93 protein-coding genes and 11 pseudogenes (1 of these 104 cut by a window edge) are annotated in these 115,343 nt (G+C 60.6%); 68 read left to right on the top strand and 36 right to left on the bottom strand.

Annotation, left to right across the window (positions count from 1 at the left end; genetic code table 11):
• The 14 genes from SJ05684_RS23495 to dhaK form a co-directional block, all read left to right on the top strand.
• Positions 1 to 502, top strand: the 3' portion of a protein-coding gene (locus SJ05684_RS23495; RefSeq protein WP_034858209.1) for an endonuclease/exonuclease/phosphatase family protein. Its footprint begins 554 nt before the window's first position; 502 of the gene's 1,056 nt are visible here — the last part of the coding sequence; its start codon lies beyond the left edge, outside the window; the stop codon is at positions 500 to 502.
• Positions 503 to 1,086: 584 nt separating this feature from the next.
• Positions 1,087 to 2,412 carry an ABC transporter substrate-binding protein gene (locus SJ05684_RS23490; RefSeq protein ID WP_034858207.1) on the top strand — a complete coding sequence of 442 codons (1,326 nt, stop codon included), beginning with the start codon at positions 1,087 to 1,089 and terminating at the stop codon, positions 2,410 to 2,412.
• Between the two features lie 121 nt (positions 2,413 to 2,533).
• On the top strand, positions 2,534 to 3,460 hold the full coding sequence (locus tag SJ05684_RS23485) for a carbohydrate ABC transporter permease (RefSeq protein WP_085939143.1): 927 nt from the start codon (positions 2,534 to 2,536) through the stop codon (positions 3,458 to 3,460).
• Positions 3,457 to 4,413, top strand: a complete 957-nt coding sequence (locus tag SJ05684_RS23480; protein WP_034858202.1) for a carbohydrate ABC transporter permease — start codon at positions 3,457 to 3,459, stop codon at positions 4,411 to 4,413. The genes SJ05684_RS23485 and SJ05684_RS23480 overlap by 4 nt, the downstream gene beginning before the upstream one ends.
• Positions 4,410 to 4,622: a hypothetical protein gene (locus SJ05684_RS23475; protein WP_034858200.1), complete on the top strand. Its 213-nt coding sequence runs from the start codon at positions 4,410 to 4,412 to the stop codon at positions 4,620 to 4,622. Before SJ05684_RS23480 ends, SJ05684_RS23475 begins: the two co-directional genes overlap by 4 nt.
• A gap of 3 nt (positions 4,623 to 4,625) precedes the next feature.
• Positions 4,626 to 5,723 carry an ABC transporter ATP-binding protein gene (locus tag SJ05684_RS23470; RefSeq protein WP_034858197.1) on the top strand — a complete coding sequence of 366 codons (1,098 nt, stop codon included), beginning with the start codon at positions 4,626 to 4,628 and terminating at the stop codon, positions 5,721 to 5,723.
• Entirely contained in the window at positions 5,716 to 6,723 is a 1,008-nt protein-coding gene (locus tag SJ05684_RS23465; protein ID WP_034858196.1) for an ABC transporter ATP-binding protein, read from the top strand. Before SJ05684_RS23470 ends, SJ05684_RS23465 begins: the two co-directional genes overlap by 8 nt.
• A gap of 118 nt (positions 6,724 to 6,841) precedes the next feature.
• A complete protein-coding gene (locus SJ05684_RS23460) occupies positions 6,842 to 8,476 on the top strand; it encodes a dihydroxyacetone kinase subunit DhaK (protein WP_034858194.1) in 1,635 nt (544 codons plus the stop codon).
• Between the two features lie 34 nt (positions 8,477 to 8,510).
• Positions 8,511 to 9,158, top strand: coding sequence for a dihydroxyacetone kinase subunit DhaL (dhaL, locus tag SJ05684_RS23455; protein WP_050980157.1), 648 nt, complete (start codon positions 8,511 to 8,513; stop codon positions 9,156 to 9,158).
• Positions 9,155 to 9,553 (top strand): dihydroxyacetone kinase phosphoryl donor subunit DhaM, encoded by a 399-nt coding sequence (gene dhaM, locus SJ05684_RS23450; RefSeq protein WP_034858262.1) that lies wholly within the window; start codon positions 9,155 to 9,157, stop codon positions 9,551 to 9,553. The genes dhaL and dhaM overlap by 4 nt, the downstream gene beginning before the upstream one ends.
• 8 nt (positions 9,554 to 9,561) lie before the next feature.
• Positions 9,562 to 9,897: an HPr family phosphocarrier protein gene (locus SJ05684_RS23445; RefSeq protein WP_050980160.1), complete on the top strand. Its 336-nt coding sequence runs from the start codon at positions 9,562 to 9,564 to the stop codon at positions 9,895 to 9,897.
• Complete coding sequence (locus SJ05684_RS23440; RefSeq protein ID WP_034858192.1) at positions 9,881 to 11,482, top strand: putative PEP-binding protein; 1,602 nt, start codon at positions 9,881 to 9,883, stop codon at positions 11,480 to 11,482. The genes SJ05684_RS23445 and SJ05684_RS23440 overlap by 17 nt, the downstream gene beginning before the upstream one ends.
• Positions 11,482 to 11,892, top strand: coding sequence for a hypothetical protein (locus SJ05684_RS23435; RefSeq protein WP_034858190.1), 411 nt, complete (start codon positions 11,482 to 11,484; stop codon positions 11,890 to 11,892). The genes SJ05684_RS23440 and SJ05684_RS23435 overlap by 1 nt, the downstream gene beginning before the upstream one ends.
• Before the next feature lie 140 nt (positions 11,893 to 12,032).
• Positions 12,033 to 13,025 carry a dihydroxyacetone kinase subunit DhaK gene (gene dhaK, locus SJ05684_RS23430; protein ID WP_034858188.1) on the top strand — a complete coding sequence of 331 codons (993 nt, stop codon included), beginning with the start codon at positions 12,033 to 12,035 and terminating at the stop codon, positions 13,023 to 13,025.
• Here the strand turns inward: dhaK and SJ05684_RS23425 are convergent.
• Positions 12,994 to 13,278, bottom strand: coding sequence for a DUF3179 domain-containing (seleno)protein (locus tag SJ05684_RS23425; protein WP_374188719.1), 285 nt, complete (start codon positions 13,276 to 13,278; stop codon positions 12,994 to 12,996). The genes dhaK and SJ05684_RS23425 overlap by 32 nt on opposite strands.
• A gap of 742 nt (positions 13,279 to 14,020) precedes the next feature.
• Here SJ05684_RS23425 and SJ05684_RS23420 point away from each other — a divergent pair.
• The 3 genes and pseudogenes from SJ05684_RS23420 to SJ05684_RS23405 all read left to right on the top strand — a co-directional run bounded on the left by SJ05684_RS23420 (position 14,021) and on the right by SJ05684_RS23405 (position 17,447).
• Positions 14,021 to 14,788, top strand: a complete 768-nt coding sequence (locus tag SJ05684_RS23420; protein WP_034858184.1) for a helix-turn-helix transcriptional regulator — start codon at positions 14,021 to 14,023, stop codon at positions 14,786 to 14,788.
• A pseudogene (locus SJ05684_RS30605) lies at positions 14,778 to 14,954 on the top strand (DUF4172 domain-containing protein); the annotation flags it as partial. The gene SJ05684_RS23420 and the pseudogene SJ05684_RS30605, both read left to right, overlap by 11 nt.
• Before the next feature lie 765 nt (positions 14,955 to 15,719).
• Positions 15,720 to 17,447: an adenylate/guanylate cyclase domain-containing protein gene (locus SJ05684_RS23405; RefSeq protein ID WP_083846253.1), complete on the top strand. Its 1,728-nt coding sequence runs from the start codon at positions 15,720 to 15,722 to the stop codon at positions 17,445 to 17,447.
• Between the two features lie 1,510 nt (positions 17,448 to 18,957).
• Here the strand turns inward: SJ05684_RS23405 and SJ05684_RS23395 are convergent.
• The 3 genes from SJ05684_RS23395 to SJ05684_RS23385 all read right to left on the bottom strand — a co-directional run bounded on the left by SJ05684_RS23395 (position 18,958) and on the right by SJ05684_RS23385 (position 24,262).
• Positions 18,958 to 20,610 carry an OFA family MFS transporter gene (locus SJ05684_RS23395; protein ID WP_034858178.1) on the bottom strand — a complete coding sequence of 551 codons (1,653 nt, stop codon included), beginning with the start codon at positions 20,608 to 20,610 and terminating at the stop codon, positions 18,958 to 18,960.
• Between the two features lie 252 nt (positions 20,611 to 20,862).
• Positions 20,863 to 22,884, bottom strand: a complete 2,022-nt coding sequence (locus tag SJ05684_RS23390) for a sensor histidine kinase (protein ID WP_034858175.1) — start codon at positions 22,882 to 22,884, stop codon at positions 20,863 to 20,865.
• Positions 22,877 to 24,262: a sigma-54-dependent transcriptional regulator gene (locus tag SJ05684_RS23385; protein ID WP_034858172.1), complete on the bottom strand. Its 1,386-nt coding sequence runs from the start codon at positions 24,260 to 24,262 to the stop codon at positions 22,877 to 22,879. Before SJ05684_RS23385 ends, SJ05684_RS23390 begins: the two co-directional genes overlap by 8 nt.
• Before the next feature lie 232 nt (positions 24,263 to 24,494).
• Here SJ05684_RS23385 and SJ05684_RS23380 point away from each other — a divergent pair, with 232 nt between their 5' ends.
• The gene (locus SJ05684_RS23380; protein WP_050980155.1) at positions 24,495 to 25,058 is read left to right on the top strand and encodes a DUF4334 domain-containing protein; all 564 of its coding nucleotides are present in this window, start codon (positions 24,495 to 24,497) and stop codon (positions 25,056 to 25,058) included.
• A 125-nt stretch (positions 25,059 to 25,183) separates the two neighbouring features.
• Here the strand turns inward: SJ05684_RS23380 and SJ05684_RS23375 are convergent, their stop codons facing one another.
• Entirely contained in the window at positions 25,184 to 25,963 is a 780-nt protein-coding gene (locus SJ05684_RS23375) for a hypothetical protein (RefSeq protein ID WP_034858256.1), read from the bottom strand.
• A 24-nt stretch (positions 25,964 to 25,987) separates the two neighbouring features.
• The gene (locus SJ05684_RS23370; RefSeq protein WP_034858163.1) at positions 25,988 to 26,329 is read right to left on the bottom strand and encodes a hypothetical protein; all 342 of its coding nucleotides are present in this window, start codon (positions 26,327 to 26,329) and stop codon (positions 25,988 to 25,990) included.
• Positions 26,330 to 26,536: 207 nt separating this feature from the next.
• Here SJ05684_RS23370 and SJ05684_RS30970 point away from each other — a divergent pair.
• Both SJ05684_RS30970 and SJ05684_RS30590 read left to right on the top strand, forming a co-directional pair.
• Positions 26,537 to 26,746 (top strand): annotated as a pseudogene (locus SJ05684_RS30970) (ABC transporter permease); the annotation flags it as partial.
• A gap of 146 nt (positions 26,747 to 26,892) precedes the next feature.
• Complete coding sequence (locus SJ05684_RS30590) at positions 26,893 to 27,060, top strand: DUF4334 domain-containing protein (RefSeq protein WP_244426707.1); 168 nt, start codon at positions 26,893 to 26,895, stop codon at positions 27,058 to 27,060.
• A 79-nt stretch (positions 27,061 to 27,139) separates the two neighbouring features.
• Here the strand turns inward: SJ05684_RS30590 and SJ05684_RS23360 are convergent, their stop codons facing one another.
• On the bottom strand, positions 27,140 to 27,586 hold the full coding sequence (locus tag SJ05684_RS23360; RefSeq protein ID WP_034858158.1) for a type II toxin-antitoxin system VapC family toxin: 447 nt from the start codon (positions 27,584 to 27,586) through the stop codon (positions 27,140 to 27,142).
• Positions 27,583 to 27,849, bottom strand: coding sequence for a type II toxin-antitoxin system Phd/YefM family antitoxin (locus SJ05684_RS23355; protein WP_034858156.1), 267 nt, complete (start codon positions 27,847 to 27,849; stop codon positions 27,583 to 27,585). Before SJ05684_RS23355 ends, SJ05684_RS23360 begins: the two co-directional genes overlap by 4 nt.
• Positions 27,850 to 28,044: 195 nt before the next feature.
• On the opposite strand from SJ05684_RS23355, the pseudogene SJ05684_RS30585 reads away from it, so the two are divergent.
• A pseudogene (locus SJ05684_RS30585) lies at positions 28,045 to 28,181 on the top strand (3'-5' exonuclease); the annotation flags it as partial.
• A gap of 186 nt (positions 28,182 to 28,367) precedes the next feature.
• On the opposite strand, the gene SJ05684_RS23350 reads toward SJ05684_RS30585, so the two are convergent.
• The gene (locus SJ05684_RS23350; RefSeq protein ID WP_083846252.1) at positions 28,368 to 28,829 is read right to left on the bottom strand and encodes an Lrp/AsnC family transcriptional regulator; all 462 of its coding nucleotides are present in this window, start codon (positions 28,827 to 28,829) and stop codon (positions 28,368 to 28,370) included.
• A gap of 149 nt (positions 28,830 to 28,978) precedes the next feature.
• On the opposite strand from SJ05684_RS23350, the gene SJ05684_RS23345 reads away from it, so the two are divergent.
• The 5 genes and pseudogenes from SJ05684_RS23345 to SJ05684_RS23325 form a co-directional block, all read left to right on the top strand.
• On the top strand, positions 28,979 to 30,760 hold the full coding sequence (locus SJ05684_RS23345) for a tyrosinase family protein (RefSeq protein WP_083846251.1): 1,782 nt from the start codon (positions 28,979 to 28,981) through the stop codon (positions 30,758 to 30,760).
• 27 nt (positions 30,761 to 30,787) lie between these two features.
• Positions 30,788 to 32,539 (top strand): DUF8225 domain-containing protein, encoded by a 1,752-nt coding sequence (locus SJ05684_RS23340; RefSeq protein ID WP_034858155.1) that lies wholly within the window; start codon positions 30,788 to 30,790, stop codon positions 32,537 to 32,539.
• Positions 32,540 to 32,601: 62 nt separating this feature from the next.
• Positions 32,602 to 34,197 carry a hypothetical protein gene (locus SJ05684_RS23335; protein WP_034858153.1) on the top strand — a complete coding sequence of 532 codons (1,596 nt, stop codon included), beginning with the start codon at positions 32,602 to 32,604 and terminating at the stop codon, positions 34,195 to 34,197.
• A 223-nt stretch (positions 34,198 to 34,420) separates the two neighbouring features.
• Positions 34,421 to 34,492, top strand: a pseudogene (locus SJ05684_RS30965) (hypothetical protein); the annotation flags it as partial.
• 142 nt (positions 34,493 to 34,634) lie between these two features.
• Positions 34,635 to 35,115, top strand: a pseudogene (locus SJ05684_RS23325) (ABC transporter permease); the annotation flags it as partial.
• A gap of 12 nt (positions 35,116 to 35,127) precedes the next feature.
• Here the strand turns inward: SJ05684_RS23325 and SJ05684_RS23320 are convergent.
• Together SJ05684_RS23320 and SJ05684_RS29775 are read right to left on the bottom strand one after the other, a co-directional pair.
• On the bottom strand, positions 35,128 to 36,168 hold the full coding sequence (locus SJ05684_RS23320; RefSeq protein WP_034858151.1) for a capsular polysaccharide export protein, LipB/KpsS family: 1,041 nt from the start codon (positions 36,166 to 36,168) through the stop codon (positions 35,128 to 35,130).
• Complete coding sequence (locus SJ05684_RS29775) at positions 36,165 to 36,644, bottom strand: hypothetical protein (RefSeq protein WP_157212004.1); 480 nt, start codon at positions 36,642 to 36,644, stop codon at positions 36,165 to 36,167. The genes SJ05684_RS23320 and SJ05684_RS29775 overlap by 4 nt, the downstream gene beginning before the upstream one ends.
• A gap of 276 nt (positions 36,645 to 36,920) precedes the next feature.
• Between SJ05684_RS29775 and SJ05684_RS23310 the strand changes: the two genes are divergently transcribed.
• The 5 genes from SJ05684_RS23310 (at position 36,921) to SJ05684_RS23290 (ending at position 44,736) form a co-directional block, all read left to right on the top strand.
• On the top strand, positions 36,921 to 39,842 hold the full coding sequence (locus SJ05684_RS23310) for a capsular polysaccharide export protein, LipB/KpsS family (RefSeq protein ID WP_034858146.1): 2,922 nt from the start codon (positions 36,921 to 36,923) through the stop codon (positions 39,840 to 39,842).
• 3 nt (positions 39,843 to 39,845) lie between these two features.
• The gene (locus SJ05684_RS23305; RefSeq protein WP_034858145.1) at positions 39,846 to 40,550 is read left to right on the top strand and encodes a class I SAM-dependent methyltransferase; all 705 of its coding nucleotides are present in this window, start codon (positions 39,846 to 39,848) and stop codon (positions 40,548 to 40,550) included.
• Between the two features lie 174 nt (positions 40,551 to 40,724).
• Positions 40,725 to 42,155: a phosphomannomutase gene (locus SJ05684_RS23300; RefSeq protein WP_095694361.1), complete on the top strand. Its 1,431-nt coding sequence runs from the start codon at positions 40,725 to 40,727 to the stop codon at positions 42,153 to 42,155.
• Between the two features lie 11 nt (positions 42,156 to 42,166).
• Positions 42,167 to 43,594, top strand: a complete 1,428-nt coding sequence (locus SJ05684_RS23295; RefSeq protein WP_095694360.1) for a mannose-1-phosphate guanylyltransferase/mannose-6-phosphate isomerase — start codon at positions 42,167 to 42,169, stop codon at positions 43,592 to 43,594.
• A 134-nt stretch (positions 43,595 to 43,728) separates the two neighbouring features.
• The gene (locus tag SJ05684_RS23290; protein WP_095694359.1) at positions 43,729 to 44,736 is read left to right on the top strand and encodes a KpsF/GutQ family sugar-phosphate isomerase; all 1,008 of its coding nucleotides are present in this window, start codon (positions 43,729 to 43,731) and stop codon (positions 44,734 to 44,736) included.
• A 78-nt stretch (positions 44,737 to 44,814) separates the two neighbouring features.
• Here the strand turns inward: SJ05684_RS23290 and SJ05684_RS23285 are convergent, their stop codons facing one another.
• The 5 genes and pseudogenes from SJ05684_RS23285 to SJ05684_RS23265 form a co-directional block, all read right to left on the bottom strand.
• The gene (locus SJ05684_RS23285) at positions 44,815 to 46,140 is read right to left on the bottom strand and encodes a KpsE/RkpR family capsule polysaccharide export protein (protein WP_034858481.1); all 1,326 of its coding nucleotides are present in this window, start codon (positions 46,138 to 46,140) and stop codon (positions 44,815 to 44,817) included.
• Positions 46,141 to 46,800: an ABC transporter ATP-binding protein gene (locus SJ05684_RS23280; protein WP_095694358.1), complete on the bottom strand. Its 660-nt coding sequence runs from the start codon at positions 46,798 to 46,800 to the stop codon at positions 46,141 to 46,143. It lies immediately after the preceding gene.
• On the bottom strand, positions 46,797 to 47,567 hold the full coding sequence (locus SJ05684_RS23275; protein WP_034858485.1) for an ABC transporter permease: 771 nt from the start codon (positions 47,565 to 47,567) through the stop codon (positions 46,797 to 46,799). Before SJ05684_RS23275 ends, SJ05684_RS23280 begins: the two co-directional genes overlap by 4 nt.
• Positions 47,568 to 47,571: 4 nt before the next feature.
• Positions 47,572 to 48,870, bottom strand: a complete 1,299-nt coding sequence (locus tag SJ05684_RS23270; RefSeq protein WP_034858486.1) for a capsular polysaccharide export protein, LipB/KpsS family — start codon at positions 48,868 to 48,870, stop codon at positions 47,572 to 47,574.
• Positions 48,871 to 48,976: 106 nt separating this feature from the next.
• Positions 48,977 to 49,888 (bottom strand): annotated as a pseudogene (locus SJ05684_RS23265) (nucleotidyltransferase and HEPN domain-containing protein).
• Between the two features lie 729 nt (positions 49,889 to 50,617).
• Here SJ05684_RS23265 and SJ05684_RS23260 point away from each other — a divergent pair.
• The 4 genes from SJ05684_RS23260 to SJ05684_RS23245 are packed head-to-tail and all read left to right on the top strand — an operon-like array spanning position 50,618 to position 55,040.
• Entirely contained in the window at positions 50,618 to 51,205 is a 588-nt protein-coding gene (locus SJ05684_RS23260; protein WP_034858489.1) for an invasion associated locus B family protein, read from the top strand.
• A gap of 16 nt (positions 51,206 to 51,221) precedes the next feature.
• On the top strand, positions 51,222 to 54,203 hold the full coding sequence (locus SJ05684_RS23255) for a two-partner secretion domain-containing protein (RefSeq protein WP_050980171.1): 2,982 nt from the start codon (positions 51,222 to 51,224) through the stop codon (positions 54,201 to 54,203).
• A gap of 1 nt (position 54,204) precedes the next feature.
• Entirely contained in the window at positions 54,205 to 54,555 is a 351-nt protein-coding gene (locus tag SJ05684_RS23250; RefSeq protein ID WP_050980172.1) for a hypothetical protein, read from the top strand.
• A gap of 5 nt (positions 54,556 to 54,560) precedes the next feature.
• Entirely contained in the window at positions 54,561 to 55,040 is a 480-nt protein-coding gene (locus SJ05684_RS23245; protein ID WP_157212009.1) for a hypothetical protein, read from the top strand.
• 1,542 nt (positions 55,041 to 56,582) lie between these two features.
• Here SJ05684_RS23245 and dinB read toward each other — a convergent pair.
• The 5 genes from dinB to SJ05684_RS23205 all read right to left on the bottom strand — a co-directional run bounded on the left by dinB (position 56,583) and on the right by SJ05684_RS23205 (position 60,307).
• Entirely contained in the window at positions 56,583 to 57,695 is a 1,113-nt protein-coding gene (dinB, locus tag SJ05684_RS23230; protein WP_050980173.1) for a DNA polymerase IV, read from the bottom strand.
• 99 nt (positions 57,696 to 57,794) lie between these two features.
• The gene (locus SJ05684_RS23225) at positions 57,795 to 58,457 is read right to left on the bottom strand and encodes an SOS response-associated peptidase (protein WP_034858501.1); all 663 of its coding nucleotides are present in this window, start codon (positions 58,455 to 58,457) and stop codon (positions 57,795 to 57,797) included.
• The gene (locus SJ05684_RS23220) at positions 58,423 to 58,746 is read right to left on the bottom strand and encodes a hypothetical protein (RefSeq protein WP_034858503.1); all 324 of its coding nucleotides are present in this window, start codon (positions 58,744 to 58,746) and stop codon (positions 58,423 to 58,425) included. Before SJ05684_RS23220 ends, SJ05684_RS23225 begins: the two co-directional genes overlap by 35 nt.
• A complete protein-coding gene (locus tag SJ05684_RS23215) occupies positions 58,724 to 58,912 on the bottom strand; it encodes a hypothetical protein (protein ID WP_083846258.1) in 189 nt (62 codons plus the stop codon). Before SJ05684_RS23215 ends, SJ05684_RS23220 begins: the two co-directional genes overlap by 23 nt.
• Before the next feature lie 675 nt (positions 58,913 to 59,587).
• Complete coding sequence (locus SJ05684_RS23205; protein ID WP_244938019.1) at positions 59,588 to 60,307, bottom strand: helicase-related protein; 720 nt, start codon at positions 60,305 to 60,307, stop codon at positions 59,588 to 59,590.
• A 530-nt stretch (positions 60,308 to 60,837) separates the two neighbouring features.
• Between SJ05684_RS23205 and SJ05684_RS23200 the strand changes: the two genes are divergently transcribed.
• Both SJ05684_RS23200 and SJ05684_RS30580 read left to right on the top strand, forming a co-directional pair.
• Positions 60,838 to 61,926, top strand: a complete 1,089-nt coding sequence (locus SJ05684_RS23200; protein WP_034858505.1) for a nucleotidyltransferase family protein — start codon at positions 60,838 to 60,840, stop codon at positions 61,924 to 61,926.
• A 144-nt stretch (positions 61,927 to 62,070) separates the two neighbouring features.
• Positions 62,071 to 62,270: pseudogene (locus tag SJ05684_RS30580) on the top strand (hypothetical protein); the annotation flags it as partial.
• Between the two features lie 33 nt (positions 62,271 to 62,303).
• On the opposite strand, the pseudogene SJ05684_RS30575 reads toward SJ05684_RS30580, so the two are convergent.
• Positions 62,304 to 62,496 (bottom strand): annotated as a pseudogene (locus SJ05684_RS30575) (nucleotidyltransferase); the annotation flags it as partial.
• 79 nt (positions 62,497 to 62,575) lie between these two features.
• Here SJ05684_RS30575 and SJ05684_RS31065 point away from each other — a divergent pair.
• The 6 genes and pseudogenes from SJ05684_RS31065 to traR form a co-directional block, all read left to right on the top strand.
• Positions 62,576 to 62,731: pseudogene (locus tag SJ05684_RS31065) on the top strand (transposase); the annotation flags it as partial.
• Positions 62,732 to 62,785: 54 nt separating this feature from the next.
• A complete protein-coding gene (locus SJ05684_RS23185; protein ID WP_095694357.1) occupies positions 62,786 to 63,763 on the top strand; it encodes an MBL fold metallo-hydrolase in 978 nt (325 codons plus the stop codon).
• Positions 63,764 to 63,931: 168 nt separating this feature from the next.
• Positions 63,932 to 67,270 (top strand): adenylate/guanylate cyclase domain-containing protein, encoded by a 3,339-nt coding sequence (locus tag SJ05684_RS23180; RefSeq protein WP_034858520.1) that lies wholly within the window; start codon positions 63,932 to 63,934, stop codon positions 67,268 to 67,270.
• A 448-nt stretch (positions 67,271 to 67,718) separates the two neighbouring features.
• Positions 67,719 to 69,098, top strand: a complete 1,380-nt coding sequence (locus tag SJ05684_RS23175; RefSeq protein ID WP_034858521.1) for an FAD-binding oxidoreductase — start codon at positions 67,719 to 67,721, stop codon at positions 69,096 to 69,098.
• Between the two features lie 750 nt (positions 69,099 to 69,848).
• Positions 69,849 to 70,799 (top strand): LysR family transcriptional regulator, encoded by a 951-nt coding sequence (locus tag SJ05684_RS23170; RefSeq protein ID WP_050980175.1) that lies wholly within the window; start codon positions 69,849 to 69,851, stop codon positions 70,797 to 70,799.
• Between the two features lie 211 nt (positions 70,800 to 71,010).
• Entirely contained in the window at positions 71,011 to 71,709 is a 699-nt protein-coding gene (gene traR, locus SJ05684_RS23165; RefSeq protein ID WP_034858522.1) for an autoinducer-binding transcriptional regulator TraR, read from the top strand.
• Positions 71,710 to 72,700: 991 nt separating this feature from the next.
• Here the strand turns inward: traR and SJ05684_RS23155 are convergent.
• Positions 72,701 to 73,394 (bottom strand): annotated as a pseudogene (locus SJ05684_RS23155) (IS91 family transposase); the annotation flags it as partial.
• 294 nt (positions 73,395 to 73,688) lie between these two features.
• On the opposite strand from SJ05684_RS23155, the gene SJ05684_RS23150 reads away from it, so the two are divergent.
• The 5 genes from SJ05684_RS23150 (at position 73,689) to SJ05684_RS23130 (ending at position 79,596) form a co-directional block, all read left to right on the top strand.
• Positions 73,689 to 74,654, top strand: a complete 966-nt coding sequence (locus SJ05684_RS23150; RefSeq protein WP_244426716.1) for a LysR family transcriptional regulator — start codon at positions 73,689 to 73,691, stop codon at positions 74,652 to 74,654.
• 197 nt (positions 74,655 to 74,851) lie between these two features.
• Positions 74,852 to 75,865, top strand: a complete 1,014-nt coding sequence (locus tag SJ05684_RS23145; RefSeq protein WP_034858526.1) for an amino acid ABC transporter substrate-binding protein — start codon at positions 74,852 to 74,854, stop codon at positions 75,863 to 75,865.
• 57 nt (positions 75,866 to 75,922) lie between these two features.
• Positions 75,923 to 77,110 carry an amino acid ABC transporter permease gene (locus SJ05684_RS23140; RefSeq protein WP_034858527.1) on the top strand — a complete coding sequence of 396 codons (1,188 nt, stop codon included), beginning with the start codon at positions 75,923 to 75,925 and terminating at the stop codon, positions 77,108 to 77,110.
• Position 77,111: 1 nt separating this feature from the next.
• The gene (locus SJ05684_RS23135) at positions 77,112 to 78,251 is read left to right on the top strand and encodes an amino acid ABC transporter permease (RefSeq protein ID WP_034858528.1); all 1,140 of its coding nucleotides are present in this window, start codon (positions 77,112 to 77,114) and stop codon (positions 78,249 to 78,251) included.
• Between the two features lie 112 nt (positions 78,252 to 78,363).
• Positions 78,364 to 79,596: a MalY/PatB family protein gene (locus tag SJ05684_RS23130; protein WP_050980176.1), complete on the top strand. Its 1,233-nt coding sequence runs from the start codon at positions 78,364 to 78,366 to the stop codon at positions 79,594 to 79,596.
• Positions 79,597 to 79,606: 10 nt separating this feature from the next.
• Here the strand turns inward: SJ05684_RS23130 and SJ05684_RS23125 are convergent, their stop codons facing one another.
• From SJ05684_RS23125 to speB, 6 genes are all read right to left on the bottom strand, one after another.
• Positions 79,607 to 80,572 carry a bile acid:sodium symporter family protein gene (locus tag SJ05684_RS23125; RefSeq protein WP_050980177.1) on the bottom strand — a complete coding sequence of 322 codons (966 nt, stop codon included), beginning with the start codon at positions 80,570 to 80,572 and terminating at the stop codon, positions 79,607 to 79,609.
• Between the two features lie 13 nt (positions 80,573 to 80,585).
• Positions 80,586 to 82,019, bottom strand: coding sequence for an NAD-dependent succinate-semialdehyde dehydrogenase (locus SJ05684_RS23120; protein WP_095694356.1), 1,434 nt, complete (start codon positions 82,017 to 82,019; stop codon positions 80,586 to 80,588).
• Positions 82,020 to 82,041: 22 nt separating this feature from the next.
• Entirely contained in the window at positions 82,042 to 83,634 is a 1,593-nt protein-coding gene (gene ggt / locus SJ05684_RS23115; RefSeq protein ID WP_034858531.1) for a gamma-glutamyltransferase, read from the bottom strand.
• 10 nt (positions 83,635 to 83,644) lie between these two features.
• Entirely contained in the window at positions 83,645 to 85,030 is a 1,386-nt protein-coding gene (locus tag SJ05684_RS23110) for an aspartate aminotransferase family protein (RefSeq protein ID WP_034858533.1), read from the bottom strand.
• Between the two features lie 209 nt (positions 85,031 to 85,239).
• Complete coding sequence (locus SJ05684_RS23105; protein ID WP_034858534.1) at positions 85,240 to 86,079, bottom strand: transporter substrate-binding domain-containing protein; 840 nt, start codon at positions 86,077 to 86,079, stop codon at positions 85,240 to 85,242.
• Between the two features lie 52 nt (positions 86,080 to 86,131).
• Entirely contained in the window at positions 86,132 to 87,199 is a 1,068-nt protein-coding gene (speB, locus tag SJ05684_RS23100) for an agmatinase (RefSeq protein WP_034858535.1), read from the bottom strand.
• 190 nt (positions 87,200 to 87,389) lie between these two features.
• On the opposite strand from speB, the gene SJ05684_RS23095 reads away from it, so the two are divergent.
• The 7 genes and pseudogenes from SJ05684_RS23095 to treY all read left to right on the top strand — a co-directional run bounded on the left by SJ05684_RS23095 (position 87,390) and on the right by treY (position 96,242).
• Positions 87,390 to 88,088, top strand: a complete 699-nt coding sequence (locus SJ05684_RS23095; protein ID WP_034858537.1) for a GntR family transcriptional regulator — start codon at positions 87,390 to 87,392, stop codon at positions 88,086 to 88,088.
• 30 nt (positions 88,089 to 88,118) lie between these two features.
• Positions 88,119 to 88,844, top strand: a complete 726-nt coding sequence (locus SJ05684_RS23090) for an ABC transporter permease (RefSeq protein ID WP_034858544.1) — start codon at positions 88,119 to 88,121, stop codon at positions 88,842 to 88,844.
• Positions 88,844 to 89,548 (top strand): ABC transporter permease, encoded by a 705-nt coding sequence (locus tag SJ05684_RS23085; RefSeq protein ID WP_034858547.1) that lies wholly within the window; start codon positions 88,844 to 88,846, stop codon positions 89,546 to 89,548. The genes SJ05684_RS23090 and SJ05684_RS23085 overlap by 1 nt, the downstream gene beginning before the upstream one ends.
• An 11-nt stretch (positions 89,549 to 89,559) precedes the next feature.
• The gene (locus tag SJ05684_RS23080; protein WP_034858549.1) at positions 89,560 to 90,363 is read left to right on the top strand and encodes an ABC transporter ATP-binding protein; all 804 of its coding nucleotides are present in this window, start codon (positions 89,560 to 89,562) and stop codon (positions 90,361 to 90,363) included.
• A 209-nt stretch (positions 90,364 to 90,572) separates the two neighbouring features.
• Positions 90,573 to 90,765, top strand: a pseudogene (locus SJ05684_RS30570) (tyrosine-type recombinase/integrase); the annotation flags it as partial.
• Between the two features lie 175 nt (positions 90,766 to 90,940).
• Positions 90,941 to 93,058, top strand: a complete 2,118-nt coding sequence (locus tag SJ05684_RS23070; protein ID WP_083846261.1) for a putative bifunctional diguanylate cyclase/phosphodiesterase — start codon at positions 90,941 to 90,943, stop codon at positions 93,056 to 93,058.
• A gap of 592 nt (positions 93,059 to 93,650) precedes the next feature.
• On the top strand, positions 93,651 to 96,242 hold the full coding sequence (gene treY / locus SJ05684_RS23065; protein WP_034858554.1) for a malto-oligosyltrehalose synthase: 2,592 nt from the start codon (positions 93,651 to 93,653) through the stop codon (positions 96,240 to 96,242).
• A 14-nt stretch (positions 96,243 to 96,256) separates the two neighbouring features.
• Here the strand turns inward: treY and SJ05684_RS23060 are convergent, their stop codons facing one another.
• The 5 genes from SJ05684_RS23060 to pcaD form a co-directional block, all read right to left on the bottom strand.
• On the bottom strand, positions 96,257 to 97,312 hold the full coding sequence (locus SJ05684_RS23060; protein ID WP_034858556.1) for a 3-carboxy-cis,cis-muconate cycloisomerase: 1,056 nt from the start codon (positions 97,310 to 97,312) through the stop codon (positions 96,257 to 96,259).
• 70 nt (positions 97,313 to 97,382) lie between these two features.
• On the bottom strand, positions 97,383 to 97,997 hold the full coding sequence (gene pcaG, locus SJ05684_RS23055) for a protocatechuate 3,4-dioxygenase subunit alpha (protein WP_034858558.1): 615 nt from the start codon (positions 97,995 to 97,997) through the stop codon (positions 97,383 to 97,385).
• 10 nt (positions 97,998 to 98,007) lie between these two features.
• The gene (gene pcaH / locus SJ05684_RS23050) at positions 98,008 to 98,757 is read right to left on the bottom strand and encodes a protocatechuate 3,4-dioxygenase subunit beta (RefSeq protein ID WP_034858559.1); all 750 of its coding nucleotides are present in this window, start codon (positions 98,755 to 98,757) and stop codon (positions 98,008 to 98,010) included.
• Positions 98,758 to 98,875: 118 nt separating this feature from the next.
• A complete protein-coding gene (gene pcaC / locus SJ05684_RS23045; protein WP_034858560.1) occupies positions 98,876 to 99,271 on the bottom strand; it encodes a 4-carboxymuconolactone decarboxylase in 396 nt (131 codons plus the stop codon).
• Complete coding sequence (gene pcaD, locus SJ05684_RS23040) at positions 99,264 to 100,076, bottom strand: 3-oxoadipate enol-lactonase (protein ID WP_095694355.1); 813 nt, start codon at positions 100,074 to 100,076, stop codon at positions 99,264 to 99,266. Before pcaD ends, pcaC begins: the two co-directional genes overlap by 8 nt.
• Before the next feature lie 96 nt (positions 100,077 to 100,172).
• On the opposite strand from pcaD, the gene pcaQ reads away from it, so the two are divergent.
• The 4 genes from pcaQ to SJ05684_RS23020 all read left to right on the top strand — a co-directional run bounded on the left by pcaQ (position 100,173) and on the right by SJ05684_RS23020 (position 105,078).
• The gene (gene pcaQ, locus SJ05684_RS23035; RefSeq protein WP_034857575.1) at positions 100,173 to 101,099 is read left to right on the top strand and encodes a pca operon transcription factor PcaQ; all 927 of its coding nucleotides are present in this window, start codon (positions 100,173 to 100,175) and stop codon (positions 101,097 to 101,099) included.
• A 148-nt stretch (positions 101,100 to 101,247) separates the two neighbouring features.
• Positions 101,248 to 102,363 carry a TRAP transporter substrate-binding protein DctP gene (dctP, locus tag SJ05684_RS23030; RefSeq protein ID WP_034857577.1) on the top strand — a complete coding sequence of 372 codons (1,116 nt, stop codon included), beginning with the start codon at positions 101,248 to 101,250 and terminating at the stop codon, positions 102,361 to 102,363.
• A gap of 232 nt (positions 102,364 to 102,595) precedes the next feature.
• Positions 102,596 to 103,705, top strand: coding sequence for a TRAP transporter small permease subunit (locus SJ05684_RS23025; RefSeq protein ID WP_095694354.1), 1,110 nt, complete (start codon positions 102,596 to 102,598; stop codon positions 103,703 to 103,705).
• A 2-nt stretch (positions 103,706 to 103,707) separates the two neighbouring features.
• Positions 103,708 to 105,078, top strand: coding sequence for a TRAP transporter large permease (locus SJ05684_RS23020; RefSeq protein ID WP_034857582.1), 1,371 nt, complete (start codon positions 103,708 to 103,710; stop codon positions 105,076 to 105,078).
• A 9-nt stretch (positions 105,079 to 105,087) separates the two neighbouring features.
• On the opposite strand, the gene SJ05684_RS23015 is transcribed toward SJ05684_RS23020, so the two are convergent.
• A complete protein-coding gene (locus SJ05684_RS23015; RefSeq protein WP_095694353.1) occupies positions 105,088 to 105,789 on the bottom strand; it encodes a GntR family transcriptional regulator in 702 nt (233 codons plus the stop codon).
• 99 nt (positions 105,790 to 105,888) lie between these two features.
• Here SJ05684_RS23015 and uxaC point away from each other — a divergent pair, with 99 nt between their 5' ends.
• From uxaC to uxuA, 9 genes are all read left to right on the top strand, one after another.
• Positions 105,889 to 107,295, top strand: coding sequence for a glucuronate isomerase (uxaC, locus tag SJ05684_RS23010; RefSeq protein ID WP_034857585.1), 1,407 nt, complete (start codon positions 105,889 to 105,891; stop codon positions 107,293 to 107,295).
• Between the two features lie 32 nt (positions 107,296 to 107,327).
• The gene (locus tag SJ05684_RS23005) at positions 107,328 to 108,317 is read left to right on the top strand and encodes a TRAP transporter substrate-binding protein (protein ID WP_034857586.1); all 990 of its coding nucleotides are present in this window, start codon (positions 107,328 to 107,330) and stop codon (positions 108,315 to 108,317) included.
• 81 nt (positions 108,318 to 108,398) lie between these two features.
• Entirely contained in the window at positions 108,399 to 108,920 is a 522-nt protein-coding gene (locus SJ05684_RS23000; protein WP_034857587.1) for a TRAP transporter small permease, read from the top strand.
• A gap of 3 nt (positions 108,921 to 108,923) precedes the next feature.
• Complete coding sequence (locus SJ05684_RS22995) at positions 108,924 to 110,204, top strand: TRAP transporter large permease (protein ID WP_095694352.1); 1,281 nt, start codon at positions 108,924 to 108,926, stop codon at positions 110,202 to 110,204.
• A 9-nt stretch (positions 110,205 to 110,213) separates the two neighbouring features.
• On the top strand, positions 110,214 to 110,537 hold the full coding sequence (locus SJ05684_RS22990; RefSeq protein WP_034857590.1) for a cupin domain-containing protein: 324 nt from the start codon (positions 110,214 to 110,216) through the stop codon (positions 110,535 to 110,537).
• 16 nt (positions 110,538 to 110,553) lie between these two features.
• Positions 110,554 to 111,375, top strand: coding sequence for a 5-dehydro-4-deoxy-D-glucuronate isomerase (kduI, locus tag SJ05684_RS22985; protein ID WP_034857591.1), 822 nt, complete (start codon positions 110,554 to 110,556; stop codon positions 111,373 to 111,375).
• Positions 111,372 to 112,118 (top strand): 2-dehydro-3-deoxy-D-gluconate 5-dehydrogenase KduD, encoded by a 747-nt coding sequence (kduD, locus tag SJ05684_RS22980; protein ID WP_034857593.1) that lies wholly within the window; start codon positions 111,372 to 111,374, stop codon positions 112,116 to 112,118. Before kduI ends, kduD begins: the two co-directional genes overlap by 4 nt.
• Entirely contained in the window at positions 112,096 to 113,556 is a 1,461-nt protein-coding gene (locus tag SJ05684_RS22975; RefSeq protein ID WP_050980131.1) for a mannitol dehydrogenase family protein, read from the top strand. Before kduD ends, SJ05684_RS22975 begins: the two co-directional genes overlap by 23 nt.
• Positions 113,549 to 114,742 carry a mannonate dehydratase gene (gene uxuA, locus SJ05684_RS22970; RefSeq protein ID WP_034857594.1) on the top strand — a complete coding sequence of 398 codons (1,194 nt, stop codon included), beginning with the start codon at positions 113,549 to 113,551 and terminating at the stop codon, positions 114,740 to 114,742. Before SJ05684_RS22975 ends, uxuA begins: the two co-directional genes overlap by 8 nt.
• 361 nt (positions 114,743 to 115,103) lie before the next feature.
• Here uxuA and SJ05684_RS22960 read toward each other — a convergent pair whose 3' ends face one another.
• Positions 115,104 to 115,265 (bottom strand): Thivi_2564 family membrane protein, encoded by a 162-nt coding sequence (locus tag SJ05684_RS22960; RefSeq protein ID WP_085939130.1) that lies wholly within the window; start codon positions 115,263 to 115,265, stop codon positions 115,104 to 115,106.
• Positions 115,266 to 115,343: the final 78 nt, after the last annotated feature.

The following is a 115,343-nucleotide window of genomic DNA, read 5'->3' as shown; positions in this document are numbered from 1 at the left end:
CGTGCCCTCAGTCCGCGCTTCCGTGCGCTTGCGATCCGGCAAGTGGATCGAGTTCTTCGGCGTGCACCCGCGACCGCCGGAGCCGCGAACCGACACCGAGGAGCGGGACGCCGAAATCCTGATCGTAGCCAGGCAGGTGAAGGCGCAGAACCGACCAGCAATCGTTGCGGGTGATCTCAACGACGTCGCATGGTCCCACACCACACGTCTTTTCCAGCGCATCAGCGGCACTCTCGATCCGCGGCGCGGGCGCGGCATGTTCAGCACCTTCCATGCCCGATACCCCCTGTTCAGGTGGCCTCTGGACCATATTTTCCACGACGCCTCCTACACGCTTGTCCGCCTGCAGCGCCTGCGCGGCATCGGTTCAGATCACTTCCCAGTTCTGGCGGAACTGCACTACAGTCCCAGCGCGGCCGAAGGGCAGGAAGCACTGGAATCCGACCGGGCCGACCGCGCGGAAGCTCAAGAAAAGATCGCCGAGGGCAAGTCTGCCAATTAGGCGATTGGCGGCTTCCGACCAGTGGCGGAAATCTCGGAACCAAACGGCTCGCCAGCCGTTCGCATTTGCGGTCGTGTCCGGCCACTGGACTCTCGCGCCGGCGCCGTAACCAGGAGCATTCCTCCAGCTTGAGCGATGCTGTATCGGGTTCTGTCGGTCGACTGACTCCGATCTCAGTTGTGGTCTTCATGTTGCTTGAACGCGAGGACCTGCGCGACCGCCCCGATCCGACTGTTCGGCGGCAGCGACGTCCAGCATTCCACAAGAACTCTGAACGACGCGGCATCTCGGGAGATGCCGAAGAGGCGGGCAAGGCCGCCTATTGGCACTTATCGAACGTCAGCGACGCATAGCACGGTCTTCGTGAGCCACAACAAAGGCTGACCGGGAGCGTTGGCACGTTCTCCCTCCTGGCCCTCTCCTCCTGGCATGCTGCGTTGCAGCGACGAATTGCACTTGATGCGTTTAGTAAAACGTATATTACTAAACATATTGCTCAACATGAGGGGAGTGTGGCTTGGGCATGTGAGCAAGGGAGAATTTCCGAGGCCGGCGTCGGTCGGTTCTGTATCTGGGAGGAATACATGCGGAAGATGACGAAGGCCCTTATGGGCATATCGTCGGCACTCGTGCTGTCGACGGCGATACCGGGAATGGCGAAGGCCGACGAATTGACGCTGTGCTGGGCAGCTTGGGATCCGGCGAATGCGCTGGTCGAGCTCTCCAAAGATTTTACCGCAGCGACTGGCACCACGATGAAGTTCGAGTTCGTGCCGTGGCCGAACTTCGCCGACCGCATTCTCAACGAGCTCAATTCGGGCGGCAGACTCTGCGATCTCCTGATCGGCGACAGCCAATGGATCGGCGGTTCCGCCGAAAACGGCTACTACGTCAAGCTCAACGATTTCTTCGAAAAGGAAGGAATCAAGATGGGCGACTTCGCCGAAGCCGCGGTCAATGCCTATTCCACCTGGCCGAAAGGCACGCCGAACTATTGGGCGCTGCCGGCCATGGGCGACGCCAACGGTTGGTTCTATCGCAAGGACTGGTTCACCAAGCCGGAATTGCAGGCCGAATTCAAGCAGAAATATGGTCGCGATCTCGGCCCGCCGCAGACCTGGGATGAGTTGAAGCAGGTCGCTGAATTCTTCACCGGTCGCGAAATCGATGGCCAGAAGGTCTATGGTGCCGCGATCTTTACCGAGCGCGCCTCCGAGGGCGTCACCATGGGCGCGACCTCGGCCCTTTATCCTTACGGCTTCAAATATGAGCAGACGCCCGGCAAATACGACATGGACGGCGCCGTCAACTCGTCCGATTCAGTAGCAGGACTGGAGGCCTACAAGGCTCTCTACAAGTGCTGCCAGCCGCCGGGCTATACCGACAGCTACATGGGTGAGGGGCTCGATGCCTTCAAGTCCGGTCAGGTGGCGATGGCGATGAACTGGTTCGCCTTCTTCCCCGGGCTCCACAAGGACGAGAAAGTCGGCGGCGACAAGATCGGGTTCTTCGTCAACCCCAAGCAGAAGGTGGCCGCCTCGACGCTCGGCGGACAGGGCATCTCCGTCGTCGCCAATACCGACAACATGGACGGCGCGCTCGCCTACCTCAAATGGTTCGCCCAGCCCGAAGTGCAGAAGAAATGGTGGGCGCTCGGCGGCTATGCCGTACATAATGCGGTCCTAAACGACCCTTCTTTCAAGGACAGCCAGCCCTTCGCCGCTGACTTCCTCGTGGCGATGAACCAGGTGCAGGACTTCTGGCAGGAGCCGTCCTACGCAATCCTGCTGCAGGCGATGCAGAAGCGGCTTCACGACTATGTCGTGGCTGATCAGGGCACCGCCCAGGAAGCGCTCGACGCACTGGTCAAGGACTGGAAGGAAATCTTCGAGGACGAAGGCAAGCTCTAGGCTCCTCGCGAACACGGCCCGGCTGCAAAGTCCGGGCCGTCGGCTTCGAATCTATCCTTGTTGAATTCAGGTGACATCCGTGACCGATGCCCCTTCCACCATTGCGGAGCGATCCGCCGACATGGCTGCCCGCACCACGCCGACGACGATCGCGGTTCGAGTGCGCGGCCTTTCGGACCGCGCCATCGCCTGGCTCTTTATAACGCCGACAATCGCCTTGCTGCTTGCGATCAATATCTTCCCGCTGATCTGGGCGGTCTATCTGTCGTTCACGAACTTCCGCGCGAACCGCCCCAACGCCGAGGTCGAGGGTGTGGGCTTACGCAACTACCAGCGAGTGCTGAACGACCCGGACATCTGGATCGCCATGCAGACGACGGCGCACTTCGTCTTCTGGACGATCCTGTTGCAGACGGTCATCGGCTTCGCGCTCGCCTATCTGATCGACCGCAAGTTCCGCAGCCACGCCTTCTGGACGACGGTCATCCTCATTCCGATGATGCTGTCTCCGGCGGTCGTCGGCAATTTCTGGCGGTTCCTCTACCAGCCGCAGATCGGCCTCTTCAATTATATCGTCTCGTTCTTCACGGGCATTCCGCCATCATCCTTCGAGATGCTCGGTTCGGTGAGCCTGGCACCGTGGGCGATCATCATCGTCGATACCTGGATGTGGACGCCGTACGTCATGCTGATCTGCCTCGCCGGCCTCAGATCCATCCCGGACTACATCTATGAAGCAGCGGAGGTCGATCGCGCTTCCGCCTGGCGGCAGTTCTGGTCGATCACCGTGCCGATGGCTCTGCCCTTCATCATGCTCGCAGTGCTCTTCCGCGGCATTGAGAATTTCAAGATGTTCGACATGGTGATGCTGCTGACGGGCGGCGGACCCGGCTCGACCACCGAGGTCGCGTCGATCACGCTGAAGCGCGAGGCCTTCGAAAGCTGGCTCACCGGACGGTCCTCCGCCTTCGCGATCATTCTTTTCGTCGCGGTGTTCAGCCTCGCCAACATCTACGTCAAAGCGCTCAACAAGGTGAAACAGCGATGAGTTCGGTCAACACCACCGCCCATTCAGTGGTCGAGCCGACGCCGAGGGTGAAGCGCATCGCCGGCGCGATCGTCATCCTCTATGCGCTGGTGACGATGATCCCGCTCGCCTGGATCTTCCTGACCAGCGTAAAGTCGCCGCCGGATTCGATCAGCTATCCGCCGAAGATCGTTTTCACCCCGACGCTCGAGGGCTATTGCAATCTTTTCACGACGCGCACGCGGCAGACGCCGGACTATATCCAGTCGCTTCCCGCCCCGACCGGCACCTGCGACGAGATCACCCGCAACCGCAACATGGTCATCGCAGGCCCCTCGAACTATTGGCCACGCTTCGGCAATTCGCTAGTGATCGCTTTCGGCTCGACCTTCCTCGCCGTCTCGCTTGGAACGCTTGCGGCCTATGGTTTCTCCAGGTTCCGCGTGCCGCTCGCCGACGATCTCCTGTTCTTCATTCTCTCGACGAGGATGATGCCGCCGATCGCGGTCGCGATCCCGATCTACCTCATGTATCGCCAGTTCGGCCTTTCCGATACGGCGCTCGGCATGATCCTGCTCTATACCGCCGTCAACGTCTCGCTCGCCGTCTGGCTCCTCAAGGGCTTCATCGACGAGATCCCGCGCGAATACGAGGAGGCGGCGATGATCGATGGCTACACCCGGCTACAGGCTTTCTGGAAGGTCGTCCTGCCGCAGGCGACGACCGGCATCGCGGCGACCGCTATCTTCTGCCTGATCTTCGCCTGGAACGAATATGCCTTCGCGGTGCTGCTCACTTCGGGCTCGGCGCAGACCGCGCCGCCGTTCATACCGACGATCATCGGCGAGGGCGGGCAGGATTGGCCGGCCGTCGCCGCCGGCACGACGATCTTTCTCGTGCCGATCCTCGTCTTCACCATCATTCTGCGCAAGCAGTTGCTGCGCGGCATCACCTTCGGAGCGGTACGTAAATGAGGAACCCGCAAGAATTCACCCGTGCACTTCGGCACAAGCGCCCGTTCTTCCTGCGGCGCGGCCCGATGGAAAACATCGCGACGGTGCTGATCGCCGCGGGGTTCCTGATGCTGTTTCAGCCGTTCCTGCTGGCGCTCTACACCTATTCGCTGGCCGTGCTGTTGATTGGAACCGTCATGTTCATCATCGTCTCGAAATTGCCGGAGTAAACGATGTCCGAGATCAAGATCGTAAACCTCCGCAAGCAGTTCGGTGATTTTGTCGCCGTCGAGGATTCGAGTTTCACGGTCGAGGACGGCGAGTTTCTGGCGCTGCTCGGACCATCGGGCTGCGGTAAGACGACGACGCTCAGGATGATCGCCGGGCTCGAGCTGCCTACCAGCGGCAGGATTTATCTCGATGGCGAGGACGTCACCTTCAACCGGGCGAGCGCCCGCGACATCGCTTTCGTCTTCCAGCTCTTCGCGCTTTATCCGCATATGAATGTGCGTCGGAACATCGGTTTCCCGCTCCTGTCGCAGGGCGTGCCGAAGCCGGAAATCCGCGCCCGCGTCGAGGAGACCGCGAAGCTCCTGAGGATCGATCACATCCTCGACCGGTCCGTTTCGGGCCTGGCTGGCGGCGACCGGCAGCGCGTCGCGCTCGGTCGAGCGATCGTCCGGCGACCGAAATGTTTCCTGATGGACGAGCCGCTCGGCACGCTCGACGCGGAATTCCGCGAGGTGATGGTCCAAGAGTTGCGCGAACTGCACAATCGCATCCATGCGACGACGGTCTACGTGACCCACGATCAGCACGAAGCCATGGCGATGGCCGACAAGATCGCCGTGATGAACCACGGGGTTATCGAACAGTTCGGCACGCCAAAGGAAATCTACAATCGTCCCGCCTCGATGTATGTCGCCGATTTCATCGGCTCGCCGCCCATGAATTTCATGCGCTTCCATTCCGGGCTCAAGAGGGGGACACAGTCGATCTTCCTTGAGGGTTTCGAAGTCGCCGTGCCGGAGGTGGGGGAGGACGTGGCGCCGGGCGAAATGGCGCTCGGCGTCCGCCCGGAACATATTCGCTTCAGCGATCGATCCCCCATTCGCGGCGCCATCTATGGCAGCGAATATCTCGGCACCAACCAGATCGTCGCCGTGGAGACCGCCGCCGGCATCGTCAAGGCGCGCGTTTCGGCCGACCGCAGCTTCAGGGTCGGCGAGACCGTCGGGCTCGAATTCAACCCGGATAGGCTCGCTGTCTTCGACTGCGCTTCCGGCAGGGCGATCGCCTCATCCCTCTATACGGAGGCACGCCATGGCTGAGGTCGTTCTTCACGGTATCGGCAAGACCTTCGGCGACACGGTGGCGGTCGACGATCTGACGCTGACCATTGGGGACGGGGAATTCGTGGTCCTCCTCGGGCCGACCGGTGCCGGCAAGACGACGACTTTGCGTCTGATCGCCGGCCTCGAAAGACCGGATTGCGGGCGGGTGGCGATCGCCGGTCACGATGTTGGCCGGCAGTCGCCGGCCGAGCGGAACGTAGCCTTCGTCTTTCAGCAATATTCGCTCTATCCGCATCTGAGCGTCTACAACAACCTCGCCTTTCCGCTGCGCTCGCCGGCACGGCGGCTCGGCGCCGTAGAGATCGACCGCCGCGTGCGCGAGGTGGCACGCATGGTTCGGATCGAGCACAAGCTCCAAAACCGCGCCACGCGGCTTTCGGGCGGCGAGATGCAGCGCGTTGCGATAGGCCGCGCGCTGGTGCGCCGCCCGGCGATCTATCTCATGGATGAACCGCTGTCTTCACTCGACGCGAAGCTCAGGGCGGAGCTTCGGCTGGAACTGAAGCGGATCCAAAAGGAGCTGGGCTCGACGCTGCTCTACGTGACCCATGACCAGGTCGAGGCAATGACGATGGCGGATCGCATCGGCATTCTGTCCGAAGGGCGTCTCGTACAGATCGGCACGCCGCGGGAGATCTATGCGGACCCGGCCAATCTGCATGTCGCGGCGCGCCTCGGCCAGCCGCACATAAATCTGCTTCCCATAGACCTCCTGCCCGGCGCCACTGCGCCTTCCGGCGCGCTGACGATCGGCGCGCGGACCGAACATCTGGAGATCGCGACCAGCGCTCAGGGCAATGCCGAAGTGGACTGGGTCGAGCACCTCGGCGACCAGAACCACCTGCACATCCGGGTTAAGGGGCACAAGCTCGTGACGCTTGCCGATCCCTATCTCTCCATCAAACCGGGCGAACGGATCAATCTCACGCTGAGACAACCCCTTTATTTCGGATCGGACGGCGAGCGCCTGCGCTGATGCTCATGTCGCCCAAAAGTGTGCAGCGGGTTTGGGGCAACGACACGCATAAGAACAAAGACCTAAAGCGTGTCGCATGCGACACGCGACTCATCGACAAGGTAATTGGATGAACACGATGAAGCACTTTTTCAACCGCAGGGAAAACATCGTCACCGAAGCGCTCGACGGCCTGCTGCAGACGGCGCCGGCCGGGAGCCTCGCGCGCCTCGACACTTATCCCGACATCAAGGTTGTCCTGCGCCGTGACTGGCACAAAGCGAAGGTCGCGGTCGTATCGGGAGGCGGCGCCGGCCATGAACCGTCGCATGCGGGCTTTGTCGGCAAAGGCATGCTGACCGCGGCGGTTTCCGGCGAGATCTTCGCATCGCCGAGCGTTGACGCGGTGTTGACTGCGATCCGGGCGGTGACCGGCCCGAAAGGCTGCCTGCTGATCGTCAAGAATTACACCGGCGATCGCCTCAATTTCGGATTGGCGGCGGAGAAGGCGCGTGCCGAAGGCTTTCGTGTCGAGATGGTGATCGTTGCCGACGACATCGCGCTTCCGGATGTTGCCCAGCCGCGCGGCGTCGCCGGCACGATCTTCGTCCACAAGATTGCCGGGCACCTGGCCGAGCAGGATGCGGATCTCGAGACCGTTGCCGCTGCCGCCCGCTCGGCCGCGCGCGACATCGTTTCGCTGGGCGTGTCGCTCTCCTCCTGCTCCATTCCGGGCCAGGCCTATGTGGAGCGGCTCGAGACGGACGAGGGAGAACTGGGGCTCGGAATCCACGGCGAACCCGGCGCCGAACGGATCGTTCTGCAGGAGGTACGCAGCATTGTTGCCACCATGTCCGAGCGGCTTTCCGGCGCTTTGCCGGGCCATGGCGGCTATGCGCTTCTCATCAACAATCTCGGTGCCGTGCCGCCGATCGAGATGGGATTGATCGCCCACACGGTCCTTTCCTCGTCACTCGCCGCGCGCGTGAAGCTGACGATAGGCCCGGCGCCGATGATGACGGCGCTCAACATGAATGGCTTTTCACTTTCGCTGATCCGGCTTGATGGCGAACGCGAGGCAGCCTTGAAATCGGTCGTCGGCCCGCATGCCTGGATACCCGCCGTCGATCGGCATGATGTTTCCGTTCTGCCGGTGATTGCCGTGCCCGCCACTCAGTCGGTGGCGGCGAGTCACGATCCCTCCGCCGATCGGCTGATCGCGGCGATCTGCGATCATCTGCTCTCGCTCGAAGCGGAGCTCAACCACCTCGACTCCCGAGCTGGCGATGGCGATACCGGCTCGACCGTCGCGACCGGTTCGCGCAGCGTTCTGGCGCAGATCGAAAAGCTGCCGCTGAAGGACATCGCCGCCACGTTCTCGTCGATCGGCAGCATTCTCAGCACCAGCATGGGTGGCTCGAGCGGCGTGCTCCTGTCGATCTTCTTCACCGCCGCCGCCAAGGCCTATTCGGAGACGAAAGACATGGCGGGCGCGCTCTTGGCGGGCCTCGAACGGATGACCTTCTATGGCGGAGCGACCGTCGGCGACCGCACGATGGTGGATGCGCTGGACCCGGCGCTGCGCGCCCTTAAAGCGGGAGGTCTTGTCGCGGCGGCTTCCGCAGCGCGCGCCGGCGCCGACGCGACTCGGGCGATGAAGAAGGCGAAGGCGGGCCGCGCTTCCTACGTCGGTGAACGGGATCTCGACGGCGTACCGGACCCGGGCGCCATGGCGGTGGCCGCGGTCTTCGAAGTCGCAGCAGGGCTTCGTTAAGCACATGCTCTAACGATGGCGACCGATCGCGAGTATGATCGGGGAGGGTTGGAAAAAGGTGTCCGTGGTGTCGGCAAACGCAGCGCTCATAGGCGGGTTGATCGAGGCCTGTCGCGAGGTGATTGCCGCCAATGCCGATCATCTGTCGGAACTCGACAGGGCGATCGGCGACGGAGATCACGGCACCAACATGCGTCGCGGCTTGGAGGCGGTTTATGCCGAGCGAAACCGACTCGTGCAGCTTCCGTTGCCGAAAGCACTGGAGGAGACCGGCCTCACGCTCGTCATGAGCGTCGGCGGCGCGGCCGGTCCGCTCTATGGGACGCTGCTGATCGAGATCGGCCGTCAGTTGGCCGGCGCGACCGGACAGATCGACTTTGCACGCGCGCTTGAGCATGCAATCGATGCCGTCGCCCGTCGGGGGCGGGCAAGCCCCGGCGACAAGACGCTGCTCGATGTGCTTTACCCAGTGCATGCCGAAGTGGTAAGGCGCGCGGGATTGGCAGGCATCTCAGAGCAAGCGGAACGGGCGGCAAGCCTGACTTCAGGCATGAAGGCGATGCGCGGGCGCGCCGCCTTTCTTGGCGACCGGTCGGTCGGACATGTCGATCCGGGCGCGAAGAGTTGTTCGCTGCTGACTGCGGCGATCTGTCGTTTCCTGGAGGAGCAATGTCCGGCATGAACCCGAAATCTGCAAATGTCGGCATCGTTATCGTGTCGCATTCGCCGCTTGTCGCGCAAGGGACGGCCGACATGGTTCGTCAGATGGTTGGTGACTGCGTGCCCCTCGCTTGGTCCGGCGGCAATGCGGAGGGTGGGCTCGGCACGCATGCCGCCGGCATCTTGGCCGCGATCGAAAGGGCCTGGTCGGATGCGGGGATCGCCGTCTTCGTCGACCTCGGCGGGGCGGAGACGAACAGCGAAATGGCGATTGAAATGCTTGGAGAGTCGCGCTCCGGCAGGGTGATCATCTGCAATGCGCCACTGGTCGAGGGAGCGGTAATAGCCGCGGCCGAAGCATCGGGCGGAGCAGCTCTCGCCCGCGTCGTGGCGACCGCGGAGGAACTGTCACCGTGATAGACAAGATGCCGCGATGGGAAGCGACGGAGGCAGTCGATCCGCACGGTTACTGCCAGGCAGAGATCGAAGTGACGCACGGCTTCGGACTGCATGCCCGCCCGTCGGTCACTTTCACGAGACTCGCGAAGTCGTTTCCCTGCACGATTGAGATTGATGTCAACGACAGCCACGTTTGGCTGAACGGCAAGAGCATCGTCAAGATCATGGGGGCGAGGATTCGCAGGGGCTCGATCATGAAAATCCGAGCCCGAGGCTTACGCGCGGCAGAAGCGATCCATGCCCTCAAGGCGCTCGTCCAGCGCGACTTCGATGAAGAAAAGAAGCATGGCCGAAGCGCTTGAAATCATGGGGGTCTCCGCCTCTCCTGGTGTGGGGGTCGGGCCCGTCCACCTCGCCGCCGATGTTACGGCGGAGGCGCTTGTGCCCGGCGACAGCGTGGCCGCGGAGGGCGAAAAGCTACGGCAGGCCGTCGCCACCGCCCACGCGGAGTTGGGGGCTCTCGCCGATCGCTCGGACGAGGAGAGCGCCGGCATTCTCGATTTCCAGATCGAGATGCTGCTCGATCCGGCTCTCGTCGAAATGGCCGAGGACCGGATCGTCGCCGGTGATGGCGCCGCACTCGCCTGGGTCGGGGCGCTCAATGAATATATCGCGGGTATCGAGGAAGCACCCGATGAGCAACTCCGCGCCCGCGCCGTCGACATCGTCGACATCCGCAATCGCGTCCTCAGCGCCTTGACAGGCCGTACTCTGGAGGACTTCGCCCCTGGTTCGGTTTTTGTCGGCAAGGATCTTGAGCCCAGCCTCTTCCTTCAACATGACTGGACCGCCGGCGGTGGCATCGTCCTCTTCGAAGGCAGCGTTTCCAGCCATGTGGCAATGCTCGCCCGCAGCCGTTCGGTGCCCATGCTGGTGTCAACGGGGCGGTTCGAAGTCGCCGCCGGTGCGCGCTTGCTCGTCGATGCGACTGGCGGCCGCGTGGTTGTCGCGCCTGAAGATCAGCAGATTCTCGAGGTGCGGTCGAGAACAGCCGAGGCAAGGCCATCTGCTCCGTCGCGAACCGGCGGCGTGATCGAGACCTTCGACGGGATTGCGATCCGCCTGTCGGCGATCGTCAATGATCCGTCTGAGCTCAAATCCATCAATCCCTCGTACGTCGCGGGCATCGGTCTGATGCGGACGGAGTTTTTGGGCAATGTCTTCGATCAGGAAAGACATTACGACATCTATAGGCAGGCGCTGGACTGGGCAGGTGACGCGCCGGTGATTGTGCGCATGTTGGATCTCGGCGGCGACAAGATGGAGTTGGGCGTTGGGGCGAAGGAGAGCGAAGCGTTCCTGGGACGAAGAGGCATCCGGCTGCTTCTAGCGCTTCCGGAAATAGCCCGTCTGCAGGCGCGCGCCCTGTTGCGGGCAGCGGCGCACGGCAATCTCGGCGTTCTCCTGCCAATGATTACGGTGCCGGAGGAACTCGATGCGATGCGGGTGATCTTCGAAGAGGAGTCGACCACGCTTGGAAGGAAGGGGGTGCAAACGCGCATGCCGGAGATCGGCATGATGGTGGAGGTCCCGGCGGCGGCGCTGATGCTCGATCGTTTTTCGCGGTCGGACTTCTTTTCCTTCGGGACAAACGATCTGGCGCAATATCTTGCGGCGGCCGCAAGGGACGATCAAAGCGTCGCCGCCCTTTACGACGCCGCTACGCCGGCGGTTTGCAGGGTAATCGCGCAGGCTGTGGTGCTTGCCGAGACGATGAAGAAACCGATCGGGATCTGCGGCGAGATGGCCTCCGACCCGCAGCATATACCGGCGCTCATGACTGCGGGCCTTCGCCACTTCTCAGTGACGCCCAATCGCTTGGCGGACATAAGATCCACAATCGGCGGCATGTACTCGGACGGCAGGGCCGTGGCGGAGATGAAATGATGTCGCGCGCGACAGTTGAAGATGCCATCATCGCCTACAAGACGATCCTGGCGCAGATCATCGACAATCGGCCGTCGGGAACCCGTCAGCGGCTCGCCGTAGCACTTGGCAAGCATCGCAGCTTTGTGACGCAGGTGACAAGCCCGGCCTATTCCACCCCGCTGCCGGCGCGTCATCTCGCGACGATCTTCCGTGTCTGCCATTTCAGCCCGGCCGAGCAGGAGCGCTTCCTTCAGGCATATCAGTCCGCGCACCCGGGCAAGCTGCCGGATTTCGGAAGCGCGGAGAAGCTGCGCCAGCTCTCGCTGATCGTTCCCGATCTTGGCGACGAAAGGAAGAACCGCCTGTTCGACGAAGCGATTGAGGAACTCGTCCGGAACATGGCGAAACTGGTCGGAACGATGGATTAGAGGGTCGCGATGTGCTTCAGTAAGTCGCTGCCCCCGGCGAGACCTCTAATTTCGAGTTCGATCGAGGGCACCCGTGGCGAGATTGGAGCGTTGCGCGGTTTTGAGCGGGGCAGGAGGGCACGGCGTCGTGGGAGGGCACGATGAAGAAGTTCATGAACCGCGCCGAGACGCTGGTGGCTGAAAGCCTCGCAGGCTTTGTCGCAGCCCACGAACGGCTCGTGGTTTTCGGAGCTGACAGCAGGTTCGTTCGCCGACGCAATCTTCGTCCGGACAAGGTCGCGCTCATTTCGGGCGGCGGCGCCGGGCACGAGCCGATGCATGTCGGTTTTGTTGGGGAAGGTATGCTGGATGCCGCCTGCACTGGACATGTCTTCACCTCTCCGACGCCAGACCAGATCATTGCCGCGATCCGGGAAACGGACCGCGGCGAGGGGTGTCTGCTCATCGTCAAGAATTATGACGGCGACGTGATGAATTTCGAGATGGCCGCCGAGCTCGCGGCCGAGCATCGGATCGCCACCGTGATCGTGCGCGACGACGTAAATCCCAGCGGGTCGAAACGCAGCCAGGGCAGGAGAGGCGTTGCGGGAACGCTAGTCTTTGAGAAGCTGCTCGGGGCGGCGGCGGAGGCCCGCTGGCGGCTCGACGACCTGAGCGCGCTTGGTGAGGACCTGAACGATCGCATTCGCACGGTGGGGGTGTCGCTCAGCGGTGTGACCGTACCCGAGACAGAGCGGGAGACCTTCGTGCTCAACGAAGACGAAATGGAGATGGGTGTCGGAATTCATGGAGAGCCGGGACGTGCAAGGCTCAAATTCGCGACCGCCGACGAAATCGTGGAAACGATGCTCAAGGCAATTCTGAAAGATCTGGAGCCAAAACGGAGCGACAAGCTGCTCCTCTTCATCAATGGCTTCGGTGGGACTCCGGTGTCGGAGCTCTATCTCGCTTACAATTCCACCCGAGCGCGGCTTCAGAGCCTCGGCCTCACGGTCGCACGGTCGTTGGTTGGCACCTATGTCACCTCTCTGGGCATGGCGGGCCTTTCAATCACCGTTGCGGGCCTCGAGGAACGAGAGCTTTCGCTATGGGACGCGCCGGTCAACACGGCGGCGCTGCGCTGGGGAGGCTGATCGGATCTTTCACCTTTGGGCGCCTCGGCCTGCGCGCGGCGACATCTCCCAGCACGCGTCCCCTAGGAGCCCGCGCGCGAAAGCTTTCAAGGGACTCGAGGCGCGAGGGAAGGATCTCCAGCGACCGACCCGCCAATTGGCCGACGATGGCCTCGCCGCCGAATTGCTGCCACCAGCTTTCCGTCTGGCGGTCGTAGATTACCATTGAGTGGCGAAGCTTCCGGTCGTCCTTGAAGCCCGTCGAGGCGACGATCGAAAACGATGCCCGTATTGCACAAGGGGTAGATCAACGTCATCGGCACTCCGGCTGTCGCTTGTGGAGTTAAAAATGACAGCGCGCCCGCTACGTGAGGTCAGGAAACAATCAGCCAAGTGCGACCCTCATCAGGCTGCTGATCAGTCCGGCGCCCTGCCGGAGAAAGCGGCCATCAGCCGCGAGCTACACATTCCATGGACAAGACCATGGGGTATTACGGCGAGGGATAAACTGTCGACTAGCCGGAACGCGGCGGTTAACGGTCGGTCTGCCAATCGTCCAAAATGGGGCCGAGCTTACCTTTGCTGCAGGTCCCAGGAGGGGCAAGGGAACCCTTGACGCGTCGGACGTCGTGGGCTGCCCCTTAGAAACCCGGGCGAGTTTTGACAGTCGAACGCCAGCGCTCAGACCGTTTGCGCGTGCCAAAGAAGCATCGCTCCTCAGGCATCGTCCCTCGACGATTTTGAGCTAATCCATTTTAAGTGGAAATGAACGGCGGGATAATTATCGGAACGGGGCGATAATGACAACGTCGTTCGAAGGTTGTATCTACAACGCAAATGGCATTCCAAGTTCTGAAGGATCAACCGTTATTTGAATCGATCATTGAGGTCTGTCAACTGAAACACTGTGGTAATATGGCGGGCAGAAATATTCAGATAAATCTTGGGTGGGTCTTAACACTCTCAGGAAGAGACGCAGAACCTTTGAAAAAAAACAGAGTGTATTGGAGGGATAAATGTACCGCATGAGCTCGGTCCTGAGTGCCTTTGAAGTTAACAACAAGCCATCGTCGAAGAGAAGAAAGATTGTAATGCTCGGGAAGGCCGATCTTCTCGCCGAATGTCTAACGCAAGCGATTAGCGCGCATTTTCAAGATCAAGACATCGTAAGCCTTTCCGATGCAGACGGTCTCCTGGACGACAGTCTTATCGACGTAAGCCTGGTCATGCTCTACCGCTTGCCGGCGGCAGCATTTCCATCACTCATGAGGGCGATCCACGAGTTCCATCCGAATGCGGCGACTGTCCTACTCGTGCAGAATGCGGACGAGCTCGACTCGTCGATCGCGGGCTTTGTCGACGAAGGGTTGGTGCACGGCGTTCTGCCGCTGAATCTCAATCTCGACGTATGCCTTACGACCATCGATCTCTTGATCAAGGGCGGGGAGCATTTTCCCGCGGCGTTGCTTCGGCGCGTGGCACCGAAAGGGCTGGAAGGGGGTGGCGTTGTCGCGCAAAAACAGTCGTCTTCGAAAGACATCAATCTAGAACGCAAGTTCGACTGTGGCCAAGACCTCCTGACGATGCGCGAGAACCAGATACTCGATCTCATCTGCATGGGTACGCAGAATAAGATCATCGCCGATCGTCTCAGGCTTTCTGAAAACACCGTCAAGGTGCATGTCCGCAACATCTACAAGAAGATGAACGTGCGCAACCGGACAGAGGCGGCGTCGCGCTATTTCCGGAGCGACGCTAAACTCAGCTCGCTTCGAGGGCTTTGAGGGCAAATTGACGTCGTCCAAGTGGGCCAAGCTAACGCAGACCTCACCGGACACCGCCCTGCGCGACATCAATGACCTCGTGGCACGCGGAATTCTCATTCGGGAAGCAAGCGGAGGGCGGAGTACCAGCTACTCTTTGGCTGATGTTGAAGAGACTCCTAGCTAATCTTCGGTATCGATCAAGGAGCTTGGTTCGATTCCGCTCAAGGCGAATGATCCGAGTCCCGAGGGCGGCTGTCGTATCCATGGATAATCGAAGTGAGTTGATAGCGGACTGTCAGATTCCCGTCCCATATATTTAATGACGATGGTGCATCTCGGCCCAAAGATGGAAAAGAGGCACGCTCAGCTTCCAACCGTACGAAAGAAAGCGAAACACTCTCTCGTCCATCAGGACCGTTGTGGCGCCTGGAATGAAAGCGTTGGTGGCGTATCGTAGATATAAAGCGACGTGGAAACTCCGTTCACATTCTCATCTCGAAAATGGCGCAGTTCGATGCTGCGTCCGCAGGCGTGAACCCGCGCTTGTTTACGCTCCAGGGGCCGTTCTCCCAGCGCGAATATTGCGACCAGGCGGCGCGAATTCAAGCAGCGGCCCCATGTTATGATTGTGCGCTGCGCATAGTCGGCGACGTAACTACGCGCAGTTGGCCGAGGTCGGCCAGACTGCCGCCGCGCCACGGAAACGCACGCTTCCAAGGCGCTCAATCAGAAGATCAGCCGCCGCGCATGACGACCGCTACCGTCCGGAAATGTTTGGATCGCGAACAGCCGATGGTGGAACCGAACCGCGATTGCGGATTCCGATCTGAAGTCGACCGCCATTCCGATCAAAATCCGGCCGGCAACACTTTCGTGGATTCTCGGCTCACGATCCACTATCCTCTCAGACGGGAGGAAGTCGGTCTTGGAACGCCGCCTCACCGCCATCATGGCTTCCGACGTCGTCGGCTACTCGCGTCTGATTCGGACTGACGAGGACGGCACGCTCGCGGCGCTCAAGTCGCTGCGCACTGACCTGATTGGACCGAAGATCGCGGAACATCATGGGCGTATCGTCAAGCTCATGGGTGACGGCTTGCTGGCAGAGTTCCCGAGCGTCGTGGAGGCCGTTCGGGCGGCGACCGAATGGCAGCAGGCGATCGCTGATCGCAACGCCGGCGTGCCGAAAGGGCAACGGATCGAATTTCGTGTCGGCATCAACCTGGGTGATGTGGCCATCGATGGCGAGGACATCTATGGCGACGGAGTCAACGTCGCAGCCCGCCTGGAGTCGCTCGCTGAACCGGGCGGCGTTTACGTTTCCGGGGCAGTCCATGACCAGGTGCGCGATCGCCTCGGCCTCCGATTCGAGGATCTCGGAAAGCAGCACGTCAAGAATATCGATCGGCCGGTTCGCGTCTGGCGCTGGCTGCGCAACGCCGCGGCGACCGGTCCCAAGGCCGTTCCTATGGAAAGGCCGCTGCCGGACAGGCCATCGATGGTCGTTCTGCCCTTCAATAACATGAGCCGCGATGCCGATCAGGAATATTTCAGCGACGGAATCACGGAAGACATCATCACCGATCTCAGCAAGATTTCCGGTCTATTCGTCATCGCCCGCAACTCGGCGTTCGTTTACAAGGGCAAGGCATTCAGCGTCCCGCAGGTCTGCGGCGAGCTCGGCGTCAAATTCGCACTTGAAGGCAGCATTCGAAAGGCCGGCAACCGGGTTCGCGTCACGGCGCAGTTGATCAACGGATTGAGCGGCGGCCATGTCTGGGCTGAGCGCTATGACCGCGAGTTGACCGACATCTTCGAGGTCCAGGACGACATCACGCAGCAGATCGTCACCGCCTTGAAAGTCACACTCAGCGAAGCGGAAAAACCGCGCATCGCCGAGGCCGGCACGAAGGACGTTGACGCCCATGATCTGTTCTTGCGCGGGCGGGAGTTGCTCAACCGCGTCAAGAAAGATCGCGAAATGTTCGATCAGGCAACGGTGTGCTTCCGACAGGCGATCGCGCTCGATCCGGACTACGCCGCGCCCCATGCGGGCCTCGGCATGGCCTATGTGCTCGATTATCAGAACCACTGGAGCGGCGCGCCTGAAACTTCGCTCGACCAGGCCGAGGGCTTTGCCAGCGAGGCGATCGACAAGGACGATCAGGACCCTTTCACCCATTTCGTTGTTTCGCTCGTCGCCATGTTCAGGAGGGATTATCAGCGCTGGGCCGATGAAACCGACCGCGCATTGGCGCTCAACCCCAATTTCGCCTCTGCTCTGAACATGCGCGGCGTCTTGCACATCTATACAGGGGAGCCGGGACTGGCGATCCCCTTCATTGAACGCGCCATGCGCCTCGATCCTGTGGTTCAGCAGCAATACCTACACTTCCTCGGCACAGCCCATTTCGTGGCCGGGGACTACGAAAATGCGGCCGCGTTGTTCCGCGACAGGATCGCAGTCAACCCGACCACGGATCTATCGCGCGCGTTTCTCGCTTCGGCATTGGGCCATCTTGGCAAGCTCGATGAAGCCCGCGAGGTTTGGCGCGAGCTCATGGAGGTCAATCCAAGATACTCGCCCGTTGAGCATATCGGCCGACTGCCATTCCGAGACCCAGCAGACGCCGAGAAGTTCACCGATGGCTTGCTCAAAGCAAGCTTGACGGAGTGAACACCCCTACCGGCTCTCACGCTAACGGCGTCATAGCTGTGTGATCCACCTCACGCTTGAGTGAGTAAATGTGACCCAACCTAGCGCTATAGAAGGCGTTATCCCAAGACGGCTGGAAAGGGCCGTATGGGTGGGGCCGGGTGCTGCAGAAAGGAGTGAAAGAAGAGAAGGGGAGTAAAGAGGAGTTTGGATATGAGAGTTTGTCTGAAGACGTCAGTCCCCGCATTTGTCCTTTTGTCCGCATTCGCTGCTGGACCGACATTTGCGAACGGCTATTACGAGGGCATCGACCCCCACGCTACGTCGACTGAGCCGATCCTGTCGCGGCCGCCTGTTCTTACAACGCCAACCGGCGACGAGGTCCGGAGCGTAGACCGGATGCCAACGGGTAGCATCGATCAGCGGAGCGAAGCTCTTCCTCGATTCATCCCGGGTGAGGGCCGGTATTACACTGGAGTCGACACTCCGGTCCGTAGACCGCCGGCTGCCGACGGAGTGCCGGGCGTGGATCCCTTGGCAACGGGCAGTATCGCTGACCGGAGCGTAAACCGCAGTCCTTACCCGCCATACGCCCCGGGTGAGGGCCAGTACTATCGTGGAATCGTTTCTCCGAAGTGATGCCCCAAATCGTGTATCGCGTTGAGGCGGCGAAGCTGGGGTGTTCACCAAAAAAGGTGGGCACCAAGTCGCGGAAGAAGATCAGAAACTGCGTGTGAGGCTTATGGGTTGGGACGGGTTTGATCCAGAATCGAAGGATCGACTCGTCACTGCCTGTCTTGAGGCCGGCGCGGCATCGAGAGTTGCGCTTGAACTCGGGATGAACGGCAACCTGCTGCGGAAACCCGTGGCATCGTCAGCCCGCTTCCTACGTGATCGATCCGCTGCCGCCGCGCTTCGCGGTCCCTGCCTGCTTCCAGTTCGCGGTCGATCAGCGAGGCCGCAAGTTGGGCGAAGGCCCGCATCACCTGAAGATCGCGTTGAGCGACTCGTCAGCCGAGAAGCTGTAGCAACAGAAGGTGCCGTAAATGCGGCCATGGGCTCGATAGGGATGCTCAAATGCGCTCCGACGGGCATTGAACGAGTGACCGGTAGCTCAGCGGCCTCCTGGACGGTGCCGGTGTCCGGGATCAGTTGAGGCAAGCGACCATCCACTACTCTTTGGCAATAGCCAGCGGGCTGGAGTCGCCCACCTTGATCGGCGCGGTCTCTGTAGCCGCGTCCACGTGACGAAAAACGCGCTCCCCTTCGATGAACTCAGAGACGAACGCTACGTCCATTCCGAGATGAGCCCGAACTGCCTGCAACATGTTATCGCTGCTCAGGTCGCTAGTTACTGTCGATGACAGAATATTGGACAACGCCTTCGCCGAGCTTTTTGAGCCACCACTATTACCCCGCGTGTGTCGTCGAGGCATTAATGCTCTTGAGTGTGCGGGGACACATCAACATAGTCTAGCCGCATCGGCGACGACCCCAGCGGAAACTCGGAGGGTCGTCGCTCCATAATCACTCAGAAGAGAGCGGCCGTCTTTTGCAAGGTCATCCAGACGCCCCAGAGAATCGGGATCACAACCACGGCCCAGGCCAGCAAAGCCTGGCCGTCCAGTCCGCCTCGACCGATACCGAACGAGCCAGTCGGCCCTGACTGAATGGTGGCGGTTTTCGCCTGCAGTGCCGAAACTTCCTCCTGTTTCATAAACCATTTTTCCGGAAGCGGGCGAACCAACGCATTTGCGATCAGTCCGAGCGCCAGCATGGCTGCGAGAATATACATCGTGAAATCATAGACCTGCTCACGGGGAATGCCGGCAGCAATCTGAAACTCGCGGATGTAGTTGACCACGACCGGACCGATAATTCCCGCCGTGGCCCAGGCGGTCAGCAGCCGCCCATGGATGGCGCCGACGAACTGTGTCCCAAATATATCGGCTAGATAGGCGGGAACGGTGGCAAAGCCACCGCCATACATGGAGAGTATGACGCAGAGGATCGCGACGAACAGCACTTGGCTGCCCATGTGCGCGGCGGTCGGCGCCAGCGCATAGAGGACGATGCCGAGGACGAAGAACGCGTAATAGGTGGTTTTTCGGCCGATCTTGTCCGAGAGTGATGCCCAGAAGAAGCGACCGCCGATGTTGAATAGCGAGAGTAGGCCGGCGAAGCCGGCGGCGATGGCTGCTATCGCGGCTTTCTGCGTGTCGTCGAGTTGCGTGAAAGTGAGGTCGGGCTGGCCGATCAACCGGCCTCCGAAGATTTCCTGGAGCATGGGGGACGCCATGCCGATCACGCCGATGCCGGCCGAAACGTTGAGGCAGAGCACGGCCCAGATCAGCCAGAACTGCTTGGTCTTGTGGGCATCGCGCAGGTGCACGTGGCGGGCAGTGATCATCGTCGTCTTGGCCGCTGCCGGCGGCGTCCAGCCATCCGGACGCCAGCCGGCCGGCGGTATACGATAGCCGAAGGCGCCGCCCATCATGAAGACGAAGTAGATCGCGGCCATGACGAGAAAGGTCTGCCAGACGCCGACGGAATCGGGCGTCTTGAAGTAGGTCATCAGCATGTCCGCGAGCGGCGCGCCGATCATGGCCCCGCCGCCAAAGCCCATGATGGCCATTCCGGTCGCCATGCCGCGGCGGTCGGGAAACCATTTGATCAATGTCGATACCGGCGAGATATAACCGAGTCCCAGGCCAACGCCACCAATGACGCCGGCTCCCACCCACATAAGCCACAATTGGTGTGTCTTGACGCCGATTGCCGCTGTCAAGATACCGCCGCACCAGCAGAGAGCGGAGACGAAACCGGCCTTGCGTGGACCGGCACGCTCAAGCCATCCACCCCACAGCGCCGCCGACGATCCGAGAAGCACGAAGAACAGCGTGTAGATCCAGCCGAGATCGGCAACACGCCAGTCGCAACTTGTAGTGAACAGAGCGGTGATGAGATTGAGGTCGGCGCAGGCGACCGGATGATTGATGCCGATCGATTTCGACAGCGGTAGCCAGAAGACGCTGAAGCCGTAGGCCATTCCGATACACAGATGAATGGCGAGCGCTGCCGGTGGAACCAGCCAGCGATTGAAACCGGGCCGGGCGATGATCCGCTCCCGGTCGAGAATGCCGCCGGAATAGGAACCGGGCAAAGTGTCCGTCGATATAGTCATAATGCTCCTCCGCGTCGATCCAGATGGATCTCAATGAATTTGGAGGAAGGCACGTCGATGCTTGCGGCTCCTCCGCCGCTCACCCGCCGACAGCCACATGCCGCAATCACGGCGGCCGACGCCGAAGCTCCCTCCGGCGGAGGCACTGCAACCATCGTGCCAAGCGATATCGCGTGTGATCTCAAGGGATTAGGCCGTCCGAGTGCACTGCGCCCAGACAAATTGTCCATTCGCCCTGGACAAAATGTCCGTTCAGGCTGCTTCGGGAAGCCAGATCGTAAAGGCCGCGCCCTCTCCAGGGCGGCTACGGAGGGAGATGGTTCCGCCCTGTCGCCTAATCAGCATCTGGCTGATCGAAAGACCGAGCCCGGTGCCTTCCTGGCGCTTGGTGGTGAAGAACGGATCAAAGACCTTTGCGGCAATATCTTCAGCCATCCCGATACCGGTATCGGCAACGACGATTTCCACACCGGAGCGTCGCTCCCACTCTCTGTCGTGGGTCAGGAGCGACAGGACTCCGCCGTCCGGCATCGCATGGATAGCATTGACGACGAGGTTGACGATCACCTGTTGCAGTTCCGTCCGGTTCATCGAGACAAGGCGGGAAGCAGTGTTTTCGCTTCTGACCTCGATGACGCCCCTGGCGAGCAGGTGTTGGACGAGCGGCAGGCAGTCGGCGATAACATTGCCCGGCGCATGGCGCTCCAGCACGCCCGCGAATTCCTCCGGCCGGGCAAATTGCAGGAGCTTGGTGACGATCTGGCTGATGCGGTGGATTTGTTCGTCGAGCAACCGGAATTCGGTCTTCGCCAATTCGGCCTTCTCGCCAACGACAGAACGGATCACCTCGAGATTTCCCTGCATCACGGCGATGGGGTTGTTGATTTCGTGCGCAACACCGGCCGTGATCTCGCCGATCGCCGCGAGCTTCTCGGACATGATCAGCTGCTTTGTGGTGGCCTCGAGCTTGTGATTGGCGAGCTGCAACTCGCGCGTCCGCTCATCGACGCGCGCATTGAGCTCCTCGTTCCACGATCTGAGCTCCTTGTCACGCTGCTGCAGCTGGTCGAGCAAGTGGTCGAGATGGACCGCCACGCGCCCGATCTCGTCGTGACTATCGACTCGACCGGTGCGAGCACCGAGGTCGCCGGTGTCTACCTTTCGGATCGTGAGATTGACGCGTTCCAGGGGTTCAAAGATCGCCCGTGCCCATCGGAGGAAGATCGGCACGCTTGCTGCGGCGACTGCTAGAAAAGCGAGGGCGACGGTGAAGACGGTCTGGTATTTTGCGGCCGTGAACGGCGCCTCCAGGAATCCGACATAGAGCATGCCAACCCGCTTGCCATAGCTGTCGACGATCGGTTCATAGGCCGAGATGTACCAGTCGCTGACGACGAAGGCGCTGTCGAGCCAAGTCCTGCCATCATCCAGAACGGCAGAGCGGACGGCGGCGGAGACACGCGTACCAAGCGCCCGACGCCCTTCGAAGAGGCGGACATTGGTGCTGATGCGGACATCGTCGAGAAACAACGTCGCTGTGCCTTGGCTGCCCTCGGGCAGGCTCGCCTCGCGGTAGACGAGATCGTTGATCGTGTCGATGAACAGAAGATTCTGATTTAGCAGCGTGCCGCCGACGAGGATGGCGCGGCTGCCGTCGGCGAGTAAAATCGGGCTCGCACTTTGCACCACCATGCCGCGGCTTTCCTCATTCTTGTCGGTTGGCACGGCATTCGGCGTTGGCACGAGCGCCAGCCTGGCTCGCTCGGCAAGCGCCGGCGACAGGCGCCGCAGGTCTTCGGGATCGAAGATGTCGATTGCGGTCGCCGGCCGGCCCTCGATAGCCGCGCGAATGATCGGCCAATCGGTGCGAAGCCGCGTTGCCGTTTCCTCGGAGCTGGACGTCAGCAAGGTCCCGTCCGGGCCGACGATATAGAGGAAGTCGAGATTGAGCCGCTCCCTGCTGTCGCTCAGAAATTCCATCAGCGCCGTGGGCCGCCCCTTGGTCACAACATCGCGGAAGCGGACCGATCCACCCAGCGCGGTTATATGCTCGCCGGTGTTCTCAAGTATTCGGGCGAGATATTGATGGGCGATCGTTAGGTCGCCATTGACCTTGGAGATCAACGCGTCATCGAATTTCGCGTCCCAACGATAGACCGTCACGCCGAGCAGGATCGGCAGGAAGACCAGCATCGGCAGGAGTGCGATTGCGAGCAGTCGGTATCGCACAGAACGGGCAGGGGGACCGGCGACCAGGTCCACAGGGTCAGCCATTCCAACTCGCCAGCTTGCGATCAATCGTCTTACGGGAAATGCCGAGAAGCCGCGCCGCTTCATCGCGCTGGCCGGAGCAACCGGCAAGGACGGCGAGGATATGCCGGCGTTCGATCTCTGAGAGTGTCGTGTCGCCGGCATTTGACTGTCGGCTGAGCGAAATGCCGAACCCATCCGGAAACCGCCCGAGAATCAAGGTCCGCTCGATCAGGTTTCTCAACTCGCGCACATTTCCCGGCCAGTCATAAGCGGCGAGCGCGCGGCGCGTTTGTTCATCGATCGGGACCGGCGGCATGCCAAGCTGGCGGGCGAGTTTCATCATGAAGAGATCGGCAAGTTCGAGTGTATCGCCATCACGCTCCTTCAGTGGCGGCAAATGGATCTGCATGACGTTGATGCGGAAGAAGAGATCGGCGCGAAAGCGACCCGCCTGGACCTCTTTTTCGAGTTCCGCATTTGTGGCAAACACGAAACGGAGATCCACTGGTATTTCGCGTTCCGAGCCGACCGGACGCACTCTGCGGTCCTCGAGAACGCGCAGCAGCTTGCTCTGGGTGGCGGCCGGCAATTCGCCGATCTCATCGAGGAAAAGCGTTCCGCCCTGGGCATGCAGGAACAGGCCTTCCCGCTCGCGCGCCGCCCCCGTGAACGCACCTTTCAAGTGACCGAAGAGCTCGCTCTCGATCATATCTGGCGGAATGGCGCTGCAATTCACTGGCACGAAGGATTTGGCAGCGCGATCCGAAAGCGCATGCAGCGAACGGGCGGCCACTTCCTTGCCGGTGCCGGATTGGCCGGTCAGCAGAACGGACGTTGGCAGCGGTGCGACCCTGGCAATCGTTTCGCGTACCCGGGCAATTGCCGCCGATTTGCCGATCAGGCGGTCGCGCAGCAGGATATGGTCGGACGTCGCCTTCAGCTCGTGTCGCAGAACGTAGTTCTCGCGCTGAAGGCGAATTCGATCGAGGCAGCGTGCCACCGCATTGAGAATCTGGTTCGAACGGAACGGCTTGAGGACGAAATCCACGACGCCTGCGCGAAGCGCCTGGATCGCCGTATCGAGATCGGCGTAGCCAGTCATCAGAATGGCATCGGCGAAGAAACCGACCGCGCGCTGTTCGGCGAGCCATTCCAGCCCGTTCTTGCGCGGCATGATGTTGTCGAGGATGACGACATCATAATGGTGCGCGTCGAGCTTGCGGGCAGCCTCCTCGGTGTCAGCTGCTTCCTCGATACGCTTGCAGCGTGGTCCAAGTGTCCGGATGAGAAAGTTGCGCATTCCCGGTTCGTCGTCGACGACCAGGATCGAAGCTTGGGCGAGCCAAGGCCCGAATTCCGGATCGATGGATGCGTCGGTTGTGCTTCGCACTGCCTCCATTCAGCTTTCGTCTCCTCCAATGCGAGTAGGAAGCGCAAAAGGAGGGGAAAAACAATAGCAAAGTGTTGAACGGCCAAGAAAGTTGGTTCAAATCGCTACTGCATGTCTCCTTAAATCGATCTCGACTTAAGGGCAAAGGCATGCAGAAATTCAAAGTGCTACAGCGACCGATTGATCAGTGGACAAGCCGAACCGTAGGTGGGGAGGCAGCTCTTACCGGATCAGGCCCGCCATGAGAGAACGACTAACCTTCCCCTCCGAAGACGCCGCCTTCGCCTTTTTCGACGGGCTGCAGCCGGTATCCACCGGGGAAATGGTCGGGCTCTGGCAGGGAAGCGGTGTCGCCACCGGGCACCCGCTGGATGGGGTTCTCGAAAATCTCGGCTGGTACGGCAAGCGCTTCCGCGCCGACAGGCGCGCCGATGCGCTGTTGTTCAGGGTAGGGGAGAACCGGCTCTTGCCGATCGATCCGGCTCCCATTCCGCTCGGGCTCGCCCTCCGCTTCCACCGCTTCGCGCGCAGCGAAGCCGCACGAAACCTGTTCTCGCACCTGGCGCGGTATCTTCGGGCGAAAGGTCCGGTCGCCTCCTTGCGATCGATATCCTTCCGCGGCGCCACGAGCGCGGCGATGGTCTATGACAGGAAACCCGTCGCAGATCATTTTCGCAAGATCGACGGCGATCGGGTGCTGGGGGTGATGCAAGTCGAGGGAGACGACCGGCATTATTTCTTCGCGCTCGAGCGCGTAACGGAGGGCACCGTGCAGGCGGCCCAAACCACAGATGGTTTCTTGTGAAAACGGTCTTGCGATCGTTGCTCCCCGCAATCATGGCATCGGATGCGCCAGGATTGTGACCGGCTGCTATGGCCTTGGCTGCCAACTTGCCGCCTTCGGGCTGCTGTCGTGAACCGTGTCTTTATCTACCTCTTCCAATCCGGCCTGACTTCCGGAAAATCGGGCATGACCTCCGGCTCGTTCGTGGCACGCCGAAGAGTAATTCCTCGTAGACGATGGTCGTCGATTTCGACGGCGCGTCCAGCGGCGTCGAGGGCAATGAGCCCGACGATGTCCGGTGGCGCGCTTCTGACGTAGCTTTCGGCGCGATCCAGAGCCTCCGACATGGCTTGTCGAACGAAAGCCGGCGTCCAGTCTTGCGGGATGCCTCGCACGGACAGATACTCATCGTCAGTGACGGACAGGGCTTTTCTTCGGATTTCTTCGATTGTCTTGACGGGAGAGAAATGCGGTGGCTTGCCCGCCGCCGCGATTAAGAGTGGGCCGAGCGGTGAAAGGTTCTCTTCGATTGAGAGTAGATCAATGTAGTCTCGCGCTTTCTTCCTGGTTGAGGCTGCTATCACCTTGTTGACGGCCAGATCCAGGGGATGCAGGCGCGCACCCCATTCCTCGTCACGAATAAGAGGGAAGAAGCGCATGCGCGTCTCGCTCATCCACTGAATGAGGGTGCTATCTGCGAACCGGCTGACGCGCGCCTCGACGCAGCCATATATGTTCACGTCGATCGAGACGTGGAAACCATCTTCTTCAAGGGTGTCGATGTCTAGCCGCGCTGTCTCGCCGATCTCTTCATCGGTGTCATGGAATATGTTCCTGTCGTCCGAGAGACGCGGCCAATCCATGTTGAGGGTTGTTCCGCCGGCCATGTAGCTCGTAGCGGAGCGGTTATGAGCGATCGACTTCATGATGGCGCGCTGCAATTCGGTCAGTCAGCGGCTGGCCTCGAGCTCAGAGAGCATACGACGGCCCATCGCAAAAGCGCGGGCATCCCCCCGTTCGATCAACGCGTTGGCGATAATCCGCGACTGGCCCGCTAGGCTATCGATACGGCTCAGGTCGATATTGTCAAAGACCCGGATACCGTAGCTTTCGGCCGCCTCTTGCAGGAACTCGAGCATGCGCTCCTTCTTCCTTCGGTGGTCTTGCCGAAGCTTGCTGGCGAAAGCGAGAACCGCATCTCGCTCGGTGGGAGGGACTAGGACTTCAACTCTAACGAGATCTGCCGCGCCGCCAATTTCTCGATATTTCTTTATACGCTCACGCGATGACATGATTTTCTTCTCCCGAGTACCTCAATATAGCGTATCCGGGATACGGATTAAGGTTTCACTGTTCCCGTAAAGTGGAGAGTCGGGTCAGCACCGGAGGGGCTCTCGCGTTTCTTAACTGACGAGGCGCAGTAGGCTGCGGTCGTATATTGTGAGGGAGTGGGCGGTTTGCCCAAGGCTGATTTCCAGGTCAAGCTCGCCATTCCTGATATCGAGATCGGCGGCGTCATCCAGCCGATGGACTATGCCGGCATGGTGGAGGCAGCCAGCGCGGCCGCGGTGCTGGGCCTCGGCATCGGCACCATCAACATCGTGATGTTCGCCCGCTCGGCGCTCTACGAGCAGATCTTCGGCATGATCAACCGCCCGCTCTTCATGATCTCCGGCGTCTTCTTCCTGCCGGAAAACCTGCCGGCTCCCATTCCGCTCGGGCTCGCCCTTCGCTTCCATCGCTTTGCGCGCACCGAAGCCGCAAGAAACCTGTTCTCGCACCTGGCGCGGCATCTTCGGCAGGCCCGGTCGCCTCCTTCCGATCGATATCCTCCCGCGGCGCCCCGAGCGCGGCGATGGTCTATGACAGGAAACCCATCACCGATCATTTCCGTAAGATCGATCGCGATCGGGTGCTGGGGGTGATGCAGGTTGAGGGAAACGACCGGCATTATTTCTTCGCGCTCGGGCGCGTGGGGGAGGGGGCCGTGCAGGCGGCCCAAACCACAGCTGGTTCCTTGTGAAAACGGTCTTGCGATCGCTGCTCTCGATAGCAAAGCCTTTGGCGACGAGATGAGACGGATGCAACTCGACGAGGTTATCCTAGCGGGCCACTTGAGCCGGTGATTTCACTTTGATCCCAAAAGGATGAAAATGCTTCAGGTTCGCGGTGATGACCGTCAGGCGATGAAAACTCGCTGTTCCCGCAATCATGGCATCGGACGCACCAGGATTGTGACCGGCTGCAATGGCCTTGGCTTCCAGCTTGCCGCCTTCACCTGCAACGGCCGCATCTACAGGCAAGATCCTGTCACCGTAACCGGCGATCAAGCCCTTTAAGAATAGCTCAATTCCTGCCGCTTTGACCTTCGCGCCCCTGGCTTCCAGTAGCCGTACACCCTTTTCAATCTCGTGAACGGTAACGGCTGACAGGTAGACGGCGGAAACCTGCTCCTGCTTTTCCAGCCATTCCGCAAATCCAGGCGTTGCCGTGGTCCTGGAGGGCGAGAACATGGAAATTGCGTTCGTATCGAGAAGGTAGCCGGTCACAGATCGACCTCACGCGAGGGAGCCGGGTTTCGAGCGAAAACATCGTCGTCAAGATCGATGTCGGCGGGGAATGATTTCAGATACTGGACGAGGCTAGGGCGTTCTCTACGAAGCGCATTCTTTGCCGCTTCTGCCGCTGCTACAGAGACGAGGACGGCAGCAGCGCGGCCGTGCCGAGTGATGGTAACGAACTCACCAGCGGCAGCTTGATCCACGATATTCGAGAAACCGGCTTTGGCATCCTTGAGGCTGAGTGTTGACATTTGAGCCTCCTATGAGTGGTCATATGTGACCTTTTTAGATATTCCCGCTGATGAAATCAAGGCCAAACCGGTGGGGATCGATCCAACGGCTTCAAGGGTTGCGTGGTGCCTTAACTCATTTGCGCTTCCGCAGCGCCGCTTCAGCGATTTGAGCTTCTTGCCGTCCTCAGGCAAACAATGAATCCGCCCGTCACCCCGAGATCCTTTTGGACCGAAATCGACGACGGCAAGCTCGACAAGGAACTGAAGTTTCTGCGATCGGAGATCTACCGATGGGCTGAAGCCGACCCACCGATGATCACCTGACGGCGTTTGATCGCTTCAAGATCTGAAGCAGCCCCGCCAGCGTCGATTTAAGGTCGATTTCCAGCACCGCGCCGGGCGCGACCTCAGAGGATACTCAGGCGTCAAACGGCTAGGCACCAACGCGGTCAAAAAGCCCATGGCATGGAAGTGGTTGCTTGCCAATTTGACAGGATACAACGAGGGGTGATGGCTGTTCGGCCGCAACTGCCAAATCAGAGGGGAAGTATTTCGTTCTGTCTTACCGTGCGCACGACAATTGAGGACGAGTAGTTGCGGATCGGAATGTCCGAATAGATTTCAAGAAATCGGTAGATATAGTCCGTGTATTCCGCAGCGTCGCGGAATTTGGCCAGGAGAACAAAGTCGAAATCTCCCGATATCAGGTGGCAATGCTGGATCTCCGGCCGCTTCTCCAAAATTCGATACATTCGCTGGTCAATGTCGGCACTGTCTTTTTGCAGCTTGATCATAAATATCGCCGTCACCTGGAAACCCAGCTTTCTCTCATCGAGAATGGCGCGCTTGGCCTTTATCACCCCATGGCTTTCCATCTTCTTGATGCGGCGATAACAGCTCGTCGCTGAAAGCCCAACGCTCTCACTCAGGACTTCCAGGCTCATGGTGCAATCCTCCTGAAGTTTCTTGAGGATCTTCGTATCCAGCACGTCCGCCATGAAGCCTCCGCCTTCGTTCTAAAATTGCAAACATTGCGTCGAGGTACACCTCATATTTGCAAAATCTTTCCGCGCATAGGGTCTAATCTCACGCTACCACAAGTGGTGAAATCCGCAATTGAGGGCGTCGTCTTTGGGGGGGTGATTGGATGATTATTGCGAAGCCGACATGGAATGCCGACGTCAAGAAACTCTTCGTAGCGCCCTTTTGGATCGCACCAGATCGCCGGGCCGATGTGGCGCGGCAGTGGATCGGGTGCATGCGCGGATATTTCATAGATTTGGATGACGTGGCATCGGTCAGGGAATGGTCGGTGACCATCTACAATCATCTGGCATCTCGCAATATGCCGCTGACCACCGACACGAGCCAGTTCTGGCCGATCGATGCACTGGAAACCTTTCGGCTGTGGGTCAATCAGGGCTGGCGTATCAATGAGGGTTCGCCCTTCGATCCCGCCAATCGCATTCCGCCGCCCGACTTGCCGCAACAGGTGAAACGCGTGCGGCCGGACATACGATCGCTGAGCGCGGGGGAAATCGATGTCTACCGCGCGAGACTTGACGACGTCATGCAGATCGGCGACCCCGACAGCGGTTCTCCCTGGCAGCGATACGCCTACGTGCACGCAAATTGGTGTTTGCACTATCAGGAGGCCTTCGCACTGTGGCACCGTGCCTACTTGCTCTATCTTGAAGAACTGATCGACCACGCCATCCCCTTCTGGGACTGGATGGCGGAGGATGCCAGCGTCGACGGCAGCCCGGAGGCGGGTATTCCGCAACCATTCCTCGACGAGACCTACATTCACCCCGTTACCGGGGAAAAGCGACCCAACCCTCTCCGTTATGCCGCAGCCAAGGACGGCAATTCGAAGCTTTGCGCCATAGGAAAGATGAGCGGTCCGGATTGTCGTTTCGTCCAGCGCAACCCGCTCTTCTATACGTCCGGTGAAACTGATCGCGAGGGACGAACGAAGCTCTACGCGATGGCGAGGATCTTTCAGCAGCAGGTGGTCGATGCCCTCAAATTCGGCACCTTCAGCACACCGCAAGGCTTTCCGGGATACCCATGGGCAAACATTCAGGAGTTCGATCCGCCACAGCCGGACGATCTCTACCCGTATCGCGAAGTCAATTTCGACGGCCTGTTCGAGCAGCCGCATGACAACTATCACGGTTGGCTCGGACCTGACATGGGGGACAACGCCTATACGGCATTCGACCCGCTGTTTTTTTCCTACCACGCCAATATCGACCGCATGCTGGAAGTCTGGATCCGAAATCACCCGGATGCACAGTTCACAACCCAGACGCCCTTGCAGCCCTTCCTCGGACCCGGCGCCGGAGAGGTAAGCTTTTCCACGGCCGATCATTGGCGGTACACGTCGCTCGGGCAAATGGCGCAGGATTCGCGCAGGATCGGATACGACTATGGCGAACCGGTCGCCAGACAGTTTCAAGGCGATACCTCGCTGCCGCAGGCGCGGAGAACGTCTGCCTCGGCATCGATCCTGGAACGCGGGCCTTGGGCTGTGTTCGACGGCGTGCGCTGCACTCATGACAGCTATGTGATCGATGTGTTCATCAACCTTCCCGAGCCAACACAGAAGGATGCCGCCTGGGGAAACAAGCACTATGTCGGCCGGTTCAGCCGGATCGGCATGGGCATCACCGATGACAAGGGGCGGTGCATCACGCACGGTGTCTCGCGCGTCCTCAACGCCGGACCGTCGATCCGCGCCCTCGAACTTCAGCAATCCGACGAACCGCAGATCAGCTTTATCGTCAGCCACCTCGACAGTGGCCGGGTACTGACCGCCGAAGAGTACCGGGCGCTTCCCGGCTTCATCCCAAAACTCATCTGGGGCGATCCGCGCCAAACCGTCGTCAGCCGCACACGGAACAGCGGCGGCTGCTGCATGCAGTGACCATCAACCTTTACCAGGAGATCTGAAATGAGCACGCCTTTTTCCCGATTTAGCTCTCCCGCGCATCAGGCACGCAAGGATTTTGTGGAGCTCGACCTGGAGGGATACCTGCCGGCGTTCGACGCCATCTGGAACAACAATGTGGCCGGCTGGACCGAAATGGCCATCATCGGCAATCCCTGGTCCAATCTGAACGACGCGCCGCGAGCGGATTACTACAATCCTCTTGTCGAGGGGTTCGGAACCGATGGCGTTGCGGTCATCAGTTGGACTCCCTTTCCGAACCGGTTGATCGCATTCTTCACGCCACCGGACGCGAAGCAGAACCCTCAGCTCGGCCGGCCTCTGACCATGGACGAGGTGATGAGCATGGCGGATACCGGCGAAATCACCGTAAACGGCACCGCCTACAAGCTCTACGATCCAACGGGCAAAGCCTCCATCCTGCAAATTCCGCAGACACGCTGCCCGCAAATTGACTGGACCGGCCAATACGTCGATTTCTCGCCTTCCGGTCCGCGTGGGTGGCTCGATGAATATTGCGAATGGTCCGTCACCTATGATTCGACGGGGACCAAGATGCAGAGCGTGATGTTCACGTGCGAAAACCCCGCCTACTATCTCACCCTGTGGCGCGTCAATCCGAAGGCTGTTCTCGGTCTCTATCGGATGTATGTCGATCCCGCCGTGGAGCTCGGAGACCTGTATCTGCGCTACCCGGTCGATCAGCCGACCGGCAAGAAGGGTGAGCCGGTCATCGATCCGACGACCGGGCGCCCCGCCTATGACGTCACCAATAAGTGGAACTCCGGCACGGTGCGGATTCCGGGCAAGTCGGGCGGCGCGCTCCACCTGACCTCCGGACCGAACACCCTCAGCGCGGAGATCTATCTCGCGGCTGCCGCAACGATCCAGCGACCTGATGCGAGTAGCCGTGATGCGCAAAGCCTGATCTGCTGCGCCAAATATGGGCAAAACTTCCGCAATTCCGACCCGCACATCGGCTTTGTCGCCAACAGAGCGGCGGGGCAAGATCGCATCTCGCTGACCGACCCGGTTGGCCTCTATATTCAGCAGCCTCAAAATCTGGCGAATTGGAAAGGCCCGAACGGTGAGCCTGTTGGCCAGTATTGGACGAACACTCGCGGTACCCCGGGCACCGGTCCAAACGGGTCGGATCAGGTTCTGCATGCCGTGTTCGAGATTCCGGAAAGTGCCGGCTTCTCGATCAACGATTGCTACATCGAAATCGGCAGTGAAAAGACCCCCCTTCAACATATCGGCGTGATTGCCAATCAGATGAAGATTGCCTTGGCCGCGACGCTAATGGCGCCGACAGGGCCGCTTCAGCCTCAAATGAAGTGTGTCTCAGATCGGGTGAGCGGACTGCAGCCCTGGCCCGTACAGTTCATACCGACAGAACTGTTCTACGGGCTGTCGCCGACCGATTTACCCGCGCTGATGAAACCGGGAACCGAGCATAGCTTCGTCCTCGTCGTGCAAGGAGCCAACAAGAGCACGACGCCTGAGACCGCTCGCGTCGAATTCTCCAATCCCGGCGTTACCGCGAAGGTCACCCAGTTTCTACCGGATGCATCGGCAATTCCCGGCCAGACCGACGGCGGCGGCACCCAGGCCTTCATCATGGACGTCACCGTCGCCTCCGGGACGGCGCCCGGACCGGTCATGCTGCGCGTGCTCAATCCGGCCGAACCCGCAAACCCCTCCAACGCCGAGCATCCGTGGGAGAGCGGGCTCGCCATCGTACCCAACCCCTGAGGCGAAAGAATGCCTCCGGGCCAAGCGGCCCGGAGGCGCCCACGGAGACAAGGAGGCGTGTCATGACGAATAGACGTTTCAGTGCAGGAACTTTCGCTGCCTGGATCCTGCCCTTCCTGTTGGCGGCGGCATTGTTGCTGGGGGCGCCGACGGTGGAGCCCAGGACGGCGCTTGCCCAATCCGCAGAGCAATGCGCCGATCAGCTGATATTCGATCCGAATAAGGGAGCGTTCTTGACCAGCGACATTCTCTTCCTGCCGACGCAAGAAGGGGCCAACTGCTACGCATGGCAGATGTTTGTCGCGATGAACTGGCCAGTCAACCCCGGCTGGCCGGCCACGCCGGCACTGGCGGGCGAGCCCGACCGCACGGCGAGTGTGGCGGAATGGGGCGTCCCGTCCTCGCCGACATCGCCGATCACCAGCGTTCCCGTATGGGGAAGTTTCAAGGCCGCCGAAGATATCTTCCTCCCCAATGCGGCACAGCCGACCGGATGGGGAGTTCAAGAACCGCCACCTTCGGAATGCCGGAGCGACAAGATGATTTTTGGCTATCCGCAGGAATCCGTACGCGTCCTCAGCGCGATATCCAAGAATGCGGTCAATAGCGCCCACCGCTTCAATCTGTCGAGCGGAACCCGCGACACGGTTTCCCAGGAGATCATGGAGGCGACAGGCGGCTGGCTGACGGATCAGGACGGAAAGCTGGTATTCTTCCAGCGCGCCGTGGGAAAGGCCGAGTTCGATTACATCGTAGAAAACAACCTCTTCGACGCTGCGGATCAGTTGCGCGTCGCGACAAATCAGGATGGACAGCATCCGAAAGGTCTTTCGCTGCCGCGCGGCGGCATGCTGAGAGCCCCTCCCTCCGATCCACAGCCGCAGGAGGAGCTCGGTGCATTCGAGATCAAGGCCGCCTGGCGTATCCTTACCGGCGAACCGGAGATGTTCAGTCGCTACATGACGACCGTGGCCTGGCTGAAGCGCCCCGATACCGGGCAATGCACTCAGGAGGTCGTCGGCCTTGTCGGCCTTCATATCATTCACAAGACCGACACCTTTCCGGACTTCATCTGGGCGACTTTCGAGCAGGTCGACAACGTTCCGGGTGGCTCAGGCTCACCGCCAGTGAACGGCTACTCGTTCAACAATCCGGACTGTACCGGCCCCGACTGCACGCCGAACCAGCCTCGCATCGAGTGTGACGGCAACACGTGCCAGGACCTTTATCCCCGCGATCAGCCGGTTCAAGTGGACCGAAGCCAGAAGACCCCTAATGACCTGGTTGAGCTGAACAGCAGCGTCCAGCAGAAGATCGCCTCTCTCACCGGCGGGAAGTCCGTCTTCCAGTACTATGAGCTGGTGAACGTCCTGTGGGATCAGAGTCCCAGCAGCGAACCCACTCTGGAACCAGGAGCTGGCGCCACCGTGCCTCTCCGCTATGGCACGTTTCAGTCGGAAGGAAATCTCCCAGTCGCCAACACGACACTCGAAACCTATATTCAGAGCCGCTCGTGTGATGCCTGCCACGCCAGTGCGACGATCGCCGGCAGTGAAACCCTGGCATCAGACTTCTCCTTCCTGTTCGAAGACGCTGACTCGTCGAAGGCCCCGCATCTGGTGGAGCAGGTCAAGCGGTTCGCGGGGCAGTCAAAATGAACAGAATTCCACGCATGTTGACCCTGCCGCGGCCACCTCCGGTATTCGCCGCCGAAGATCGAAGTGGGAGCGCTATGTCAGGAGAAGGCGGAATATTCGCGCGGGAAAGGTGTTTCCCGGATCACGCTCGCGATGAAAAAGCGGATGATATTCCCGTCCGAAGAGGCCGCTTTTGCCTAATTCGACGGGCCGCAGCAGTAATCTTCGCAAGAACTGATCGGCTTTGAAAGGGAAGAGGTATCCCTTCCGGCATCCCCTGGACGGTGTTCTCGAAAATCTCGGATGGCACGGCAAGCGTTTCCGCGCCGACAGGCCCGCCGATGCGCTGTTGTTCAGGGTAGGGGACAACCGGCTCCTGCCGATCGATCCGGCTCCCATTCCGCTAGGGCTCGCCCTTCGGTCCATCGCTTCGCATGCACCAAAGCCGCAACTAACCTGTTCTCGCATTTCCCAGCGTCTCGCCCTTCGACGCGATCGTTTCGCGCTTCATACTGCAGCTGATGACCGATGCGCTGGTGGCGATCCTCATCCTTTTCCTGATCATCGAGCTCGGCGGCATAGCCGATGGACTATGCCGGCATGGTGGAGGCCGCGGGCGCGGCCGCGGTGCTGGGCCTCGGCTTCGGCACGATCAATCTCGTGATGTTGCCTGCTCGGCGCTCGGCGCTCTACGAGCAGATCTCGGCATCATCAACCGCCCGCTCCGGTGTATTGTTCCTGCCGGAGCCCTTCCGCGATGCGATCCTCTACAATCCGCTGGTCCACATCATCATGTGGTTTCGCAGCAGCATCTATGCGGAATACCGCGCCGACGGGATGGACAAGGAATACGTCCTCGTATTCGCGCTCGTCTGCTTCGTGCTCGGGCTCACGCTGTTGACCGCCTCGATGCGGCAGATCTGGGAGGCTCGGGTTTAGAGGGGCGGTACTTCAGGCTACCATCTGCTCGGCACGCAATCTGGCGAGAATATTCAGCGCCTCTTCGATCTCGATCGGCGCCTTGGTGACGGGGTCGAGATATTTCGCGTAAAGGATGTAGGCTGCGGCAAAGACTTCATCGATCGAGAGCTTCCGGCTCCGCCGCGGGTTCGGCTGGCGATCGTCCGTCAGCCCCCAGCCGGAATAGAAGGGGCAGCCGACCGTCGTCACCTTGATGCCGCGCAGCAGCGCCTCGAACCCGGAAAGAGACGTGATCGTATAGACGTGGTCGATGGTTTCGAGCGCGTCCGCAAGGCTGATGTCCTGCGTAAGGACCATTGCGATGTCGCGCACCAACTCCGGGTTGGACTTAGCCTTGGCCGTGCCTTTCAGCACCTCCGGATGCGGCTTGTAGATGAGCTGGGCGTCCGGGTTCTCCATGGCTGCAAGCCGAACGAGGTCGTTGTTCGTCATCTTGCGAGCGCAGCCATAGGCGATCGACGCATCGCGCTCCACTTGGCCGATGACAAGCACGCGCTTTCGCGTCTTGTCGCCATAGACCGAGGCGATATCCAGCGAATGACCGGAATTGTATTTACTGAGCCGGCTCGCAAGCAAATGCTCCCGCGCGGCCCGCGCCCGGCGCATCAACGCGTGGTCGCACGCGAAATCATAGGTCCGGAGAATGTCCTCGAGATCGGTCGGGCCATTGGCGTTGAAATACATGTCCTGCGCGTCGAACGCGAGAGACAGCGGCGGCACTCGGAGGGCGCCAAGCGCGACTGAGCGGATGAAGCCGTCCTCGACGTAGTGAAAGGGAATGCCGTGGCGGGCGCAGAAGGCTTTGAGTTTCGGCGGGGCCTTGTATTGCCACGCGAGGACTTTGGTGCGCGGGTCGCGGAGAATGCGGCGCTTCCAGTAGAGGTCGAACTCAAGTGGTAAGAGACTTGGCGGCGCGAAGATTACGTCGGCTTCTGGGAACCAGTCGCGCACGAAGATTTTCCAGCGGCTGAAGCCGAAAAGAAAAATGGGACCTCGCAATGATCTACTCATCTACAGGAGTGCGGCACCGGCTCCGCCTCGCGATTTGCAGTCGCACGGGAAAAAGGGAATTTCTGACGCCCCCTTTCCATCGAGTATCGGTGCGATTTTATTGATGATGGATAGCCAACAAACTCGTCAATGCCCGGGATGTAATACTTTTGTTCTGCGTCCTCAAGATGACCGTAAATCATGTCGCTGGAGCGACAGTGTCTCACGAAGGGCTCTACCAGAGCCAAGTAAGCCGCGCCTGCATCTCTCAGATAGTAGCTATTACCTACATCGGCGAAAAAAAGGAGATCGCCCTCAAAACAGGAATAGTAGCTTTCGCGGGACGAATACCGGCCATTATTTTTGTGAGTGGCAAGGCTGACCAGCAATCCTTTAGCCGGATTAGATCGCTTGATGTAAACGCACTTAATACGGGTCACTTCCTGTTCGTGTCGCTCAAGGATCTCATCGTACGTCAATGAGTCGAAATATCGCATGAGCCTCCCCTGGGCGCTTTGAGCGCAGCTGACAATTACCCAAAGGATGCCGTGACATTCAAGCCCATTTCGAAAGTTGTCGGGTTGAGAACACCATCAGGGCCGCAGCTTGCTGCGCCGCAAGATGTTTGGTCTTCGGTTCGGCATTGCGACTAGCAAGCACGAGACGCCAGACCGGCTACAACGGGATCAGGCAATTGCCCCGCGAGGCTGTACAATATGCCCTTGCTAAACTATTCAGGCGGGTTCCAAGACGACGACGTGAGGAAATCCCGAATGAAGAAGATTGCAATTCTGTGTAGCGAATGCCCGTATCCGATTTCCAAGGGCAGCCACTCGCGAATGGACGCAATGATCCGGGCAATTAGAAGGCTTGGGAACGAGATATACCTTTGCGTCTTGAAGACTGCGCGCGATGGCAGAACCGTCGCAGAGACTCAAAGGCAGCTCCAGGAGACTTATTCCGCTACCCGCGTGGTCGTCGTTAACCACCCACACTTTTTTTCGAAGAAGGGAACGCGCGCCAGAACAATACGCGACTTCATTCTCCGGCGCCGCAAAACGTCGATCCGCGAAACAATCTCCAACAGGCACACCTGCCCCGTTAAGTTCCGGAAGGCGGTCGACGCCCTATTCCGAGAGATTGATCCCGACGTCGCATTCGTTAACTACGCGAAACTCGCAATGGCCGTGCCTGCAAGCTTTGCCGGACTTCGTGTGCTCGATACCCACGACGTCCAGCATCTACTCGAGGAGTCTCTAGCCCAAAGCGGCAAGGAACAGGAATTCTCGCTGATCAAGATGAAGGCTCACGAGAAGAGACTTCTGTCGCAGTTCGATCGCCTTGTTGCCATCAACAGGAACGAGCACGCCTATCTCAAGCGGTTTCTCCAACCAGCCAGGAAGCCGATTTATACGGTTCCAGCTTTCCAGGCCACCGAGGACATCGTTCTCGGCGCGGAAGAGATGAAGTACGACTTCCTGTTCGTCGGATCGAGCGCGACGTTCAATAGAGACGGCTTCCTCAAGTTCGAGGAGGAAGTGCTTGCAGCCCTTCACCAGCGCTACCCGGACATGAAGGTTGCCGTGGTTGGCAGCGTCTGCGACACAGCCGCGATCAAGAAACTCAGGAAGAAGTACCTACATCGCCTCGGTTATGTCGATGACCTTTCCACCATCTATGACCAGTCGAAAATCGTCGTCGTTCCTATCATGGCCGGCGCCGGCATGAAGATTAAGCTCATTGAGGCCCTAGCGCACGGCAAGGCCGTTGTTTCCACATCCCTCGGAGCAGATGGCGTCGACATCGAAAGCGGCTTGAGCGGATACATCACCGATGACTGGAGCGAGTTTCGAGACCATTGTGAAAGACTCCTGGACGACGACGAACTGCGCCAGAACATCGAATCGGGCGCATTGGAGCTATATCTTAGAAACCACCATGTCAGCGGGAATCTCGAGACCATCGGAGAAATCCTCAAGACGGACTTTGAGCGGGTCTCCGAGAGATCGCCAATACCGTCCTCCGCTTCAGATGCCTCAGAACCACTCGGACTAATTTTCACGCCGGATGCGCGGCACCTTGTGGACATCAATTTGGCGCTCGGGCGCGCATTGCGGGCAGCCGGCTCGAGGGTAAACTTCCTTAAGTTCGAAAAAACCGGCTATTCCATTTTCCACAAAAACGGCTTCGAAGTGACCTCGATCAACGAATTCGACCGAAAAGCCTACCGAGCCCGAGCTGAAGCTGCACTCAAAAGTTCTGTTCTCAGGATCGGTGCCGATGATCGCGTGATCTATCGCGGTTTCGACCTGACGGAAGATTTTGAGTTCCACCGGGCCGCCTTTCCCAATCACTTCAAAGCCTTCAACAACACCGTCCTTCATTCGATCTCTCTTTTAATGATGGTGGAAGATCTGATCGCGCGGCTGAGGCCTGATTATCTTGTCGGTTGGAACGGCAATGGTCCCCACCTGATGTACATTCTCAAGATTGCCGGCATCATACATTCGCTACCGGTAATTCACACCGAGCGAGGACTCCTGCCAAACACGTTCGTTGCCGATGCCAAGGGCGTGAACTTCAAGGGCCATCTCGCAGGCAGCAAGCTCCCGCTGATATCTTCGCGCCAGGCTGCTCAGCTGGAAAAGCAGATCGAAAAGTATCGCTCCTCAAAGCAGACGATCGTTTCGCAAGGAACCACAGGATCGAAGGCCGAGGTTCTCGCGGCTCTTGGGATCGCCCAAGACGACAACTATGTTTTCTTCCCAGAGCAGATCGAAATCGATTCCAACGTCATAATCAATTCGCCGCAGTACAAGACGATGCACGCCGTCATGACGGATATTTGCGCCGCGGCTAAGCAGTTCGGCCTCACTGTGGTCGTTCGGCCGCACCCCGAGAACACTGGCCAACAGGACAGAACGTCTGCAGAGATGACCAAAGCCTATGGTTGCCCTGTCGTCGTCAGCAAGGACATTCACGTTCACTCGCTCATTGAGCATGCGAAGTGCGTCGTCACCATAAACTCCACCGTTGGCCTGGAGGCCCTTCTCTTCAATAAGCCAGTGATTGCGCTCGGCAATGCGACCTATTCGTTCAAAGGAATGACCTTCGACGCCCGTAGCCGCCAGGATATCGAACTCGCCATCGCAAGCATTGTCGAGGGCCGCGACGACGCAACATCCCGCAGAATGAAGGTGGTTCGCTTCAGGTCCATGCTCGAAGATTACCTCTTCGATCTCGACAATCGGTTGGGACAAAAGCGGAACATCGCACGCGCAAGAAATCTGCTGGGCCAGATCGGAGTTGACGTTCCCCGCAGGGTCGTGACCAAAGTCGAGCTTCCTGCGCCGAAGCCACATTGGCAGGAATACCAAAAGATTGCATCCAGCACAGGTGATGACCGCTTCGGTATAATGTTCCTCGTTGAAGGCACCGCACGGTATCTTACCGGACCGAACAGACCTGCAATCAGCTTGGAGACACTGAGGGAAGAAGCGCCAAACCTCACCAAAAAGGCAAACTTCGTCTTAACCTCGATAAAGGATCTTCCCGACGAGGATGTTGAGGCTATGCTTATCTATTGCCGCGAAAGCGAATATGCGGAGAATAAGTATAAGCATATGCTGAACAAGGCCCAGAAATTGATCTTTCTGGATGAATTCTTCGAACCATTTGCAACCATGAAAGCGTGACGAGTGCCTGCCGAGACAGCAATAGCGAACGCCTTCATTGACGCGGAAATCAAGCACGCCGAGCTATTCTTTGAACTCGCGAGTGAGTTTGGAGAAAGCCTTCCGACGATGATCGAGAGATATGCTCTCGCGAGGGTCAGGTCACCCCTTGACCACCCCGAGGAGGTCTATCAGGACCTGCACGACCATGAGAAGGCCTACCAGACAAACAATTGGCTAATCCCGGCTCTGCAGACCATATCCGGATCAGGAGCGAGTTCTGTAATCGAGATTGGCTGCGGAAACTGCAAGTTTTCCGCAGCAATCGCAGAAAGCGCCACGAAAGTCACGGCGATCGATTGGGCGAAGGCGCCCGGCGTTGCGGCACTACCTTCCAATGCGGAATTCTTGCAGGCCAACTTTGTCAGTGAAGCCATCCCGACGGCAGATCTGATCTGTAGCGCTGACGTTCTTGAGCACATCGCGTTCGAAAGCATGGAACCGTTGATCAAGAAACTTTCGCTGGCAGCCCCGCTCCAGTATCACACAATCGCCTGCTACGACGACGGGCACAGTCACCTGACCGTCATGCATCCCGGCGCATGGCTCGCCATGTTCCAATTGCACATCCCCGACGCCAAGTTGATCAACGTTGAATGCAGGCGCGGCGACAAGCGCCAGTTGAACTGTACCATTACCAACATCGTGGCTGAACCGACCGTCAAGTAAGGCAAGAGGCACACTGGGCCTGATTGGGGCCGCGATTTTGGAAACATTGGCAGCCAGGGCGCAGTGCTTCCTCCACCGCTAGATCACCGGATGCACCGAGGAGCAAGCGGCGATTGCGCACGGATCGACGGCAGGGTAAGAGAACCCCGATCTTGGTTGAGACAGTCGAATGCTATGAAGTTTGGAACCAGCGGCCTGCGTGGCCTGTCTATTGATCTCGTTGCAGGCGGGGCGTCGATCTATGCAAGTGCTTTCGGCCGTTTTCTAATCGAAAGCGGCAAGGCTGAGGTGGGAGATCCGATTTTCGTTGGACGCGATTTCCGTGACAGCAGCCCTGCGATTGCGGCAACCTGCGTCTACGTGCTCAGCGACCTCGGGTTTAGGGTCTGCGATTGTGGGACGATACCCACGCCGGCTCTCGCGCTCTACAGCATGAAGAACCGCGCGGCCAGCCTGATGGTCACCGGCTCGCACATTCCGGCCGATCGGAATGGGATCAAATTCTACAGCCCGGACGGGGAGATCGACAAGGCGGATGAGGCTGAGATTGCGGCTCTCGCCGCTCAAACCGGTTCGGCGGAAATGGCTGCTGATCAGCGCTCCGCTGTCGAGGATCACTCCGGCCAGTGTTTCGACCTGTTCTATCGGCGAAATATAGCCTTGCTTCCGGCGCGAGTCTTGGATGGCCTAAAAGTCGGCATCTATCAACACAGCACCGTTGCCCGTGACCTGATTGCCGAAGTGCTTGCCCATTACGGGGCAGAGGTGGTGCCCCTCGGCCGTTCGGCGACCTTCCTACCCGTGGATACCGAGGCGATCTCCAGTGAGACCCTCTCGCATTTGGCCTATTGGGCAGAGTCACACCACGTGGACGCCATCGTCTCTGCCGATGGGGATGGCGACCGGCCATTGGTCGCTGACGAGAGAGGCGTTCCGCTGCGCGGCGATCTGCTCGGTTTAATGACCGCAGAGTACCTGCGCGCCGATGCGATCGTCACGCCTGTGACCTCCAATTCCGGCATTGAAGCACTGGGCTTCCCCGTCAGGCGGACCCGGGTCGGTTCTCCCTTCGTCATTGCCGGTATGAAGGAGGCTCTCGCCGCTGGCAAGGAGCGCGTCGTCGGCTTTGAGGCAAACGGCGGATTGCTGCTGGCGAGCGCGTGCAGCGTCGACGGACGTACGATAGACCCGTTGCCGACGCGTGATTGCATGCTGCCGATATTGGTCGCCGTGTCACTCATCGCCGCTCAAAAAAAATCGCTCTCTGCGATCACCCGATCTTACAACCTGCCAATCGCGGCTTCCGATCGCTTGGAGAAATTTCCGACCGAAGCAAGTTTGCGCCTGCTTGACCACCTGCGGGCATCGGAAGTCAACCTTGCATCCTTTTTGAAAGAGGCGGGCCAGGTGTCCTCGCGAAATGACGTCGATGGCCTTCGTGTGACCTTGGCGGACCAAAGAATCATTCATTTTCGGCCCTCCGGCAACGCGCCAGAGATACGCTGCTACGTCGAGGCTGCGACGGAAGCTGCTGCCCTGGCGCTGCTTGGCGTCGGCCTGGATCGCCTGAGGCAGTGGGTAAGCGCGCAAGGCGGCGACTTCTGAGGGGATCGTAATTGTCCAAGAAAATCGTTCCGGTGATCATGGCGGGCGGCAAAGGCACGCGCCTTTGGCCTCTTTCCCGAGCGGCAGCACCAAAACAATTCATTCGCTTCATTGGCAGTCGAACGCTTTTTCAGAGCACGCTGCAGCGGGTCTCTGATCCTGCGATCTACGAGCCCGCGATCGTCGTCACAAACGAGGAATTCCGGTTCCTTGTCGCCGAGCAGGCTCGAGAACTTGGGAGCGATCTAAGCGGTATCGTGCTGGAGCCGGTGGCGCGCAACACGGCTGCGGCCATTGCGGCCGCTGCGGTTGTCGCCGCTAAGATATTCGGCGAGGACGCCATTATCCAAGTGCTCGCTTCCGATCACGAGATTGGCGTTGATCGGACATACCATAGTGCGAACTTGACCGCTCGCGCCGCAGCAGAAGACGGCAAGCTTGTGACCTTTGGGATCACGCCGACTGAACCAGCGACCGGCTATGGTTATATAGAAGTGGGAGACATTCTCCCGAGCGGCGCTCACGCGGTCCGGCGTTTCGTGGAGAAGCCCGCTCGGAGCGCCGCCACTGAGATGCTGGCTGCCGGTGGGTACTATTGGAACTCCGGCATGTTCATGTTTGCCGTACCAATGCTGCTCGCGGAGTTTGAGGCATTCGCTTCAGAGGTGCTGGAGGCTGCGAACTCAGCGGTGTCTGCCGCGGCGAGAGATCTCGATTTCCTGCGGCTTGATCGCGAGGCCTTCGAGAAGAGCCCCAACATTTCCATCGACTACGCCATCATGGAGAAGACGTCGAGGGCCGCTGTGGTTCCCTCTGTCTTTAGGTGGTCCGACCTCGGCAGCTGGGATTCTGTGTGGAAAACGGGGGCGCAGGATGAGGAAGAAAACGTCGTTTCAGCCAACACGACGCTGTTGGGGACAAAGAGCTCCTTGGTGATGTCTCATGGCCCGCACCTTGTCGTCAGAGGCCTCGAGAATGTCGTCGTCGTTGCCAGCGAAGATGCTGTGTATGTCGGCCGAATGGAAGACAGCCAAGAGGTCGGTCAGGTCGTCAAACATCTCGAATCCGTTCCGGAGACCTCGAGTCTGACCGAAATCCATCCCACATGTTACCGCCCCTGGGGCGGATACACTTCTGTCCTGGTGGGCGATCGATTCCAGGTTAAGCGTATTTTCGTGTCACCTGGAAGGAAACTGTCGCTCCAAAAGCATCATCATCGTTCCGAGCACTGGATCGTCGTCAAAGGAACGGCAGAAGTCACAGTTGGAGAGACCGTAAAGATTCTTCAGGAGAACGAGTCCATCTATATCCCGCTCGGCGAAGTCCACCGGCTCGCCAATCCCGGGAAGATCATGCTCGAGCTGATCGAAGTCCAAACAGGCTCATATCTCGGTGAGGACGACATCATCCGCATTGCCGATGAGTTCGGACGAAGCTGAGAGCCGATGACTCTGGCGAATAGACAAAGGCTTGGAGTACGTGCTGGCTGCGACTGGCCGCGAAGGATTTCATGCGCGGAACGACTGCTTCGTGCAAAGACCAGCCAGGGCGAATGGAGAGGGAGAAGATACTTATGGCGCTAGAGAGCGTGAGACCCGTGGATTTCACCGTGTCAACCTGCAACTCGATCAGGTTCACCCTGGCGACGGCAAGCAATGGCATAAAGGCGCTCGCCGACCACTTCGCCTCGAATGAAGCCTTTGCGCAGAGCCTCGTCGACGCTGTCGAGCTGATCGGCGAAGGCCGGGGCCGTGTCGTCGTTTCGGGCGTCGGCAAGAGCGGACATATCGGCCGCAAGATTGCCGCGACCATGGCTTCCACCGGCACCTCTGCCTATTTCGTCCATCCAACCGAGGCGAGCCACGGTGATCTTGGCATGATCACCTCGGAAGATACTCTCATCCTGCTCTCCTGGTCGGGCGAAACGGCGGAACTCGCCAACATGCTCACCTATGCCAAGCGCTTCAGCGTACCGATCGTCTCGATCTCATCCAACCGCGACAGCATCCTCGCGCGCAATTCGGATGTTGCGGTGGTGCTGCCGAAAGTGCCGGAGGCCTGCCCGCACGGGCTGGCGCCGACGACCTCGGCCATGCTGCAGCTTGCTGTCGGCGACGCGCTGGCGATAGCGCTTCTGGAGCGGCGCGGCTTTTCCGCCGAGGATTTCAAGACCTTCCATCCGGGCGGCAAGCTGGGCGCCCAATTGCGCCTGGTCCATGAGTTGGCGCATGTGGCGGAACAGGTGCCGCTGCTTGCCGTCGGCCGCCCGATGAGCGAGGCGGTCATCGAGATGTCGTCGAAGGGCTTCGGCGTCGTCGGCATCGTCGACCAACATGGCGCCCTGGTCGGCGTGATCACCGACGGCGACCTGCGCCGTCATATGGCCGGCGACCTGCTGAGCCAGCCGGTCGAAGAGGTGATGTCGCATAATCCGCGCGTGGTGAAGGGAGACGTGCTCGCCAGCGCCGCCATGGAGTTCATGCAGGAACACAAGGTGACCGTGCTCTTCCTCGTTGACGATGCGCAAATGCCGCTCGGTATTCTGCACATTCACGACCTGCTGCGCGCCGGCGTGGCCTGATCGCGTAAGCTGCGGATGCATACGAGCGGCGACGAAGCACACGTCCGCCGCTCTATCGATTGAAACGCGGGACCGCGTCTAGGCTCGGTCCCGAATATTGTAATAGCTCATCACCCCGATGCCCCATACGAAGAGCAGGCCGAGGGTAACCAGCAGCGCATTCAGCAAACGCGACGGATATTGCGCCATCTCCGAAAGAGTCGGCTCGATGAACAGCGCAAGATAGCGCTGCCGATTGTTCGCCTCGATGCGCGCCTTTTCCAGCGAGCTCAACGCGGCCGTATAGGCGCGCTCGGCGAATTCGCGTTCGGTCTCCAGCTCCTCGAACTCAGCGATGCGGCCGGCGACGTCGGGGGCGTTGGGGTCGTTCGCGGCGGACGTTTCGCCGGTGCCGAGCCGCTGGCGCTCGATGGTGAGCTGCTGCTCCAGGCTCTCGATGCGGGTCTTGAGCACGCGGATGCGCGGCGTGTCCTCGCTCATCTGGCTTTTCGCGGTGGCGAGGTCGGCGTTGAGCTTTGTCAGTTCAGCCTCAAGTCCGCCGATCAGCTGCACGGCAAGCTTGGCGCCTTCCTCTGGGCTGATCTCCTGCGACTTGTCGCGATAGTCGCGAAGTGCCGCGCGCGCCTTGGTAAGCCGCGCTTCGCCCGCCAGCACCTCGTCCTGTGCCGCACGCAGCACATCGTTGCGTGCCGAAAGCGAGAGGCTGTTCACAAGGCTGTCGCTCTGGTCGACGATGAATTGCGCGATCGCCTGCGATTGCTTGGGGTCGAAGGCCTTCACCGTCACCTGCATGATGCCGGAGGCGTGGTCGAAATTGACGCTCACCACATCCCGCCAATAGGCGAGCTTGTCCTCGATCGGCAGGGTCGAGCCGATGCCGTAGAAATAATCGAGCCCGCGGGTGGCGTAGACATCCTCCAGCTTGAACTTGCCGTCGGCGGCCGCAACCATGCGTTCGCTGAGGATATAGTCCATCAGGATATAACTGTCCGAAACCGTGCTACCGCTGGAAGCCTGGGTGAACATGCCGAGGATGTCGGTCGCGCCGCCGCCCTCGATGCTGCGCACCGCGAAGGAGGTGGTGCTGTGATATTGGTCGGCGGCGACAAAGGCCATGTAGAGAGAGGCGAGCGTTGCCGGAACGGCGACGAGGCCGAGGAAGGTGCCGCCGATGATCGCGTGACGCCAGCGCAGCTTCTTGAGCCAGCCGGCCAGCAGGCCCTTTTTCTTTTTCGGCTCGAACTTGCCGCGCCCCGGCAGCGGAATGACCGGCGCGCTTTCCTTGCCGAGCAGCCCTTCGAGGACTTCGATGCCCTTGCTCTTGGCCTCGGCTTTTGCGGGGGTGGGCTTGGCGGCCTCGGTTTGGCCCGGCTTGTTCGCTGCCGCGTCTTTGCTCGCCGCCATTCAATTTCCCTTCATGTTTCTGTCGTGGGCGCGGATCGCGTCCTCGACATCTTCATAATAAGTCAGCTTGCCCTTTTCCAGTACGACGCCGCAGTCGCAATAGTCGCGGATCGTGCCGGTGCTGTGCGAAACCATGATCACGTCGGAATCCTGGAGCTTGGTTTGAAAGACAGCCTGACACTTTTTTTTTAAATTTGAGTCACCAACGGCGGTGATTTCGTCGACGAGATAATAATCGAAGTTGACGCCCATGCTCAAGCCGAAGGCAAGCCGCGCCTTCATGCCGGAGGAATAGGTGCCGACCGGCGCCTTGTAGAAGGGCCCGAGCTCGGCAAAATCCTCGACATAGGCTGCGAGTTGCTCCGTATCGACGCCGTAGATGCGGGCGACGAAACGCACATTCTGCTCGCCGGTCATCGAGCTCTGAAAGCTTCCGGAAAAGCCGAGCGGCCAGGAGATCTTACCGCGGCGGATGATCCGGCCGCCGTCGAGCTTGATCGCGCCGGCGATGAGCCGCAGCAGCGTCGATTTGCCGGCGCCGTTGCGGCCGAGCAGGCCGACGCTCTTGCCCCGGTTGAGGGTAAGCGAGGCATCTTCGATGATCGGCTTCTTGATGCCCTTGGTGCGGGCATATTTCGTCGCCTGCTCGAACCGGATCATTCGTTTCTCAGCGTCTTTCTGGAGAGGGTGAAGACCAGCATTCCGGCAAACAATGTCAGAAATGCGATTCCGTAGAGATAGTTCATGTCGAGGCCGATGGCGCGGTATTCCGGATAGAAGCCCTTGCGGAAGCCCATGATGATGTGAACGAGCGGGTTGATGAGCACGAGATCGCGATAGGGATCCGGGATCGAATCCGGCAGGAAGAAGACGCCGGAGATCAGGAAGAGCGGCCGGTTGACGATGCCGAAGACCTGCTCGTAGAGCGGATATTTGAGGAACAGCACGCAATTGACCATGGCGATGCCCAACCCGAAAACACAGGCCATCGCCACCGCCTCCAGGATCAGCGGCCAGTGCAGGCTGGTCTCGACGCGCATGGTGGCGATGATGGCGCCGAGCACGATAAAGGCGACGAGCGAGGTGGTGCCGAGCTGCAGCACGAAGCGTGCGACGACCGTGTCGATCGGCGCGACATTCGGGTAGCTGAGCAGAGCCCGGTTGGCGCGGACCGCGCTGTTCAGATAGCTGCTCATCGCCTGATAGAACTGGAAGGCGATATAGCCGGTGGCGAAGAACAGCGCGAAGCTGGTGCCGAGCGCCGGCGAGCGGGCGATCGCCCCGAAGACCAGCGTCAACAGAAAGATATGGGCGGCCGGGTCGAGCAGCGCCCAGATATAGCCGCCGGGCTTGGAGCCGAAGCGCGTCGCCATTTCCCGGACGAGCAGCGCGCCGACGACGCGGATATGGGTGAAGAGATAGCTCACGCGGTCACCCGAAGGGATAGAGCATACGGCCGATCAGCCGGAGGCGTGGATCGGAAAGGCCTCGGAAAAAGCCGATGGGATCGGCCCGGAAATCCTCGACGTCCCGGTCGTTGCCCGCATGGCGGATGGCCGGCGCAAGCAGCGCGGTCATCAGGTGCCGCCAGCCGAGGACGCCATAGGGCCCCCAGGGCCGCCAGGCGGGGCGGGAGGGGGAAAGGGTGTCGGGCTCGTCGAGTTGCCTGCGGATCGTGGCGACGGTCGCTTCGAATGATGTCTCTTCTCCGGTCTCGGGATCGAAGTAGCGAGAATAGAGGAGATAGGCGCCGGCGAAAAGCGCCTCCAGCGTCAGCCTGCGGCCGCGGCGCGGATGCGCCTGGCGATCGTCGGTCAGTCCCCAGCCGGCATAGAAGGGCGAACCCGCCGTCGTCACCGGAATGCCGCGCATCAGCGCCTCGAAGCCGGCAAGCGAGGTGATCGTATAGACATGGTCGACCGTATTCAGTGCCTCGGTCAGCGGCAGCGGCTCGGTGACGATTTCTGCAAGATGCGCCACCTCGGCCGTGTCGGAGCGCGCCGGGCGGACGCGGCTCAGGACATCCGGATGCGGCTTATAGAGGATCTGCGCCTCCGGCTGTTCCGTCGCGGCAAGGCGCACGAGATCGTTGTTGGTCATCGGCACGGGACAGCCATATCGGATCGAGGCGTCGTCCTCCACCTGGCCGATGACGAGCACGCGCCGCTTGGTCTTCTCGCCATAGACCGCCTCCGCCGTCCGCTGCCGCCCGCCATTATATTTGCTGATGCCGCTTGCGGTGAGGCACCCGATGCCGGCCCGCGCCCGCGCCAGGAGGGTCGGGTCCGCCTCGAAATCGTAGCTCCCGAGCAGCATTTCGAGATCGGAGGGCTTGGCACAGTCGAAATAGGGCGTGCGGCTATCGAGCGCCAGCGACAGGGGAGGGGTGCGGCTGGCACTCGGGCGAACCGAGCGCAGGAAGCCGTCCTCCAGGAAGGTCACCGGCAAGTTGCGTTCCCTCGCGATCGCCGCCAGCGCCGGCGGTAGCTCCGGCCCCCAGACGAGGATTTCGCAGGGTGCCTCCGCAAGGATTCGCGCGTTCCAGACGCGTTCGATCTCGCGTTCGCCGAGGTCCTTCGGCAGGAAATGGAAACGTCTTTCGGGGAAGTAGCGCTGGAGGAAGGGCCGTTTCCACTCGGTCACGTGGACGGCAAAGGTCGTGACCTGCTCCGATGCAGGAGCAGGCGGCATGAAACCGCAGTCGTTTGTCTGTCGCCTCGTCACCGCCATCGGCGCCCAAATACAAGAAAACCACCGCCATGTACATGTCCGGCCGCTGATCCGCCAGTGCCAGCAGCATCCATGATCCTTGAGAGCCTTCGATTGCAGAAGACCATCATCTTCCGTTGCTGGCGGCACGTTCCAATTCCGCGAGCCGTTCGCCACAAATCACCCCAACGAGGCGGTGCAGTCGTTCCGTCCGTTCGACGAGCCAGGCCAGCGCTTCCTCAGTAATCTCGAATTGCTTGGAGTAGCGTGCCTTCACATAGGCTTCGTTGAGGATGTTGTACCAGGCGGTGTAACGATGCTGCTCGCGGGGCCATGCCTCGACCAGCCTGCGGTCCATGTCGGCGAGCCCGCGCAGGAACTTCAGGTTATGGGAAGGCGGGCTGTAGTTTGTCAGCGTTAGCAGAGCGCAGGAGTAGGCTGCCTCGACCGCTTGGTGCAGCTCAAATGCGGCGCGACGCTGGTTACCTTTTGCTAGATAGAATTTTGAGCCAGCGATCAAATCGCCGATTTCGGATAGGTGGATGCTGACGTGCCCCTCGCCACCCTGAGCGCATCTGTGGGAGAAAGCCGCTTCGGTTCCGCCAGGGGCCGATCATCGAGCTCATAAAGCACGATGCCCTCGCGCAGTATGTCGACGAAGAAATATTGCTCGTCGGCCAGGAAGTTGTTCACCTCCCGGGCGCCATGGACGATGAGGCCGACCGGCGTCGAGACCCCCTTGTCCCACATCAGCCGGTCGGTCGCCTTGTCCCAGTATTCAGGTTCGGCGAGCTTTTTCGAATTGACAATGACGAGGATGTCGAAATCCGAACGGTAGCCCTTCATCGTGTGCGGCTCGTCAACAAAGGTGCCGCGGGCGTAAGAGCCGAACAGGATGATCTTTAAAATCCGCCCGCGCTTCTTGAAGGCGGCCGAGCTTCCCTCGAGGCGCATCGGCGAACTCCTCGTGGATGATCTCGACCACACGGGCAAGCTCGCGCTGCTTCTTTTCCGGCAGATGTTCGAGGCTCGATTTCATGTCCAACCGATACGGCAAAGACGATTCGCCGTCTACTGTCGCAATTAATGGGTCTCTGATTATAAAAAAATGAAATATTGATTATCCATATGCGATCAATACGTTGCTCTGCTTCCTTGAGAGGAGGCGTTGATGCAGGCGGAGCGGCGGCACCGAATATTCCGCTCGCGCTGGTGGACCTCGACGAGTTGGTAAAAGCCTGCCGGAGCAATACGACAAGTTTTGACCTGGAGACACAGCATCTCGTGCCGTTAATGCGAATGTTCGTGCCGGCGTGGTCATAGTGGTCGGGGATGGATCGGCAAGATGGCGCTCCACGTCCGTCGCTTCTAAGCTGATCAGAGCCGAAGAGGGTAAGCGCGCAAGGTCGACGCGATCCGCTAAGCTTGACATGAGGTGGCCTGCTGCCGGTTTCATGGACACCGAGATAAGGTGCTCCTCCGAAACCGGAGAGTGTGAATGCAGAGACGGAAGTTCAGCCGCGAATACAAGCTTGAAGCGGTGAAGTTGGTAAGGGAGCGCGGCGTCAGCGTAGCGCAGGCGATCCGCAAATCACATTGATTCTTAGCGAAAAGATAGACGGATGCGCAACCATGACAACCAGTCCGTGTGCAACCTCGAATTTGTCATTGACATTGCCCTGCCAAAAATTTAGCGGCTCTGACCTACAAGCATTGGCTGCATTTGATGGGCGGCGGATGCACGCATTGTAATAGGTGAGGGGTGGGTATGAGATTTGTAGTCGCTGGTATCGTCTCGTGCTGTGTGGCTTTCGCAACCGCAGCAGCCGCGCAGGAAGCGGCGGCCCCAACGTCGAGCGAACCTCCAGCGGTCACCACCCAGCGCTTCGACGATTGGAACCACCGCTGCGCCCAGGTCGACCTCGGCGAAGGCAAGACCGCGATGCAATGCGAAGTCGTGCAGGTGGCGCATGTGAAACAAGGCGATGAGGACGTCAGCCTCCTGACGCTCGCAATCGCGAGTGCGGCGCCGGAGGACAGCGCGCAGAAGAAAACGGGTGCTGACACCGGGCTTGCGTTGACGGCACTGGTGCCGCTCAACATCTTCCTACCGGCCGGCTTCGGACTGGACGCCGATGGCAAGGCGATCGTCGACATGGTCTACCGCAACTGCAATCAGGCCGGCTGTTGGACGCAGCAACGATTGGACAAGGCTGTGCTGACGGCGCTCCAGAAGGGTCAGGTCGGAGCCGCGAGAATGCGGCTCATGAATGGGCAGAACGTCACCATTCGCTTCTCGCTCAAGGGGCTGACGGCCGCCCTGAACAAGCTCAACGAGCCGACTGCTTCGAACTGATCGGGCACCGTATGAAGTGGCCGATATTCGTCGCCGTTCTGGCGACAACGGTAATAACCGGCCCGGAATAGGATCGACGCCGAATGGCGTTCCGCTCGTCGACATCGTGACGCCGAACGCGCGGGGGCTTTCCCACAACAAATACGACCAGTTCAACGTCGGCAAACCCGGCCTGATCCTCAACAATTTCAACGGCGAGGTCGGGACCTCGCGCCTCGGTGGTGTGACGCCCGGTAACGCCAACCTCAAGAACAGCGGTCCAGCCAGCGTCATCCTCAACGAGGTCACGAGCGGCAACCGCAGTCAATTGCTCGGCCCAACCGAGGTCTTTGGCGGCCGCGCCGACGTGGTCATCGCGAACCCGAACGGGATCACCTGCGATGGTTGTGGATTCATCAACACCCCACGTGCGACGCTCTCGACCGGAACGCCCGACGTCGGCGCAGACGGACGATTGAACGGGCTGACGGTGCGCGGCGGTGACGTCACCATCGGGGCAAAGGGAGCGAATTTCTCTGCGGGCCACGGGGCCGTGGACCTCTTCGATATTGTCTCGCGGTCGGTCAGGATCTATGGTCCGCTCTATGCCAAGGACCTGCGTCTCACGGCTGGTCGCAACAAGTTTGCTTACGACACCGGCGAGGCAACGCCTCTCGAGGCGACGAGCGGTACGCCGGAGTTCGCCATCGACGGTTCCGCGCTCGGGGCCATGCAGGCCGGTCGCATCAAGATCGTCGTCACCGAAAAGGGTGCCGGCGTTCGCATGCGCGGTGACATGGCCGCCAATGTCGGCGAGCTGTCGCTCTCGGCGGACGGCAAAATCTCCATCGGCAATGCGTCGGGCGCCTCCGGCGTCAATATCAATTCGAAAGCCAGAATCGAGGCGAGAAAGGTAACGTCCAAGAAGAAGTTCGTTGCCAAGGCGCAGAAGGGCATTGTCCTGGAGACGGTTGCGGCTGACGGGAATGTCGAAATCGCTGGCGGGGCGGGCCTCCTTAGTGTCTCCGGCGACGTGACCAGCCTCGGAGCCGTCGTGCTCAGCTCGGCAGGGAACCTCAGTCTGGGCAGCTTGGAGGCGGGCGGTCCTGTGTCCGCCAGAAGCAGCGCCGGCAACATCGCAGTGTGGGGCATTGCCAAAGCGGCGGGCGACGTCACCCTCGACGCGGCGTCCGGCTCAATTTCTGCCGGGTCGCTTGTCAGTTTCCGAAACCTGTCTCTTCAGGCGGGCCTTGATATCGGTATCGCCAACGACATCCTCGCACAGGGCAATGTCACAGCGCGCGCACGCTCCATCCGTTCCAACGCGATTGCCAGCGGTGTCGACATCGATGCCAGCGCTGCGCGCTCAGACGGGGAGACCGTGCTCGGAGACGCCGGCGATCTCAAGCTCACCGCATCCGCGGGCATCGAGGCCGCGACCCTGCTCTCCGCGGGCAATTTGAGCGTTTCCGCATCGTCCCTGAAATCGGACACCGTCACCAGCCATCGGTCCATCGGCATTTCCGGGGACGTAGACGTGAGTGGCCAGGTCCTGGGGGCTGGCGATGTCCTCATCGAAGGGCGGAGCATTGCGGCCGACACGGTTGCCTCGGGCGTCCTTCTTCATTCGGCGGGGGGCGACGGCGACATCGTGCTGGGAACGGCCGGCGCACTGACGCTCGACGCGAAGGGGGGAAGCGTCGACGTCCGTAGTCTGTCGAGCGCCGGTCGACTGGTCGTCGAAGCAGAGTCGGTCGAAGCGGCCAGCGTGACCGCGCAAGGGAGCGTCGCTCTCAGCGGCGACCTGACGGTTTCCGGCCAAGTGCTCGGCGGCGGCGACATCGTCGCCTCCGGTCGACGGATCGCCGTCAAGGCTTTGGTTTCGGGCGTGGATTTCGCTCGAACAACCGCCGGGGCGCCGGTCGTGCTCCGCGATCGGGGCGACATCACCATCAATGCCGCGTCGGGCAGTGTCGAAGCGGACATGCTGCTGTCCGCGGGCAGCCTCAAGGCGACTGCTGCGGCGTTGACGGCCGATAGCATCACCAGCCACGAAGACCTCGATATCGCCGGTACTGTGGCCGTCAGCGGAACGGTACTTGGTGCGAGAAATGTGTCCATCGACGGTGGCGCCATCTCTGCCGATTCGATTGCGACCAAGTCTGGCGATCTAGCGCTGATCGCGCGGAACGGAGCGGTCGACGTGGACGCGCTGGAGAGCGCCGGACAGATCACCGTGGACGCGTCACGTCTGGAGGCGCGCACCGTCACGGGACGGGGCGACGTCCGTATCGACGGCAATGTGACAATCGCGGAGCAACTCATCGCGGAACGAAACATTACACTCGCCGGCCGCGACCTATCGATCGAAACGCTCATCGCCGGGCTCGACTTCGATCGCACGGCGGCTTCGGGTGGCAAGGCCGTCCTGGCAGGCGAGGGCGGCATCACAATCGATGCGGCGTCCGGTTCGCTGCGGATGGCGACACTGCTCTCGGCGGCAGATGTGTCGGCGACCGTCGGCAAGCTTGATGCCTCCAACGTCAGTGGCCACGGAAACATAAGCATTGCGGATGACGTCAATGTGGGCGGTCAGATACTAGGTGCCCGCGATGTCGCGATCTCCGGGAATGCGCTGAGGGCGGGCGCCATCGCGTCGGGCGTGGACTTCGCTGCGACCGCTGCCGCTGGGGGCAGCCTGGTGCTTGGCCCGGAAGGCGATCTCCGGCTCTCAGCGCGTGGCGGCACGGTCGCCGCCGACATCCTCACCAGTGCAGGCCATCTCGGCGTCGACGCTTCGCGCCTCGATTCTCAATCGATCGAAGGTCACGGCGATATACGGATCGCCGGGAATACCACCGTCCGAGGCCGCCTGCTTGGCGCCGGAGACATCGATATAGCGGGTCAGAGCCTCTCCATCGAAACTCTGGTTGCCGGCGTCGCCTTCGACGGCGGCGATAATCGGTGCAGTCGGCTCCAAGACTGGGCTAAAGTCCATCGCGAAAAACCGGGCGGTTGAGGTGAGCGACCTCTTCAGCAAGAGCCATGCCCGAAAAGGCATTACTGTTGATGGTGTAACTTACTTACAGGATAAGAACTCCGGTGATGCCAAGATCTTCAGCGGGCTCGCCGATGCTCAAGTGATGAAGTATTTCGAGGAGCTCACTGGGCAAACGCTGCCGAATCCGCGCGCTATTCCGCCAAATGCTCACCATGGCGGCGGTGTCCTTTATGTCGTGAAAACCCCCGCGGGAAACTTCAACCTGCGGAGTATGTCGAGCAGTGGGAGCCAAACTGCCGCCCGATGGACCATTGACGTGCCGAAAGCGATTGCCGGAACTAGCAAGGATGCGGAACTGAAGTTTAGGTGAACAAAATGCTCGATAAGCAGCTTTTAGATAGAATGTACCGAGAATGCCTTAGCCCTGGGGAGAGCCCATTTGGGTTGTGGATCCGGGCGCTGTTCAGCGTCGTGGCTTGGCTTGGCGCGGATCTACCATTTTCGCAGCAAAAGGACGCGTTCTTAGTGCTCCTTGAGCGTTTGTTGAGGGAGGGCAAAGTGGTGCTCACCACGCCGCCTTGCCTGGACGAGACTGAGCCGGGGTACTGGATTACTTCAGATGGCTACAGCGACCGCGAACCGCCGAGAAGTGCAGAGCGCACCGATGAATCGGAACCCAACCGGTTTTGGGTGTGGGATGTCCCGATCGAACGTCAAATCGAATATCTCCGCTCGGCCTTTCCAAAGGATGTGACGGCCGCAGATGATAGCGAACTCAATCTGTTCTGGTACATGGAGGAATGTCCAAGAATTGGCTGGCTTCATCCGGAAACCGGAGTTCTCTACGCCTCGTGATGTTCGAACGGCGGTGGTCGATGGCGATCTCACCATTGTTTCGGTTCCCGACACCGGAAGGAGCGCCAACAGCTCCGTCTCCGGAGGCGTCAGCCTTAGCCACGCGCTCAGTTCGACTCCTTCCGTTTCCGGCGTTCAGATCGGCGGTGGCAAGGGGTACGGCTGGAATGACTATGTAAGCCAGCTTCCCAAAAGGACCACTCCGTATTGAGGTATCAACAATGAAGTGCCTTCAATCCAATAAGAAGATTGTCTACCTCTCACTTGATGCGAGTGAGTTCAACTTCATTCGCGAGTCACTTCGCGAGTTTCGGCGCGTTATCGATCCTCGCGAATTGCCCGCACTGACCGGGCGTACGAAGGGTGACTTGGATAGCCTGATAGACGCCTTCTCTGAAATAGCAGACCGTTTGGAGATCGACTTGTGATGGGGAAATCCGTTACACGCAGCGCCCGGCCGGGCAACGATTGCTGGCCGGGTTCGATGGGCATCGAGACAAGATCCCTGCCGGAACCAGTGTGAAGCCATCTCGGCGGCGACTTCGGTCCAAATCCCCAATAACCGGCCGTCTCGACGGAACGGGATGCAGGTATGGCCGATACTTGACGAAGAGATTCCGACGACTTGCTGCGGAAGCATTTCTGCGTCGACGTGGTCCTCTTGCCCGAATGGGTGATTTGACAGCGGAAAACCGTCTGCGATCCTCTGACCCTGGCAAAGTGGAGATTACGGACGATGACCAGGGTCGCCTTTGGTTTTACTGCTTCGGAACTTCAGACGCTCGATAGATACATCAGGGAGACCGTGAAGCAAAGGCGGGTTGTCATGACGCGATCCGACTTGAGAGGCGTCGCCAGTGCTTCCGTGTTCAGCCCGCTGAAATACTTTCTCCGGACGCTCGCACTGAAAGTGCGGACGCGGGAAGGACTGGTATCGGTGGCAGAGCAGCTAGGCTTTTGCATCAACAGCGGATTGGGCGGAAGAGGATTGCGCGGCACAGGCGTCTGGGAGTTTTATCGATTTGCCGGACGAGGCGAAGTCGGAACGCCGGAAACCTGTAGCTGCTGTCTCTCCTGCTCCGATCACTACTTCCGACTCAAGCGGAACCATCTCCGAACATTTTCCGGGCCTGCCCGGCCGTGGTGAGCATCATAGGCTGGCATGGCGACGAATCCCCGGCGGCCATTGTGGCCAGGAAAGCGAAGGACATCGCGAGGGCCGGACAGACACTCTGGGCATTTCAGTCTCGGAAGGCACGCCCCGGAGCGGTTCCAGGAATTCGGCCGGATCCAGCACGGACTGCGTCGCACGGAATCTCATGTCTCCACGCAGGCCCTGACTGAGATGGTAGTCCTGCAACTGCTTCAACATCGCTTTCGCATCGCAGCGGGTGATCTTCGCCGCCGCCTTGACACCGGCCTCCTCCAGGTCGCTCAGGTAGTCTTGCTCAGACAATTAGGACTGCGCCCTCAGCACCCACAGGATTAACTGAACGCAGTGACATGTGCGGACATGGTCTCGCGGAAAGCCCACCAGCCTTTTCACAGAGACAGCTTGAGCTGCGATACCGGCGGACCGGTCGCGGCATCCAACGACGACAAGGTGACGCCTAGGAGGCGGATGCTGCGCCTGAATGGATACACCGAAGAAAGCAGCGCGCTCGCGATCTCAGCGATTTCGGCGGACCCGGTTACGGGAGTGGGGAGAGTTCTGCTTCGCGTCGCCTGGGTGAAGTCGGAGTACTTGATCTTTACGGTTACGGTCCTGGCGCTGATTGCGTTCGCAGCGCAATAACCCCAAACCTTCTCAACAAGGGGAGCGAGTTCCTTGCAGGCAGGCTCTAAATCGAGGAGGTCTTCAGCAAAAGTGTCCTCGGCACCAACTGACTTGCGCACGCGGTCTGGCTCGACCTCACGCTGATCGATGCCTCGGGCGATCCCATAGAAATAGGCGCCGGATTTTCCAAAGTGCTCCTGTAGGAAAACGAGCGACCTTGCCTTCAGGTCCAGGCCCGTTTCGATGCCGAGCCGTTTCATTCGCTCAGCCGTCGCCGGACCTACGCCGTGGAACTTTTTCACTGGCAGCGCCTCGATGAAGGCGGGGCCGTTCCTGGGTGTGATTACGAAGAGACCATCGGGCTTGCGCTGGTCGCTCGCCATCTTCGCCAGGAACTTGTTGTAGCTCACTCCGGCCGAGGCGGTGAGACCCGTCGTTGCCGTGATCTTTGCCCGGATCTCCTCGGCGATGTCGGTTGCGATCTCCATGCCCTTCAGGTTTTCGGTGACATCGAGATACGCCTCGTCGAGAGACAGAGGCTCGATGAGTGGCGTGTACTCAGCAAAAATCTGCCGGATTTGGTCGGATACGGCCCGGTACACGTCGAAACGCGGCATGACGAAGATGAGGTCAGGGCACTTGCGCTTGGCCGTGACAGAAGGCATCGCCGAATGCACTCCGAACTTCCGCGCCTCGTAGCTTGCCGCGGCGACGACGCCACGTGCGGCAGAGCCGCCGACCGCGACTGGCCTGCCGCGCAATTCCGGATTGTCACGCTGTTCTACAGATGCGTAAAAGGCGTCCATGTCGATATGGATGATCTTGCGCTGTCGCGCCGGGTCAAATGCCCGTGAATTTTCGCTGCTACGGGATGTCATTTTACCGACCATCAGATCAGATTGTCAGAAGACCTTGGTTGCTCGCCGCGAAGCCGGCCGGCAGCAGGAGTGCTGCCGTAAGAATTGTAGTCGATCTCCTCAAAGCAACAAAGACTCCTGTGTGGTCTCGGCTGGCAGCAGTGTCATCCGCTCGGCCGAAAAAGGCCGCTGCAGCGCCTTGGCATCCTTCCATTCCGCGGTCAACCACAGCTCGATCTCAGCCGGGTCCGTGAGGATGACTGGCATCGCTTTAGGGTGGATCGGCTTCACCAGCGCGTTTGCCTCGCAGGTGAGGAAGGCAAACAGTTCGTGCTCGCCATTGCGCGGGTTCCTCATCGAGCCGCGCGTCCCCTTCCATGGCGCCCAGATGCCGGCGAAGAAGGCAAGCGGCTGCTGGTCATCAATCGCAAACCAGCGGGCCGTCTTCTTTGGCCTAGTGTCCTCGTATTCGCAGAAGGCAGTCCACGGCACGAGGCAGCGGTTGTTGACGCCGGTCCAGCCGCGCCAGTGCGGAGAATCGAGGTTGCGGATATTGGTGACGCCGTAGTCCGGCCTCCCATTGGTGACCGTCGGCGGGGAGGGCATTCCCCAGGTGAGATTGACCAGTTCGCGTTCGCCGTCGGCGCTGTTTCGGATGACCGGCCCTAGCTTGTCCGGAAACACCTCGGTCGTCGGATTGGCGCGGTTGGTGATGTCCCGATGCGGCCGTGCCGCGTGCCATAGCTCGTCAAATTGAACTTCGATGCGGTACCGATTGCACATCCACCCACTCCGAGTCGCGGTCGATCCTGCCGAGCCGCCAGCCATTGTTGCCCTTGTTTCCGCAGCACCCACAACGGAGCATCTGCCGCAGTTCGTCAAGAGTTCGCTCGCTGCCGAACCGGCGCGCGATCTCCCATCGGTTCACCCAGTTCTTGTAGTCGCACGCGGCGCAGCGCGCGCCGAGGATCTGTTCTTCCTGGAGATCGGCAAGACGCAAATGGCCTATCCCGTTTATCGGGTCGGTCGCATGCCTGTCAGAAACAAGGTCAATGCTCCAGCTGTGCCTCATGGCGCGACTTCCATTCCGGCCGATGTACGAAACAGAACCATTTCGGCTCGGTCCTGCCGCGCGCAAATCCAAAGCTGCCCCATTCCTTGCAGCCGGAGTGCTCGCAGTAGTGAACATATGGACCAGCCTCGTCGTAATGCGACGTCGCCCCTTGTTCGTCGCTCACCAGACGATTCCTCTGGTTGCTCCTCAATCCCTGGAGGTTCGAGCGTCGGTTGATTGTTCTTGCTTTGTTCTTACACTATCTCATTGCCATGGTCGAGACAATTGGCGAAGCTTTCAGCCTCGGATGGCAGCTCAGGGCGCGATGTGCGCATGGCAATCGCGATGGCATGAAATGTGTACGTGAATGCACTTGGACCTACGACCTGGACATGCTCACGCTGGTGGCAACTCGCGGCCGGGATTTTCCGCTGTTGATGGTGGCCAGCCGCCTTCGCTGCCCGCGGTGCGGCTCAAGGAGGGTAACCGTCATTTTCGTTCCGCCGTCGACCGGCGACAGGAGACGTGGGGCCGCATAGTGCTGTGTGAGCGCAGGAGCGGCATAACGCTTCGTAACTCCGATAAGCCAGTCAAGGACCGGTTCGATATTAAATCACTTGATCGGATATCGGATCATTGGTCTGGTCCGTCTGGACCAAGACGCGGAACGACGGAAACGCAAATGATAATGGTCGCGTTATAGCCGCATGTGCCGCGTCATCGCCAATGGTCACCGATTCGCTTTTGACGACCGATGTCACGTGGTCCGGCAAGGATTCGTATCGGGGATCGAAACCTGCGCACCGGTCGCAGCAGTATCTGAAGCGCTGCTGTTTGCTCTCATTGTTGAAAACCCAGTTCAGGATAGCCCGTCCAAGTCCTTGGCGCACGGCACTTTCGGACCCTCAAAGTACTCGACGAGTGCCTTGCGGAAGCAGTCCTTCGAGCCAAGTAGCGCGGTGAGATCGTCTATCTGAGACAACCGCTGCAGCAGCATCGCCCGCGCAGTGATCTCGTCCAGCCCCGAACCACTCGCGGTCTTTTCGGCCATAGACCGAAGGAGTCCAACATCGCGGCCGGCGCGGCGTCCGGTTTCGATGAGCCTAACGGCGACAGACTGCCTGCCGTCGCGACCAGCTCGGCCGAATTCCTGTAGATAGTCCTCCACCGAAGCGGGCTGCTGCCAATGGATCACCAGACGCACGTCTGGAATATCCAATCCCATGCCGAAGGCGTTCGTGCAGATAATGTGGTTGACAACCGGACGGCTCTCTCCTTGAAACCGTTTGAGCAGTTCCTGTCGCTCCCACTCGGTTCCGAGTTTCGAATGATAGAAGGGAATCTCAAGGCCATTGTTTCGGAGGTCGTTCTGGAGCTCCTGGCCGATGCGCGCCGTCGGTACGAAGATCATCGCCCTGCGGCCCGCAAACGTTGAGAGCCGGAGCAGCTTGGCGATCTCGTGGTGACGCGCCCCCGGCGGCGCGCTCCATCTGATCAGCGCAATGTTGGGACGGTCGACGCCGCGGACGAACACTGTCGCGTCCTCTATGCTGAGGGACGAAAGGACTCGCTTTTGCATAGCGTGTCCCGCAGTGGCGGTGAAGGCGAGGATCGGTGGCGAACCGAGACTGGAACGAACCTCTTTCAGGCGTCCATATTCGGGCCGGAAATCACGGCCCCATTGATCGACGCAGTAGGCTTTGTCGACGACGAGGTATTCGGGCCGGCTGACCTGCCGTCAACTGGCAGTGTAGGCGGGAATCGAGCTCCGCCGGAAGCGTCGGCGACTCTTACGACGACGCTCTCGCCGAAACGATCACCTCCGGCAAACTCGGCGCGGTTCATAAGCGCTAAGCGCGAGTACCCTGAAAAACTCAGGGAGATACGCCATCACCATGTCTGGGGGAAATGCACCATATTATCGAAAAGCTGCAATGCATCCACCGGCACCACTTGTCCCGGCGGCGAGCATCCTCCGATAGTCCGCACGACCCGGCTCTCTTGCGCCCTACTGCCTCGCCGGTTATACCTTTTCACAAAAAGGGTATAACTCTTGAGCGTGCGCAGAATCGCGCAGCGCGAGACCTCCGAAACCATGGAGTGGTGCCAATGAAGCAGATCGACCTCATGTATCAGACCATGCTCGCCGAGCTAGGCCAGCGCTCGCTCGACGCCGCATGGACGGCCGACTTCCCTCCGGAGGGTCGGTTCACTCCTGTGACCGTGAAGGATCGCCGCTACTGGTATTTTGACATCCCCGACGGCAAGGGAGGAAAGATGCGCCGATATGTCGGTCCTGCGGATGATCAAGAGATCGCGCAGCGAGTCGAAACGCATAAGCGGGAAAAGGACGATCTCCGCGCACGCCGGCGCATGGTCTCCACCCTCACTCGCGAGGGCGGGATGGTCGCGCCGGATGCCATGTCCGGGGACATCGTGGAGGCGCTGGCGGCGGGAGGCCTGTTTCGGCTGCGAGGCGTTCTCGTCGGAACGGTTGCCTTCCAGACCTATGCCGGTATCCTCGGCGTGCGCCTGCCATCGGCAGCGCTCATGACCGGCGATGCGGACTTCGCTCAGGACTACTCCATCAGCCACGAAGTCGAAGACACCCTGCCGCCAATCCTTGAGTTGTTGCAGAGCGTCGATCCGACCTTCCGGCCGGTTCCTCATCGATCGGGCGCGGCGGCTTCGTCTGCCTTCGTCAACGGCTCCGGCTACCGGGTCGAGTTCCTGACATCGAACCGCGGATCGGACGACTACCTCGACCAGCCCGCGAAGATGCCGGCGCTGGGCGGTGCGAGCGCTGACCCGCTGCGCTTCCTCGACTTCCTGATCCGGGATCCTGTGAGGACAATGCTGCTCCATAAGTCTGGTGTCCCTGTGACCGTCCCAGCCCCTGAGCGGTATGCTGTCCATAAGCTCATCGTCGCCAGCCGTCGCCATACGGACGGGCAGGGGGCCGTGAAGCGGGACAAGGATATCCGGCAGGCCGAACTTTTGTTCGAAGCCCTGCAACAGACGAGAAGGGCGTCGGACCTGGCCCTCGTGTACAACGAGGCGTGGGAGCGTGGCCCGCACTGGCAAGAGGGAATCTGGGCAGGGGCTGGTATGTTGTCGGAAGAGGGCAGGGACCGTCTAAGGGACAGTCTCAGGCACGGGTCCATCCAGATCGGTGAAGATATCACCATGCCGTTTTAGGGAACGGGAGTAAGGGCAAGATGGCCTTGCCGTTCTGAGCGATGCCACGCTCCGTCGTAGCGGCAGTCGCATGGCCAGTCCCCAGGACACGCCACGGAACCTTTCTGCGCCGAACGCTATTTGTTGTAATATAAGCCGACCGGTCTCGGCGACGTCACGACCACGGGCTTTCTCGGCCCTTTCGTCGGCCCCGTCCTTACGTCCTAATAGCACTGCTCGTTGCCATCTGGCACGAGTGGATGCGAGAGGTGACGAGTCAATCGAAGACGACCGTGGTGCACTCCAAAAGCACATCCACGGTCGCGGTCGCCTTCGGCAGTACCGCAGGGGCGTCGAGTAAATGAAGACATCGTACGGGAATTCGAAATAGGAAGGCTTTATCCAGGCCCATCAGCTTCGCGCTCAAGTTCGGTCAGCCGCTCCTTGCAGATCGCCTCAACAAGGCGGTGCAGCTGTTCCGTCCGCTCTAAGCCAACCCAGCGCCTTCTCAGTGATCTCGAAGTGCATTGAGTAGCGCGCCTTTACGTAGGCCTCGTTCAGAATGTTGTACCAAGCTGTAAAGCGGTGCTGTTGCGATTGATGCCAATAGTTGCAGCGTTGAGACGCATACTCCCCTAGCAATTGATGCGATCATGATCGACCATCAAGATGGTCGTTGGAAGATCGCGCGCAGATAGTGGCGGAGACTTTCGCACCAGGCGCCGTGGTTTCCGAAGTTGCACGCCGTTTCGAGGTTTCGACCGACCGGATCTATACCCTTTCGAAACATGGAGATCGCCTCGATGACTGTCGAGTGGTAATATAAGTTTCGTCTAAATTTCTGTGGGGTTCGGGGCATCTCGGTAGAGGAGACCCCTTCATGTCAGTCATCGATCGGCGAAGTTTCCTGAAAGCAGCCGCCGCTGGCGCTGTCGCCACGGCTTCTGGCAGGTCCACCGATGCGACAGCCGCCGATACCGGCGCTTCTGTGGAAGCACCGGGTTTCTATCGCTTCCGCCTCGGTGACTTCCACATTGCCCCGCTATGTGACGGGATGTTTTTCCTCCCCATGGACAGCATTGCAACGAATGCCGAAGCGGGCGAAAGAAAAGCGTACTTCGACGCCCACTACATGACGGCGGACGCGTTCCCGCTTCAGGCCAATCCTCTATTGATCGAGACGGGGGAGAAGCGGATACTGGTCGACACAGGCATGGGTCCCAACCTGAATTGGGCACCTACCGCCGGGCGGCTGGCCAAATCACTTGACGAGGCTGGCGTCACACCCGAGGCGATCGACACGATTGTCCTTACCCATTGTCATGTTGACCACGTGGGCGGTCTGAACGCCGCGGCGACCAAGCAGTTCCCAAACGCCGAAGTCGTTCTCTCGGAGACCGAACTGGATTTATGGAATTCTCCGGACGCAGCTTCGAAGCTTCCGGAATGGGCGGTTCCGGGCGTGCCTCAACTGCAAAAGGTACTTGCCTCGCTTGGCGACCGTTTGCGCCCGATCAAGAGCGGAGCCGATGTTGCCACCGGCATCGCGGCACTAGACACCTCAGGGCATACACAGGGCCATATATCGTTGTTGGTAGGCTCCGGAGACGAGCAGCTGCTGATCACCGGCGATGCCGTCCCCAGCATCCATATCGCCTTCGACCGGCCGGAATGGGAGATCATATGGGATCATGACCGTGAAAAGGGCGCGAAGACACGTCGGGCCTTATTGGATCGCGCTGCCCATGACCGACTGCTTGTTGCCGGCTATCATTATCCATTCCCTGGCATCGGACACGTGGTGAAGGAGGGTAACGGTTTCCGGTGGCTGCCCGTACACTGGGTCTGGGACAGCTAACGAAGCTCGTTCCAGGCGAGCTTTGCATCGAAGCGGCCAGCGGCGATGAAAACCGAATCGACCCGGACAACGCGTTCCGGCTGAACCAGAACGCCCTAGCGAAGGCACGGAGCCCCAAGGCAGCGGGAAGGCGTTCGAATAAGCGAGCGGAGCCCGCACGGAGGTGACTTGGACATTGGGCAATGGCTGCGCGACCTCGGTCTGCAGTCCTACGAGCAGGCGTTTCGCGACAACGGGGTCGACCTCGACGTCCTGCCCCACTTGACGGCCGACGACCTGAGGGAGATCGGTGTTTCGGCGGTCGGCCACCGGCGTAAGATCCTTGACGCGATTGGCGAGCTCGCGTCCCGGCTGCCGGAGGCAGCAGATCTGCAGGTTCCGCCCGGGGCCGAGCGACGACACCTCACTGTAATGTTCTGTGACCTCGTGGGCTCGACGGCGCTCTCCGCGCGACTGGACCCCGAGGACCTGCAGGAACTGCTGCGATCCTATCACACGCGCGTCGGCGATGTAGCTGGGAGCTATGGTGGCTTTGTCGCCAAATACTTGGGCGATGGCGTACTTGTCTACTTCGGATACCCAAAAGCCCATGAGGACGACGCTGAACGGGCAGTACGCGCGGGGCTCGCTCTGGTCGAAGGCGTGTCAGAACTGACGGCGGCCGGCGAGCGCCTCAATGCGCGCGTTGGCATCGCCACGGGGCTGGTGGTGGTCGGCGACCTTATAGGCGTGGGTGAGGCGCAGGAGCGTGCGATAGCGGGCGAGACGCCCAATCTCGCAGCTCGGCTGCAGGGGCTTGCCGAGCCCAGCGCGGTGGTCATCGCCGACGCCACGAGACGACTTGTCGGCGAGCTGTTCGAGCTCTCAATGCTCGCCCCGTCGTCGCTCAAGGGTTTTGCCGAGCCGGTTCTGGCCTGGCGGGTGATCGGTGAGGGAAAAGCCGAAACCCGGTTTGAAGCGCTGCACGGCGCACATCTCACACCCCTCGTTGGCCGCAACGAGGAGCTCGGCCTCGTATTGTCGCGCTGGCGGCAAGTAAAACAGGGGAGCGGGCAAGTTGCCCTCATTGCAGGCGAGCCCGGCATCGGCAAGTCGCGGTTGGTTCTTGCGCTGCGCGAACGGCTTCAGGGAGAGTTGATGGCTTCGCTCACCTACGCTTGCTCACCGCATCACGCCAACAGCTCGCTCTTTCCCTTCGTCACGCAGCTCGAGCGGGCTGCGAGTTTTGCGCCGGATGACTCCTGGGAGACCCGCCTCGACAAGCTGGAATCTCTGCTGCAGGAAACAGCGGCGAGCCCCAATGCAGTGGCGCTCTTTGCCGACCTGCTAGGCATTCCGGCCGAGTCGCGGCACCCGCTTACCGCCATGTCGTCGCTGCAGAAGAAAGGGCTTCTCTTCAGGGCATTTCTCGCACAGCTCGATGCGCTGGCGGTGCGCGGCCCAGTGCTTGTGGTGCTCGAAGACGTGCACTGGCTCGATCCGACTTCGCGCGAGCTCTTCGATCAGATGGTCGAGCGCCTTCAGCAGCTGCCGGTGCTCCTGGTCGCGACGTTCCGGCCGGAGCTGCCGCCGCCCTGGATCGGCTTTCCGCATGTCACCCTGCTCACGCTGAACCGCCTGGCGCAGGCTCAGGCCCGGTCACTGGTCGAGCGGGTTACCGGCGGCAAGGCGCTGCCCGCGGACGTGCTCGAACAGATTCTGGCGCGGACGGAGGGCGTGCCGCTCTTCGCCGAGGAGCTGACCAAGGCGGTGCTTGAATCCGGACTGCTTAGGGATGCCGGTGACCGCTACGTTCTCGATGGGGCGCTTCCGCCGCTGGCAATACCCGCGACGCTGCATGACTCGCTGGTGGCACGCCTCGATCGGCTGGCTCCGGTGAAGGAGGTCGCACAGATCGGCGCCTGCATTGGCCGCGAATTTGACCACGAGCTGCTTGCCGCCGTTGTTTTGCTGCCGGAGGCCGACCTCGTGGCGGCGCTGGATCGTCTGGTCGCGGCCGAGCTTGTCTTCCGCCGCGGCATTCCTCCAGCGGCCACCTACATCTTCAAGCATGCGCTGGTGCGTGACGCTGCCTATCAGAGCCTGCTGCGAACGCGTCGCCACGAGTTGCATGCGAGGCTCGCCACCGCGCTGGAGAGAGAATTTCCCCAGACGATAGAGAGTCGACCCGAGCTGGTCGCCCGTCACTTCGACGAGGCGGGGCTCTTCGAAAAAGCAGTCGGGTACTGGCTGCGAGCGGGCCGACTTGCGGCTGGCCGCTCTGCCAACGTGGAAGCAATCGCGCATCTGCGGTCGGGGCTCGCCAGCCTCGCGGCGCTTCCTTTCGGCGAGCCTCGCTCGCGATCGGAGTTGTCCCTGCAGGTGGCTCTTGGCGCCCCGCTGCTGGCCACGAAGGGGTATGCATCACGCGAGGCGGACGCAGTCTATCAACGCGCCGAGCACCTGAGCCGAGAGCTTAGCAGCGACGCGGATCTATTCACCGCGATAAGAGGGCTCGGATACGTCTATCATGTTCGCGCCAACCTTCGTGAGGCGAAGCAGCTTATCGACGAAGCGGTGGATCTTGCGTGCCGGATCGGCGACCCGGCGTTTCTCGTCGAGGCATTTCATTTTGCCGGGGCAGTGACGTTTCATCTCGGGGACTTCCAGGCCGCCCGTGACTGGTTGCAGCAAGGTATGGACGTCTGTGACCAGCGCGGCCGCTACCCCTCAGGAATCTACGGCATCAATATGAGCACCTTCTGCCGCGCATATATCGCCCACTGTGATTGGCATCTTGGCTATCCTGACCGCGCGTTGCGGACCGCCGACGAAGGGCTTGCGATCGCCCGGGAAGACGCACGCCCCTTCAGCATCGCGATCGCGCTCGATTACTTGGCGATGCTGCACCAGTTCCGAGGCGAGCCGGAGGCAGCGCTCAGAATCGCGGAGGAGGCCGGCAGCCTGTGCCTGGAATATCGCTTCGACTATTACGGTGCATGGAGCGCGCTGGTGCGCGCTTGGGCGATCGCCGAACAGGATCGATTCGAGGAGGGGGTCGCCGCCTATCGCGTAGCGCTGAAGGAATTCGCGGAAACCGGGGCCGGGCTGCGGTTGCCGCACTACTTAGGTCTGCTTGCTGCCGTTCACCGTAAGGAGCGGGAGGCCGCCGCCGGCCTCGAGCTTGTCGCCGAAGCGGCCCAGATCGCGCAGAGAACCCAGGAGAGTTGGTGCAATGCTGACCTCGAACGCGAACGCGGTGAACTGCTGTTGCTCGACGCGTCCGACGACTCTCGAGAGAAAGCCGAAGCGGCCTTCAAGCGAGCGATCGAGATCGCAATCGATCAGGGCGCGAAGATGCTTGAATTGCGGGCCAGCACTGCGCTTGCCCGCTTTTGGGCCGAGCATATCGACGGACGCAGAAAAGCTCTTGACCTGCTTGCGCCGATCTATGACCAGTTTACTGAGGGATTTGACACGCCCGACCTTCTGCGGGTCAGGACGCTGCTTGGCGAACTGCGACCGTAGCAGCAGCAAGACAGCCGGAACTCGACAAGCCTCCACAGCGAATTCGCGCGGAGAACCAAAACTCTGTCGCAAACATCTGGTGCAACTGAGCCGTCTCGAACCCGCGCTTTTGGTTTCAACGGCCCATCAAGTCACACCATTTAACCCCGTCGCATGAGTCTCCGTGCATTGGCAAAGCACCCGCGATGCGAGTGGTGAAAAAGGAGATGCCAAACACCGCCTCAAGATAGCGAGGGCTGATTTAACGACAGTGTGAAACGTCCCATAGATAACCGGTTTCGGGAGGCGTATTCTAGGGCGGTTCACGGCTGGCCTGGCCGCGAAAACCTCCGGACGGAACTGGCTGACTCCGACGATCGCGTTGGCGTCGCCTCCCAGTGTCTGCCGAGGCAAAAGCTCCGGCGCTGATCATGATTTTGAACAAAACTGCCACTTTAGGGAGGAAATCATGCAGGACGTAGCTACCGAAGCCCTTGCCGCGACCATGCGCGGTCCAGTTATCGGCCGAACAGATTCCGACTATGACGACGTGCGGAGCCTCTACAACGGAATGATCGATAAACATCCGCAGGTGATCGCGCGGTGCGCAGATGTCGCCGATGTTGTCACGGCAGTCAATTTCGCACGTGAAAACGGTCTCCGCGTCGCCATCCGTGGAGGTGGTCACAACGGTCCGGGTCTTGGCAGCGTCGACGACGGGCTGATGATCGACATGGCGATGATGAAGGGCGTGCGCGTAGATCCGGCCAACCGCACTGTCCGTGCGGGGCCTGGTTGCACGCAGGGCGACGTTGACCACGCGACGCATGTTTACGGGCTGGCGGTGCCAGCCGGCATCGTCTCCACCACGGGGATAGCCGGACTTGCATTGGGCGGTGGCACCGGTTACCTGACCCGCAAATACGGGCTCACCATTGACAGTCTGCTCGAAGCCGACGTCGTGCTGGCCGACGGCAGCATTGTCACAGCAAGCAAATTCGAGAACTCCGATCTCTACTGGGGCCTTCGCGGCGGCGGCGGCAATTTCGGCGTTGTCACGAGCTTTTTGTTCCAGGCACATCCGGCAGACATGGTCTATGCCGGCCCGATTTTCTGGGACCTCGAGGATGCCGCCACCGTCATGCGTGCTTATCGGGATTTCCTGCCTACGGCACCCGAGGAACTCGGCGCATTCGTCGGGTTGAAAACCGTTCCGCCGGTCGACCCGTTTCCCGCCGAACACCAGGGAAAATACGCATGCGCCATCATAGCTTGCTACAATGGACCCGCGGAAACGGGTGAGGCGGTCATAGGCGAGTTGCTTGGCAAGGCGCCGGCGTCGCTCTTCAATTGGATGAGCGTCATGCCGTTTCCGGCATTGCAGTCGATGTTCGATCCGTTCTTTCCGAAAGGCTTGCAATGGTACTGGCGCGGCGACTTCGTCAAGGAACTGACAGACGAGGCGATCGAGGTCCACATTGCGCAAGCGAGGAAACTCCCAAGTGCGCTCTCGCTCATGCATCTTTATCCAATCGATGGCGCAGTGCACCGTGTGGGCAGGAACGACACAGCCTGGAACACGCGCAACGCGACGTGGTCGATGGTCATTGCCGGCGTCGACGCCCACCCGCAGAAGGCGGGCGAGATCACCCGCTGGACGAAGGGCTATTGGGAAGCGATCCACCCTTATTCGGATCGCGGCGGCTACGTGAACTTCATGATGGATGACGAGGACGACAGTCGCTTAAAGGCAACGTATGGCGATAACTACGATCGCCTCGTATCCTTGAAAGGAAAATACGACCCGAGCAACTTCTTCTGCGTCAACCAGAATATCAGGCCGATGTGATGACCGGCTTCGAATGACCGTCTGGCTCCAAGAAGCGGAATTGGCCACCGACGACATAAAAGTCCGAAAGTTCGCTTGTCGCCTGTTAAGGTCGACGAGCAATACGAACTCGTCCACCCTAGAACGGCATTCCAGCGGCTGATCGGTTTACTGAAATCTCTTCTGGTAATCACTCAAACTATCTTCTGAAATCGACATTAAGTGTGCCGAATGGCTGTGCTTCCGTCCATAGAAAAATGCGCTGGTCAGGAGCAGCGATGCCCGGTGGCAAAACCCAAAAATGATCATGAGTTCAGGGATCGGCGTTTTCTCTCGCGCTGGCGGGCCGCTTCCTTTCTTCTTGCGGGCGCGCGACATAGTGCGGGGGACGTTGCAGGTGGGCACGCCAAAGTACTGCTGTCTTGAACGCCTTCGTGAAGTGGCTCTGTGAGGCATAGCCACAAGCCGACGGCGCCTGCAAACGGCTCAGGCTCCCGGCACGCAGAAGATGCTTCGCTCTCTCGACAAGATCGTGATTTCCCGGGGTAGTTGGATCTAATGATATTGCCGTCGGCGGGAAGTTGTTCGCCTCCCGGGCGCATGGACAATCAGTCGACCGCCGTCGAAATCCCTTTGTCCCACATTCGCAGTCTACTGTGGGAACTAATTGGTTCTGTATTATCAAAAAATAAACGATTGATCCATGCGTGCAATTAATAGATGATCTGCCTACCGGTCGCGGAGCCTTGCGCCGTTTGGAGAGGACAGAGCATGGAACTGCGTCAGATGAGATGTTTTGCGGCGCTGGCCGAGGAGCTCCATTTTGGTCGCGCCGCGGCGACCCTCTCCATGGCACAACCCGCCCTCAGCGTGCAGATACAAACACTGGAAAAGGAGCTCGGCGTGCAGCTCCTGATCCGCTCTACGCGTCGCGTTGAACTGACCAAAGCCGGCGAAGTCTTCTACGAACGTTGCATCCGTGTTCTGCGAGAGATCGAAAACAGTTCCGCTATCGTCCGGGCCGTTGCAGGCAAGGATGTCGACCGCATCACGATCGGAACCATATACCCTGCGACCTTCGGTGTTTTGCCGCTCTTTCTAAGCAAACTCGGCAAACGTTTTCCCGATGTAGAGATTCACGTCAGCGCCGGCTCGACCGATGCAATCATTCGTGATCTAGAAAAGGGCCGCATCAATCTCGGGTTCATACGGCCTGTCGAGAATATCGGATCGCTCCGTTGGCAGAGCATTGCCAACGAACGCTATCTTCTGGCGGTCCCTCTTGGCAGCCCGCTGGCGACGGCGGAAACCGTCGCAATGAGCGATCTGAAGCAGGAGCGGATCATTTCCTTTTCCCGCTCGAATCTGTCTTACACAGAGAAGTACTTCTTCGAGCAGTTCAGAAAGCATGGCCTTCTCGATCACGTCGCCTATAGCTGCGACGATACGCTCTCACTCGTTTCGCTCGTTTCCGCCGGAATTGGCGTGGGCTTCGTTCCTGAATGGACGAAGGATTTGCCCAATCGGTCGTTTCACCTTCGCGAAGTGAAAGGGGTAGATTTCACGATCGGCATGGGGCTTGCCTGGAACAAGGAGGACCCCACCGCCAATCGAGACGAGATCTTGGAAATCGCCCGCTCCCTCGGATCACTGCGTAAACCCGTCGGCAAGCATTCCGAAGGGGCCGGCAAGAAACGCCGTCTGTCGGCGTATGGCGAGTAGGCAGTCGAAGTATGCCATGGAAGGATGAGTCTGACGTTGGCGGCGCGGTTTCCTGGGGCCGAAACCTTGAAGGCCCTGCCGAGCTCCGCTCTCCAAGCTCTGCGTACTGCTTTGCGCTGCCAGTCGTTGAAAGTCGTCCGCGACCAAATGTCCATGTCTTGCTTGGTAGGGATTGCCTCAGTGGGACGGGATGCAACAAGAGGATTAGAACGTGGAGATTTGGTTCCAGAAGCTAATCGATGTTACGGCTGTGGCGCGCACGAGGGAGATGTTCAATGAAGCACTCACCGAGCTCGCGGGGGAGCTCGGCTTCGAATATTACGCCTACCTCAATCTTCAGCCGGTCGGAACATTCGCTGTTTCGAACTATTCTCCCGAATGGCAGGATCGGTATTTCTCCAAGAGCTTCAATGAGATCGATCCCGTGGTCCAGATCGCCAAGTCCACGATGAAGGCTTTCACCTGGACTTCCGAGAATACGAGGACAGTCAGGTCGAGACGTGTTCGGCGGTTCTATCTGGATGCTGCCGGGTTCGGCATCCGGTCGGGCATCACGATTCCGGTCGCGACTGCATTCCGGCGGATGGCGATGCTGACCATTGCCTCGCACAGGCCGTCTCTCTCCCTGGATCGAGATATCGATCCAGTCGCAGCCGCAACGGCGGTCGCTCAGCTGCATGTGCTAATCGAGCAGGCGGAAATTGAACCGACGTCAAAACCGAGCATCCGCATGACCGCCAAACAGGCGCTGATGCTCAAGTGGTCCTCCGAGGGCAAATCCATGAGAGACATCGCCCGCATCGAGAATATGACCTACTCGAATGTGAACTTCCATATGAACAACGCTCGCAAGAAGCTCGATGCCGGCACGCTGGCGCAGGCGACGGCACTGGCGACAAAGCTCATCTAAGGTCGGGTCGCTCAATAGGAAGGAGCCTGTCAGTGGGGGCAGAATACGAAGTGTTTCCACAAGTGAGAATGGGCGCAAACGCGGCGATCTGCATTACCTATTGCCGATAGTTTTTAAAAAAAGCCGACCGCACCGCCTCCCACGGCGGGCTTTTGTCGTTACTCACCGCACCGGCACCGCTGGGCGACAGAGCTGATCGCATTCAACTTCCGATCCGTGAGTTGGTTGATCGACGGTGTCGCCGCGCGCACCGTATCATGTAAGCGGCGCGACGTTATCTTCATCGTTGCTAATGGCAACCATCTCATCGCCTGTCCTGCGCTCGCCCTCGGCGAGGCAAAGCAGCCGGAAGCGCCTGGCCGCTTTCCGTGCAAGATGTTCCGACTCTGATTGTTGTCTTCGGTCGACGGTGAAGTAATCTAGCTGTTTGAAACTCCGCAATTCCGGACGGAAAACCCTCGAAAGCCGACCGCGCCTTTTGAGCTGCAGTCGCGTTTATGTCGGCTGTCCAACGAACCGTTGCAGTGACAATCCGGACCATATTCGCGTTGTGCGACACGCGCATGCGAGGCAGGATGGTGGCGAAAGCAAAAAAAGCTCTGCGCACGGCCGATTTCCGCGCAAAGCGGACTCTCGATATCGTCGCGGGACTGTCTCCTATGGTGAAGGTTTTTCGATGCGGGCCGCGGCGCGACGGTGGCGGCTGGGGCTGTGTCGGCCCGCGTTGAAAAACCTCCCAAGGAGGAGGCCACGGGGGCTGGGTGGAGCGCCTATGGGAAAAGCGTGCGGCTGCGGTTGTTCAAGGTGGAGCGTCAGCCGCAGAAGGGTTGCCCCGAGGGCTTGCAATGAGACGATCGGGATTGGGGTGGCAGGTCTTTCGTAGGCTCGCATCGGCGGTTTTGCAGTGTGCTCGGTTGACCGACGCAAACTGGCGCGAGCCCGGAACGCATCGCAGATCCGGGCCGCCTTGGCTGATGTGACGTACGTTTCGTCATGCCGCGCCCTTTCGGGGTGGCCGCGGGATCTGGGTTGCTGGCCACGGCGGAATATCTCGACGAGGCGCATCGGGCCGCCGCAATGCAAGCATGGCTGCCTCAGGGTGAGCGGGATGCTCTCGGTGCTTGGCGCGTCATCCTGCGATGGCGCCTCCGCCCCGAGCAGTGTCCTGATCTTGGCGACATTGGCCTTGCGGTTTGCGCCGGCCAGCAAGCCGTAATGGCGGATGCGGTGAATCCGTCGGGCAGCACGTGGATCAGGAAGCGGCGGATGAACTCGTCGGTGGCCAGCCGCATCACCTTTTGCCGGTCACCGGTCTTGATGCGGCAATCCTTCCAGCGGAAGGTGACCGTCTCGGCATCCGCGCTGATCAGGCGGTTGTTGGAGAGGGCGACGCGGTGGGTGCAACGGCTGAGATAGGCCAAAACCGCCTCGAGACCGCCGAACGGGGGCTTGGCGTAGACCACCCATTCGGATTTGCGCAACGGGGCAAGCCAGGCAGCGAAGGCATCCGCCTCTGCCAGCCCGGCCAGATCACCGAAGAAGGCCAGGTCGCCGGAGTGATGCAGTGCCATCAGGCCCTCAAGGAATAATCGCCGGAACAGACGCGACAGAACCTTTACGGGCAGGAAGAACCCGGGGCGACATGAGATCCAGCGCGTGCCATCCGGCGACAGCCCGCCACCGGGCCCAGGATCGCAAACCCGCAAATGCACGGCGTTCAGATCATTGCCGCACCCTCACCACGGGCGCCAGCGCCGCGCGAGCGGCTTCGTCCTTGGGTCGCGGGCCGTCGTGTGCGCGGCGGTGCGAAGGTGGTCGCGCTCTGCGCTCAAAAGATCCGCACGGCGACTGAAGCCTGGTGTGTTCTTGGGTCTTGGCATAGCATGCCACCACTGTTGCTAACCTAGGCCTTGCTATCTCCCGAAGGTTGTTGCCATGCGCAGTGCGAAATGCTTCCCTAAGCTCCATGAGTCTTGCTCATGGAGCTTTCGATGTCTGTAGGCGACGTTGATCTGAATCTTCTTCGCGTGTTCGACGTGTTAATGCAGGAACGAAGTGTCACGGGCGCCGCCGACCATTTGGGGCGGACCCAGTCTGCCGTCAGCCACTCTCTCGCCAAGCTGCGCATCCTTTTCAAGGACGAATTGTTTACACGAGATGGTGGCATCATGAGACCCACGCCGCGAGCGCTCGAGCTGGCGCCGGACTTGTCTGATGCGCTAGCCAAAATTCGCGCGTCAATCGGGCGCTACAGGGTTTTTGATCCCGCCACGACTGAGCGAAAGTTTCGTGTCGGTCTCACTGACTATCATGCGATGATATTCATTCCGCCGTTGATCAGGGAATTCTCAAAGCAGGCGCCGCATGCCACGCTCAATGTGATTCCCGCCAACCGGGTCGAGGCGGAAACCACCGACTATTTTCGGCAGGTAGACTGCACGCTAACGGGCGCAAATCTCAAGGACGATCCCAGCTTGGCCAAGGTGGAACTTGGGCAGGACAGGTTGCTTTGCGCGGTGTGGAGCGGTAGCCAAATCGCACGGAGGCCGCTGAGCCTGGAGACTTATTTGTCGGCTTCGCATCTTCAGATTTCGGCAGATGGTCTGTCTGAGGGCTTGGCTGATGCTGCACTGAGAGATCGTGGTCTCAGGCGAACGGTCGTGGCCACCATCTCAAACTACTTGGTTATGCCATGGGTCCTGAGGGGAACCGAGCTCATCACTCATTGCGGGGACGGAATTCTTCAAATGCTTGATGAAACAAGCGAGGTGACACTTCTCTCGCCGCCAATCCCCATTTCATCCGTAAGCGCAAACCTCGTCCTCCATCGGCAGATGGCCGCTGATCAGGGGACCCTGTGGCTGCGCCGACTGATAACCGAACTTTACCACGCCGCTCAAATAAAGAAGAATGAAGTAATACTGGCGAACAAGTTCATGACATGAGCCTTGCCCCGGCGCTAGTCAAATACGGTGGGCAATAAAATCGTCAACTTGTCCCGAGTCGCGACTGATCAACACAGGTCCAGCGGCGGCGGTGAGTGATATGAGCGGTATTCATAATCGGAATGAGGACGATCAATTTGACAAATTAATCGCTTGGGGGCCACCCTCTTTTGGCAATATAAAAAGGGGATCCTTCCATGCGAAAAATTATGACTGGAGTTCTCGGCGCGGCGCTTGCCGCTTATGCATCCACCGTCTGGGCAGGGACGCTGGACGACGTAAAGGCAAAAGGAATTCTCACGTGCGGGACAAACCCGGCAACGGCGGGTTTCAGCGTCCCCGACAACGATGGGAAGTGGACCGGGTTCGTGGTCGATTACTGCCGTGCTGTGGCTGCCGGCGTTCTCGGCGATGCGACGAAGGTCAAGTTCATCCCCCTCAATGCAAAGGATCGCTTCACCGCGCTCCAGTCCGGCGAGATCGACATTCTGGCGCACAACGCCACCTGGACTTCCTCGCGCGATACCTCTCTCGGCATCATTTTCGCCGGCACGTATTTCTATGACGGCCAGGGCTTCATGGTGCGCAAGTCGGACAACATTAAGTCGGCGAAGGATCTGGACGGCGCATCGATCTGCGTTTCGCAGGGAACGACCACAGAGCTGAACCTCGCAGATTACTTCCGCTCCAACGGCATGACCTTCAGCGCTGTCGGCTTCGCGGACGAGGATGCGGTCATCAAGGCCTATGAAGAGGGGCGGTGCGACGTCTTCTCCGCCGACACGTCCAGCTTGAACGCCGCCCGTATCCGCATGGCCAACGCCGGTGACAGTGTCGTTCTCCCCGAGATCATCTCCAAAGAGCCTCTCGGACCCGCTGTCCGCCAAGGTGACGATCAGTGGCTGAACATCGCCAAGTGGACTCTCAATGTCATGCTCGCCGCTGAGGAGTTTGGCGTCACCTCCAAGAACGTCGACGAGATGAAAGACTCCGACAACCCGAACATCCGCCGCCTGCTGGGCGTCGAAGGGAGCTTCGGCAAGGATGTAGGGCTCGGCGAAACGTGGTCGCAGGACATCATCAAGCAGGTCGGCAACTATTCCGAAATCTTCGAGCGTTCGATCGGCAAGGAATCTCCGTTGAAGATCGAACGGGGCGTAAACGCTCTCTGGAACGCAGGCGGTCTTCAGTACGCGCCCCCCATCCGTTGATGAGCGAGGAGGCCGCCGCGAAGAGCAGCGGCCTCCTGGTAAATTTGGGAGGCACGGATGGTTGACATCACTCAGCCTGCGCACCTGCGCAGGGCTTTCTCGATCTATGACAAGAAGATTCGCGCAATCGTCTATCAAGCCGGGTTGGTTGTAAGTCTGGCTGTCGTCGTTACAGCAATCGCGATTCAAACTGTTTCTAACATGAGACAGCGCGGCATTCCCCTAACGTTCGACTTCTGGAACCAGACGGCTGGCTTCCAGATAAATCAGACCCTCATCCCTTACGACACCCTTTCCAGCTATGGCCAGGCATTCTGGGTCGGAGTGGCGAACACACTTCTTGTCAGCGCTCTCGGCATCTTGCTTGCCACAATCCTCGGATTCCTGATCGGCATCTCGCGTCTTTCCCACAATTGGATCGTCGCCAAGGTGGCAACTTCGTACGTTGAGGTCATCCGGAATATCCCGCTGCTGCTTCAGCTTCTGTTCTGGTACAACGCGGTACTTAAGCCGCTGCCCGCCCCGAAGGCTTCTATCGCCCTTCCTGGAGGGATCTACCTCAACAACCGTGGAATCATCCTGCCTGCTGTCGAGTTTCATGCAGGCGCCGCCTTGGTGGGCATGGCGATCGTTGCCGCAGCCGCATTCGCGACCGCATTCAGCGCCTATGCAAGCGGCGTTCAAAACCGAACCGGCAAGCAGCTTCCGGTCTTGGTCGTCCACCTGCTCCTGCTCACGGGCTTACCGCTGGTTGCTTATGTGGGGGCGGGAAGCCCATGGTCTTTCACATATCCGGAGCTCAGGGGTTTCAACTTCCGCGGCGGCCAGCAAATCTACCCGGAGTTCGCGGCGCTCCTGATCGGCCTCTCCGTCTACACCGCGTCATTTGTCGCCGAAATCGTTCGCGGGGGCATACAGGCCGTCTCAAAGGGTCAGACCGAAGCGGCCCATGCGCTCGGGCTCCCGAAAGGCAAGACGTTGCGTCTCGTCGTGGTACCTCAAGCGCTCCGGATCATCATTCCGCCTCTGACCAGCCAATACCTGAACTTGATCAAGAACTCCTCGCTTGCTGTTTTCATTGGATATCCTGACCTCGTGCAAGTCTTCGCGGGATCGGTGCTTAACCAGACAGGTGCCGCGGTCCAGGTGATGGCCATAACGCTTGTCGTGTACCTGGTCATCTCCCTCATCACGTCAGCAGCAATGAATGCCTTTAACCTGCGCTTCGCGCTCGTGGAGAGATAGAATGACCACAACTCTCCCCGTAACGCCGGCTTTCCATCACGAGTATGTCCCAGCCACTCCGCCGCCGTCGGACATCCGGCCGAACGCTGTGACCTGGGCGCGAACGAACCTGTTCTCGAGCCCGTTCTCATGCCTCTTGACTGTATGCTTCACCGGATTGGCGGTGTGGCTCGTCTCTCAGTTTCTGAGTTTCGCGTTGTTCAATGCCGTCTGGAGCGGTGACAGCGAAGCCTGCCGCGCGAATCCCGATGGTGCATGCTGGTCATTCATCCGTGCCAAGCTGAACTATCTCCAGTACGGAGCCTATCCTGCCACCGAGCGCTGGCGCGCCGACCTGACGCAGGTGATCGGGGTCGTTTTGATCGCTTGGCTTCTTTGGCGGAACGCTCCGCGCCGGAACACGGCAGCGCTCCTGTTCTTCGGCGTGTACCCGATCGTTGGGTTCACTCTGCTTCGCGGCGTCGAAGCGATCGGCCTGCCTGTCATCGACACCACCCTCTGGGGCGGGATGATGATAACGCTCCTGATGTCGGTCGTGGGGATTGTGTTTTCGCTGCCGCTGGGTGTCGTCCTGGCTCTCGGCCGACGCTCCGAGCTACCGATGGTCAAGGCTGTTTGCGTCTTCTACATCGAGGTTGTACGCGGTGTGCCTTTCATCACCGTTCTCTTCATGGCGAACTTCATGATGCCTCTCTTTGTGCCGGAGGCGCTTACACCCGACAGGCTGCTGCGGCCGATGATCGCAACCGCGCTCTTCTCGGCCGCATACATGGCAGAAGTCGTGCGCGCCGGATTGCAGGCCATCCCGAAGGGACAATACGAAGGCGCCCAGTCCCTTGGGATCGGGTACTTTACGATGATGAGGCTGATCATCCTGCCTCAGGCCTTGACTATCGTCATTCCCGGCATCGTTTCGACATTCATCGGCCTGTTCAAAGATACGACGCTGGTGGCGATCGTCGGCATCGCAGACTTCCTGCGCGCGGTTGAAACGGCCCGCATTGATCCGAATTGGGCGGGACCAACGATCTCCTCCACCGGCTACCTCTTCGCCGCGATCATCTATTGGTTCTTCTGCTTCGGAATGTCCCGATACTCGCAGTCTGTCGAACGTCACCTCGCGCGCGGTCATAAATCATAGGAGTTGTCGATGTTGCACCGCAGTTCTTGCGACAGATCTGAAGTGACTTGTATCGATCTTCTTGTCAGCGCGGCAGTTCGCGCAGCCGATAATTTCCAGGAAATCTGAACCAATGACATACTCACAGCCGGGCGTGCCGGCGGCCAGGAAACTGGGCGCGGAGGAGTTTGATTTTGGCGTTGTCCACGATCGCAGCCAATTCGGATCTGCGAAATGGGCCAATCAATGGGATGAGTTCTCCCCTCGTGTCGAGGGCGAAGGGCTGGTCTCTCTCTGGACGGCCGACATGGACTTCCGGGCGCCGGAGCCAGTGATCGCGCGCCTGCGGGAGGCTGTCAATCATGGCATCTATGGCTATACGAAGCGCGATCCGCGGCACTATGAAATCGTCAAATCATGGTTCGAGCGTCGCCACAACTGGGGCGTGGATCAGGCGACCCTGCTTCCCGCCCCTGCCATCATGCCTTCGGTCGCGGCAATACTGCGGACCTTCACGCAGCCCCGAGACGGCGTCATCGTACAGGCGCCAGTCTATTCGCCGTATTTTCAAGTTGTCCGTGACAACAATAGGACGCTCCTGATCAACCGCTTGAGACTTGTTGAGGGTGGTTACGAGCTCGACCTGAATGACTTCGAGCGCTTGGCTGCAAACGGGGCGCGCGCCTTCTTGTTGTGCAACCCGCACAACCCTGCTGGGAAGGCCTGGACGCGCGAGGAACTCGAGAGCTTGGATTCGCTATGCGAGCGCTACGGCATTCTGGTCATCTCCGACGATATTCACTGCGACATTCGCCTGAACGACCGTCCACACGTCGTATTTTCCTCAATCGGCGAGGGCGCGGCAGCGAAGTCCTTCATCTGCACAGCCCCTACCAAAACGTTTAACTTGGCCGGAGTGCCTTCGGCCACGCTTTCTATCGCCGATTCCAAGCGCCGGGAGGAATTGTTCCGGGTTATGCAAGCTTCGTTCATGGTGAACGCCAATTTCTTTGGGCGCATAGCTCTGGAGGTCGCTTATACCTCAGGCGATCAGTGGCTGGACCACCTGACACGCTATATTCGCGACAACGTCAATCTTGTATTGAGCCGGGCCGCCGAATCGCTTCCGGGTATCTCCCCTATGCGACCCGACGCCTCGTTTTTGGTCTGGCTAGACGCACGGGAAGTGGACGCAAAGGTTGGAGGCGTACATCGCTTCTTTGTCGAACGAGCCGGCGTCAACCTGTACGATGGACGCGTTTATGGGCCAGGGGGAGAGGGCTTCATCCGGCTGAACGTTGGTTGCCCCCGCTCGGTCCTCGAGGAAGCTTTGGCACGTATGGCGAGTGCCCTTTCATCGCTTTAGGCTTTGTCCGTCATGCCGCCTCAGTCGCAGCAGAATACTTCTGTGCAATCATGGCGCAGACCATCAACTGGATCTGGTGGAAAAGCATCAGCGGCAGAACGATCGCTCCGATCGACTGCCCGGCGAAGATGACGCTTGCCATTGGTACCCCACTGGCAAGGCTCTTCTTCGATCCACAAAACGTAATGGTGATCTGGTCTGGCCTGTTGAACCCCATGAGGCGGCTGCCGCGCATAGTGAAGGTCAGCACAAAAGCGAGCAGCAGCATGTCGAGCCCGATTACGACGGCGATATCTCTCAAAGAGAAAGTTTGCCACAGTCCCTCGACGACCGCTTTGCTGAACGCGAGATAGACAACCATCAGGATGGAGCCTCTATCGACAGGAGTCAGAAGCTTCTTATTCGAGCGTACCCAGTTTCCGATCCACGGCTGCAACATCTGTCCCAGGACGAATGGCGCGAGCAATTGCAGCAGAATTTTTTCCATGACACTCGACGATAACCCGCCATGGAAGCCGACGGAGAAGAGCAGTCCGACGAGAAGAGGCGTCAGGAACATACCAAGTATGTTGGATGCGGACGCCGAGCAGATGGCGGCCGGAACATTTCCGCCTGCCACCGACGTAAATGCGATCGATGACTGCACGGTGGACGGCAGGACACACAGGAAGAGGATGCCGAGGTAAAGCGGCCGTGGCAGGATCGAATCCGGAAGGAGGCCAAACGCCATGCCGAGCAGTGGAAAAACGGCGAAGGTCGTCAGCAGAATGACCAGGTGCAGACGCCAATGCAGGATGCCCGCAATGACAACATCGGTGGACAACCGCGCGCCGTGCAGAAAGAAGAGAAGCGCAATCGCGAGACTTGTGGCAACGCCGAAGTGATCCGCAAAACCACCGCTTGCCGGAAGCAGCGAGGCAAGGACGACGCTACAGACGAGCAGGGTCGTGAAAGTATCGGGCAAAAACCTGCGCATGGTGCTCCTGACGTCAAATCGCTTCTGTAACCAGCTTGATGTTGAAGAAATTGTCCATCGCCTCTGTTCCACCTTCGGACCCGTAGCCCGAGTCCTTTATGCCGCCAAAGGGAACCTCTGGCAGCGCCAGTCCATGGTGATTGATTGAAATCATTCCGCTTTGTACGTCGCGGCTCAGTGCGGCGCTCGTTTTCCCGGATGTGGTATAAGCATAGGCGGCCAAGCCGTAGGGGAGGCGATTCGCTTCCGTAATGGCGGCGTCATAGGTCGAAAATGAGCTCACAACAGCGATCGGGCCGAAAGGCTCCTCATTCAAAACCAGGGCGCTCAGCGGCACATCTGTAAGAACGGTGGGTTTGTAGAAATTCCCTCGGTTTCCAATCCGCTTGGCCCCGGTCGCAACCTTTCCGCCCCGCGAGACGGCATCAGTGACCAGCAAATCCATCGCTTCAAGCCGTCTGCCGTTTGCAAGCGGGCCCATGGTCGTGCCGGAATCCAGCCCATTGCCCACCTTGACAGCCTCTGCGGCCTTCACGAAGCAGTCAAGAAACCGCGCGTATATCTTCTCTTGTATAAGGAAGCGGGTCGGGGCGACGCAGACTTGGCCGGCATTGCGAAATTTTGCTCCGGCCAGGATCCTGACTGCGAGATCGACGTCGGCATCATCGAACACAATTGCCGGCGCGTGACCGCCAAGTTCCATCGTCACTCGCTTCATGTAAGCACCGGCGAGAGCAGCAAGCTGCTTGCCAACGGAGGTCGATCCCGTGAAGGAGACCTTGCGAATGACCGGATGGGGAATGAGGTGGTTGGAGATATCCGCGGGGATGCCGAATACGAGATTGAGCGCGCCGGCCGGCAAGTTTGCGTCCGCGAATGCGCGAACAAGTTCGGCACAACTCGCCGGCGTCTCCTCCGGTCCCTTCAGAATGACGGAACAACCGGCCGCAAGACCGGCTGCCACCTTGCGCACGGCCTGGTTCAATGGAAAGTTCCAAGGACTGAAGGCGGCGACCGGACCGACCGGCTCCTTGACGACGACCTGCCGAACATTGACGGAGCGGGAAGGGACGACACGACCGTATGCCCGCCGCGCCTCCTCGGCAAACCAGTCGATCATGTCGGCCGCCGCCAGAGTTTCGGTTTTTGACTCCGCGACTGGCTTTCCCTGTTCGAGAGTCATGATCGTCGCGATCGTCTCAACCCGGTCCCGCAGTGACTGGGCAGCCTTGTGCAGCAGTTTAGCGCGCTCAAATGCGCTGATCCGAGACCAGGCCGTGAACCCGGTGGCGGCTGTGGCGAGGGCTTCGTCGAGATCATCCCGCCCGGCATTCGCCACGGTTCCAATGACCTCGTCGGAGGCAGGATTGACGATCGAAAGGCGTTCTTTCGATCCGTCCCGCCAGATGCCGCCGATATAGAGGTGCGTTTGCGGATATTCGGACATCACCTTCTCCGATGCTCTGAAATCAGTACCCAAGGGCGCAACCATCCTTGCGATGATCAGACGCGCCGAGCAGGGATCCGTGTTGATGATCGATCCACACCGCCTGCGCTCCGCCGATGGCCCATTTCGGTGGGATCACCTGGAAGCCGCGGCCCTCGAGGTCTTCGCCGATCGCAGTTCGAATTGCTTCCTCGGCTTCGACCGTCCGGGTGCCGGGGAGGGGGAACAGACGAGGAAGCTCGACCGCGGTTTGGATATCCATGCCAAAGTCGAACAGCTTCGACAGAAAATGCGCATGTCCCATTGCCTGATAGTGCCCACCCATGACTCCGAATGAGAGGACGGTTTTGCCGTTCCGCGTGACCATTCCTGGAATGATCGTATGCATCGGCCTCTTGCGTGGACCGATCGCATTCGGATGCCCGTCCTTCAGCACGAAACTCTGGCCGCGGTTGTGGAACAACACCCCCGATTTCGGAGCCATGAGACCGCTACCGTAAGGGTGGAAGATGGAATTTATGAAACTGACGGCATTGCGATCTTTGTCGACCACCGAGATGTAGACGGTGTCGGAGTGCTCGACACCATCGATGAGACCGCCCGCGTCGCAAACCTCGTCCGGTCTGATGATGGAGGCAAGCTCGTCTGCAAGTTCGTCCGACAAAAGAAAATCGACCGGTACGTTTGATGTTGCCGCGTCCGCCAGCCATCGCTCGCGCGCAGCATAGGCAAGCCGGGTTGCCTCGACTTCGATGTGTAGGTTGTCGGCATCGAGAGGATCGCCCGACGGGGTGAAACGCTCCAATATCTTCAGTATCATGAGAGCAATGATGCCTTGCCCATTGGGAGGGCATTCATGAATCGTCCATCCACGATAGCTTGCACTGATGGGCGTAACGTATTCCCCCGCGGCGGAGGCGAAATCCTCGTGGGTGTGCAGGCCGCCGCGCGCCTGGAGGTATGAGACCATGTCTTCCGCGACGTCGCCCCGATAGAATGCCTCCCGGCCATACTTGCCGATCGCCGACAAAGTCTCGGCAAGCTCCGGCTGACGCTGAACCGACCCGACTGCGGGAGCTTCATCATTGTCGAGGAAAATGCGTCGCGTCGACGAATCGAGCGCCAGTATCGCGCGCTGATGCGATATGTCGGCAGCAACGCGCGGTGTGATGGCGTAGCCATCCCGCGCAAGCGCGATGGCCGGCGCCAAGATATCGGCCATGGACATGCGTCCATGATCCGCGACCAACCGCGTCCAGGCATCGACGGCGCCCGGAATAGTCACCGCGTGAGGCGAAGACCGTGCGATCTCTGAGAGACCTTGGTCCTTGAACCACTTGAATTCAGCGGCGGCGGGTGTGCGACCCGAACCGTTATAGGCGATGACCTGGTCGCTGCCGTTGGGAGCCAGCAAGGCGAAGCAATCGCCGCCGACACCTGTGGAGCCGGCTTCAACCACACATTGGACCGCACAGGCCGACACGGCCGCATCGATGGCCTTGCCGCCGCTTTTGAGTAGTTCGATGGCGGTCAGCGTTGCCATGGGATGAGAGGTCGCTGCCATGCCGCTGCGGCCAACTGCAATCGAGCGCCCGGGCTGTTCGAAGTTCCGCATGGAATCGTCCTTATGAATAGAGGTTGCTGGCGCGCACCCACGCATATGTGTCATCGAGCGCCTTTTCCGAGCGGTCGAACATGTCGTTGATTTGCGTTTCCGTGATGACGAGGGGTGGGCAAAGAGAGTAGTTGTCGCCGATGGCGCGCGTGACGACGCCGTGCGCCTGCGCGCGTTTGCCGGCGTGGGTCGCAACGCCGTCCGTCGGCCTGAAGGGCTCCTTGGTTTCCTTGTTGCGCACAAGCTCGAGCGTACCGATCAAGCCGCGTCCGCGCGCGCTTCCGACGAGCGGATGTTCCGCGAGCGCGCGGAGTCTTCGTTGAAAGAGCGGCGCAACATTCCGGACGTGCCCCACAATGTCTCTTTCTTCGTATATTTTCAGAGTCTCCAGCGCTACCGCAGTGGCGACCGGGTGCCCGCTGTAAGTGAAGCCGTGGCCGAAGGTGCCGATCTTCGCGCTTTCGGCGACGATGGCCGCGTGGACCTTCTCGTTGACCATCAGTGCAGAAATCGGCTGGTATGCCGCCGACAATTGCTTGGCCATGGAAATCATGTCGGGCTGCATGCCGAAGCTCTCGGAGCCGAACATCGTCCCAAGCCGGCCGAAGCCGCAGATCACCTCGTCTGCAATCAGCAAGATATCGTACTTCCTGAGTACAGCCTGGATCTTGTCGTAATAGGTTGGCGGGGGGACGATGCAGCCGCCTGACGCCATCAGTGGCTCGGCGAAGAAGGCGCCAATCGTGTCGGGCCCCTCGGCAAGAATCAGATTTTCGAGCGATACGGCGCAACGGGTCGCGAATTCCTCCTCCGTCTCCCCAGAAAGACCATAGCGATAATATTCGGGACAATCGGTATGAAGCACCCCGTCGATCGGCAGGTCGAAATCGCGATGATTGTTTGGCAATCCGGTGAGACTTGCGGAGGCAATCGTCACCCCATGATAGGCGCGCCAACGGGAGATGACTTTCTTCTTTTCCGGTTTGCCGATCGCGTTGTGGTAGTACCAGACGAGTTTCAGCGCCGTGTCGTTGGCTTCCGAACCCGAATTGGCAAAGAACACTTTCGACATCGGGACCGGAGCAAGGCGGATCAACCGTTCGGCAAGTTCGATTGCCGTCTCGTGCGATTTTCCACCAAAGCTGTGATAGAAGGGCAATTCCTGCATTTGCCGCATGGCAGCGTCGACGAGCCGTTGTTCGCTAAACCCCAGCGACGCGCAAAACAGGCCACCGAGTCCCTCGATATACTTGTTGCCTTCGCTGTCGATGATGTAGATCCCTTCTCCCTTGGAAATCACAAGCGGACCGTCCTGCAAATGCTGGGACGCATTCGTATAGGGATGAAGGACAAACGCCGCGTCGCGCGCTTCCAGGGAATTGAGAAGAATGGTCACGATAGATCTCCGGTGGTGATCTGCCGCATGCCTCCTCGAATCGATCGGGGATTTTTGCGCATGCAGCAGTTCAAAGTGCCACAGCGGCCATTGCGCGTCCGATAGGACGCGCGGTGCTGCAGGCGTGTTGAAAATTCGCAGCAGTTCGATGCAGCCGCCGGACTTTCGAGCGTCCGACGGCTGTCTGTCTCGCGGGCCAGATGGTGGGCTTATTCGAGGTCGATCTTCATCCACTTCTTTGCAAGCGTGTTGATCGTCCCATCAGACTTCGCCGCGCGGATCGCCTCATCGAACATGGCCTTGAGTTCGGTGTCGTCCTTGCGAAGGCCGGCAGCGATACCGCGGCCGAATACCCCCCCGGTGAAGGTCGGCCCCGCAATGGTGTAGTCTTTGAAGTCCTCCTTCGACAGCGTCGCGGTTAGCGATGTCGTCTGCGCTATCACGGCCTCGATGCGACCCGCCTGCAGATCGAGGTCGTGTTGCTCGACGGTCTTGTATTCGCGCGGTTCGACGACATCCTTGAAATAGGTGTCAAGGAACGCAACGTTTGCCGTGGAGACCTGCGCGCCGACGGCCTTGCCGTTCAGCGCGTCGCGAAGAGGCTGCAATTCCTGCTCGACCTTCGTTTGGTCGCCCGCAAGATCGACGGTCGTTCCGGTACCCGGGAGATTTGCGAGCGGACCCGATTTTTCAACCATGAACGCTGCCGCGGTTGGAGCGTAGGGTTCGCTGAAGGAGATGACGGCAAGGCGCTTCTCCGTGACGATCATCGATGCCATGATGACATCGAATTTCTTGGCGGTCAGAGACGGGATAAGCCCGTCCCAGTCCTGCGCGACAATGTTGCATTTGATCTTCATGCGGCCGCAAAGATCATTGGCGAGATCGACCTCGAAACCAGTAAGCTTTCCGTCGGGTCCTGTGAAATTCCACGGTTCATAGGCGCCTTCGGTGGCAATGGTGATTTCGGTTGGCCTGCTCTGGGCCTGGGCGCTGCCCGCAGCGGCGGCCAGTACCATGCTGGCGAGCGCAAGTTCGGTTGTCCTCATTTCATTCCCCTTCTTGGTTTGGCGCCCGTTATTGAGCGGCCCTTGCCTTTGATCAGCGTGATGGCTCGGCCTGCCGGGACGCGCGGATCCCTATCGCCTCTGCGGCCAGGCAGAGGATTTCGAATAGAACCTGAGCGGCGATCTGCGCCGTATTCGTGGTCGGATCGTATTGCGGCGCGACCTCGACGACGTCGCCGCCGACGATGTCGAGGCCGGAAAGGCCGCGAAGAATGCCGAGCGCCTGTGCGGAGGTAAGCCCTCCGACTTCCGGTGTTCCCGTGCCTGCCGCGAATGCCGGGTCCAGGGCGTCCACGTCGAAGCTGACATAGGTTGGGCCGACACCTGCCACCGCGCGCGCCTTCTCGATCACAGGCTTGATGCCGAGTTCCTCGACCTCCTCGGCGTGAACGACCGTCATTCCGGAGGCGTAGGAGAACTCCCAGAGATATTCGGAATTGCCGCGGACACCGATCTGTATCGTCCGGCGGGGATCCAGCACGCCCTCGAGCACGGCCTGTCGAAAGGGGCCGCCATGATGGAATTTGCAGCCCTCGAACGACCCGCTGGTGTCGCAATGAGCATCGATGTGGATCATCCCCACCGGCCGATCGCGACCGACGGCGCGGAGCAATGGCAGTCCTATGGAATGATCGCCGCCGACCGAGAGCGGCACAACGCCGGCGTCCACCACGCCGCGAACATAGCGCTCGATATCCTCGTGCGAACCAGCCAGATCGAAACGGCTGCGGAAGGGCACGTCGCCCACATCTGCGACACGGACGTGCGCCGCTGGGACCGCACGCAAGACGTGATCATAGGGCCCGACCCTCTCGACGTTGCGAACGGCGCGAGGTCCGAATCGCGCACCCGGGCGGTTCGTCACGCCCAGGTCCAATGGAATGCCGAGAAGCGCAACATCAATGCCTGTAAAGCGCGGCGCGGCATCTTGCCGAAGAGGTACTTTCAGCAAAGTCGGAACGCCGAAATAGGGCGCTTGGCGGCTGTCGCCCTCGCCGAAGACCTGATCCGCGACCTTGCGAAACTCCGGATCGAAGATGTCAGCCCCGGAGGCGTTTCCATATCGGGCTCGCAGTTCTTCGAGGCATAAGATCTCGGGCATTCAAAATCCTCCAATCGCTCGTTCGGTCCACCGGGTCTTGATGATTCGGCTTCTCGATAAAATCCGATTGAATGCTGTGGGCAATGTTGTATACATATTCGTATTCCACTTGATCTGGCAAGCGGAAAATCGATATCGTTCTTCACGGCGGTCCGGAATTTAGCCCGCGGACGATGAAAGGGGATTTGGTTTGACACTCGGCAAAAAGGAACCGCGCGCCTCGCTGCGTGAAACGACATATGCTCGACTGAAGGATTTGATCCTCACCGGACAGCTGCGGCCTTCCGAGCGACTTTCCGAAAACGCCCTCGCAACGAGACTGGGGGTTAGCCGCACGCCTCTTCGCGAAGCTTTGATGAAGCTTGAAGAGGAGGGATTGGTGGTCGGCCAAAGAAACCTCGGCTATACGGTATCCGACCTGGATATCACCGCCTTCTGCAACCTCCTGGTCGTCCGGGAGGCTCTCGATGTCTGTGCGGCCCGGCTCGCCTGCGCCACGGCGACGGAAGAAGACCTCGACAGGCTCCGCGGCGTCATCGCGCAGATGGTCGAGCTCAAGGAAAGCGCCAAGGACACGCCTTCCGATGCGGCGCGAAACCTCGATCTCGGTCTCTACATCCACCGGGTCATCCTGGAGGCGGCGCGCAATGATGCGCTCACTCGCTTGAGCGAGCAGGTCTATCAACAGCTGCGGCTGGCGCTCTGGCTCGAGGTTCTCTGGGTGGATCTCGAACACACCGATCTGGATGAGCACCGCGCCATTGCCGATGCTATCTGCGCGCGCGACCCCGAAGCGGCCGAAGCGGCTGCGCGGGCGCATGTTCAGAGCTCCCTCAAGAACATGTCGAAACTGCAGCGCATTTGGGCGCACCGACGGACTATCGACTGATCTGCCGGGAGCAGATGGGCGGGGACACGCATGGAACTCATCGACAGGTATTTGGCGCTCGTCGGCTTCGGCGAGACCGGTTGGGGCGCATTGCTCCTTAGTGCATCGGCCATGACCCTCGGGGTCTCGGTCTGCGGCTTCCTGACTGGGACGCTCCTCGGATCGGTCGTCACTTTCATGAAGCTGTCGCGGTACATCGTGCTCCGCTGGCTGGCGGATGGTTACACGACCGTGCTCCGCGGCGTGCCCGATCTGCTTGTCATCTACCTCTTCTATTTTGGCGGCAGTGCGTTTCTGGGGTCCCTCGGCGGTCTCTTTGGCTATGAAGGCTTCATCGGCATGCCGGCCTTCCTCACTGGCACATTGGCGCTCGGCGTGGTTTCCGCTGCATATCAATCCGAAGTGTTTCGCGGTGCCTTCAAGTCCGTCGCCGGCGGCGAACTCGAGGCGGCGAGTGCGGTCGGGATGCGGCCCTGGCCGAAGTTTCGCCGCATCGTCGCGCCCCTGGTGCTGCGCTACGCCATTCCCGGACTGGGCAATACGTGGCAACTCGTGCTGAAGGAGTCGGCGCTGATTTCCATCACCGGCCTCGTGGAACTTCTGCGGCAATCTCAGATCGCGGCCGGATCGACGCGGCGCCCATTCGAGTTCTACCTGACTGCCATCGTCCTTTATCTCGTCATCACCTGGGCATCGTCGATCGCCTTCCGCCATTTGGAAGCGAGAACCATGCGCGGCACCCGGAGTTCTCTGTGATGGACATTGCATTCATGTGGGAGACGTTTCTCATCCTCCTGACGGGCGTGCCGCTCACACTGGAGCTCGCCGTGACGTCCATTTTTGCTGGCGGCATCCTTGCGTTTTTTCTCTCGCTTCTTGCGGTGGTCGGAGGGCCGGTCGGCCGTGGTTTCACCCGGGGCTACGTCTTCGTCTTCCGAGGGTCGCCGTTGCTCGTGCAGATGTTCCTCATCTATTACGGTCTCGGGCAATTCCGACCGATGCTGCAGGAAATCGGCCTCTGGGCAATCTTTCGCGAGCCCTATTGGTGTGCGGTGATCGCACTGACGCTGAACACGGCGGCCTATACCAGCGAGATTTTCCGCGGGGGCTTGCAGGCAGTTTCCGTCCAGCAGGTTGAGGCAGCACGTGCCTGCGGCATGTCGGGCCCGCTTCTGTTCAGGCGCATCGTTCTGCCAATCGCCATCCGGCATGCACTTCCAGCCTACGGCAACGAGGTCATCTTGATGCTCAAGGCAACGGCGCTGGCCTCCGTGATCACCATCATGGAGGTCACCGGCCTTGCGGGGAAGCTGATTGCCGACAGCTTCCGAGCCTTCGAGGTCTTCATCGTCGCCGGTGCGATCTATCTTGCGATCACCTTCCTCGTCACGCGTTTGATGATGATCATTGAATTCTGGCTCTCGCCCCATCTCCGCATGAGGCCACCAACTCTGGCATAACGGGAGTACGTATGTCTGACAGGGGAACGTTTCTCACGGCTGACAACAAGAACAGCGCAGCCGCCGTCTCGGTCAAGGACCTCCGCAAACGCTTTGGTCCGCTTGAGGTTTTGAAGGGAGTTTCCCTCGAAGCCCAGGAAGGAGAGGTGATCTCGATTCTCGGCTCATCCGGATCCGGAAAGTCGACGATGTTAAGGTGCATCAATATGCTCGAAGTGCCCGACAGCGGTGAAGTCCGTATCGGCGGTGAAATGTTCCGGTTGAAAAAAGGGCGATACAAGACCGAGCCAGCCGATCGGCGGCAGGTCGATCGCCTGCGCGAACACATTGGAATGGTATTCCAAAGTTTCAATCTGTGGTCGCACATGACGATACTCGAGAACGTCATCGAAGCCCCCGTGCACGTACAAAAGCGCAATCGCGCTGAATGCATTGAAGAGGCGGAGGCTCTACTCGAGCGGGTCGGTATCGGCGACAAACGCAATTTCTACCCTGGGCACCTGTCTGGCGGGCAACAGCAACGGGCCGCAATCGCGCGTGCGCTAGCGCAACGACCGAAGGTCATGCTCTTCGATGAGCCGACATCCGCACTCGATCCGGAGCTTGTCGGCGAAGTGCTGAAGGTCATGCGTTCACTCGCTGAAGAAGGCCGAACTATGCTCGTGGTCACCCACGAGATGGCTTTCGCACGCGACGTATCCAGTAGAGTTGTGTTTCTGCACAAGGGCGTTGTCGAGGAAGAGGGGCACCCTGCCGAAGTTTTTCGAAAGCCAAGGTCCGAGCGCTTCAGGCAGTTTCTTTCGAACGAGCGGTAGTCTTATGAGCTCTTCGCCACCTTGCTTACGATCCGCGACGTGACATCAGCGCTGACCGCCCGGGCCACTACCTCCCCTTCTGATGCGTGTTGCGTCCAGACGCAAGCATTCATTGTTACCGGCGCAATTCGGCCCGCATGATGGGAATCCGACGGAGGGGGCTGGACTGGTCGCGTGGGCTGCGATTGCAGATGAGTGATCTCGTAACTCTGGCCGGGATCGCCAAGCCCGCGCCGCTGCACACCCTGCGGCACTGCTTTGCCACCCACCTTTTGGAAGCCAACACCGATGTGCGGGTGATTCAGGTTCTTCTCGGACACGCGACGTTGACCACGACCGCCCGCTATAAGCACGACCATGAAGAAGCTTCAGGACCGGACGCTCCGACGCGGACTGGAGTAGCACCCGGGTCGGGTGATCCGGCCAAGACTGGATCGCCCGAGCGATTCAGCACACATCAAAGAAGATCACGTCCAAGACACAGTTGGCCCTTCGCCCGACCGCTGCTCCATCCTAACTGAACGGTAATCTGTACCGTCTATGCGAGGACGGAGACATTCTAGGGTGGCGTTGTCCAATGGTAACCGTTCTCAATTGTATTGCCGTCGATCACAATCTGGGCCTTGTCCTCGTCGCGGCCCTTGTGTGTCTCTTTGGCTCGGCAGTCACCCTGAGGCTGTTGCGCCGCTCGGTGGATGCCCCCGACGGTCAGCGTGTAGGCTGGCAATTTCTTGCGTCGGTGGCCGGGGGTGGAGGGGTGTGGGCGACCCATTTCGTCGCGATGCTGGCCTATGAAACGCCAGCGCCCGTTTCGATTGATGCGCCACTCACAATCCTGTCCCTGGTGATCGCCATGGCTGGCCTGTTCGCAAGCTTTCTCGTCAGTGGAATCCGAATGAGCCGTGTATTTCCCGCACTCGGGGGTGCCATGGCGGGTCTTGCGTTTTCCGCGATGCATTACACCGGCATGTTCGCCTACCGCGTCGTGGGCCTCGTCGAATGGGAGCTTGGATATGTGGTCGCCTCGATCCTGCTGACCGTCATGTTCTCGACTGTATCCGTGGCGCTGACGTGGCTCCGCCCGGTCGGAGCGGGACGCTCCTGGATTGCACCCGCGCTACTGGTGACCGGCATTGTCAGCCTGCATTTTACAGCGATGGCGGCATTCCGCGTGACGCCGGTGGCGGGCAGCTTTCCTGACATCGACGCTCAGGCAGTTGTGGCGCTCGCTCTCGCCATTGCCGTGGCGGCACTGATCATTCTGGGGGCCGGCCTGGCGAGCTATCTGATTGACACGAATGCGCAGGCCGATTCCCGCGAGCGGCTGCGCCACCTTGCTGCGCATGACGCCCTGACCGGTCTCCCCAACCGTTCGAGTTTCAACGACTGCCTGAAAAGGAGTATTGGCGATGCCAGGGCAGGGGACACGAAATTCGCCATCATCTGCGTCGACCTTAACCGCTTCAAAGAGATTAACGACACGCTCGGTCACAGCGCCGGCGACGAGGCCTTGCGCATCGTCGCGAGTCGCATGGCAGACTCTCTTGAAGACGGCGAATTCGTGGCTCGGCTTGGCGGCGACGAATTCGCTGCTGTCAAACCGTTCGTCGATCGGAGCGAAGTGCACGCCTTTGCGAGCCGACTGTCGGACGTTTTCAATCGGCCGATGCGCATTAGCAGCATGGATGCGGAAGTCGGAGCGAGCATTGGCGCGGCGATCTGGCCCGACGATGCGGAGGACCTTGACGAACTGATCAACGACGCAGATTTGGCCATGTATCACGCCAAGCACGCATTTCTCGAATCGGTGTGCTTCTACGATGCTGGGATCGGCGAGACCGTGCGCAAGCGCCGAAAGCTGGCGGAAGCGTTGCGCAACGCGCTTGAGCATGATCAGCTCGGTATCTACTACCAGGTGCAGATGTCGCTATCGAGCGGCGAGGTTCGCGGCTATGAGGCCCTGCTGCGCTGGACCCACCCTCAATTCGGATCGATTCCTCCGTCGGAGTTCATTCCCGTCGCCGAGGAAAATGGCCTCGTCACCCCGCTTGGAGCCTGGGTCCTGCGTCGGGCCTGCCAGGACGCTGCCACCTGGGCGTCTCCCTGCCGGGTTGCGGTCAATGTTTCGGCGGTCCAGTTCATGGACGCCAACTTGCCGCGCCTCGTCCAGGAGGTGCTGATAGAGACCGGGCTGCCGCCGCACCGCCTCGAACTCGAACTCACCGAGACCGCGCTCATCAGGGACAAGACACGGTCACTCCACATCATGCGGCAAATCAAGGCGCTTGGGGTGGGCGTTGCACTCGATGATTTCGGCAGCGGCTATTCTTCTCTAGAGACCCTGCGGAGCTACCCGTTCGACAAGATCAAGCTCGACCGTGCCTTCGTCGAGGGTATCGAGCGCGATCGACAATCCAAAGCGATCGTCAGAGCCGTTCTGACGCTTGGCAAGAGCTTGGACATCCCGGTCCTGGCGGAGGGGATCGAGACGGAAGACCAAATAGCGATCCTCCGCGCGGAAGGTTGCGATGAAGGCCAGGGATTTCTGCTTGGCAGACCGTCGCCCAATGTCGAACTCGCGACGCAGGGCGGGCCGGCCCCGTGGGAAATGATCGGGTACCCGTCCGGCCACCACCGGTCGGTAGATGTGGAGGATGCTGCGCCGTCGCCGATTCGCCGAGGTGTGAACGCCTGAGAGGAGCCTTACTTCGGTCGGATCGCGCCGCCGGCTGCTTGTCATAGCAGCCCTGAGGAGGGTGGCGGGGATACTCGCGTCGATGCGGTGAACTCGCAAGCCGCACGCTTCCGAAGTTGCTGCCGTCATCAGAACGACGACCGCTGGCGCGGCCAAAGCCCGGCTGATGAGACGGCGTTAGCTGTAGTAGTATCAAGCGCAGCGATATGCGACCTGTTTCCATATTCACTCGAGGGACGAAGCTCAAGGGATTCCCGCACCCCGCGGCGCCTCCTGGGCTCACGTCCGGAAATGTATGGAGGAGGGATCATGGATCATTCAGTTGTTTCGACCGAGGCGGCGGCGACACCATCAAGCTTTTTGATGGGGGGCAGGCGAACGTGGAGCGGAACTACGCGATGTCGAGCTCAAGTTGGCGGGACTCACTGAGCAGCGGGTCGCCGCCGGTGCGGCAGTACGGGAAGAGTTTCGAGCACGCTTTCGCCCTTGGCAATGGCCCCTCTTGCGCCCGCCGCAACTGCCGCAGGCGCAGCTTTCCGGAACAATATGCCACCGATGGTGTTGAGCCGGGGAGAGAGCCAGCCAAACCGTGATGCATTCGCCCGACGCAACCTACCGGCTGCAGTTTCGCAACGGGATGGACTTCGCCAAAGCCGTGGAGTTGATCCCGCATTTCGTGGCGCTCGGCATCTCCCATCTCTATGCGTCGCCCATCTTCACCGCCGTCGAGGGCTCGACGCATGGCTACGACGTCGTGAACTATAACGAGATCGACCCCGCTCTGGGCGGCGAGAATGGTTTCCGTAGCCTCGTCGCGGCGCTCAAGGCCCAGGGGCTCGGCATCGTCCTCGACATCGTGCCGAACCATATGGCCGCGCATCTTGAGAATGGTTGGTGGCACACTGTCGTCGAATGGGGCCGCGACAGCGCCTATGCCGATCATTTCGATATCGATTGGCATCAGCGCCTCACTTTGCCGTTCCTCGGCCGCTCTTTCGACGAGGAGCTTGCAGCCGGCACCGTCCGCGTCGCCTTCGACCGTGGACGCAACTGTCTGGCACTCGGCTATTACGGGGCGCATTACCCGCTCCATCCGGCGAGCTACGGGCAGGTGCTCGAAGGCGCGCATCCGTCGCTCGGGAAATTCGTCGCCATCGCCGCTGCGTCGGAGCCGGCAGAGGCTGACCGGTTTCACGCGCGGCTGGCGACGCTTCTGCAGAAACCTGCCGCGATCGCCGCGCTGGACGAGCAACTCGCGACGTTCTCCGCCGACCGCCGGCGCATGCAGGATCTGCACGCGCTGCAGCCTTGGAGGCTGATGGACTGGAGGAGCGCGCGCGACCATTTGAGCTATCGCCGGTTCTTCGAGATCGCCGGGCTCGTCGGCGTCCGCGTCGAGGACCCGGCCGTCTTCGCGGATACGCATCGGCTGGCGCTCGATCTCGTCCGGGAAGGGCTCGTCGATGGGCTGCGGATCGACCATGTCGACGGCCTTGCCGATCCCGAGCAATACCTCAATCGGCTGCGGCAAGCGGTCGGCAATCGGACTTTCCTCGTCGTCGAGAAGATCCTGGAGGCGCAAGAGACCTTGCCGCCCGAATGGCCGGTCGAGGGCGCGACGGGTTACGAGTTCATATCCGCCCTGGTGGAGCTGCTCGCTGATGAAGAGGCGTCCCTCCTTTGGAACGAGACGAGTGGAGCGCAGGCGGCAAGCGCCGTCCGCGATTGCAAGCTGATGCTGCTCCGCCATAACTTCAATGCCGAAGTCACGCGGCTTGCAAGGCTCATGGGGGAGAGCGCGGGCGACGGTACCGCCGAGGCCATTCGCCAGCTGTTCGCGGCCCTTGCCGTCTACCGGACCTATGTCACAGATCGCGGCGCAACGGCGCGTGACCGCCGGATCATCGAAGAAATCGCCGCCAAGGCGTCGGATGCGGCGCCGGCTGTGCAGACGGAAATAGATCAGGTGGCCGCTGCGCTGCTCGACCCGGCAGGCCGGCCCGCGCGGGGAGAGTTCCGGACGCGGTTTCAGCAGTCGAGCGGCGCCGTCATGGCCAAGGCCGTGGAGGATACTTTCTTCTATCGGCGGGGCGACTATCTGGCCGCGAACGAGGTGGGCGCGGATCCCTGCTGGCGGCCGGGCGGCCCGCGGCGCTTCCATGCGATGATGCTTCGTCGCGCGAGCGAAATGCCGAAGGGGCTCTCGGCGACCTCCACCCATGACACCAAACGCGGCGAAGATGCGCGCGCCCGGCTGTACGTGATCAGTGAGGCGCCGGAGCTTTGGGCAAATGCCGTTCTCCGCTGGCATGAGATCAATGCGGGCGCGATCCGTTCCTTGCCCTCAGGCGAGGCGCCGGAAGCCTCGGTGGAGCAGTTCCTCTACCAGAGCCTTCTCGGCACCTGGCCCGTCGCGCCAATTGGCGAAGGCTCGCTTTCGGCGCTCAGCGAGCGCATGCATGCCTTCGCCATCAAAGCCGTCCGGGAGGCGAAGCTGCGGACGAGCTGGGACGGGCCGGACGAGCACTATGAAGCGGCGGTCACGGCGTTTCTGGCCAAGGTTCTCGATTGGCGGAACCGGGCGTTTCTTGAAGATTTCGGCGCGGTGGCGCGGCCCTTCATCCGCGCCGGTCTGGTCAACAGCCTCTCCCAGACGCTGGTGAAGCTGACCGCGCCGGGAATTCCGGACATCTACCAGGGCAGCGAGCGCCTCGACCTCTCCCTTGTCGATCCCGACAACCGCCGGGCGTTCACGCCCGTCTCCCTGCCCGCCGAAGCGCCGCGAAACCCGACGGAAGGCAATTTCGAGGATTGCAAGCAATGGCTGATCGCCGAATGCCTCCGCTTTCGCCGACAAACCGGAGCGGATCTGATGCGGAGGGGCGATTACCGTCCCGTCGAGGTGGAGGGTCCCGGCGCCCGGCACGCGGTCGCCTTCATGCGCCTGAGGGAGCAGGAATGCGCGATCACCGTCGTCCCGCGGCTCGTCTTCGGCCATCTGGACGAGACGAGGCTCCTTGTCGGGACCGAGCTATGGCGCGAGACCGGATTGCTCTGGCCCGAAGACGGCGAGCCCAGGCAGCTCCAGAACCTGCTGACCGGAAGGCTCGTCGCGGCGCGACGCCGGCTGCCGCTTGGCGAGATCTTCGGCGGTTTTCCCGTCGCCTTCCTTGTCCAGGCATGAGGGCAGGTTGGGTATCAAACGCTTCCGAGCCGGCGGATATTGCCCGCAAGCTCGAGACCGAGCCGGAGCGACGCCGCCGTCGCGCCGACAATCTGCGGCAACAGCAGCCATTCGAGCGTCAAGGCCGAGCCGGAGCGCTCCTGCTCGTGCACCAGCGCATGATGAATGCCGGAAACCTGTGTCGCATTGAACCGTGCGAGGCTCACCAACACCTCGGCGGCGACCGGGTTCTGCTTGTGCGGCATGGCCGAGGAGGCGCCGCCGCCGGAAAGCATGATCTCGTCGCCGGCCTGCGCCATCAGCGCCACGTCCTGGCCGAACTTGCCGAGACTGCCGGTGATCAGCGACAAAAGGTGGACGAAATCGGCGATTGCGGAGCGCTGGCTGTGCCATTGCGGCCAATCGACCAAGGCAAGCTCCTCCGCGAGCGTTTCGCGCACCGCGTCTGCCTTGTCCTCGAGCTTGTCGAGTGTGCCGGCCGCCCCGCCGAACTGCACGGCGAAAACGCTCGCCTCCATGGCATCGAGCCGGTCCTGCTGGTCGAGCAGCGGTTCGAGCCAGGAATGCAGGCGATCGGCAACGGTGATCGGAATGGCCGCCTGCATGCGGGTGTGGGCGGTCAGCGGTCGCGACCCCCATTGACGCCCGCAGTCCTCGATCGCCGATACCACGGCCCCGAGACGGCCGGAGAAGAGCCCGGCAATCGCCTTCAGGCGCAGCATCAGGCTAGTGTCGATCACGTCCTGGCTGGTGGCGCCGAAATGAACATAGTCGGCCGCCTCTTCGCCGACGGCGCGGCGCAACTGCCGGACGAGTTCCGGCACGACGACGCCGTCGACCGCCGTCGCCCGCCGCAGGGCCGCAACATCGGGGGAAAATCCCCGGCAGGCCGCGGTAATGCGATCGGCCGCGGCCTCTGGTATGATCGCATGCCGCGCCTCGGCCCGCGCCAGCGCAGCCTCGAAGGAAAGCATGGCGCGGATGTCGGCGACCACGGAAAACTCCGCCGCCACCGCCTCGTCGCCGAGGAGGCCGGAAAGATAGGGATGGTCAAAGGCCGAATAGGTCATGGCACGTCTCCAGCTTTCACGTCCTCCCGCCCACGGGCGAACGGAGGTCACGGCACGGACGTGCCAGGGATCATATATCCAGGAAGACAGTTTCCTTTTCGCCCTGGAGATGAATGTCGAAGAGATAATTAGGCGCCGTGCCGCCGGCGACAAGCGTCTCGGCTCGTTGGCGATACTCGATCCGGCCAAGCAGCGGGTCCTCGGCATTCGCGGCCGCCTCGTCGGGGAAATACATGCGTGTATGCAGGCCGAGATTGATGCCGCGGGCGACGATCCACAAGGTGATGTGCGGTGCCATCAAGCGGCCGTCCCTCGCCGGCACGCGGCCCGGCTTGACGGTCCGGAAGGTGAAGGTGCCGTCCTCGGCGCCGGTCGGGCAGCGGCCCCAGCCGGTAAAGTTCGGGTCCGCGGTGCCGCGCAGTTCCGACGGCGAATTGTAGAACCCGGCGGCATCGGCCTGCCAGATCTCGACAAGCGCATCCTTGAGGGGCACGCCCGCGCCGTCGATCACCCGGCCGGTCACGGTGATGCGTTCGCCGAGCGTGTGGTCATTGACCATCGCCGAGCCGAGATCGCTCTCGTAGACACCGGGGATGCCGCAGAAGTTCGGGGTGAGTCCGATATGGACATAGGGGCCCGCCGTCTGCGAAGCGGTTTCCTTGAGGTAGCCGAGATCCTGTACCATCGGTATCCCCTCAATTGCCTTCCGGCCGGTTCTCGAAGAAGGTCGAGCGGCGGCCGCGCAGCACGATGTCGAACTTGTAGGCCCGTGCGTCCATCGGGATCGTATTGGCCCAGTCGAGCGGCGCGATCAGCTGCTCGATTGCCCGCCGGTCCGGGATCGTGCCGACGATCGGACATTTCCAGATCATCGGATCGCCCTCGAAATACATCTGGGTGATCAGCCGCTGGGCGAAACCATGGCCGAAGATCGAGAAATGGATATGCGCCGGGCGCCAGTCGTTGACGCCGTTCGGCCAGGGATAGGCACCCGGCTTGATGGTGCGGAAGCAATAATGGCCGTTCTCGTCGGTGATGGTACGGCCGCAGCCGCCGAAATTCGGATCGACCGCCGCCAGATAGCTTTCCTTCTTGTGGCGATAGCGCCCCCCGGCATTTGCCTGCCAGAATTCGAGCAGCGCGCCTGGAACCGGACGACCGCGCTCGTCCAGCACGCATCCATGCACGATGATGCGCTCGCCGATCGCGCTTTCGCCGGGCTTTGCGAAATTGTGGATCAGGTCGTTGTCGAGCTCGCCCAGCATGGAATGGCCGAAGACCGGGCCGGTGATCTCCGAGATCGTGCCGTCGAGCGAAAGCAGAGCCTTCTGGGGTGAGCGCAGCACCGAGGTCTTGTAGCCCGGGGTGAAGGCCGGCGGATGCCGGCCGCGGTCGCGCGGGAAGAAGGCGCCCGTTTCGGGCCGGCCGTTATCATGGTTGGACATGGTCGCTTTTCCCTCCCTAGAGCATTTTGCAGTCAGGTGGAATCACCTGACGTGGCACAAATGCGCCGAAAACAAACAGATAGAGCGGTAGCGCGAACGCAGGTGAGCGCATTCCACTCTAGGCCTTCTCGGCACCCATCTCGCCAAACGCCTTCTTGGCGATCTTGATGGCGTGGTTGGCCGCCGGCACGCCCGCATAGATCGCCACATGCAGGAGCGCCTCGCAAATGTCCTCACGGCTGGCACCGGTATTGGCGGTGGCGCGGACATGCATGGCGACTTCCTCGTCGTGGCCGAGGGCGGCAAGCAGCGCGATCGTCACAATCGAGCGCTCGCGCTTCGTCCAGGTCGGCCGCGACCACACATGGCCCCAGGCCGCTTCGGTGATCAGCTCCTGAAAGGGCCGATCGAAATCGGTCGCCGCCGCCTGTGCCCGATCGACATGCGCATCGCCGAGAACGGCGCGGCGTGTCGCCATGCCCTGGCGCTGGCGATCGGAAGGCGCTTCACTCATGGGACTTCTCTCCAGTCTTTACGGATTCGAAAAAGCCGCGCAGCACCGCAAGCAGCGCCTCCGGCTGTTCGACGCAGGGAATGTGGCCGGCGTCGCGGATGATCTCGAAGCGGGCGCCGGGAATGAGCTTGGCGGTGGAGCGCACCAGGTCGGGCGGCGTCGAGCCGTCCTGGTCGCCGGCAATGCAGAGAACCGGCACGGCGATCTTGCCGGCGGCGTCGGTATAGTCGGCGTCGCGGATCGCCGCGCAGGTGCCGGCATAGCCCGCCACCGGCTGGCGCACCAGCATGTTGCGATAGCCGGCATAGGCGACGTTTTCCGGCCGGCGGAAGGCCGGCGTGAACCAGCGCTCGAGCACCCCGTCGGCGATCGCCGCAAGCCCCTTTGCCTCGACCGCGGCGATGCGTTCGTCCCACATCTCGGCCGTGCCGATCCTGTGGGCGGTGTTGGAAAGCACGAGCGCCCGCACCAGTTCCGGGCGGCGCTGATAGAGCGCCTGCGCGATCAGGCCGCCGACCGAAAGCCCGCAGACGATCGCATTCTTCACCCCGAGCTGATCAAGAAGACCGGCGAGGTCGGTCGCAAGCTCCTCGATCGAATAGGGAACCTGGCCGATATCGGAAAGGCCGTGGCCGCGCTTGTCGTAAAGAAGGATCGTATGGGCGCCGGCAAGCGACAGGGTGACATCGCGCCAGATGCGAAAATCCGTGCCGAGCGAATTGATGAAGACGATCAGGGGCTTGTCGGTGACGGCGCCGATCAACCGGTAATGGATCGCGATGTCGTTAATGTGGGCGAATTGCACGGCGGTATCTCCTCCCTCACCAAAATGATTATTTCATCTGGTTAGGTAAAATGATATTTCGTCGGCTTCAATTAACCTCGGGGTTATGGGTGGTCCATGATCGATGCTCGGATCAAGTTTCGCCATCTGCAGACATTTGTAGAGGTCGCGCGCCAGAAGAGCGTCGTGAAGGCGGCCGAGCTTCTGCATGTCACGCAGCCCGCCGTCACCAAGACCATCCGCGAACTCGAGGACGTGCTGGGCGTCGCCGTGATCGAGCGCGAGGGGCGCGGCATCAGGATCACCCGTTACGGCGAGGTCTTCCTGCGCCATGCCGGAGCGGCTCTGACGGCCCTGAGGCAAGGGCTCGATTCCGTCTCGCACGAGCGCGTCGGCGATCTGCCGCCGATCCGCGTCGGCGCGCTGCCGACGGTCTCGACCCGCGTCATGCCCCATGCCATGACGCTTTTTCTCAAGGAGAACACCGGCGCCCGGATCAAGATCGTCACCGGCGAGAACGCGGTGCTGCTCGAGCAATTGCGTGTCGGCGATCTGGACCTCGTGGTGGGGAGGCTTGCGGCTCCCGACAAGATGACCGGCTTTTCCTTCGAGCACCTCTTCTCCGAACAGGTGGTCTTCGCCGTGCGCGCCGGCCATCCGCTGCTTACCGACAGGGCGGCGATCTTCGCTCATCTCGGCGACTATCCGGTGCTGATGCCGACCCGGGCCTCGATCATCCGCCCCTTTGTCGAGCGCTTCCTCATTGCCAACGGCATTGCGGGGCTGCCGAACCAGATCGAGACGGTGTCCGATGCCTTCGGCCGCGCCTTCGTGCGTTCGAGCGACGCCATCTGGATCATCTCGAACGGCGTCGTCGCCAGCGACGTCGAAGACGGCACGCTTGCGACCCTGCCGATCGATACCAGCGAAACGCGGGGGCCGGTCGGCTTCACCATGCGCACCGACGCCATCCAGTCGCTGCCGCTCTCCATTCTGATGCAGACGATCCGCGAAGCGGCGGAGGCTGTCGTCGCCAAAGCTTAAGTGCGTTCCTGTCCGGCAGGCCGATGCGGCTCAGCAGCGTGAGCAGCGGCGGCAGGTGATTCGCCTGCAAATGGCGTGAAGCCGCGAAGTGTGGTTAAATGACGGCCAAGGCACGGCAATTGTGCCTAAGATAAGCAGGGAGGAGAAAATGCGCGAAGTAAAAGCGCCATCCCGGCGTGTTTTCCTGAAAAAAAGCGGACTTGTCGCGGGCTCTGCCGCCACCCTTCTGGCAGCGCCCTGGGTGCGCAAGGCCGGCGCGGCCGAAACCATCGTCTGGAAGGTGCAGACCTCATGGCCGGCCGGCGTCGGCCTGGAAACATTCCAGAACTGGTGCGGCAGCATCAAGGAAAAGACGGGCGGCGAACTCGAGTTCCAAGCCTTCAAGGCCAAGGATATCGTCGGCGATTTCGAGCTCTTCGACGGCGTCAAGAACGGTGTTCTCGAAGCGATGAACTCGTTTTCCTTGTATTGGGCCGGCAAACTACCGGCGACGGCCTTTCTGAGTTCCTACACCATGGGCCTGCGTTACCCGCATGAATGGGACATCTTCTTCTATTCGAAGGGCGGTCTGCAGGTGGCCCGCGACATCTATGGGGCGCAGGGTCTCTATTACGTAAACCGCATTCATCACGGCGCCAACATCATCCATTCGAAGACGCCGATCCGCTCGATCGACGATTTCAGGGACTTGAAGCTGCGCGTTCCGGGCGGCATGATCGCGGAGACCTTCGCCAAGGCCGGAGCGAAGACCACGCTGCTTCCTGGCGGCGAGGTGTTTTCGGCGCTGGAGAAGGGCACGATCGACGCGGCCGACTATACCGGCCCGGCGGTCAACTGGGCGCTCGGATTCCAGCAGGTGACCCAGTACATCTCGATGGGACCGCCGGGGCTGATGGCGCTCCACCAGCCGGTCGACCTCATGGATTTCGCGGTCAACATGAATGTCTGGAACAACCTGCCCGATAAGCTGAAGCAGTTCGTCGAGGACGAAATCGCGGTCTATTCCAACATTCACTTCGGTGCGATCCAGGAGGCCGACATGGAGGCCTGGCAGAAGTTCCTCGACGCCGGCATCGAGATCAACCGGCTCGGCCAGGACGATGTGCAGCGCTTCCAGGAAATCGCCGTGCCGATCTGGTTCGAATGGGCGAACAAGGACAAGGACGCGGCCCGCATGTTCAAGCTGCAGCTCGAGATGATGGAAAACCCGACCCTCGGCTATGTCACGCCCGACATGTATCAGGGCCTGTCCGTCGATCTCTAAGGCGCGATGCAGTTGCAGCGTCTTTCGTGCGTCCTGAAGGATGATGACGTGGTCAGGTCGTCCCATTGTGCGGCAAAGACAAACAAATAGAGCGGTTGCGCGAACGCATGTGCGTGCATCCCGCTCTAATGGGCGTGAGGGAGGACAGCGCGCGCCGTCCCTCGTTTCGCTTCGAGGCTGATCTGCCCGCCCTTTTGGGCGGGTGCTCCCTGTTTTCCTATGGGGTCGTTTGATGCCGTCGCTCACGTTTGTCATGCCGCATTGGCTCTTTTGGGCGAGCCTCGTGGTCTTTCCGCTGATCGCGTCTTTCCTCGTCCATCGCGAGCGCGGGCGGAGGGAAGCCGGCCGGCCGAACCTGTTTCTCGCCTATCTCTTCCTGATCTCCGCCGGCTTTCTCGGCATGCACCGCTTCTATCTGCGAAGTGTGTGGGGACTCCTGTTCATTCCCGTCTTCCTGGCGGTGCTCTGGACGAGCGCCGAGGTGCGCGTGGAGCGCGAAGCGCTGTCGTTCGCCCGTTCCGAAGCGCAGCGGGCCGAGCGGCTGGTTACACGTGCAACGGCAGACCTCGCGAGAAACCAGGAGGGCGCCGCCGATCGGCTCGCCGAAGCCAATGCCGCTGCGCAAACCACACGCGCCGACCTGACGGCGGCCGTCGCCGGGCTCGAGCGTTCCAATCGCAACGCCCGGATCGCCGGAATTCTGCTCGGTCTTCTGCTTCTCGGCGATGCATTTCTGATGCCCGGTCTCGTGCGACGGAGGCGCGAGCGCGAGGCGGCCGCCCCGGCCACGGCGCCAGAACCTCTCATGGAAACCGCCGTGCCCGGATCGCGGGTCCGGCCGCCACTGCCGCTGCTTCGGCCGGTGGACCGGCTGGTGCAGGCAACGGGCGAACTCGTCGCCTATTGGTCTGTGCTCGCCGTCTTCGCCTATTATTACGAAGTGGTCGGCCGTTACGTCTTCAACTCGCCGACCAATTGGGTGCACGAGAGCATGTTTCTCATGTTCGGCATGCAATACATGCTCGCCGGAGCCTATGCCTATCGCGACGAGTCCCACGTCCGGGTCGATATCGTGTACAGCCGCCTTTCGGATCGCGGCCGGGCGATCTGCGACGTCATCACCTCGGCCTTTTTCTTCCTGTTCGTGGGGACGATGCTCGTAACCGGCTGGCGTTTCGCCAATGACGCGATGGCGGTCGGCGAACGGTCCTTCACCGAATGGGGCATCCAATATTGGCCGGTCAAGCTCGCCATCCCGGTCGGCGCGGCGCTTCTTCTGCTGCAAGGATTTTCCCGGCTGCTGCGCGACATCGCCACGGTGGTGGCGGGAAAGGTCGACTGACGATGGGCCTCGATCTTCCGATAGAATGGCTGAGCCTTCTGATGTTCGGGGGGCTCGGCGTGCTCTTGCTGCTCGGGCTGCCCATGGCCTTCTGCACCGGCAGCCTTGCGGTGCTCTTTCTCTGGCTGTTCGGCAATGCGGCGATGCTCAACATGCTGCCGTCGCGGGTCTTTCCCTTTATGACGGACTACCAGCTTTCCGCGGTGCCTCTGTTCATCTTCATGGCGGCGATCCTCCAAAAGGCCGGGATCATCGAGGAACTGTTCGAGGTCATCTACAAATGGCTGGGCGGCCTGAGGGGCGGGCTCGCCTCGGCGACGGTCATCTCTTGCACGCTGCTTGCGGCCATGGTCGGCGTGGTCGGGGCTGCCGAGGTGACCATGGGCATGATCGCCTTGCCGGCGATGCTGCGCCGCAATTACGATCCGAGGCTCGCCTGCGGAGCGTTGCTCGCCGGCGGCACGCTCGGCATTCTCATTCCGCCCTCCGTCATGGCGATCGTCTATGCGGTCGTTGCCCAGCAGTCGCTGGGAGAGCTGCTGATCGGCTCGGTCTTCCCGGGCTTGCTGCTATCGGGCATGTATGTCGCCTATGTGACGGTGCGCTGCTACATCAACCCCGCGCTGGGGCCGCCCGTGCCACCGGGCGAACGCGTCGGTTTCATGGAGAAGCTCCGGCTGCTTCGCGGCGCGCTGATGCCGATCCTGCTCATCATCACCGTTCTTGGTGTCATCTTCGTCGGCATCGCAACGCCCGTCGAGGCCGCCGGCATCGGCACCTTCGGCGCCTTCGTAGTCTGTGCAACGCATCGCCGGCTTACCTGGCAGACGATCCGGGACGCGGCGGTCACCACGTTGAAGGCGACCGCAATGGTGATGTGGATCTTCTTCGGCGCCACCATGTTCGTCGGTTTTTTCATCCTCAAGGGTGGGCAGACCTTCGTCACCGACACGATCCTCGGCACGGGCCTGCCGCCCTACGGCGTGCTGCTGCTGATGATGGTCATTCTCTTCGGGCTCGGCATGTTCCTCGATTGGGTCGGCATCCTGCTGCTGACGGTGCCGATCTTCCTGCCGATCCTGAGATCGCTGCAGTTCGAGGGCCTGTTCGGCTTTCCGGGCCTCGAACCCGCCGATGTGCCGCTCTGGTACGGAGTCATCTTCATGGTCAACATGCAAATGGCCTTCCTCAGTCCGCCCTTCGGCTATTCGCTGTTTTACCTGAAGAGCGTCGCGCCGCCCGACATCTCGATGGCGACGATTTTCCGGGCGGCCGCGCCCTTCATCGTTCTGCAGGCGATCGGCGTCGCCCTTTGCATCGTCTTTCCCTCGATCGTCCTCTGGCTGCCGAAGGTGGTCTATGCCGGCGGCTGAGCGAAACGATCAGCGCTCGTCATTTGCGAAGAACGAGGCGTGGCTCTCGCGGATGCGGCCGATGATGGACTTGATGCGCGACAGGTGGACGCGCATCGCCTCCGCGGCCTTGTCGCCATTGTGTTCGCGAAGTGCCGTCATGATCACCCTATGGTCGTCGAAGGCGCTTTGGGCGCCGAAGGAAAGGCTGAGATAGCGCACCCGGTCCATATGCGCCTTGCTGTCACGGATCAGTGCCCAGGCAAACTCATGTCCGGAAAGATCGCATATCTGCTTATGGAAGTTGTCGTCGAGCGAGTGGAACAGGACCTTGTCCCCGGCCGCGATCGCCGTCTCCTGCTCATCGAGCAGGGCGTCGAGCCGGTCGAGTTGCGCATCCGTCAGGCAGTCGGCGGCGGCACGGACGGTTTCCATCTCAAGCGCCGTGCGGATGAAGCGGGCCTGCATGACTTCCTTTTCGGAAATATGCGTGACGACCGTCGCCCGCTGCGGCCGGATCAGCAGAAATCCGAGCTGCGACAGCCGATAGAAGGCATCGCGTACCGGCTGCCGGGAAACGCCGAGCTGCTTGGCGACTTCGACCTCCGAAAGCTTCGTGCCCGGCGGCAGGTCCAGTTCGACCACCTGGTGATAAAGATGCTCGAAGACCTGTTCCGTCACCGATGGCGCGCGGCTCAGTTCGACTGCCCGGATCTGAACCTGATCGGCCATGAAACCTCCGTTGACTCATTCTGCATACTAACATATTAGATGACTAGCCGAATGCAATATGTCATCGCCGGATCGTAGCCGGCAAATGGTTGGGAGGCCATCGCATTGCTGAATGAGGATAGGCTCTTTCCGCTGGAATCTCGGTCGCGCGGTATCGCCCGGGCGCTCTACGATAAGGTTCGCCATCTCCCGATCGTCAGCCCCCATGGCCACACCGATCCGAAATGGTATGCGCTGAACGAGCCGTTTCCTGACCCCGCCCAGCTCTTCGTCACGCCGGACCACTACGTCTTCCGCATGCTCTGCTCGCAAGGCATTGCGCTCACCGACCTCGGCGTGCCGCGCGTCGACGGCGGGCCGACGGAAGAAGATGGCCGCAAGATCTGGCGGCTCTTCGCCCGGAACTATCATCTCTTCCGCGGGACGCCGAGCCGGCTCTGGCTCGACCATTCCTTCGAAGCAGTCTTCGGGCTCAGGGAGCGCCTTTCGGCAAAGACCGCCGACCATTTCTACGACCATATTTCGGAGTGCCTGGGGAAGCCGGAATTCAGGCCGCGCGCCCTCTTCGAGCGCTTCAACATCGAGGTGATCGCGACCACCGAAAGCGCGCTCGACGATCTTCGCTGGCACGATATGATTCGCCGCTCGGGCTGGAAGGGCCGTGTCGTAACCGCCTACCGCCCCGACAGCGTCGTCGATCCCGAGTTCGAGAATTTCCGCGAGAATATCGAGCGCTTCGGCGAGCTCGCAGGAACGGATGCGACCAGCTGGCACGGTTATCTCGAAGCCCATCGAATCCGGCGTGCATTCTTCAAGAACTATGGCGCGACGAGCTCCGACCACGGGCACGCGACCGCGCGCACGGAAAACCTGAGCGAGGCCGAAGCGGCGTCGCTGTTTGCGAAAGCGCTCGCGGGGCGCTGCAGTGCCGAGGAGGCTGATGCCTTCCGCGGTCACATGCTTACAGAAATGGCGCGCATGAGCCTTGAAGACGGGCTGGTCCTGCAGATCCATCCGGGTTCCTGGCGCAACCATTCCGTCGAGGTTCTGCGCCGGCACGGACGCGACAAGGGCTTCGACATTCCCACGCGCACGGACTACGTGCGGGCCCTGAAGCCCCTGCTCGACGCGGTCGGCATGCGGCCGGAACTCACCGTCATCGCCTTCACGCTCGACGAGACCAGCTACTCGCGCGAGCTTGCGCCGCTCGCCGGCGCCTATCCGGCGCTGAAGCTCGGTCCGGCCTGGTGGTTCTTCGACAGCGCCGAAGGCATGCGCCGCTACCGCGAACTCACGACCGAAACCGCCGGCTTCTACAACACCGTCGGCTTCAACGACGACACCCGCGCCTTCTGCTCGATCCCGGCGAGACACGACGTCGCCCGCCGGGTCGATTGCGCCTATCTCGCAACTCTGGTCGCCGACGGTCGGCTCGATGAGGACGAGGCGGGCGAGGTCGCCATCGACCTTGCCTATCGGCTTGCGAAACAAGCCTACCGGCTGTGAGAACAGCCGCATTCAAAAAGGGAGGAATTGAAATGACGTTTCTGAAGAAGATGAGCATGGCCCTGCTGGCATCCGCCGCATTGGCGCTTGCATCGGTTTCGGCTCAAGCCGCGGATCGAGTCCTGCGCTCGTCCGATACGCATCCGGACGGCTATCCGACCGTCGAAGCGGTCAAACACATGGGCAAATTGCTGGAGGAGAAGACTGGCGGCCGTCTCGGCGTCGAGGTCTTCCATTCCGCGCAGCTCGGCGAGGAAAAGGACACGATCGAACAGACGCAGTTCGGCGTGATCGACATGAATCGCGTCTCGCTCGGACCGTTCAACAACATCATCGAAGAGACTCAGGTCCCGTCGCTCCCCTATATCTTCCGCTCGGTCGAGCACATGCATAAGGTGATGGACGGGCCGATCGGCGAGGAAATTCTCGCAGCATTTGAAGCGCATGACTTGATCGGCCTTGCCTTCTACGACGGCGGTTCGCGCAGTTTCTACAATTCCCAGAAGCCCATCAAGTCCGTCGACGACCTCAAGGGCATGAAGTTCCGCGTGATGCAGTCGGACATGTTCGTCGACATGGTCGGCGCGCTAGGCGCCAATGCCACGCCCATGCCCTATGGCGAAGTGTACTCCTCGATCCAGACGGGCGTCATCGACGGGGCTGAAAACAACTGGCCCTCCTATGACAGCTCCGGCCATTTCGAAGTCGCCAAGCACTACACGCTCGACCAGCACCTGATCGTTCCGGAAGTGCTCGTCATGTCCAAGAAGACATGGGACAGCCTCTCGCCGGAAGACCAGGCTGCGGTGCGCGAAGCTGCCAAGGCCTCAGTGCCCTATATGCGCGAACTCTGGGCGGCGCAGGAGAAGAAGTCCGAGGAGAAGATCCGCGCGGCCGGCGTCGAGGTCGTCTCCGAGATCGACAAGGGGCCGTTCATCGAGGCGATGAAGCCGGTCTACGAGAAATACGTCAAGTCCGAGAAGCTGAAGGACATGGTGAAGCGCATCCAGGAAACGCAGTGAACTAAGATCGGATCGTTGACCGCCACTACTCCTCCGGCAGCCGGAAGGGGTAGGGCGGTCGCTATCCGAGGAGACATCGCCTTGCAAAACACTATGAAGAGCGTCGCGCGTGTCATGGGCACCCTCTCCGGGGCCGCGCTCTGGATCGCCGGCATCGGTCTCGTCCTGATGACCGTTTTCATCGCCGCCCAGGTCTTCTGGCGCTATCTCCTGAACGACAGCCTGACCTGGAGCGAGCCCGCCTCCGTGATGATCATGGGGTGGTTCATCTTTCTTGGTGCCGCAGTCGGCATCCGGGAAGGCTATCACCTCTCGTTCGACATCCTGCTCCATGTCCTGCCGCAACGGGGCAAGGAGATCCTGCACACGCTCTCGGATATCTTCGTGGCAGGCTTCGGCGGCGGCATGATCTTCTACGGCGCGCAACTGGCGATGAAGACGGCGGGCAATCAAATGCCGAGCCTCGGCATTTCCGGCGCCTTCGATTTCCTACCCATAGTGGCCGGCGGCGTGCTGGTCGTTCTCTTTTCCCTCGAGCGCATTGCCCGGCGCGCGGCAGGTCTTCACACCGCCCGCTTCGGCGAAGCGGAACAGGAGCACTGACTGATGGAACTCTGGATCCTGTTCGGCACCTTTACCTTTCTTCTGCTCATCGGCACGCCCGTCGCCTTTTGTCTCGGCGTATCCAGCTTCGCGACCGTGCTCTATCTCGGCCTGCCGCCGGTCGTCATTTTCCAGCGCTTGAATTCCGGCGTATCGGTCTTCGCGCTCATGGCGATCCCCTTTTTCATCTATGCCGGTGATCTGATGGTCCGTGGTGATATCGCACGCCGGCTCGTGGCGCTCGCCGGTTCGCTGGTCGGCCACCTTCGGGGAGGACTCGGCCAGGTGAACATTCTGGCGTCGGTCATGTTCGGCGGGGTGTCCGGCTCGGCCGCCGCCGATGCCTCCGCCGTCGGCGGCCTGATGGTGCCGCAGATGAAGGCGCGCGGCTACGGTGTCGACTACGCCGTCAACATAACGGTGGTCGGCTCGATCATCGCCCTGATGATCCCGCCGTCGCACAACATGATCATCTATTCGATCTCCGCCGGTGGGAGAATTTCCATCGCGGACCTGTTCACGGCGGGCATTATCCCGGGTCTCCTGCTGGCGCTCTGCCTGATGGTCGCCGCCTGGGTTGTCGCCAAACAGCGCGGCTATCCGACGGAAGCGTTCCCCGGCCTGCGGGCAATGGGACATTTGTTCGTCTCGGCCGTACCCGGTCTCATCCTAATCGCCATCATCTTCGGGGGCGTACGCTCGGGTGTCTTCACGGCATCGGAATCCTCCAATATCGCCGTCGTCTACGCGCTGCTCGTGACCCTGCTCGTCTATCGCACGTTGAGCTGGGAGGACTTCAAGGAGGCGACCTTCGCGGCGGTTCGCACGACGGCCATGGTATTGATGGTGATCGGCTGTGCGGCGTCCTTCGGCTGGCTTCTCGCCTACCTCAAAGTGCCGACGGCGATGGTTTCGCTGTTGCAGGGCGTCTCCGAGAACCCGCTCGTCATCCTCCTGCTGCTGAACATCGTCCTCCTGATCCTCGGCACCTTCATGGACATGTCGCCGCTGATCGTCATCACCACGCCGATCTTCCTGCCGGTCGCAACCGCCTTCGGCGTCGACCCGGTCCATTTCGGCGTGATCCTCATCCTGAACCTGGGCATAGGCCTCTGCACGCCGCCGGTCGGAGCCGTACTCTTCGTCGGCTGCGCCGTCGGGCGAATACCGATCTCGCAGGCGTTGCAAACCATATGGCCCTTCTATGGCGCCGCGGTCGCCGCGCTGCTGCTGGTCACCTATGTGCCGGCGCTCTCGCTCTGGCTGCCCTCGCTATTCCATTAGGAAACAACCATGACGGAACCGCTCGTTAGCACCTATCCACCGGTGGACGCCGGCAATGGCGTCACCCGTCGCGTCCTGTCCGAAAGCCCGGAGCTCATGGTCGTCGAGTTCCGGTTTGTAAAGGATGGGGTCGGCGCGCTTCACAACCATCCGCATGTACAGGCGACCTACGTGCAGTCGGGTCTGTTCGAATTCACGATCGGAGACGAGGTCGTCCTGGTCAGGCCCGGCGACAGTTTCGTTATCCCGTCCCTGACGATGCACGGCTGCCGCGCACTGGAGGAGGGCGTTCTGATCGATACCTTCACGCCGCGTCGCGATGACTTTCTTTGAGTAACAGGAGACAGATATGCTGAACGTCGAAATCCGCCATGCGATCGACCCGAAAACCGCCAAGGCCTTCGATACGAAAGCAATGCGCGAGCACTTTCACGTCGGCGGCATTTTCCGGGAAGGCGAGATCAATCTCATCTACACCCATTACGATCGCATGATCGTCGGCGGCGCGGTTCCGGCGGGCAAGCGCCTCGAGCTCGACCACGTCAAACCGTGCGGCACGGCCTCAATCCTCGACCGGCGCGAACTGGTCGTCGTCAATATCGGTGCCGAGGGCATCGTCACGGCCGGAACAGAATACAAGATGGCCAAGGGCGACATGCTCTATCTCGGCATGGGGTCCGGTTCGATCGAATTTTCCGGCGATGGCCGCTTCTATATCCTCTCCGCCCCTGCGCACCAGACCTATCCCTCGCGGCTCATCAAGATCGACGAGGCCGCCAGCATCTCGCTCGGCGCGCAGGAGACCTCGAACGAGCGCACCATCTATCAGTTCGTGCATCCCGAAGTGATGAAGTCCTGCCAGCTCGTCGTCGGCATGACCAAGCTGAAAAACGGTTCCGTCTGGAACACGATGCCCGCCCACGTCCATGACCGGCGCATGGAGGCCTATCTTTATTTCGATCTCGCCGACAACCAGCGTGTCTTCCACATGATGGGCGAGCCGGAGGAAACCCGCCATCTTGTGCTCAAGAACGAAGAGGGAGCAATCTCTCCGCCCTGGTCGATCCATTCGGGGGCGGGGACAGGCTCCTACACCTTCATCTGGGCAATGGCCGGCGACAATGTCGACTACAAGGACGTCGAAATGGTCTCCATGGAGACGCTGAAGTGAGCGACATCTTCTCCTTGCAAGGCAAACGCGCGCTCGTGACCGGCGCCAACACCGGCATTGGCCAGGCGATCGCCCTTTCCTTTGCCAAGGCCGGCGCGGAGGTGATCTGCGCCGGGCGGTCTTCCGTCGAGGAAACGCTGGATCTGATCGCCGAAGCCGGCGGTAGGGCTTCGGGCCTGCCTCTTGACCTTTCCGGCCCGGTCGCCGGGAACTCCGTCTTCGTCGAAAACGCCCCGGTCGACATTCTCGTCAACAATGCCGGCATTATCCGGCGGGCGGATTCGGTCGATTTCACCGAGGCCGACTGGGACGACGTCATGAACGTCAATCTGAAGGCGGTCTTTTTCCTCTGCCAGGCTTTTGCACGCACGGTCTTCCAGCGCGGTGGTGGGGGCAAGATCATCAATATCGCGTCGATGCTGTCGTTTCAGGGCGGCATTCGCGTTCCCTCCTACACCGCGTCGAAGAGCGGCGTTGCCGGACTGACGAAGCTGCTCGCCAATGAATGGGCGGCCAAGGGCATAAACGTCAACGCCATCGCTCCCGGCTATATCGCCACCAACAACACCGAGGCGCTGCGCGCCGACGAGGGCCGCAACAAGGCCATCCTAGACCGCATCCCCGCCGGCCGCTGGGGCGATCCCGACGACATCGGCGGCGCGGCGGTGTTCTTAGCTTCTCCGGCGGCGAAATACGTGCATGGCGCAATCCTCAACGTCGATGGAGGTTGGCTTGCCCGCTGATCATCCCCGTCTTCACGGTCCGGAAGTGCCGCGCGCCGGCACCGGAATCGTCCACCTCGGACTAGGCGCCTTCTATCGCGCCCATGGCGCCATCTATTTCGCGGAAGCCATGAAGGCGTCCGGCGGCGATTGGGGCATCGTCGGCGTCAGCCTGGTCCGGCCCGACCAGCGCGATCTGCTCCGTCCGCAGAACTTTGCCTATAGCGCGGTGGAACTCGGCCCGGACGGGGAGATGCCGCAGGTGATTTCGATCATCAATGACGTCCTCGTGGCGCCCGAGGACCCGCAGGCGGTTCTCGACGCCATGTCGGCGCCGACGACGCGAATCGTCACCTTGACGGTCACCGAGAAGGGCTATTGCCACGAGCCGTCGACGGGTCGTTTGAACCGGGACCATCCGGACATCCGCCATGATCTTGCGAATGCGAGCGCGCCGAAATCGACCATCGGCTTCCTGGTCCGGGCGCTGGAACGCCGGCGGGGCGAGGGAACGAGGCCGTTCACCGTGCTCTGCTGCGACAACCTGCCGGAAAACGGCCGCGTCGTGCGTGGCATCGTGCTCGAATTCGCCGGCTTGGTCGACGGGGGGCTCGCCGAATGGATTGCTGCCGAGGTCGCGTTCCCCTCGACCATGGTCGATCGCATCGTGCCGGCGACCAAGCCCGAGGATATCGAGCGGCTGGCCGGGCGGACCGGAGTGCTCGACCGGTCGCCGGTCATACACGAGCCGTTCCGCCAGTGGGTGGTGGAGGACAATTTCGTCGACGGCGTCCGGCCTGACCTCGGCGCTGTCGGCGTGGAACTGGTCGCCGACGTCACACCCTACGAGCACATGAAGCTGCGTTGCCTCAATGGCACGCACTCGTCTCTCGCCTACCTCGGCTATCTCGCCGGGCATGAGACGATCAGCGACACCGTCGCCGATCCGGTCTTTGCCGCCTTCGTCCGACATCTCTGGAACAGTGAGATCGTTCCGGTGCTCCAAGCCCCGCCGGGCGTCGACCTCGGCGCCTATACCAATTCGCTGTTCGAGCGATATGCCAACCCGGCCATCCGGCACCGCACCTGGCAGATCGCCATGGATGGCTCGCAGAAGCTGCCGCAGCGTATCCTCGGCACCGTTCTGGAAAACCTCACCGCGGGCCGCGTTCCCAAGGGCCTCATCCTCGCCATTGCCGCCTGGATGCGCTATGTCGGCGGCAGGGACGAAAAGGGCGAGCCGATCGACGTTCGCGACCCGCTCGCCACAGAGCTCAAGGCGCTGAGCGACAGCGCAGACAGCGCCGAGAAGACCGTCGAGGCCTTGCTCGGCGTCGGCAAGATATTCCCCTCCGAGCTTGCTGGGCACGCTGCTTTCCGAGAGGCGCTTATCGAAAGCCATAGGGGGCTCATTGAAAAGGGCGCCCGCGAAATGACGAAGGACGTCACGAATGCTTGAAAGCTGGCGCTGGTACGGTCCCTTTGACAAGATCAAGCTTGCCGAAATCGCCCAGACCGGCGCCTCCGGCATCGTGACCGCCTTGCACGAGATCCCCTATGGCGAGGTCTGGCCGGTGGAGACGATCCGCGCGCGGCAGGCCGAAATTGCAGGAAACGGGCTCGGGCTCCATTGGGCGGTGGTGGAAAGCCTGCCGGTCCACGAGAACATCAAGCGCGGTGAGGGCGATCTGACTGCGCTCTTTGCCAATTACCGCCAGTCGCTCGCCAATCTCGCGGCCTGCGGCATCCGGACCGTCTGCTACAATTTCATGCCGCTTCTCGACTGGACCCGGACCCGGCTCGACGCTCCGGTATCCCGCGGCGGCACCTGCCTGCGCTTCGAAGCCCATGAGATGGCCGCCTTCGAGGTTCACATGCTGAAGCGTGAAGGTGCGGAGGCCGACTATTCGCCGGAGGTTCTGGAAAAGGCGCGAAACTGGCACGACGCTTCCGACGAGAACGCCCGCCAAACGCTGCTTGCCAGCATCATGGCCGGCCTACCCGGCGCCTATGACCGCTACGATGTCGAGGGGCTGAGACAGGCGCTCGAGCATTACAAGGATATCGGCCGCGCCGAACTGCAAGCCAACTACGCCCGATTCCTCGCGGAGGTCGTCCCCGCTGCAGAAGAACTCGGCATGCGGCTCTGCGTCCATCCGGATGATCCGCCGCGCGACATTCTCGGTCTGCCGCGCATCGTCTCAAGCGAAGAGGATGTCGCCTGGATTCTCGCGCAGCAGCAGGCGAGGGCAAACGGCCTGACGCTCTGCTCGGGCTCGCTCGGCGCCAATCCGGCAAACGACGTTCCGGCGATCGCCGAGCGCTTTGCCGACCGCATCCACTTCGCGCATCTGCGCAACGTCCGCAAGGACCCGGACGGATCGTTCGAAGAGGCGGCGCATCTCGAGGGCGACACCGACATGGTCGCACTCGTCGCGGCGCTCATCCGCGAGGAGAACCGCCGGCGAGAGGAAGGCCGGCTCGACTGGAGCATTCCGTTCCGCCCCGACCACGGCCACGAATTGCTGAGTGACTCTGGACGCGGCACGCATCCGGGCTATCCCCTGATCGGCCGAATGCGGGGACTCGCGGAACTGCGCGGCATCGTCCGGGCGCTCACCCACGAGCGTATCCATTTCGCCTGAGAAAGCGCCGGGACTGGACGCATGCGGTAGATAGCAAAGAAGCGCTGTGGCAGGCTTCCTGCTACGTCAGTTCCCGGCGCGGCGAGCGCCTTGTCTAAAACATTGAGGATTTCCGCCGTCTCGCCCTCGATTTAGAGGCCATGCCGTTGCTCTTCCTGAAGTCCGGCTATCTTCCCCGGAACCGGCGCCGATTGCGAAGCCCAGCCTGATGGCGCTGAGGAATGGCGCCGTCAATCAGGACGTTGCGAGCCTTGCCTGCGAGCGCCGCCAACGTCCGATGTTCCCTGTTGATGCCGATTCCGCATTCGTTCCGGGCGCGGTTGTCGGCGCGGTGGTGCCGGTGCTGATTTCGGCCGGCTCATCAGAATACGGCGAGATATCTCATTAGCGAGAGGATGCCGATGATGATCACGATAACCTGGACGATCTGCTTCGTGCGGCCGTCCAGCGGCAGCCGGTTGACGAGGTAAAGCACCAGGACGACGACGAGAAACGTAATCAGAATGCTGATCAATACGGACATCTTACCCCCGCTTCCATGGATGAATGCCTTGCGGCCACAAGGCTTTAACTATGGAGCGAATGTCGAAAGGGAAGATCT

The sequence above is a fragment of the Sinorhizobium sojae CCBAU 05684 genome (assembly GCF_002288525.1).
GTDB classification, from domain to species: domain Bacteria; phylum Pseudomonadota; class Alphaproteobacteria; order Rhizobiales; family Rhizobiaceae; genus Sinorhizobium; species Sinorhizobium sojae.
This window is presented reverse-complemented; position numbering and strand designations above follow the sequence as displayed.

What these genes read in the sequence shown, in the direction of transcription:
- SJ05684_RS23310 (WP_034858146.1), top strand. Translation starts at nt 36,921, where the DNA reads ATGAAGAAGATTGCAATTCTGTGTAGCGAATGCCCGTATCCGATTTCC.
- SJ05684_RS23020 (WP_034857582.1), top strand. Translation starts at nt 103,708, where the DNA reads ATGGGCCTCGATCTTCCGATAGAATGGCTGAGCCTTCTGATGTTCGGG.
- SJ05684_RS29775 (WP_157212004.1), bottom strand. Translation starts at nt 36,644, where the DNA reads ATGCGATATTTCGACTCATTGACGTACGATGAGATCCTTGAGCGACAC.
- SJ05684_RS23370 (WP_034858163.1), bottom strand. Translation starts at nt 26,329, where the DNA reads ATGTCATCGCGTGAGCGTATAAAGAAATATCGAGAAATTGGCGGCGCG.
- SJ05684_RS22975 (WP_050980131.1), top strand. Translation starts at nt 112,096, where the DNA reads ATGGAGGTTGGCTTGCCCGCTGATCATCCCCGTCTTCACGGTCCGGAA.
- SJ05684_RS23135 (WP_034858528.1), top strand. Translation starts at nt 77,112, where the DNA reads ATGACCACAACTCTCCCCGTAACGCCGGCTTTCCATCACGAGTATGTC.
- SJ05684_RS23290 (WP_095694359.1), top strand. Translation starts at nt 43,729, where the DNA reads ATGGCGCTAGAGAGCGTGAGACCCGTGGATTTCACCGTGTCAACCTGC.
- SJ05684_RS23175 (WP_034858521.1), top strand. Translation starts at nt 67,719, where the DNA reads ATGCAGGACGTAGCTACCGAAGCCCTTGCCGCGACCATGCGCGGTCCA.
- SJ05684_RS23405 (WP_083846253.1), top strand. Translation starts at nt 15,720, where the DNA reads ATGGCTTCCGACGTCGTCGGCTACTCGCGTCTGATTCGGACTGACGAG.
- SJ05684_RS23470 (WP_034858197.1), top strand. Translation starts at nt 4,626, where the DNA reads ATGTCCGAGATCAAGATCGTAAACCTCCGCAAGCAGTTCGGTGATTTT.
- SJ05684_RS23390 (WP_034858175.1), bottom strand. Translation starts at nt 22,884, where the DNA reads ATGGCTGACCCTGTGGACCTGGTCGCCGGTCCCCCTGCCCGTTCTGTG.
- SJ05684_RS23200 (WP_034858505.1), top strand. Translation starts at nt 60,838, where the DNA reads ATGAAGCAGATCGACCTCATGTATCAGACCATGCTCGCCGAGCTAGGC.
- SJ05684_RS23005 (WP_034857586.1), top strand. Translation starts at nt 107,328, where the DNA reads ATGACGTTTCTGAAGAAGATGAGCATGGCCCTGCTGGCATCCGCCGCA.
- SJ05684_RS23340 (WP_034858155.1), top strand. Translation starts at nt 30,788, where the DNA reads ATGAGCACGCCTTTTTCCCGATTTAGCTCTCCCGCGCATCAGGCACGC.
- treY (WP_034858554.1), top strand. Translation starts at nt 93,651, where the DNA reads ATGCATTCGCCCGACGCAACCTACCGGCTGCAGTTTCGCAACGGGATG.
- pcaC (WP_034858560.1), bottom strand. Translation starts at nt 99,271, where the DNA reads ATGAGTGAAGCGCCTTCCGATCGCCAGCGCCAGGGCATGGCGACACGC.
- SJ05684_RS23130 (WP_050980176.1), top strand. Translation starts at nt 78,364, where the DNA reads ATGACATACTCACAGCCGGGCGTGCCGGCGGCCAGGAAACTGGGCGCG.
- SJ05684_RS23420 (WP_034858184.1), top strand. Translation starts at nt 14,021, where the DNA reads ATGTACCGCATGAGCTCGGTCCTGAGTGCCTTTGAAGTTAACAACAAG.
- dhaM (WP_034858262.1), top strand. Translation starts at nt 9,155, where the DNA reads ATGAACCCGAAATCTGCAAATGTCGGCATCGTTATCGTGTCGCATTCG.
- SJ05684_RS23435 (WP_034858190.1), top strand. Translation starts at nt 11,482, where the DNA reads ATGTCGCGCGCGACAGTTGAAGATGCCATCATCGCCTACAAGACGATC.
- SJ05684_RS30590 (WP_244426707.1), top strand. Translation starts at nt 26,893, where the DNA reads ATGGTCTATGACAGGAAACCCATCACCGATCATTTCCGTAAGATCGAT.
- SJ05684_RS23270 (WP_034858486.1), bottom strand. Translation starts at nt 48,870, where the DNA reads ATGGCGGTGACGAGGCGACAGACAAACGACTGCGGTTTCATGCCGCCT.
- SJ05684_RS23335 (WP_034858153.1), top strand. Translation starts at nt 32,602, where the DNA reads ATGACGAATAGACGTTTCAGTGCAGGAACTTTCGCTGCCTGGATCCTG.
- SJ05684_RS23140 (WP_034858527.1), top strand. Translation starts at nt 75,923, where the DNA reads ATGGTTGACATCACTCAGCCTGCGCACCTGCGCAGGGCTTTCTCGATC.
- dinB (WP_050980173.1), bottom strand. Translation starts at nt 57,695, where the DNA reads ATGACATCCCGTAGCAGCGAAAATTCACGGGCATTTGACCCGGCGCGA.
- SJ05684_RS23025 (WP_095694354.1), top strand. Translation starts at nt 102,596, where the DNA reads ATGCCGTCGCTCACGTTTGTCATGCCGCATTGGCTCTTTTGGGCGAGC.
- SJ05684_RS23485 (WP_085939143.1), top strand. Translation starts at nt 2,534, where the DNA reads ATGGCTGCCCGCACCACGCCGACGACGATCGCGGTTCGAGTGCGCGGC.
- SJ05684_RS23205 (WP_244938019.1), bottom strand. Translation starts at nt 60,307, where the DNA reads ATGCAAAAGCGAGTCCTTTCGTCCCTCAGCATAGAGGACGCGACAGTG.
- SJ05684_RS23300 (WP_095694361.1), top strand. Translation starts at nt 40,725, where the DNA reads ATGAAGTTTGGAACCAGCGGCCTGCGTGGCCTGTCTATTGATCTCGTT.
- SJ05684_RS23385 (WP_034858172.1), bottom strand. Translation starts at nt 24,262, where the DNA reads ATGGAGGCAGTGCGAAGCACAACCGACGCATCCATCGATCCGGAATTC.
- SJ05684_RS23285 (WP_034858481.1), bottom strand. Translation starts at nt 46,140, where the DNA reads ATGGCGGCGAGCAAAGACGCGGCAGCGAACAAGCCGGGCCAAACCGAG.
- SJ05684_RS23475 (WP_034858200.1), top strand. Translation starts at nt 4,410, where the DNA reads ATGAGGAACCCGCAAGAATTCACCCGTGCACTTCGGCACAAGCGCCCG.
- SJ05684_RS23355 (WP_034858156.1), bottom strand. Translation starts at nt 27,849, where the DNA reads ATGTCAACACTCAGCCTCAAGGATGCCAAAGCCGGTTTCTCGAATATC.
- SJ05684_RS23395 (WP_034858178.1), bottom strand. Translation starts at nt 20,610, where the DNA reads ATGACTATATCGACGGACACTTTGCCCGGTTCCTATTCCGGCGGCATT.
- pcaQ (WP_034857575.1), top strand. Translation starts at nt 100,173, where the DNA reads ATGATCGATGCTCGGATCAAGTTTCGCCATCTGCAGACATTTGTAGAG.
- kduI (WP_034857591.1), top strand. Translation starts at nt 110,554, where the DNA reads ATGCTGAACGTCGAAATCCGCCATGCGATCGACCCGAAAACCGCCAAG.
- dhaK (WP_034858188.1), top strand. Translation starts at nt 12,033, where the DNA reads ATGAAGAAGTTCATGAACCGCGCCGAGACGCTGGTGGCTGAAAGCCTC.
- SJ05684_RS23350 (WP_083846252.1), bottom strand. Translation starts at nt 28,829, where the DNA reads ATGGCGGACGTGCTGGATACGAAGATCCTCAAGAAACTTCAGGAGGAT.
- uxuA (WP_034857594.1), top strand. Translation starts at nt 113,549, where the DNA reads ATGCTTGAAAGCTGGCGCTGGTACGGTCCCTTTGACAAGATCAAGCTT.
- SJ05684_RS23320 (WP_034858151.1), bottom strand. Translation starts at nt 36,168, where the DNA reads ATGAGTAGATCATTGCGAGGTCCCATTTTTCTTTTCGGCTTCAGCCGC.
- SJ05684_RS23465 (WP_034858196.1), top strand. Translation starts at nt 5,716, where the DNA reads ATGGCTGAGGTCGTTCTTCACGGTATCGGCAAGACCTTCGGCGACACG.
- SJ05684_RS23080 (WP_034858549.1), top strand. Translation starts at nt 89,560, where the DNA reads ATGTCTGACAGGGGAACGTTTCTCACGGCTGACAACAAGAACAGCGCA.
- dctP (WP_034857577.1), top strand. Translation starts at nt 101,248, where the DNA reads ATGCGCGAAGTAAAAGCGCCATCCCGGCGTGTTTTCCTGAAAAAAAGC.
- SJ05684_RS23150 (WP_244426716.1), top strand. Translation starts at nt 73,689, where the DNA reads ATGGAGCTTTCGATGTCTGTAGGCGACGTTGATCTGAATCTTCTTCGC.
- pcaH (WP_034858559.1), bottom strand. Translation starts at nt 98,757, where the DNA reads ATGTCCAACCATGATAACGGCCGGCCCGAAACGGGCGCCTTCTTCCCG.
- SJ05684_RS23060 (WP_034858556.1), bottom strand. Translation starts at nt 97,312, where the DNA reads ATGACCTATTCGGCCTTTGACCATCCCTATCTTTCCGGCCTCCTCGGC.
- SJ05684_RS23440 (WP_034858192.1), top strand. Translation starts at nt 9,881, where the DNA reads ATGGCCGAAGCGCTTGAAATCATGGGGGTCTCCGCCTCTCCTGGTGTG.
- speB (WP_034858535.1), bottom strand. Translation starts at nt 87,199, where the DNA reads ATGCCCGAGATCTTATGCCTCGAAGAACTGCGAGCCCGATATGGAAAC.
- SJ05684_RS23490 (WP_034858207.1), top strand. Translation starts at nt 1,087, where the DNA reads ATGCGGAAGATGACGAAGGCCCTTATGGGCATATCGTCGGCACTCGTG.
- SJ05684_RS23445 (WP_050980160.1), top strand. Translation starts at nt 9,562, where the DNA reads ATGCCGCGATGGGAAGCGACGGAGGCAGTCGATCCGCACGGTTACTGC.
- SJ05684_RS22995 (WP_095694352.1), top strand. Translation starts at nt 108,924, where the DNA reads ATGGAACTCTGGATCCTGTTCGGCACCTTTACCTTTCTTCTGCTCATC.
- SJ05684_RS23105 (WP_034858534.1), bottom strand. Translation starts at nt 86,079, where the DNA reads ATGAGGACAACCGAACTTGCGCTCGCCAGCATGGTACTGGCCGCCGCT.
- SJ05684_RS22960 (WP_085939130.1), bottom strand. Translation starts at nt 115,265, where the DNA reads ATGTCCGTATTGATCAGCATTCTGATTACGTTTCTCGTCGTCGTCCTG.
- SJ05684_RS23280 (WP_095694358.1), bottom strand. Translation starts at nt 46,800, where the DNA reads ATGATCCGGTTCGAGCAGGCGACGAAATATGCCCGCACCAAGGGCATC.
- SJ05684_RS23015 (WP_095694353.1), bottom strand. Translation starts at nt 105,789, where the DNA reads ATGGCCGATCAGGTTCAGATCCGGGCAGTCGAACTGAGCCGCGCGCCA.
- SJ05684_RS23245 (WP_157212009.1), top strand. Translation starts at nt 54,561, where the DNA reads ATGCTCGATAAGCAGCTTTTAGATAGAATGTACCGAGAATGCCTTAGC.
- SJ05684_RS23120 (WP_095694356.1), bottom strand. Translation starts at nt 82,019, where the DNA reads ATGTCCGAATATCCGCAAACGCACCTCTATATCGGCGGCATCTGGCGG.
- SJ05684_RS23225 (WP_034858501.1), bottom strand. Translation starts at nt 58,457, where the DNA reads ATGTGCAATCGGTACCGCATCGAAGTTCAATTTGACGAGCTATGGCAC.
- SJ05684_RS23125 (WP_050980177.1), bottom strand. Translation starts at nt 80,572, where the DNA reads ATGCGCAGGTTTTTGCCCGATACTTTCACGACCCTGCTCGTCTGTAGC.
- SJ05684_RS23380 (WP_050980155.1), top strand. Translation starts at nt 24,495, where the DNA reads ATGAGAGAACGACTAACCTTCCCCTCCGAAGACGCCGCCTTCGCCTTT.
- SJ05684_RS23145 (WP_034858526.1), top strand. Translation starts at nt 74,852, where the DNA reads ATGCGAAAAATTATGACTGGAGTTCTCGGCGCGGCGCTTGCCGCTTAT.
- SJ05684_RS23090 (WP_034858544.1), top strand. Translation starts at nt 88,119, where the DNA reads ATGGAACTCATCGACAGGTATTTGGCGCTCGTCGGCTTCGGCGAGACC.
- SJ05684_RS22990 (WP_034857590.1), top strand. Translation starts at nt 110,214, where the DNA reads ATGACGGAACCGCTCGTTAGCACCTATCCACCGGTGGACGCCGGCAAT.
- SJ05684_RS23345 (WP_083846251.1), top strand. Translation starts at nt 28,979, where the DNA reads ATGATTATTGCGAAGCCGACATGGAATGCCGACGTCAAGAAACTCTTC.
- SJ05684_RS23260 (WP_034858489.1), top strand. Translation starts at nt 50,618, where the DNA reads ATGAGATTTGTAGTCGCTGGTATCGTCTCGTGCTGTGTGGCTTTCGCA.
- SJ05684_RS23220 (WP_034858503.1), bottom strand. Translation starts at nt 58,746, where the DNA reads ATGAGGCACAGCTGGAGCATTGACCTTGTTTCTGACAGGCATGCGACC.
- SJ05684_RS23460 (WP_034858194.1), top strand. Translation starts at nt 6,842, where the DNA reads ATGAAGCACTTTTTCAACCGCAGGGAAAACATCGTCACCGAAGCGCTC.
- SJ05684_RS23170 (WP_050980175.1), top strand. Translation starts at nt 69,849, where the DNA reads ATGGAACTGCGTCAGATGAGATGTTTTGCGGCGCTGGCCGAGGAGCTC.
- SJ05684_RS23185 (WP_095694357.1), top strand. Translation starts at nt 62,786, where the DNA reads ATGTCAGTCATCGATCGGCGAAGTTTCCTGAAAGCAGCCGCCGCTGGC.
- SJ05684_RS23085 (WP_034858547.1), top strand. Translation starts at nt 88,844, where the DNA reads ATGGACATTGCATTCATGTGGGAGACGTTTCTCATCCTCCTGACGGGC.
- SJ05684_RS23375 (WP_034858256.1), bottom strand. Translation starts at nt 25,963, where the DNA reads ATGAAGTCGATCGCTCATAACCGCTCCGCTACGAGCTACATGGCCGGC.
- SJ05684_RS23070 (WP_083846261.1), top strand. Translation starts at nt 90,941, where the DNA reads ATGGTAACCGTTCTCAATTGTATTGCCGTCGATCACAATCTGGGCCTT.
- ggt (WP_034858531.1), bottom strand. Translation starts at nt 83,634, where the DNA reads ATGCGGAACTTCGAACAGCCCGGGCGCTCGATTGCAGTTGGCCGCAGC.
- SJ05684_RS23480 (WP_034858202.1), top strand. Translation starts at nt 3,457, where the DNA reads ATGAGTTCGGTCAACACCACCGCCCATTCAGTGGTCGAGCCGACGCCG.
- pcaG (WP_034858558.1), bottom strand. Translation starts at nt 97,997, where the DNA reads ATGGTACAGGATCTCGGCTACCTCAAGGAAACCGCTTCGCAGACGGCG.
- dhaL (WP_050980157.1), top strand. Translation starts at nt 8,511, where the DNA reads ATGATCGGGGAGGGTTGGAAAAAGGTGTCCGTGGTGTCGGCAAACGCA.